Origin of the sequence: Asanoa sp. WMMD1127 (genome assembly GCF_029626225.1) — a bacterium.
Classification (GTDB): domain Bacteria; phylum Actinomycetota; class Actinomycetes; order Mycobacteriales; family Micromonosporaceae; genus Asanoa.
Window position 1 is genome coordinate 7604838 of sequence record NZ_JARUBP010000001.1, and the last position, 110189, is coordinate 7715026.

Here is a 110189-nt window from a genome sequence, read left to right on the forward strand (position 1 = left end):
GCGCACCGGTTCGGCGACTACGCGGCCCTCGTCGCCGGCCGGCTCGGCGACCGGGTGCGCATGTGGATCACGCTCAACGAGCCGTTCGTCCACATGTCGCTCGGCTACGGCCTCGGCACCCACGCGCCCGGCGAGCAGCTGCTCTTCGGCGCGTTCCCGGTGGCGCACCACCAGCTGCTCGGGCACGGGCTCGCGGTGGCCGCCCTGCGTGACCACTCGGCCAGCCCGGTCGCGATCGCCAACAACTACTCCCCCGCCCGGCCCGTGAGTCAGGAGCCGGCGGATCTGGCCGCCGCGGCGGCGTACGACGCCCTGCACAACCGGGTCTTCACCGACCCGTTGTTCGGCCTCGGCTATCCCGAGGGCGCCGCCGACCTGTCCGTGGTCCGCGACGGCGACCTCGACGTGATCGCGGCGCCGCTGGACGCGCTGGGCGTCAACTACTACAACCCGACCGGCGTACGCGGCCCGCAGGACGGCAGCCCGCTCCCCTTCGAGATGGTCCCGCTCGACGGCTACCCGACCACGGCGTTCGGCTGGCCCGTGGCGCCCGACGGGTTGCGGGAACTGCTGGTCGGGCTGCACGGCCGCTACCAGAGCGCGCTGCCGCCGATCTACATCACCGAGAGCGGCTGCGCGTACGACGACGTCGTCACCCCCGACGGCGCCTGCGCCGACCCGGAGCGGATCGCCTACCTCGACGCCCACCTGACCGCCCTGCGGCAGGCACAGGACGACGGTGTCGACGTGCGCGGCTACTTCGTCTGGTCGCTGCTCGACAACTGGGAGTGGGCCGAGGGGTTCACCAAGCGGTTCGGGCTCGTGCACGTCGACTTCGAGACGCAGACGCGTACGCCCAAGAGCTCCTTCGCCTGGCTGCGGGAGCGCATTCGTGACCACCGTTGACCCGGAGGCGTCCGCCCTGCCGGCGGCGCTGGCCGAGCCGACGGTACGCGTCCGGCGCGGCTGGATCGCGCTCCTCTTCTCGGCCAACCTCGGCGTCTGGATGGCGTTCTTCACGCCGATCCAGATCCTGCTGCCGAACCAGGTCGCCGCGATCGCGCCCGACCACAAGGAGACGGCGCTGGCCTGGGCGATGGGCTTCGGCGCGCTGGCCGCGATCGTCGCGAACCCCGTCGCCGGCGCGTTCTCCGACCGCACCACGCTGACGATCGGTGGCCGCCGGTTCGGCCGCCGGCACGTCTGGACGCTCGGCGGCGCGGTGCTCGGCGCGCTGTCGCTGGTCGCGCTGGCCCAGCAGCAGACCATCGTCGGCGTCACGTTGGCCTGGGTCGCCGCGCAGGCGTGCTTCAACGCGATGCTGGCCGCGCTGACCGCGGCGCTGCCCGACCGGGTGCCGGTGGACCAGCGCGGCGGCGTGTCGGGGTGGGCGGGCATACCGCAGGCGCTCGGCCTGGTGATCGGCGCCGTGCTGGTCACCACGATCTTCACCGGCAACGCGTCGGGCTACCTGGCGGTGGCTGTCGCCGTACTCGTGCTCGGGCTGCCGTTCGCGTTCTTCACCGGCGACGACCCGCTGCCGCGCGAGCACCGGCCGCCGTTCTCCTTCGCCGGACTGGTCCGCGGCATGTGGATCAGCCCGCGCCGCCACCCCGACTTCGCCTGGGCCTGGGGCACCCGGTTCCTGGTGCAGGTCGGCAACGCGCTCGGCACGCTCTACCTGCTCTACTTCCTCGAGGACGGCGTCGGCTACGCGGATCCCGAGGGCGGGCTGCTGATCCTGATCCTGCTCTACACGGCCGGCATGATGGCCACGGCCGTGGTCGCCGGGCGGCTCTCCGACCGCTCCGGCCGCCGCAAGATCTTCGTGATCTGGTCCGGCGTGATCATGGCGGTGGCGGCGCTGATCCTGGCGGTCTGGCCGGTCTGGACCGCCGCGCTCGTGGCCGCGGTGCTGCTCGGCGCGGGCTACGGCGCCTACCTGGCGGTCGACGCGGCGCTGATCACCCAGGTGCTGCCGGCGGCGACGACCCGCGGCAAGGACCTCGGCGTGATCAACATCGCGAACTCGGCACCGCAGGCGCTCGGCCCATTCGGCGCGGCGTGGATCGTGGTCTACCTGGGCGGCTACCCCACGTTGTACGCCGTGACCGCGGCCGTGACCCTGCTCGGCAGCGTGCTGGTCCGCAAGATCCGCTCGGTGCCGTGAATCCGGACATTCCGCACAGGAAACCTGGTGGCGGAGCACCCGGGAGTCGCCCGTAGGCTTGGCGCGTGACGGTACGCGTGCGGTTCGCCCCATCCCCGACGGGAATGTTCCATGTCGGCGGCGCCCGGTCGGCGCTGCAGAACTGGATCTATGCCAAGCAGCACGGCGGCGTGTTCGTGCTGCGGGTCGAAGACACCGACGCCGCCCGCAACCGCCCGGAGTGGACCGAGGGCATCCTGTCCGCGCTCGACTGGATCGGCATCGCCCGGGGCACCTACGAGGGTCCCTACTTCCAGTCGGCCAACGCCGACGAGCAGCGGGCGGCCGCCGAGCGCCTCTACAGCGCCGGGCGGGCCTACTACTGCGACTGCACGCGCGAGATGGTGCAGGCCCGCACCGGCAACGCGTACGCCGGTTATGACGGTTTCTGCCGTGACCGCAACCTGGGGCCGGGCGAGGGCCGGGCACTGCGGTTCCGCACGCCGGACGAGGGCGAGACCCGGGTGGTCGACCTGATCCGCGGCGAGCCGACGTTCGACAACGCGAAGATCGAGGACTTCGTCATCGCCCGGGCCGACGGCTCGCCGGTGTTCCTGCTGGCCAACGTGGTCGACGACATCACGCAGGGGATCACCCACGTGATCCGGGCCGAGGAGCACCTGCCCAACACGCCCAAGCAGCAGCTGCTCTGGGACGCGCTCGGCGTCAAGCCGCCGATCTGGGCGCACGTGCCCGTGGTGGTCAACGAGAAGCGGCAGAAGCTGTCGAAGCGGCGCGACAAGGTGGCGCTCGAGGCCTACCGCGACGAGGGCTACCTGGCCGACGCGATGCGCAACTACCTCATGTTGCTGGGCTGGGCGCCGAGCAACGACCGCGAGATCGTGCCGTGGTCGGTCATCGAGGACGAGTTCCGGCTGGAGGACGTCAACCCCTCCCCCGCGTTCTTCGACGAGAAGAAGCTGCGCGCGTTCAACGGCGAATACATCCGCGCGCTGTCGGTCGACGAGTTCATCGCCGCCTGCCAGCCGTGGCTGACCGGCACCGCGACGATCCCGGCGCCCCCGTGGCAGCCCGCGGAGTTCGACCCGGCGGCGTTCGCGCTGGTGGCGCCGTTCGCGCAGACCCGCGTCGCGCTGCTCAGCGAGATCGTGCCCAACGTCGACTTCCTGTTCCTCGGCGAGCCGGCGTTCGACGACGCGGCGTGGGCCAAGGCCATGAAGGACGGTGCGGCCGACCTGCTCGACGCGGCCGCCGCGGCCTACGCGGAGCTGCCGACCTGGGACGCGGAGTCGCTGAAGAGCACGCTCGAGGAGGTCGGCGCCGCACGGGGTCTCAAGCTGGGCAAGGCCCAGGCGCCCGTACGCGTCGCGGTCACCGGTCGCTCCGTCGGCCTGCCGCTGTTCGAGTCGCTCGCCGTGCTGGGCCGGGAGCGCACGCTCGCCCGCATCCGCGCGGCCCGCGCGCGCCTCTGAGCGGACCGGGTACACGCCACGTTGTGCGCGCCGGTTACGATGCCGGCCTGCCGATGATCACGGCCATGTCCCCCGCGAGGGTCACCGAGATGGCAGAACCTGCAAATAACCCGACGCTTGGGTGCAACCTGGGGGTCGTTCGCGGAGTCTATGCATTAAGCAACAGCCAGCCATCGGCACGGGGCGAGGAGGACGGTGGTGGGGCGATCGGTCCGCAAACGGTTGTTGATGGTGGCTGCCGCGGGCGTCGCGCTCGCCACCATCGGGGTGGCTCTTCCGGCGGCGGCCGCCGTCTCTCGACCGACCACAGTGGCCGGTCAGGCGCCGAAGGCGCCCAAGCCCACGGCGTTGACCATCACCGGCGAGGGCATGGCCGACATCACCGTGACCGCCAAGGAGAAGCCGCAGCTCTTCGGTGACCTGCTCGAAGAGGTCAACTTCATGGCCGGCGCCGGCGGCGCGCACAGCCAGATCGCCGCGCCGAAGAAGTCCACGCTGGGCAAGAAGTTCGCGGTGGTCGTCCACTACGACGACAAGCCGCGCTACGCCTACGACCTCTACCCGATGGCCAGCGGCGGCCCCAAGGCGTTCCGGCCCGCGGCGCAGCCCGACAAGAAGAAGACGACCGCGGTCTGGTTCCTCGGCCGGATGACCATGTCGGAGGCCCTGCGCATCGCCGGCGCGCCGATCCCCGAGAAGCCCGACGTGATGAGCGGCGGCATCGGCGGCGGCGAGCGGGTCATCCCGGAAGACTCGCTGCCCAACGGCCGAGACCTCGACACCCTGCTGGCCGAGCTGCGCCGCCTGGTCCTGCTCAACGGCGGCGTCGTGCTGGTGCTCGCGCTGATGGTGGCCGGGGTCGCGCTCATCGTCCGCCAGCGAACGCGCTAGGCGGCCCCCGATCGAGCGATCACCTGCTCGATCAGCCGGATCTCGTCATCCAGGTCGGCGGCGAACTCACTGTCCCAGTCACCCGCCGCCGGCCCCGCCCCGAAGCGGCCGTTGACCTCGGAGTTGGCGAACCCGAGCATCAGCGTCGACAGGAGCCTCTCGAGCCGTGCCACCTCCTCGGCCGGAACACCCGCCGTGGCGAGGATCTCCGAGATCAGGTCGTCGAGCCGGCGCGACTCGGCGGTGGCCCCGGGCCGCGACATGATCAGCGGGTACGCCCCCGGATGCCGCCGCGCGAGCGCCCGCACCGCCCGCGACACCGCCCGCAGCCGCTCCTGCCAGTCCCCACTCCCCGGCGCCATCGTCAGCAGCTCGCCGAGCAGCCGCTCCACCATGCCGTCGAGCAGGGCATCCTTGCTGCGCAGATACGGGTAGATCGCCATCGGACTGAGCCCCAACCGCTGCCCGACAGCCCGCATCGACACCGCATCGACCCCGCGCTCGTCCGCAAGCGCGATCGCCTGATCGATGATCTGCCGCTGCTTGTCATCCATATCGGACAAAATCTACATTGCAGTCACCCGCCGCCGCACTCAGGCCGCCGCCTTACCTTCGTTCGAGCAGCCCGGGCTGCGTGGGTGTCGCGGTAGGACCAGTTCTTTGGCCCGTCGCATGAGAGTGGCACACGCGGCCCGGCCCGCAGCCGTGCGCGCGGTGCGTAACGCATGGGCCCGGCCCGCGGCGGTGGGCGCGGCGCGCGACGCATAGGCGCGGCGCACAGGCCCGGTCCGCGGGGGTGGACGCGGCGCGTGGTCGTGGGGCGTGGGCGTGGGCGCGGCGCGAGCCGCGTGCCCGTGGGCGCGGCGCGAGCCGCGTGCCCGTGGGCGCGGCGCGAGCTGCGTGCCCGTGGGCGCGGCGCGAGCTGCGTGCCCGTGGGCGCGGCGCGAGGCGTACCCGTGGGCGCGGCGCGAGCTGCGTGCCCGTGGGCTGGGCGCGGCGCGAGCCGCGTGCCCGTGGGCGCGGCGCAAGCCGCGTGCCCGTGGGCACGGCGCGGCGCGAGCCGCGCCCGTGGGCACGGCGCGGCGCGGGCCGCATGGGGCGCGGCGCACGGCGCGTCACGTGCGCATCGGCGCGGCGCCGGACGCGCGGGCGCGCCGCGTGACTTAGCCCGCCGAGAATGTGCTGCACGTGGCGCGCGGACGAATGGACCTCGCGCACATGCGCAACGCAGGGCGCACCGGCGCGCAGGAATGCGCTGGCCGGCGACAGAGGCGGCGCTCTCCCGCATGGGTGACGTGGTGGTTCTCCCCTTGCGGCGGCAGGCGCGCGTTGTCTTGGCGGACGCAGCCGCCGACGGCGTTTCGCACCTCCCGCTCGCACCGGCGTGTCGCCGCGGCGGCAAGGGTTCGTCCGAGCCGCTACATGCCGAAGCATGTGCGTACATGCTTCGGCATGTACGCGCCGGGAGACAAGGGCACCACCGTCCGGCGCTGGCTGCGTTCAACCGCTGAACCGTCCGCCGTCGCAGGACGGCGTCAGCACGCGAATGGTCAGCTTGCGCCGACGTCCAAAGCCGGGGACCGACACGCGTCGCACTGCGCCCGCCAACGTCTGTCGGCCCCATGCCGACACGGCGTTGCGCCCTTGTGCCTGGCATCGGCGTCAGGCGAGGCCGGCCAGCGCTACAGGAGGATGCGGCTTCGCCGGTCGCATGCTCGTGGCCGCCGCGGGCGGCCGCCAGGCAGAGTATGTCGGCTGTCCTGCCGCTCAACGCGGCCTGCGACAGCCCTCAGGCGGCCTTCAGCACCAGCGGTCTGGTGGGCGTTCGCGGCGGGTGGCTCGGCGCCGGGGGCGCACCGCGCCGTGGCGGTGGGCGCCGGCCCAGCCCGGGCGTTCGCTGCGGCAGGCCGGGGCGCGGCCGAACTGGATGGGGCCGCCGGGGACCGTGTCCGGCGGGACGTGGTCCTCGTCCGGTTGCTCGGCCTCCGCGTGGGGCGGGCGAGTGCAGATGCGGCGGATCTGGCGCCCCGCGGGGCGGCCCGATTCGTCCGGTGTGTGTGGTGAGCTCTCCGCGTGAGCGCAGCCGGGATCGGCCTCCCCGTGCGCCATCACGGCCTCCTGTTCTCCGCCGTTCCGCCATCCGGCCGCCACCGGGTGGCCCATTGGGCCTTCACACCCTAAACGGCTGAGCAGCGAAAATCGCGCCCGCGGGGCCGGCGTGACAGCCTGCATATTGCAGCAATTCGCTGCGTCAGCGGAGGGCGTCCTCTTTGGCCCGTCCCGGGAAGAGTGTCGCCCATCCCGGGCCGACGATGAACCAGATCACCACGACGGCAGGCATACGGGTGAGCCACGAGGTGAGGCCGGCCGAACGGGACGCGTCGTCGACCATCAGGACGCCGGCGCCCAGGAGCGCGGCCGCGATCGCGCACGCGGCGACCGCCTTGAACCACTCGCGCCACTCGTGGCGGGCGCGGGCCCAGCCGCCGCGCGGGGGCTTCCACGGCGGCGGGCCGCCGGCGAAGCGGTGCGCGAAGCGCTGGTCCGCCCAGCGGATCATGGCGTGACCGAACATCACGGAGAAGCCCAGGTAGACGGCCGCCAAGCCGTGGAACGGGCCGGCGGTGCCACCCCGGCGGAGATCGATCACGGTGGCGGCGAGCAGCACGAGGTCGAGCACCGGCGAGCCGATCAGGAGCACCACGCTCAACCGGCGCATCCGGAACACGTACCGCGCGACCAGACCCAGCCCGAGCAGCACCCAGAACCCGACCTCGCTGGCCACGATCAACGCCACGATCATGTCCCCAAGCCTCACCGCCAGAACCGGGGCAGGCGTCGGCGCGTACGACGAAACCGGTCTCCTCCCCAAGGCGGAGCCGGCTCCTCTCGCAGGCGGACGAGCCACCGCCCACGCTGTGGTTCCATCGATGGTGTGATGCGCATTCCCCCGCGCGGGTCGCTCGCCCGCGACCTGGCGTTCGCCGTGGCGGCGTTGGTCGGCGGAACGCTGATTCTGGTGTCCGGCGCCTACGTGAGCATGGACTTCGGCTGGGACGGCCCCGCCTGGCTGCCCTGGCTGCCGCTGGTCGCGGTGAGCGGCGCCATCGGGCTGCGCCGGCGCGCGCCGGTCCTCAGCCTCGCGATCGGCACGGCGGCGGTGGTCGCCGACCTCGCGCTCGGCGGCTCGCTCGGCACGCTATTGATCTACACCCAGGTGGTGTACGACGCCTGCGTCTTCGGCCCGGCCCGGCTCTGGCGGCGGTTGCTGGAGGTCTCGATCGCCGTCGTGGTCGCCACCGCCACCCTCGGCGTGGTCCTCGTGGGCAGCCTGCGCGGGCTGGCGCTGGGCATCCCGGCCGTGCTCGTGCTGGTCCTGCCGATCCTGACCGGGCTGAGCGTCCGCCAGTACCGCGACCAGGCCGCCCTGGACCGCTCCCGGGCCGACCAGACCGCGCGTGTCGCGGAGCTCGACCGGCGGCAGGCCGTCGCCGCCGAGCGCACCCGGATGGCCCGCGAGCTGCACGACATGGTCGCCAACCACCTGAGCGTGGTGGCGATCCACGCGACCGCGGCGCTGAGCGTGCCGAACCTGTCGAAGGCCCAGGTCGAGGAGTCGCTGCGGGTGATCCGGGAGAACAGCGTGCAGGGGCTGGCCGAGATGCGCCAGATGATCGACGTGCTGCGCGGCCCGGACGGCGAGGCCGGGGACGACCCGGTGACGCCGGGGCTGGGCGAGGTGGAGCGGCTCGTCACCGGCGCGCGGGCGGCGGGGCTCACGGTCGAGCTGACGACCATCGGTGAGCCGCGGGCGTTGCCGGTGGGTGTCGAGCTGGCCGGCTACCGGATCGTGCAGGAGTCGTTGACCAACGCGCTCAAGCACGGCACGGGCTCGGCGACGGTCACGGTCGACTACGGCGCCGACGAGGTGCGCCTCACCGTGCACAATCCGATCGCCCCGCCCGGCCCGCTCGACCACCTCGGCGCCGGCGCCGGCCTGATCGGCATGCGCGAGCGCGCCGCCCTGCTGCGTGGCCGCCTGGACGCGGGCCCGGCGGGCGGAGCGCGGTGGCGGGTGCACGCGGCCCTACCGGTCGACGCGGGCGTTCTGGCGCTGCACGCCGACGCGGCCTGACGTCGCGGCCCGGGCGGCCAGCGGCACCACGGCCGCGGCCAGCAGGTAGCCGCCGAGCACGTCGGTCGGCCAGTGGGCCAGCAGGGCGACCCGGGTCCAGCCGATGAACAGGGCGAACGCGAGCGCCGCGAGGCAGGTGGCGAGGCGGGCGGCGGCGCCGGCGCGGGGCCAGACCAACAGCACCAGGGCCAGGGCGAACGCGGCCGCGTTGCTCGTGTGGCCGCTGGGGAAACCGGAGCTGGACACCGACACGAAGCCGTCGACCGGGCGCGGGTTGTGCAGCGCCCAGTGGAAAAGGCTCCACAGGATCGGCACGGTGGCCGTCACCAGGGCACAGAACACCGCCGCCGTGCGGTCGCGGCGGATCCAGAAGTGCAGGGTCGCGGCCACGCCGACGGCCACGTACGGAATGGTGGCGGCGAGCCCGGTCAGCGTGCGCAGCCAGTCGATCAGCTCCGGACGGACGGCGCCGAAGCCACGCAGGGACGCGCTCACCGACGCGTCCCACCGCATCATCGGCGCCCAGTCGGCGACGACCAGGCCCAGCAGCGCGCCGAAGGCGGCCAGCGCGACCAGGGGCAGGGCGGCCGACGGGCGCGCGAGCGAGCGGTGCATCCCGCCCAGCCTATGGTGTATCCCGTGGACGACCAGGCAGCCGACGGTCTCGCGGCGACGTTGCGCCGGATCGAGCGGTCGGCGGGCGCCCTCGCCACGGCCAGCGTCGCGCGGATGGACGAGAGCCTGGTGTGGTTCCGCCAACTGCCGGCCGACCAGCGCGCCTGGGTGATGCTGGTGGCCCAGGCCGGCGTGCGCTCGCTGGTCGAGTTCATGCGCCAGGGCCCGCAGAGCCGGCCCCGCGAGGTCTCCGACGAGGTGTTCGCGGCGGCGCCCCGGGCGCTGGCCCGCAGCATCAGCCTGCAGCAGACGGTCGCGCTGATCCAGGTGACCATCGACGTCGTCGAGGAGCGCGCCGCCCACCTGGCCGCGCCCGGCGAGGAGCGCGACCTGCGCGAAGAGGTGCTGCGCTTCTCCCGCGAGATCGCCTTCTCGGCGGCCCGGGTGTACGCGCGGGCCGCCGAGTCCCGCGGCTCCTGGGACGCCCGGTTGCAGGCGCTGCTCGTCGACGCGCTGCTCCGCGGTGACTCGACCGACACGCTGGCCAGCCGCGCGGCCGCCCTCGGCTGGGCCGACGCCCCGCCGGTCGCGGTGGCGGTCGGCCGCTCCCCCGGCGGCGAGGTGGCGCCGGTGCTCCACACGGTCTACCGGCAGGCGCGGCGGATCGGCGTCGAGGTGATCAGCGGGGTGCACGGCGACCGGCTCGTCGTGGTGCTCGGCGGCGCCGCGGACCCGCTCAACGCGACCGAGAAACTGCTCGACGGCTTCGGCACCGGGCCGGTGGTGGTCGGTCCGGCGGTGGCCAGCCTCGACGAGGCGACCGAGTCGGCCCGGGCGGCCCTGGCCGGCTTCCGGGCCGCACCCGCCTGGCCGGACGCGCCCCGGCCGGTCGCGGCGGCGGCGCTGCTGCCGGAGAGGGCCCTTGCGGGTGACGCCGCGGCCCGCCGGGCGCTGCGCCGCGACGTCTACGGCGCGCTGGTGCGGGCCGGCGGGGAGCTGATCGAGACGCTGGACGCGTTCTTCGCGGCCGGCGGCGTGCTGGAGAGCGCCGCCCGGGCGCTGTTCGTGCACCCCAACACGGTCCGTTACCGCCTGCGGCGGATCGGCGACGTCACCGGGTTCTCGCCGCTGTCGCCGCGAGACCTGTTCGCGCTGCGGATCGCGCTGACCGTCGGCCGCCTTGATCCACGCGGCTCGGCACCGGCCGGAGAAGCCTGAACGCTCGTTTGGGTTATATCCGGCTATACCGTACGTGATCGCCGCCACTCATTGTAGAAAACATACAAAACCAATAGTGTGGTTTGGTGCCTGCCGGCAACCACACAACCCACGAGTATCCCGCAGAGTCGTAAACGTGCTCGCCGTACTCTCGCCTGGCCAGGGCTCGCAAAAGCCCGGATTCCTCGCTCCGTGGCTCGAACTCCCCGGAGCCGAAGCCCGCCTCCGCTGGTGGTCGGCACTCTCCGGAGTCGATCTCGTGCACCTCGGCACGCAGGCCGGGGCCGACGAGATCAAGGACACGGCGCGCACCCAACCCCTGCTCGTCGCGGCGGCGCTGCTCGCCGCCGAGCGGCTGCCCCTGCACGACGTCTCGGTGGTCGCCGGGCACAGCGTCGGCGAGCTCGGCGCCGCGGCCATCGCCGGGGCGCTGACCCCCGAGACGGCCGTGACGCTGGCCGGCGTCCGCGGTCGCGAGATGGCGGCCGCCTGCGCGCTCGAGCCCACCGGCATGTCCGCCGTCCTCGGCGGCGAGGCCGACGAGGTGCTCGCCGCGATCGAGGCCCACGGCCTGCACCCCGCGAACCGCAACGGCGCGGGCCAGGTCGTGGCCGCCGGCGCGGTCGACGCGCTGGCCAAGCTCGGCGCCGAGCCGCCGGCCAAGGCGCGGGTCATCGCGCTGCAGGTCGCCGGCGCCTTCCACACCCCGTTCATGGCCCCCGCCGAACAGGCGCTGGCGGCCGTCGCGGCCGGCATCATCCCCGCCGACCCGACCCGGATCCTGCTGTCCAACCTCGACGGCGCCGCCGTGGCCCACGGCCGCGAGCTGCTGACGCGGCTGGTCCGCCAGGTCACCGCGCCGGTCCGCTGGGACCTGTGCATGCGCTCCATCGCCGACCTGGGCGTGACCGCCGTGATCGAGCTGCCGCCCGCCGGCACGCTGGCCGGTCTGGTCAAGCGCGAGCTCAAGGCCAACGGCATCGAGATCGTGACCCTCAACACGCCCGACGACCTGCCCAAGGCCCGCGATCTCGTGGCCCGGCACGGCACCGCGCCCAGTCACGAGCCCAGCCCGGCGTTCCGCGTCGTGGTCGCCGGCACCGCCGGCCTGTTCGTCCCCGCCGAGGGGCTGGTCGAAGGCGATACCGTACGGACTGGTCAGATCATCGGGCACGTCTCCACCCGGCAGGGCCCGGTCGACGTCGCCGCCCACGGCGACGGCCTGCTGACCGAATGGCTCGCCCACCACGACGACCCGGTCGCACCGGGCCAGCCGCTCGCGCGCATCGGAGGACATCCCGCATGACAGGCTCTCGCATCCTTGCCTTCGGCCATTACCAGCCGTCGCGGGTGCTGACCAACGACGACCTGGCCCAGATCGTCGACACCAACGACGAGTGGATCCGCGACCGCGTCGGCATCGTGACGCGGCGGATCGCCGACAGCGAGACCGTCGCCGACATGGCCGGGTTCGCGGCCGAGAAGGCCCTGGCCAACGCCGGCCTCACCGCGGCCGACATCGACCTTGTCGTCGTGGCCACCTGCAGCTCCGTCGACCGCAGCCCCAACGTGGCCTGCCGGGTCGCCGCCAAGCTGGGCATCAACGCGCCGGGCGCCTACGACCTCAACACCGCGTGCTCCGGCTTCTCATACGCCCTGGGCACCGTCGACCACGCCATCCGCGCCGGGGCCGCCCGCAACGCGATCGTCATCGGCGCCGAGAAGCTCTCCGACTTCACCGACTGGACCGACCGCTCGACCTGCATCATCTTCGGCGACGGCGCCGGGGCGGCGGTGGTCACCGCGGCCGCCGACGACGAGCCCGCCGGCGTGGGCCCGGTCATCTGGGGCTCGGTGCCGGAGAAGTCCGACGCCGTCCGCATCGAGGGCTGGCGCCCCTACATCGCGCAGGAGGGTCAGCAGGTCTTCCGCTGGGCCACCACCGCGCTGGCCCCGTTGGCCCTCCAGGCCTGCGAGCGGGCCGGCGTCGCGCCCGAGGAGATCGCGGCCTTCGTGCCGCACCAGGCCAACGCCCGCATCATCGACGGCATCGCCAAGCGGCTCGGCATGCCGCAGGCGGTCGTCGCCAAGGACATCGTCGAGTCCGGCAACACGTCGGCCGCGAGCGTGCCGCTGGCCCTGTCGAAGCTGATCGAACGGCGCGAGGTGCCCTCGGGCGCACCCGTCCTGCTGTTCGGCTTCGGCGGCGGCCTAACGTACGCCGGGCAGGTTGTTCGCTGCCCGTAACGCACGCTCATCGACAACATCAACGAACCGGAAGGACAACACAGAAATGACCCGTGACGAGATCACGTCGGGCCTGGCCGAGATCCTGGAAGAGGTCGCCGGGGTCAACCCCGACGACGTGGCCGAGGAGAAGTCCTTCACGGACGACCTCGACGTCGACTCGCTCTCCATGGTCGAGGTCGTCGTGGCGGCCGAGGAGAAGTTCGGCGTCAAGATCCCCGACAACGAGGTGCAGAACCTCAAGACCGTCGGCGACGCCGTGACCTACATCGAGTCGAACGCCTGACATGAGTCGCACCGACGTCGTCGTCACCGGGCTCGGAGCGACGACCCCGCTCGGCGGGGACGTCGCGTCGACCTGGGACGCCATGCTGGCCGGCCGCTCCGGGGTGAGTCCCCTCACCCAGGAGTGGGCCGGTCAACTGCCTGTCCGGATCGCCGCCCAGCTCGCGGTCGAACCGTCCGAGAAGATCGACCGGGTCAAGCTCCGCCGGCTCGACCGGTCCGAGGCGATCGCGCTGATCGCCGCGGGCGAGGCCTGGGCCGACGCGGGGCTGGCCGACTCGGGGCTCGACCCCGAGCGGCTCGCGGTCAGCATCGGCTCGGGCATCGGTGGCGCGACCACGCTGCTGGCCCAGGACGACATCCTCGAGGCGTCCGGCCCGCGGCGGGTCTCCCCCCACACCGTGCCGATGCTGATGCCCAACGGTCCGGCCGCCTGGGTCGGGCTCGAGCTCAAGGCCCGCGCGGGCGTCCACTCGGTGGCCAGCGCCTGCGCGACGGGCGCCGAGGCGATCGCGCTCGGCCTCGACATGATCCGCGCCGGCCGGGCCGACGTGGTCGTGGCCGGGGGCACCGAGGCGGTCATCCACCCCCTGCCGATCGCCGGCTTCGCCTCGATGCGGGCCATGTCGACCCGCAACGACGATCCGGAGAAGGCGTCCCGGCCCTGGGACAAGGGCCGCGACGGCTTCGTGCTCGGCGAGGGCTGCGGCGTGCTCGTGCTGGAGCGCGCCGACCACGCCGCCGCGCGCGGCGCCCACGTCTACGCCCGGCTGGCCGGCGCCGGCCTGACCTCGGACGGCTACGACATCGTGCAGCCGCATCCCGAGGGCCACGGCGCCATCCGGGCCATCGCCAAGGCGATCGCCGACGCCGGTGTCGCCAAGACCGACATCGTGCACGTCAACGCCCACGCCACCTCCACCCCGGTCGGTGACGTGGCCGAGATCGCCGCGCTGCACGCCTCGCTCGGCGACCACCCCGTGCTCACGGCCACCAAGTCGATGACCGGCCACCTGCTCGGCGCCGCCGGCGCGCTGGAGTCGATCGCCTCGATCCTGGCGATCCGCGACAGCGTGGTGCCGCCGACGATCAACCTCGACGACCCCGACGACAAGCTCGACATGGACGTCGCCGCGCTCAAGGCGCGGCCGATGGACGTGCCGGCGGTGATCAACAACTCGTTCGGCTTCGGCGGGCACAACGTGGCCCTGGTGTTCACCCGCGCGTGACACCGGGCTTCGCACAACACGGGGGGTAACTGCGATGACCAGGAGCATGGCGCTCGACGAACAACAGGCGGCCGTCGACTACCGGGATCCGGAGGTGCGGCTGCGGGCCCTGTTCGACGCCGGCACCCTGCGCCTGGTCGCGCCCCGCGACGACTCGGGGGTGCTCGCCGCGCGCGGCGAGATCGACGGCACGCCGGTGGTCGCGTACGCGACGGACGCCACCCGGATGGGCGGCGCGATGGGCACCGAGGGCTGCCGGCACGTCGTCGACGCGATCGACGCCGCTGTCCGCGAGCGGGTGCCGGTGCTCGGGCTCTGGCACTCGGGCGGCGCCCGGCTGGCCGAGGGTGTCGTGGCGCTGGACGCGGTCGGCCAGGTCTTCGCGGCCATGGTGCGGGCGTCCGGCCGGGTGCCGCAGATCTCCGTGGTGCTCGGGCCGGCGGCCGGTGGCGCGGCGTACGGGCCGGCGCTGACCGACATCGTGGTGATGAGCGGCGCGGGCCGGATCTTCGTGACCGGTCCCGAGGTGGTCCGCAGCGTCACCGGCGAGCAGGTCGACATGGAGCGTCTCGGCGGCCCCGAGCCGCACGGCCGGCGCTCCGGCGTCGTGCACGTGACCACCAAGGACGACGGGTCCGCGCTGGCCGAGGCCCGCAAGCTCGCCTCGCTGCTGGGCCGGCAGGGGCGGATCTCGCCGGTCGACGTGGCCACCGACGACCCCGACCACGACCTGACGAGCACCATGCCGGCCGAGACCAACCGGGCGTACGACGTGCGGCCCGTGGTCAAGGCCCTGCTCGACGAGCCCGGCGTGGAGCTGCACGCCAAGTGGGCCCCGAACATCGTCACCACCCTTGGCCGGTTCGGCGGCCGCACGGTCGGCGTGATCGCCAACAACCCGCTGCGCCTCGGCGGCTGCCTGGACGCGGCCAGCGCCGAGAAGGCGGCCCGGTTCGTCCGGATGTGTGACGCGCTGGGCGTGCCGCTGGTCGTCCTGGTCGACGTGCCCGGCTACCTGCCCGGCCTCGGCCAGGAGTGGGACGGCGTGGTGCGCCGCGGCGCCAAGCTCCTGCACGCCTTCGCCGAGGCGGTCGTGCCCCGGGTGACGCTCGTGACCCGCAAGGCGTACGGCGGCGCGTACATCGCGATGAACTCCCGATCGCTCGGCGCCACCGCGGTGTTCGCCTGGCCCGCCGCCGAGATCGCGGTGATGGGCGCCTCGGCGGCCGTCAACGTGCTGCACCGCAAGAAGCTGGCCGCCGCGCCGCACGAGGAGCGCGAGGCGCTGCGGACGTTGCTGATCGAGCAGCAGATCAAGGAGGCCGGCGGCGTGCAGCGGGCCCTGGAGATCGGCGTGGTCGACGACGTGATCGAGCCGGGCGAGACCCGGCGCCGGATCGCCGAGGCACTGGCCGCGGCCCCGGCCGCCCGGGGAGCGCACGGCAACATCCCGCTCTGAGCGCGCTAACGGTTGCGCGGGTGGTTCTTGCCCATGCGCTCGTTGCCGCGCCGGTAGTTGCCGGTCCACCGGGCCATCACGCCCTGCGGGTCGGCGTCGACCTCGGCCAGGAACTCCGCCGCCCGACCGCCACGCAGCGTGGTGGCCGGGCGGCCGTGGTGGAGGATCACGACTGACCCGTCGGCCCGTTCCTCGTAGGTGAATCCGTGCGCCGGTGGCATGCCGGGCAGCGTAATAAGGTGTGTGCCGTGGAAGCGACCGAGATCCGCAAGCTCGCCGCGCTCGAAGACCGCCACTGGTGGTACGCCGAGCGCCGCGCGCTGCTGGCCCGATCGCTGCGCCGGCTCGGCGGCCCGCCCGGCGCCGCGCTCGACATCGGCGCGGCCGGTGGCGGCAACACCCGGGTGCTGCGGGCGCACGGGTGGCGGCCGGTGGCGCTCGAATACAGCACCGAGGGCGCGGAGGTGGCGCTGGAGCGAGGCCTGTCGGTGATGCGCGCCGACGCCCGCACGCTGCCGGTGCGCAGCGGGTCGCTCGATCTGGTGACGGCGTTCGACGTGCTCGAGCACATCGACGAGGACCACGAGGCCACGGCGGAGATCCTGCGGGTCCTGCGGCCGGGTGGCACGGTGCTGATCGCCGTACCCGCCGACATGAGGCTCTGGTCGGCGCACGACGTGGCGGTCGGTCACGTGCGGCGCTACGACCGGGCCGGGCTGCGGGCCGTGGTCGAGAAGGCGGGGCTGGTCGTCGACGAGCTGTGGAGCTGGAACGTGCTGCTCAAGCCGGTCGCCGCGTGGCGCCGGCGCAGCTCCACCGGCAGCGACCTCGACGACATCGCCGCGCCCGTCAACCTGGGCCTGCGCGCGGTGGTCGCAGCCGAGCGCTATCTTCCGGTGAAGTCCTGGCCCGGCGTCTCGCTGATGCTGCGCGCCCACCGCCCCGGTCCCGTCGCAGAGAGGTAGTCCCCCGTGCTGGCCCCGCTGAAGAACCTGCTCGGCAACGTCACCATGTACGTCGCCCTGCAGAAGGCGCTCGGCTCCGACCGCCTCCGCTACCGCTGCCTGGACGAGCTCGACCTGCACGACGGCGACACGGTGATCGACGTCGGCTGCGGGCCGGCGTACTACTTCGACCGGCTCCCGAAGGTGACCTACTTCGGGTTCGACACGTCGGAGCGCTACGTCGCCCACGCGCGGGCCCGCTACGGCTCCCCGCGGGCGACGTTCTCCACCGAGATCTTCGGTGAGCAGCACCTGGGCGTCCTGCCGCCCGCCGACGCCGTGCTGCTGCTCGGCCTGCTGCACCACCTCTCCGACGACGACTCGCGGTCGCTGCTGCGGGTCGCGTCGCAGGCCCTGGCGCCGGGCGGCACGGTCATCGCGGTCGACACCTGCTACGCGCCCGGGCAGGGCCGCGTCTCGAAGTGGATGAGCGACAACGACCGCGGCGAGCACGTCCGCGAGCCGGCCGCCTTCGAGGCGCTGGCCCGCGAGTCCTTCGCCGACGTCTCCGGCGAGGTCGTCGACGACGCGATCCGGGTGCCCTCCGCGTTCTGGCTGATGCGGATGGCCAGCCCGCTGCACGCCCGGGTCTGACCCTTGCGCCGGGTCCACCTGGAGGCGGCCGAGGACCATGTGCAGCGGCTGGCGCGCGAGGGTGACCCGCTCGGCGCGGTCAAGGAGCTGGTCTGGAACGCGCTCGACGCCGACGCGAACCTCGTCGAGGTGGTCCTCCACCGGTCGCCGCTCGGGGCCGTCGAGCGGGTGACCGTGCGCGACGACGGCACCGGCATGGCGCCCGAGGCGCTGGCCGCCGCGTTCGACCGGATCGGCGGCTCGTGGAAGAAGTGGACCGCCGGCACCCTGCTCAAGCAGCGGACCCTGCACGGCAGCAACGGGCAAGGGCGGCTCCGGGCGTACGCGCTCGGCGACCACATCCGGTGGACCACCGTGGCCGACGGCGTGGGCGGGCGGTCCCGGACGGAGGTCTACGCGCACGCCGGCGCTCGCAACGACTTCCTGATCGGCGACAGCGAGCCGACCCGGGCCGCGACCGGGACGGTGGTCGAGGCGTGGGGCAAGCAGTCGCCCCGGCTCGACCGCCTGCCGCTGCGGGCCCACCACCGCCGGCTGACCGCCGAGTTGGCGCCCTACCTGACCGCGTACCCGGAGGTCACCGTCGTCTACGACGGCGTGCCGGTCGACCCTGGCACCTCGATCCGGCACACCGCCGTCTATCCGCTGCCCGTCGACGACGCGCGGCTCAAGGTCGTCGAGTGGTCGGCGGCGGTGGATCGCGAGCTGCTGCTCTGCGACGGCAACGGCATCCCGGTCGCCTCGGTCGACGCGGGCATCCGGGCACCCGGGTTCGCGTTCACGGCGTACGTCCTGTGGGCGCCGATGGCCGACCACGTGGGCGACGTGCACCTCGGCGACGCGTACGACAGTGCGGTCACGGTTCTGTTGGGCGTGGCCCGGGAGCAGCTGCGGGCGCACTTCCGGGACCGGACCGACGACCGCCGCCGTGAGCTGCTCGAGCGCTGGCGGGCCGAGGGCAGTTATCCGCCCATGCTCGGCGACGAGCGCGAACAGGAGACGTTCGACCAGGTGGCCACCACCGTGCACCGGCACCTGCCCCGCCGTGCCGCCCAGCGCCGGGCCACGCTCGCGCTGCTGCGCGAGGCGCTGCGGGCCCGGCCGGAGCGGGCGCTGCTGGACGAGGTGTTCACGCTGACCGACGACGAGCGGGCGCAGCTCGACAAGCTCTTCGCGCGGGCGTCCTATCCGGACCGGGCGCGCCGCGACTGATCGTCCTCGGCGCCCCGGTCGATCCGCAGCTCCCGTTCGAGCTCCGCCAGCGCCGACCGCAGGTCGTCGATCCGCTGGGTGATCGCAATCCGGTCGACCTCGTCGGGCACGCCGTCGCCGTCCCGGTCGGCCAGGCCCTCGCTGATCTCCAGCCGCCGGGCCTCCTCCATGGAGTTGACGATGACCGCGATCAGGATGTTGAGCAGCAGGTTCGCGGTGATCAGCACGTAGCTGACGTAGTAGACGAGGGTCCACGGCGAGACCTCCAGGCCCTGTTGGATCAGGTCCGGCAGGGTCTCCTGCGAGAGCAGCACGAACAGGGTCAGCACGGCGCGGCCGATCGTGCCGTACTGGTCCGGGAAGCGCTCGCCGAAGATCAGCCAGCCGGCCATGCCGTAGACGTAGAGGGTGACCAGCGCCAGCGCCAGGAAACCGCCCACGCCGGGCAGGCTGCGCAGCAGGGCGGTGACGATGGTGCGAAGGCCGGGCGAGAACCGCACGAGCCGGAGTACGCGGGCGATGCGCACGATCCGCAGGACGGTCGAGTCGCCGCGCAGTGGCGGGATGAAGGCGGCCGCGATGACCACGAAGTCGAAGACGTTCCAGCCGTGCCGGAAGAAGTCCTGCGGCCGGCGGCCGTACGCGCCGATCCGGATGGCGATCTCCAGCACGAAGACGGCCCGGAACGCCCACTCGAGCCCGTGCAGCAGCGGCCGGGCGTGGCCGAGGTGCGGGTAGGTCTCGATGCCCAGCACCACCGCGTTGGCCCCGATCACGGCGACGATCACGACGTCGAAGGCGCGCGACCCGGTGATCCGGGCACACCTGCGCGCGAACGCCGACGTGCTCGCCGGTGTGGCCCGCTGGGTCGGCACCGCCCGCTTGATCATCAATGGATCGTAGTTGGCGCGCCCGCCGGCCCCTTAGGACACGATGGCCGAACGGCGGGCGAGCACCGCGTCCGCGATCGCCCGCGGCGCCGTGTCGGGGTTGCCGGAGCGGTAGGGCGGGCGTGGGTCGTACTCGTGCGCGAGCTGGATCGCCTGCGCCACCGCGTCGCCCGCGATCCGGCCGGCCAGCGCGAATGCCATGTCCAGGCCGGCGGAGACCCCGGCCGCGGTGACGTACTTGCCGTCGAACACGACCCGATCCCCGACCGGCAGCGCGCCGTGGTCGGCCAGTTGGTCGCGGACCAGCCAGTGGCTCGTCGCGGAGCGGCCGGTCAACAGGCCGGCCGCGGCGAGCAGGAGAGAGCCGCTGCAGACCGAGGTCGTCCAGGTGGTGTGCGGGTCCACGGCCCGCAGCCACCGCTGGACCGGCCCGTCGACCATGTGCGCGTTCTGGCCCGGGCCGCCGGGCACGACCACCACGTCGGCCGTCGACACGTCGGCCAGCGCCGCGTCCGCCACGAGACGCAGCGAGCCGACCTCGTTGGTCACCGGGCCGGGCCGCTCGGCGACGAACACGACCTCGGCGCCGGGCAGATGACTGAGCACGTCGTACGGGCCGACGGCGTCGAGCGCGGTGAACCGGTCGAACAGCAGGACGGCGATCAGCACGGGGTTCTCCCTCGGGTCAGGAACGGCAGGACGGTGGCGTGGAAGCGTTCGGGCGCGCGGCTGTGCACACGGTGCCCGACCGGGATGGTGACCAGCCGGGCCGCCGGGATGGCGCGGGCCATCTCGGCCAGCAGCGTCGGGGCGACATGGCTGCGCGGGCCGCCGGAGATCAGCAAGGTGGGCGCGGCGATCGCCGGAAGTCGGGCCCACCATCCGGGGTCCGGGCGGCGCAGTTGCCGCACCGCTGACGCGACCGCGCGGGGATCGAAGCCCCGCCGGGCCGCCAGCACGGCCAGCGCCGGCAGGGCGAAGCGGCGGATGGTCAGGCCGGGCACCGGTGGCTCCTCCAGCACGAGCCGGCTGATCCGCGCGGGCCGCGCCTGCGCGAGCAGCACGGCGGTGTGGGCGCCCAGCGAGTGCCCGACGAGGGCCACCCGGTCGAGACCGAGCCTGTCGAGCAGCGCGGCGACGTCGTCGCGGAAGCCGGCCAGCGGGTACGCGCCGGCCCGTGGGCTGTCGCCGTGGCCGCGCAGGTCCACCGCGATCGTGCGGTGACCGGCGTGCCGCAGCGCCGCGGCGAGCCGGTCCCACGTGCCGGCGTTGCTCGCCCCGCCGTGCAGGAGGACGACGGGCGGGCCGGCGCCCAAGTCGCGATAGGACAGATCGGTCATGCGACGTGTGCGTCCACGGCCGCCCGCAGCAGCGCGCCCGGGTCGTCGCCGCCGACGGCCAGCTGGAGGCTGCCCCAGCTCCAGAGCTGGGCGATGCCGTGCAGGTTGGCCCAGAGCGCGCCGGCCACCACGGCGGCCGGTGCGGTCGACCGCGTGCCGGCCCGCTCGATCAGGTCGACCAGCACCGCGAACAGCGGCAGGGCGGTGTCACGGAGGCCGAGATGGCCGCTGGCCAGGAGGTCGTGCCTAAACATCAGCCCGAACATGCCCGGATTGGCGCGGGCGAAGGACAGGTAGGCCCGGCCCAGCGCGAGCAGCTGGTCGCGCGGGTCGCCGTCGGGGTCGACCGCCACCTCGGCGGTGAGCCGCGCGTAGCCCGTGCGGGCGATCGCCGACAGCAGCTCGAGATGGGTCGGGAAGTAGCGCCGCGGCGCCCCGTGCGACACCCCGGCGCGGCGAGCGATCTCCCGCAGGGTCAGCGCGGCCAGCCCGTCCTGCTCCAGCACCTCGATGCCGGCTCGCACGAGCCGGTCACGCAACGGTTCGTTGGCCATAGACAGTGTCTACCAGACATGCGTAGACACTGTCTACCGCCGAAAGTGCCAGATCACGGCGGCCGGGGTGTTCGCGTAGGCGGCGTCGACCGCGGCGGCCGCCCACTTCCGGGCGAACGGCCCGCCGCCGGCGTCGCTGCGCGGCCAGAGCGGCTCGTGGCAGCCGCGCACCGCGAAGCCAGCCGCGAGCGCGGCGGCGACGTAGGCGCTGGGCCGGAACCGGCTCGCCGGCAGCCGCGCCTCGACACCGGCGTCGTCCACGGTGGACGCGATGCCGCCTAGATAGAGCGACTGCCAGTGGATGTCGGAGGTGACCAGGTGGCCGCCGGGCCGCAGGACGCGGGCGAACTCGGCGAACACCGGCTCGAGCGCGGGCACGTGGGTCAGCGCGAGGGCGCAGGTGACCAGGTCGACCGAGGCGTCCGGCAGCGGCAGCTCGTGCAGGTCACCGTCGACGAAGGCGGCGCGGGGCGCGGCGGCGCGGGCGCGCGCGAGCATGTCGGGCGAGCTGTCGACCCCGACCACGGTGTGCCCGGCGGCGGCCAGGAAGGCGGCGTGCCGGCCGGTGCCACAGGCGGCGTCGAGGGCCCGGCCGGTCGGCAGCGCGCGCAGGATGCCGTGGACGATCGGCTGCTCGACGTCGATCAGCGGGTTGCCGGGCTCGTCGTAGGTCCGGGCCCAGACCCGGTAGCCGCTGACCGTGTCGGTCTCGCCGACGTGGTCGCCGGCGCCAAGCTCGCCGCGCTCGTCGGCGGCGAGGATGGCCCGCGTCTCGGCGAGCCGGGCGGCCACGAAGGACTCATCGAACTCGCCGGCGAACGCGCGGTGCAGGGCCAGGCCTTCCAGACCGAGCAGGAAGGCGGCCGGGTGCCGGAACGCCATGGCGGCACGCTAACGAGCGGGCCGGCGGTCACGCGAACGGGTTTCAGGGCACACGAAAGAGCGCCCCGGCGGTGGCCGGGGCGCTCTTTCGGATGACTCAGGCTTCGAAGACGCCCGCGTCGACGAGCCGCTTCTCGGTGACGTCCCAGCCGTGCGACGGGTAGGTCTCCGCGAGGCCGTTGAGCTCGGCCCGGATCTTCGCGGCGTGGCCGGCGCCGGCCAGCACCCGGATCTCCTCGACGAACGCGTCGGAGTCGGTGCGCAGGTGCGCGGTCTTGCCGTTGGTCAGGTTGCGCACGTAGGCGAACTTCCCGCCAGCCAGCGGGATGAGGTACTTGAACTCGCCGAGCACGCTGAGGGCGCCACCCTGTCCGGCCTGGCCGGCCCGGACGGACGCGCGCGCGGTCTTGGAGGTGTTGCTCGCCACGGGGGGACTCCTTGCCAGATTTACGCGTACAGGGAAAGGCCCGCAGGGGCCCAGTTGAGAGTACACCAGCTCGCCGATCGGCCGACCGGACCAATCGTCCCAACCAGTTTTCCGATTCCCTGGCGCAACATCGGCCTCAGGCGTCATCATGATTGCTGACTGCCCGGACGGGATCGAGGTCGTAGGGGAAGACGCACCTCGGGTCTTCGGGAGGTCACCGTGCCAACGCGTGGCGTCGTTTACGTCCACTCGACCCCGCTCGCCGTGTGCCCACACGTCGAGTGGGCGATCGCGCGCGTCCTCACCGCGCCGGTCACTCTGCACTGGACCGCGCAACCGGTCGACCCGGGCGCGCGGCGCACCGAGTGCAGCTGGACCGGTCGCGCGGGGACCGGCGCGGAGCTGGCTGCTGCCCTCAGGCAGTGGCCCATGATCCGTTTCGAGATCACCGAGGAGCCCAGCCCGGGCTGTGACGGTGAACGCTTCATGTTCGTACCCGGCCGCGGCCTGTTCCGGGCGACCGCCGGCGCCGCCGGTGACATCCAGCTCGGCGAGGACCGGCTGCGGGCGATCATGGCCAGCTCCCGCGCTCCGGAAGCGCTCCAGCACGCCTTGGACAAGGCGCTCGGCACGTCGTGGGACGCGGAGCTCGAGCCCTACCGGTATGCCGGCGACGGCGCCCCGGTGACCCTGCTCACCCGCGTGGGCTGATCGCGGGCCCCCACGGGGGCCGATCGGACGACCTGGAAACCGCCCACCGGCCATCACCACCGACCAGGGGCCACCGACCCGTGCGAATTCCGAAGCGACCGTATTGCCTGCTTCACTTGCCCATTACGCAACGACCTGGCCATCATGGCTCGATGGCCTCCCCCCGGAGCCGCCTCGCGTTGCTTTTCGCCGCGGTCGTGGCCGCGATCCTCGTGGCCATCACCGCATGCGGCAAGCAGGCGCCCCGCGCGGCAGCACCGTCCTCGTCCCCCACCCCCGCGGCGACCGCGGCGCCGGCGACCCCGAGCCCCGGCGGTGACCCTGCGGCCCGGGCGGCGGCCCTGGTGGGCACGCTCTCCGACGAGCAGCTCGCCGGTCAGGTGCTGATGCCCTACGCCTACGGCAGCTCGGCGACGAAGGTCACTCCGGCCTCGGCGGCCGGCAACCAGAAGCTCGGCAAGGTCGACACCCCGGCGCAGATGATCCAGAAATACCACCTCGGCGGGCTGATCCTCGTCGGCTTCTCCGCCGACGACCCCACCTCGACCAACCAGGCGACCACCAACGTCGACAACCCGAAGCAGATCACCGAGCTGACCGGCGGGCTGCAGCAGGCGGCCGGCGGCACGGCGCCCATCTTCATCGGCACCGACCAGGAGTTCGGCACCGTCACCCGCATAAAGGACGGCGTGACGCTGCTGCCCAGCGCGATGGCGCTCGGTGCCGGCGGTAACCCGGCCGGCACGCAGCAGGGCTGGAAGGTGGCCGGTGACGAGCTGCGGGCGATGGGCCTCAACGTCGACTTCGCCCCCGACGCCGACGTGCTCGGCACCGCCGACGGCGGCGTGATCGGCTCGCGCTCGTTCGGCTCCGACCCCAGGGCCGTCAGCGACCAGGTCGCCGCGTCGGTCCGCGGTCTCCAGTCGGCCGGCGTCGCGGCCACGCTCAAGCACTTCCCCGGGCACGGCAGCACGCCGTCGGACTCGCACACCGACCTGCCGGTGATCGGCAAGAGCAGGGCCGACCTCGACAAGGTCGACCTGGCGCCGTTCAGGTCCGGCATCGACGCCGGCGCGCAGATGGTGATGAGCGGCCACCTCGACGTGAAGTCGATCGAGCCGGGCGTGCCCGCCTCGTTCTCGCACAAGGCGCTCGTCGACGTGCTCCGCGGCCAGCTCGGGTTCAAGGGCGTCGTGGTCAGCGACGCGCTCAACATGGCGCCGGCCGAGAAGTGGCCGGCCGGCGAGGCCGCCGTGCGCGCCCTCAACGCGGGCAACGACCTGCTGCTGATGCCGCCGAACGTCGGCGCCGCCCACCAGGGCCTGGTCGACGGCCTGCACAACGGCTCGCTGAAGAAGGAGCGGCTGGTCGAGGCGGCCACCCGCGACCTGACGCTGCGCTTCACGCTGGCCGACGCGCGCACCGGCGGTCAGAACGTGCCCGCTTCCCAGGCGCACCTCGACGTGGCCGGCGGCCTCGCGGCGGCGGCGGTCACCCAGCTGCGCGGCCAGTGCGGCGCCCCGATGCAGGGGCCGGTGAGCGTGACCGCCTCGGGCGGCCGCGACACCGCCAAGGCGACGCTCGAGCGCGCGCTCAAGGCCGAGGGTGTGCGGGTCGTGCCGAGCGGCGGCCGGGTCGTGCACCTGGTCGGCTACGGCGACGGCGCCGGCGACCTCAACCAGGCCGCCGACACCACGGTCGGGATGGACACGCCGTACGTGCTGGGCGGTGCGAAGTCGCCGAACGTGCTGGCCACGTACTCGTCGACGCCGGGCTCGCTGAAGGCCCTCGCCAAGGTGCTGGCCGGAAAGCAGAAGCCGACCGGCAAGTCCCCCGTGGCCGTGTCTGGTTTGCCCCGTAGCGTGTGCTGATTTACCCCGCCCCGCCTGATACGGTTCCCCCGTTCGGAGCGCGGAGGGAGCACGAGGCGGATGGGTCAGCAGGATCCGGCACTCTCCGTGGTCGTGCCCATGTTCAACGAGGAGAGCGTGCTTCCGCTGCTGGCCGAGCGGCTCCGCGCGGTCCTCGACGGCCTGGCCGAGCCCTACGAGGTGGTCGCGGTCGACGACGGCAGCAGCGACGCGACCCCGGCCGCCCTGCGCGGGCTGCGGGAGCGCTGGCCGCAGCTGCGGGTCATCCGGTTGCGCCGCAACAGCGGCCACCAGGCGGCGCTGATCGCCGGGCTGATGCGGGCGCGGGGCGACTACGTCGTCAGCATCGACGCCGACCTGCAGGACCCACCGGAGACCATCGCCGACATGCTCGCCCTGGCCCGGGCGGAGAAGCTCGACATCGTCTACGGCGTACGCGGCGACCGCAGCTCCGACACCGCGTTCAAGCGGCTCACCGCCGGGGCGTACTACCGGCTGATGCGCCGGCTCGTCGGCAAGCAGGTGCCCGCCCAGGCCGGCGACTTCCGGCTGCTGAGCCGGGTGGCCATCGAGGCCCTGCGCGACCTGCCCGAGCGCAGCCCGGTGCTCCGGCTCGTGGTGCCGTGGCTCGGCTTCCCCAGCGGTGAGGTGCGCTTCCTGCGGGCCGAACGCGCGGCGGGCCGGACGAAATACCCGTTCTCCCGCATGCTCGCGCTGGCCGCGGAGAGCGTGACCAGCTTCTCCGCCGCGCCGCTGCGGGTGGCGACCTGGCTCGGCCTGCTCGGCGTCGCGGTCTGCGCGCTGCTGGTGATCGCCGTGATCATCGCCTACGCGCTGGGCCACACGGTCATCGGCTGGCCGTCGATCCTCCTCGCGGTGCTCTTCCTGGGCGCCGTGCAACTGCTCTGCCTCGGCCTGCTGGGGGAATACGTGGCGCGGATCTACACGGCGGTGCAGGCCCGGCCGGCCTACTTCGTCGCCAGTGACAGCGATCCCGGCGACCCCGCCGACAGCGCGGCGCCGGAGCAGCGGCGCGCCGACGACGACCCGGCCGTGCTGGCCGACAGCCGCCGGTGACGGCGCCCGCCGAGCGGCCCGCCGCGGCAGCGGACGCCATCCCGGATCCGCGCGGCGCCGAGGCGGCCCCGGCCGGGTCGGTCTCCGCCGGGGTTTCGGCGCCCCGTCGCGCGTACCCCCTGGTTCGGTGGTTGCCGTTCGTGGCGACGGTGCTCTACGTCGCGGCGGTGCTGATCGCCGCGGACACCGCCGTGCTCGACCTGATGCGGTACGCGCTCTATCTCGCGCTCGCGCTGACGCTGCCCGGCACGCTGGTCTATCGCGCGCTGCGCCGCACGCCGCACTCGCTGCTCGACGACCTCGCGATGGGCACGGCGGTCGGCCTGGTGCTGGAGCTGCCGGCCTGGACGCTGGCCTCGGTGCTCGACGTGCGTGGCGCGCTCTGGGTCTGGCCGCTGGTGGTGGTCGTGCTGTTCGGGGCGGTGCCGCGGCTGCGCCGGCACCTCGTGCCCCGGTACTCCGCGACGGCGCCGGTGGGCTTCTCGTGGGCGGTCGGCGGGGCGGTGGCGTTCTTCACGACCTACCTGTCGTCGACGTTCCTGCAGCGCAACCCGATCCTGCCGACGGGCGAGGACACCCGGCAATACCTCGACCTGGCCTACCAGCTGTCGCTGGCGGGCGAGGCCAAGCACCAGTTCCCGCTGCACGTGCCGCAGGTGGCCGGCGAGCCGCTGTTCTACCACTGGTTCGGCTACGCGCACATGGCGTCGAGCAGCATGATCGGCGGCATCGACCTGCCCGTCGTGGCGCTGCGGCTGGCGATCCCGTTCCTGTGCGCGCTGGCGATCGTGCTGACCGCGGTGGTCGGCTGGCGGATCAGCGGCAAGCCGCTGGCCGGCGCGGTGGCCGCGGTGCTGTTCTTCGTCGTCGGCGAGACCAACTTCACCGACCCGGTCACGATGCCGTTCGGCACCCAGAGCTCGTTCGTCATCTGGCACGGCATGTCGATGATCTACTCCTGGGTGCTGCTGCTGGCGCTGATCGGGGTGGTCTGGGGCTGCATCTCGGGCGCGCTGGGCCGCGGTGGCTTCGTGCTGGCGTTCCTGTTCCTGGTCGCGTCGTCGGGGGCCAAGGCGAGCTCGCTGCCGGTGGTGGCGCTCGCGCTGCTGGCCACGTTCCTGGTCGTGCTGGTCGCGCGCCGCCGGATCCCGTGGACCCTCCTGACGCTGGGCGTGCTCACGGGTGCCGCGCAGCTGTTCGCGATGGCGGTGCTGTTCCGCTTCCAGGCGTACGGCGTGACGCCCGAACCCATGTGGAGCTTCGAGCGCTTCTGGACGCCGCCGGACGGGCCGATGTGGCTGGCGGTGGTGCCGGTCTGGTTCGCGTTCCTGGTCAACATGCAGCTGCGTACGGCCGGCATCGTGCCCTTGATTTGGCTGCGCCGCGGCCGGCTGGACCCGACCCAGGTCTTCCTGCTGGCGGGCGGGATCGGCGGCCCGCTGATCTACCTGATGGTCAAGCAGCCGGGCGACGGCAACCAGTACTTCACGCGGGCCGGCTTCACGTTCGCGGTGCTGCTGTCGGCGTGGGGCTACGCGCTGGTCTTCGAACGGGCCCGGCTGTCGCTGGCCGCCCGGGTCTTCCTGGCCGCCGAGGCGCTGCTGCTGGCGGTCGTGCTGGTGTTCGCCCAGTTCCGGCTGGCCGGCGCGGCGACGCCGTCGGTGCCGCCGCGGGCCATCGACCCGCTGATGCCGCTGCTCCGCTGGGCGCTGGTGCTGGCCACGATCGGTCTGGTGATCGCGGCCCTGTGGCCGGCGTTGAGCCGCTGGCTGCCCGCGCTGCGCGGCCGGGGCGGCGTGGTGGCGCTGACGGCGCTGCTGGTCGTCGGGGCGCCCGGCCTGATCATGGACATGCGCAAGTCGGAGCGGTTCCCGAACGGCGGCGCGTACGCGACGATCTCGCTGCCCAAGTCGCGGGTGGACGCGGCCCGCTGGCTGCGCGACAACAGCGCGCCCGGCGACGTGGTCGCGACGAACGCCCACTGCATCAACGACGCGGCCGCCGCCGGCTACTGCGACCCGCGGTCGTTCTGGCTGTCGGCCTATGCGGAACGCCGCGTGCTGGTGGAGGGCTGGGCGTTCGCGCCGCGGGTGTCGGAGGCGGGCTCGTGGGCGTTCTGGGACCCGGACCTGCTGGCCCGCAACGACGCGGCCTTCACGTCCCCGACGGCGGCGTCGCTGGGGGCGCTGCGCGCGGAGGACGGGGTCCGGTGGCTGGTCGCCGACCGCCTGGCCGGCCCGGAGTCACCGGAGCTCCAGGTGCTGGCGCGGCTGCGCTACTCCAACGACCGGGTCCTCGTCTACGAGCTGAGCTGACCGCGCCGCCGCCGCACGCCAGGGCAGCACGAGGCCGGCGCCAGCGCAGAGGAGGCCGGCGAGCAGGAGCGCGGGCCGCACGCCGGCGGTCGCGGCCATGGCGCCGCCCAGGGCCGTGCAGAGCGGCTGGCTGACCTTGGCGCTGGCCGACCAGGCGGTGGTGACCCGGGTCAGCAGGTGGTCGGGCGTCGCCCGCATGCGGTAGGTGGCGAAGACCGGGTTGAAGACGCCCGCCGTGAACAGCAGCAGCGACTGGGAGGCCAGGACGGTCAGCAGACCGGCCGGGCCGGCGGTGGCGAGGACGAGCAGCAGGATCCAGGGGCCGCGGGCGGCGCCGGACCAGAGCAGTGCGCGGTGCTCCCCCAGTTTGCGGGTCAGTCGGGCGGACAGCAGCGTGCAGAGGAGGCCGGCCGCGGCGGGGGGCCGAGCACGAGACCGTACTGCCAGGCGGTGAGGCGGAGGTCGCGCAACATGAAGACGGTGAGCAGGGGCGCGGTCATGGTGACCGCGCCGCCGACCAGCATCGCGTTGAGGTAGAGGCCGCGCAGGCCGGGATGCCCGAGGATGTGCGCGATGCCGGCCCGGATGCGGGCGGCCAGCGGTTCCGGCGCTGGCGTCGGCTCCGCCGCTGGCGGCGGAGGTGGCTGCGGGGCGACGGGCATGCGGCGCAGGCAGAGGGCGCCGACGACGTAGCTGAGGGCGTCGACGAGGAGGGTGGCGACCGCGCCGAGGCCGGCGATGAGGAAGCCGCCGAGTGACGGGCCGAGGGTGGCGGTGGTCCAGTTCGTCGTCTCCATGCGGGCGTTGGCGACCAGCAGGCGATCGCCGGGCACGAGCTGCTTGATCAAGGCGCCGGCCGCCGACAGGTAGAGGATCGAGCCGGCGCTCTGCACGGCCGCCACCGCGCACAGGTGCGGGACGGTGAGGGCGTCGAGCGCGAACGCGACCACCACCGAGGCGACTGCCGCCAGCTACGCCCATTCGGTGGCCATCAGGACGCGGCGCTTCGGCAGCCGGTCGACGGCCGGCGCGAGCGGCAGGGCGATCACCGCGCTCGCGACGGCGGCGACCGCCGCCATGGCCGCCACCTCCGCCGGGCCGGCGCCGGCCTGGGTAACCGCGAGAAACGGCAGGGCGCCCAGCGCGATGGCGCTGCCCGACAACGTGACGCTGTAGGCGGCCCACAGCGCCCGAAAGCCATGGGCACCGTCCATCCCGGACAGCTTCCCGCATCAGCCGCCGAAACGATGACCCAGCGCGAGCTCGGTGTACAGCGCGGGACAGCGGTCCTCCGCTCGATACAGTGCCCACGGGTTTACACCATTGGAGGGGCTTCCGGGTCGACGAGGTGGTGCAGGGGGTGTCCCGCGGGTCCGGGCCCCGTCCGCCGGCTGCGCACCGGGCCCGCCGAACCACAGGTCGGAGCGCGGCGGCGGCGGTCCCACCCGGGCGGCACAGGGACGCGCTGCTCGTAGTAGGACAGCGGCGGCCGCCGCTGTTGCGCGCCGATCTGCTCGCGGGTCGCCGCGTCCGGGAAGAGCGACTCGGCGTCCACCCCGTCAGCCTGCCGGAGGCGGCATGTCACTCGAAAGGCGAATACCAGGCATGCCAACCCGCGACGTAGCGTCTTGGCGTGAATCTTCGGCGCGGGTCGGCCGCTCCACCGCAGCAGCACAGCGTGCTGGTGGCGGTGGCGCTGGTGATCGCCGCGCTGGCGATCGCGATCAGCCTCGCCGGGATCGTGTTGGCCGCGCTCGCGCTCGGCGACGACGGCGGCGGCGCCGCTCAGGACAGCGGCAGCCACTCCGTTCCGGTGGTGATCTCGGTCAGGTAGTCCTCGTCCACCGTCACGCCCAGGCCCGGGCCGGTCGGCACCGCCACGTGGCCGCCGTCGAGGACGAAGGGCTCCGTGATGTCGCGGGCGAAGTAGCGGTCGGACGCCGACGTGTCGCCCGGCAGGGTGAAGTTCGGCAGTGCCGCCAGGGCCACGTTGGCCGCTCGCCCGAGCCCGGTCTCCAGCATGCCGCCGCACCAGACCGGCACGCCGTTGGCCGCGCAGACGTCGTGCACGCGGCGGGCCTCGAGGTAGCCGCCGACCCGGCCCGGCTTGACGTTGACCACCGACGTCGCGCCGAGGGCGATGGCGTCGGCGGCCGCCCGGGCCGAGGTGATCGACTCGTCGAGGCAGACCGGGGTGCGGATCAGCGCGGCCAGCGCCGCGTGGCCGCGCAGGTCGTCCTCCGGCAGCGGCTGCTCGATCAGCAGCAGGTCGAACGGGTCGAGCCGGGCCAGGTGCCGGGCGTCGGCCAGGGTGTACGCGGTGTTCGCGTCCACCTGCAGCAGCAGGTCGTCGCCGAACCGCTCGCGGACCGCGCGGACGGGCTCGACGTCCCAGCCAGGCTCGATCTTGAGCTTGATCCGCACGTACCCCTGCGTCCGGTAGCCGTCGACCGCGTCCAGCAGCGCCGGGATCGACGACATGATGCCCACCGAGACGCCCGCGGGCACCGAGGACCGGACCGCGCCGAGGTACGAGCCGAACGACGTGCCGGACACCCGCAGCGACAGGTCGAGCAGCGCCGTCAGCACGCCGGCCTTGGCCATCGGGTGGCCCTTGATCCGGCCGAACGCCGCCTCGAGCCGCGGCACGGTGAGCTCGCCGGACTTGGCCAGCGCGACCACCTCGGGCATGAGGAAGCGCCGGATCACCTCGGCGGCGCCGTCGACGTGTTCGCTGGAATAGAGCGGCTCCGCCATCGCCACGCACTCGCCCCAGCCCTCGGCGGAGTCGCCGGCGGCGCGGACGAGCAGCACGTCACGTGCGGTCTCGGTGCCGAAGGAGGTGCGGAACGGGCTGACCAGGGGCAGGGCGATGCGGCGGAGTTCGAGACCACGCAGTTTCAAGGAGCGTTCCTTTACTCGGCTTCCATGACGTACCAGCCGTCACGGGCCATGCCCGCGATGCGGTATCCGGAATCGAACGCCGCGCAGAGCGCGTCACCGACCTCTCTCCGCCAGGCGACGGCGAGCGGCGGGTCGGTGCCCCGCATGGCCTCGATGTCCAAGGGCACGGCGACCAGCAGCGGCCGGCCGTCGTGCACCGCCTTGCCGGGGCTGGGCCGGCCGAAGTCGTCGCGGGCGAGGGCCACCTCGGCGCCGGCCGCGTACACCGCCTGCATGTTGATCTCGCGGGTGTCGCCGGCCGCCGCGGCGATCGCCTCGGGCGAGGCCACGTCCCACTGGATGTAGAGGCGGTCGCTGGTGGCGTCGCCGGCGTTGATGCCGTCGGTCATCCGCCCGTAGAAGTCAGGCAGGTATTTCACCGCCCGCGCGCCGAGCTTGTGCAGGTTGAAGTAGGCGTTGCGGCGGACCAGCGGGTCGAACGTCCAGTGCACCGACTCGATGCGCCGGTCGAGCGCCCAGGCGCGCTGGTGCAGCTTGATGGCGTGCCCGGCGCCGCGACTCTGCGTGTCGGGGTCGACGCCCGTGATGTGCGAGTGCAGGTGGTCGATGCCGAAGAAGGCGACGGCGGCGCCGACCAGCACCCCCTCCCGGAAGGCGCCCACCACATAGTTCCCGGCGTACGACAGCGCGCGCATCATCCGCGCGTCGAGCAGCTGGTTGGGCGAGTCCGTGCGCCAGATCCTGCCGAACAGCTGGGCCACCTGCTCGTGCGCGGCGGGGTCACGGAGCTCCCGCACGGTGATTCCCAGCCGGGCCGCGGCGGCGGTCGCGACCTGTTGTGCCTCCGCGATCAGCTCGTCCACCCAGCCTCCCGTTGTGCAGACCGAATCCTAACTTCAACAGGTGAACCGGCTTCGTGTCGAGGCAACCGTCGGTAATTGATGGTTTTCTTTGCGTTGCGGTGCCGGCGGCAAGCCGCTCATTACGCGTACTTTCGCCGAAAGAGTGCAAAACGGATCTTCGATCTGGCGGCCTGAACGCAGCTTAAGGCATGATTGTTACTGCCCGGTATGTGCGTGGGTAAGAACATCGGTGGGGAATCCTCGGCCTTGGAGGTGACCATGCCGGAGCGGATCTCGGTGACGCTGCCCGACGGCGTGCGACTGCACGTCGAGATCACCGGGCCTGACGACGCGCCGGTCACCGTCATCCTGCTGCACGGTTGGACGCTGGACACCCGCACGTGGCACCGCCAGCTGACCGGCCTGCCCGACGCGCTCGACCTGCCGGTGCGGATCGTGGCGTACGACGCCCGCGGCCACGGCCGCTCCGACGGCACCACCCGCTCGGGCGCCAACCTCGCGCAACTCGGCGACGACCTGGCCGAGGTGATCTCCACGGTCGCCCCGACGGGCCCGATCGTGCTGGCCGGCCACTCACTCGGCGGCATGACGATCATGGAGTTCGCGCACGGGCACCCGCTGTTCTTCGCGACCCGCGTGGCCGGCCTGGTCTTCATCTCGACCACGGCCGAGGGCCACACCCACACGGTGTACGGCCTGAGCCCCCGCATCACCGGCCTCATCCGCACCGTGGAAACCACCGGCGCCGGCATCCTCGCCCGCGGCGGCTCGTGGCGGGTCCACCGCTACCTGCTGCGGGCGCTGGCCCCGTCGCTGCGCTGGCTGCTCTTCGGCGACCGGTGCACCCCGGAGGACCTGATCCTCACGACGGCCGCCGTGGCGCGGGTGCAGCTGCTGGCCATCGGCGCGTTCCGCTCCTCGGTCGGCGAGCAGCAACGGCTGGCCACCCTGCGCGCCCTCGGCGACGTGCCCGCGGCGGCCCTGGTCGGCGACCGCGACCGGCTCACCCCGCCGGCCTGCGCCGAGTCGATCGCCGCCGCCCTGCCGACCGCCGACCTCACCATCTGCCCGGGCGCCGGCCACATGCTGATGCTCGAACGCCCCGCCATCGTCACGGCGGCGCTGGCCGAGGTCATCCGCACCGCCATGGGCGAGCCCAGCGACACCGCCGACCTCCAGGCGGCCTAGGGTCTGTCGCGGCTAGGAGTGGCGTGACCCGTGCGGAAAGCTGTCCGCCGAAGCGGCATTCGTGCTCATGCACAGCACCCCGCTCGGGCCGGCGTCGTGGGACCCGGTCGCGCACCGCCTCCGCGCCGCCGGCTTCGTCGTGCCGTCACTGCGCTCGGTGGGCGCCGTTCATTCGGACGGTGGTGTCGCTGGCGCGTGTGGCCATGCCGCTTGGGCGCCACGTGGCGCTCGTGCGCACGGCAACGCGGGCCTGTTCGTCTCGGCCGTCGTTTCCGATGCCGTCTCGCACAGTTGGTCGACCCGGATGCCGCCGCCAACCGCCCCTCAGCCTTACGCCGGGCCGCGGGCGGCTGAGGTGACCGAAGCCGGCGAGTCGCCGCTCCCATGCAGAGCGCTGGCTCGAGACCGAGCGCCCAGAGACCTTTCCGGGTCCGGATCTAGGTAAATAAATGTCGCCATAGGAGCTGTCATGTCCCGGGAGATGTGTCAAGGGTGTGTCCCGGTTGATGTGTCACGGTTTTGATGTTGGTTGGGTTGGTTATAGGGGGACGTAGGTTTTGCCGGGGGTCAGGGTGGCGGTGCCGATGGGGTGGCCGTCGGGGTCGTAGATGGTGGCGTGGCCGTTGTGGCGGATGACGGTCAGGGTTTGGCCGAGACGGGCTATGCCGACGCCGATGCGGTGGGAGCCGGCGTTGATTTTTCCGTAGTCGGTGACGCGGCAGCGGTGGACGGTGGCGTCGGTCTGGATGGGCAGGGCGGCGGGTCCGCCGTGGCGGGTCGCGGAGGTCCAGGCGTGGTGTGGGGTGGTGCGGCGGGCGAGGGCGCAGTGGGCCCGTCGGGTGTTGTAGTAGTCGCGGTAGTCGTCGAGTAGGCGTTGGAGCTGCGCGATGGTGGTCGGGATGCGGTGGTGGGTGAGCCATTTCTTGAGGGTTTGGTGGTGGCGCTCGACCTTCCCGCAGGTTTGTGGGTGGTAGGGGCTTGAGTGGATCAATCGGGTGCCCCAGCCGTTGAGCGTGGACGCGAACTGTGACGCTGCGGTGGTGGCGGAGGACCAGGTGTTGGTGAACGCGGCGCCGTTGTCGCAGAGCACGATCGCGGGTGGTCCGTGCTGGTTGGCGGCGGCGGTGATCGCGGTGATCGCGGCGGCGGCGGTCTCGCCGGTGGCGGCGGTGCAGGCGACCAGCATCCGGGTGCAGTCGTCGAGGACGTCGAAGACGACCGCGTTGCGGCCACCGGTCAGGGCGACGACGGTCGCGTCGATCTGGTAGCGGTCGCGGGGTTGGGCGAACGCGAATCGCCGCCACGAGCTGCGAGGCCGTTTGGCGGGGTTCGCGTCGAGCAGGCCGTGGCGGGACAGGACCCGGTTGATCGTGGACCGCGACGGCACCGACCATGGTGCTCTGATATCGGCCGCGATCCGGGTCAGGGCGTCGCGGATGTAGTCCGCGCCGTTGTCCGGGGCGAGGTCGGCACGTAACTTGCGGATCCACGCGTCGAGGTCCGGGCCGGCCATGCCCGGGCTGTGGTGTGGGCGGCGGGACCGTTCTCGCCACGCCCCTTCGGCGGCCACGCGGGCCTTGTGTCGGTAGAACGTCCGCGTCGTGACGCCATTCTCACGGCACCACCGCGCCACATTGTCGATCTTCACGCCAGCGGCCAGGACCGCGTCCATCGCGTTCAGCATTTGACGCCGTATCGCCATCCCTGGCAGTCAACCCGGTGTGACACATCTACCGGGACATCAAGTGCGACAGATGTCATGGGACTGAAGAGTCGCCATAGGAGCATTCCTTTACCAAGATCTCGAGCGTTTGCCCGCGCGGCGGCGTGTCGTGTACGACGCGCCGCTGTTTTGGGTGCCGCCCAGAATGACGAGCAACGTTTCGAACAGACCCGGACGCCAGAAGACCTCCTCGATGGCGGCATGGCCACGATCCGGGACTATCACGCCGCGCCCTTGTAGGTGCCGCATCATGCGGCTTCGAGAGGAGCGCAGCCATGTCCCGGACTGACAAGGACCGACCCCACCGCGCGCGCCGCGACGACCCTCGGCGCCGCTGGTGCGACTCTCCGCCGCGCTGGTTCGTCAACGCCAGCTGGACCGCGCCGGACCGGCTCGGTGTGCGCCTGGCGGCCGCGAGGCGATCGCCGCGCATCGCGCCGGCCGTGAGCCCGATGCGGAGCCGTCGACCGACCAGCACCGCCACGGTGCGCCCTAGTTGTAATCACCAGGAGCGTTGTTGACGCGGGTGATGGGTGGTTTGCCGGCAAGGGCGGTGTGTCCGCGGTGGTGGTTGTAGGTGTGTAGCCATGAGGGTAGGGCGTCGGCGCGGTCTTGGTTGGTGGTGAAGGGTCGGGCGTAGATCCATTCGTCGCACATGGTGCGGTTGAAGCGTTCGGCTTTTCCGTTGGTTTGGGGTCGGTAGCGGCGGGTGAACCGGGCTTGGGCGCCGAGGTCGGTCAGGGCTTGGTGCCAGGCGCGGCCGCGGCGGTAGGCCAGGGCGTTGTCGGTCATGACCCGTTGGATGTGGGTGATGCCCAGGGCGGCGAAGTGGGCGGCGGCGCGGTGGAGGAACGCGGCGCAGGTCCCGGTCTTCTCGTCGGGGTGGATCTCGGCGTAGGCCAGGCGGGTGTGGTCGTCGATGGCGGCGTGGACGTACTCGTAGCCAACGCGTCCGTGGCACGGGCGCGGCGGTGTTCGAGGCTGTCTCGGCCCAGGGTGCGCCAGCCGCCGCCGTCGCGGAGCCGGCCGATCTTCTTGACGTCGACGTGGATGAGCTCGCCGGGGTGGTCGCGTTCGTAGCGGCGGATGAGTTCGCCGGTGGGCCGGTCGAGCCAGGACAGCCGGTGCAGGTTGTGTCGTCGTAGGACGGCGTGGATGGTCGAGGCCGGCATCTCCAGCAGTGGTGCCAGGCGGGCCGGGCCCAGCTTGTGTTCGGTGCGGAGCTGGCAGATCCGGGCTTCGATATCGGGTGGGGTCTTGCCGGTCAGTCGATGCGCGGTGCTAGGCCGATCGTGCAGGCCCGCGTCGCCCTCGGCCCGCCAGCGGGCCAACCATTTGTAGCCAGTGGTGCGGGAACAGCCGAGTTCTTTGACAACATGCGCGACGGGGCGGCCCTCGACCACGACACGCGTGATCAGCAGCCGTCGACCGTGCAGGGTCAGACGGGCATTACGGTGGGCCATGAAGACCTCCGGTTCCGGGATGTGGGCGTCAGCACCTCACACCTCGCCGGAGGTCTTCGTTCCGATCAAGCCACCACGCCGTTGTCAACAACGCTCATGGTCACTACACCTAGTGCGACGTCCAGCCCTGCTGGCGTAGGCGTTCGATGCCGTCCAGGAGCAGGTCGAGGGCGAACTCGAACTCGAACTGGTCGTCGCAGCCCGACCCCACCACCGAGGTGTCGTCGTGGGCCGCGGCGCCGGCGATGGCGGCCAGGTGCGGGAACCGGGCCGCGGCCTCGGCCGGGAAACCCGTTGGCGGTGAAGGATCCGTGGTGCCGGAGCGGCCGGCGCGGCGGTTGGTGTCGAAGAGCTCCTGGCTGAAGCCCAGCATCCGCGAGCCCATCGCGTGCATGACGTGGTGGGCCAGGTCCGTGGAGAAGCCGCCGTCGCGCAGGGCGCCGACCATCGAGTCGAGGTAGTCCAGGATCGCCGGCGTCGCGTCGAGTCGCGCCTCGATGGCCAGCGGCGCCCAGGGGTGGCGCAGCAGCACGGTGCGGGCCGACAGGATGCGCCGGCGGACCACCGACTTCCAGTCGGGACCGGGCCGCAGGGGCTCGATCTCGCCGACGACCACGTCGATCATGCCGTCGAGCAGCTCGTCCTTGTTGGCCACGTGCTTGTAGAGCGCCATCGGGACCACGCCCAGCTCGTGCGCGAGCTTGCGCATGCTGAGCGACTCGATCCCCGCCTGGTCGGCCAGCGCGACCGCGGCCCGCAGAACGCGGTCCGTGCTCAGCGGGGTCCGGTTCACCGTCTCAGCCTTCACAGGGGAACCTTAACCGCTTGACAGGTGTACGGCGTACACCTAGCCTCGGGTGTACGCCGTACACCACCCCCGGGAGGGACCATGAAGGCGATCGTCCAGGACCGTTACGGCTCGCCCGACACGCTGGCCTTCGAGGAGGTCGACACGCCCGTGCCGGCCGCCGGCGAGGTGCTCGTGCGGGTCGAGGCGGCCGCGCTCAACGCGTACGACTGGCACATCATGCGGGGTGACCCCAGGCTCGCCCGGCTCTCCATGGGCCGGTCCGGCCCGCGCGCCCGGATCCGGGGCCGCGACTTCGCCGGCCGCGTCGAGGTCGTCGGCGCCGGCGTCCGCGACCTGCGCCCCGGCGACGCCGTCTTCGGCGACCTGGGCGACGCCAACGGCGCGTTCGCCGAATACGTCAGCGTGCCGGAGACCCTGGTCGCGCGCCGGCCCGCCAACCTGACCGCGGAGCAGGCGGCCGCCCTGCCGCTGGCCGGCGTCACCGCCCTCATGGGGCTGGCCGACGTCGCGCCCGACCAGCAAGTGCTGATCAACGGCGCCTCCGGCGGTGTCGGGACGCTCGCCGTGCAACTGGCCAAGACGCGCGGCGCCACGGTGACCGCCGTGTGCAGCACGCGCAACACCGACCTGGCCCGGTCGCTCGGCGCCGACCACGTCGTCGACTACACCCGCGCCGACTTCACCCACGACGCCGGCCGCCACGACCTGGTCCTCGACCTCGTCGGCAACCGGTCCCTGACCGCGCTGCGCCGCGCGCTGACCCCCACCGGCACGCTGGTGCTCTCCGGCGGCGGCGTCTACCGCGGCGGCAGCCTGGTCGGCCCGGTCTGGCTCATCGCCCGCGGTCGCTTGCTGGCGCCGTTCGTGCGGCAGCGCATCGTGGTCCTGTCCACCGTGCCCGGCCGGTCACACCTCGAGACGCTGCGGGCCCACGCCGAGGCCGGCCGGCTCACCCCGGTCATCGACCGCACGTTCCCGCTGCCCGAGGTGCCGGCGGCCATCCGCTACCTGGAGACCGAGCACGCGCGGGCCAAGGTCGTCGTCACGATTTAGCAGGCGCGTGCACCGTCACCCGGTCGAGGCGGGTGAGGAAGTCGGGCCCGAAGGCGGTGCCAGGGGTGTGCGCGCCGGCCACGACCGCGCCGCCGCCCCGGCCACCGGTGCCGGCCAGCAGGTGCTCGGCGGCCCGGTGCACGGCGTCGGCGGTCAGGTCGTAGGCGTTGGGCCCGGTCAGCGTGGCCGTGCGCACGTCACCGGCCGCGTTGCGGACCTCGCCCCACACCTCGATCTTCGTCGCGGCCCGCGTCTCCGCGCTCGGGCCGGGCGGCTGGCGCTTGATCGCCCGGGCCGCCAGCGCGCGGACCGGCGCGAAGCGGATCAGCTTGGCGAGCAGCGTCGGCGCCGGCACCCGGCTGTAGACGGTGATGTCGCCGATCCCGGTCGAGTGATGGGCGGTGACCAGGTCGCCCCAAGGCACGGCGCCGACCTTGCGGACCTTGGACGGGAACGCCACCTCGCGGGCCGGGGTGCCGATCGGCGTGGGCACCAGCGTGCCGGCGATCCGCCGCCAGCCGCCCCGGGCGTTCATGGCCAGCCCGGTGGTGGCCGTGCCGCGGCTCATCCCGCCCGGCGCGACGAACGCGAGCTCCAGGGCGGTCGCGTCGGGCAGCGCGGCGTGCAGCAGGTTGGCCAGGCAGTCGGTGGGCACCACGTCGAAGCCCGCCCCCGTGATCAGCACGACGCCGGCCGCCCGGGCGTCGGCGGCCCGCGCCAGCACGGCCTCGAAGACCGGGTGCTCGCCGGTCACGTCGAGGTAGTGGGTGCCGGTGTCGAGGCAGGCGTCGAGCATTGGGCCGGCGGTGGCCACGAACGGGCCCGCGCAGTGCGCCACGACGTCGACCTCGCCGAGGGCGGCCCGGGTGGCCGCGCCGTCGCGCAGGTCGAAGACCACGTGCTCCAGGCCGAGCTCATCGGCGAGGGCCTTGACGGCGGCGGCGTTGCGGCCGGCGAGCAGGGGTCGGGCGCCACGCGAGACGGCCAGCCGGGCGACAAGATCACCGGTGTAGCCGTTGGCGCCATAGATCATCCAACGTTGATGCGGCACCGCATCACCGTAGTCGTTCGAGGGCAATTCTATCGAGGTGCGAGTACGGGCACATCGACCCGGCTACCGATCCGTTCCCGGCGGGCTGCCCGTACTCTCGTTCGGGTTGGTCGCGCGACCCGCGGCCGACCCATCGCACGAGGAGCCATCCGCTTGACCGACGTCACCACGCTCCAGCAGGAGATCGCCACCGAGCAGAAGCACGTCGACCGGGTCTACGCCCGGGTCGAGGAGCTGCGTCGGGAGGCCGCGCGCGCCGAGCGCGAGGGCTACCGGCAGGCGGCGGTGGGCAACTTCGGCGCGCTGGTCGAGCGGGACGCGTTCGTCTTCCACGCCGCCCGGCGGCGCTACCTGCTCGACGCCGAGCACGAAGGGCTGGTCTTCGGCCGACTCGACCTGCGCGGCGGCGCCAGCTTCCACGTCGGCCGGCTGGGCGTGCGCGGCGAGGACGCCCAGCCGCTGGTCGTCGACTGGCGCGCCCCGGCGGCCGCGGCGTTCTACCAGGCCACGGCGGCCGAGCCGCGGGGCGTGATCCGGCGCCGCATGATCCAGTCGTCCGGCGAACGGGTGACGGGCATCGAGGACGACCTGCTGGACCCCGAGGCCGCGCCGGAGCAGATGCGGGTGGTCGGCGACGGCGCCCTGCTGGCGTCGCTGTCGAAGGCGACCGGGCACGGCATGCGTGACATCGTGGCCACCATCCAGCGCGAGCAGGACCAGGCGATCCGCTCCCCCGGCAGCGGCGTGACCATCGTGTCCGGCGGCCCCGGCACCGGCAAGACGGCCGTGGCGCTGCACCGGGCGGCGTACCTCCTCTATTCGGATCGCAACCGGTTCGCCGGCGGCGGCATCCTCGTGGTCGGACCGTCCACGGTGTTCGTCGACTACATCGCCTCGGTGCTGCCCTCGCTCGGCGAGGAGTCGGCGACCCTGCGCTCGCTCGGCACGCTGGTGCCCGGCTGGTCCGCGACCCGCACCGACCCGGGCCCGGTGGCGGCCGTCAAGGGCTCGCTGCGGATGCGCCGGGTGCTTGAGCGGGCCTCGCACGACGCGGTGCCCGACGGGCCGACCTCGCTGCGGCTCCTCTACCGGGGCACGCTGCTGCGCCTCGACCGCGGCCAGCTCGACCGCGTCCGGACCCGGGCCCTGCCCCGCGGCGCCCGCCGCAACGAGGTGCGCCGGGCCGGCTTCGAGGGCCTGTTCGACGCGCTCTGGGCGCAGGCCGAGCAGGCGAAGGTGCCCGGCCTGCCCAAGAAGCGCGAGTTCGAGGACCAGCTGGCCGAGCGCGAGGACTTCCGCTCGTTCGTCAAGGAGTGGTGGCCCCGGCTGCGACCGCGGCACGTGCTGGCCTGGCTGGCCGACCCGGCCCGGCTGCGCCGCTACGCCGCCGGCCTGCTGTCACCGGCCGAGGTGGACCTGCTGACGGGCAGCTTCGACAGCGAGGACCCGACCATCGCCGACGTCGCCCTCCTCGACGAGCTCGACGCCCTGCTCGGGCAGCCGGTGCGGGCGGCCCGCCAGCAGCGCAACGAGTTCCAGGTGGCGCAGGGCGTCTACGAGCTGAGCACGGCGACCGAGCGGGCCCGGGCCGCCCGGGCGGCGGCGACCGCCCGACCCGACGACTACCGGGAGTACGCGCACGTCGTGGTCGACGAGGCCCAGGACGTCTCGCCGATGCAGTGGCGCATGCTGGGCCGGCGCGGACGGCTGGCCTCGTGGACCGTGGTCGGCGACCCGGCGCAGACCGCCTGGACGGGCGACCCGGCCGAGCTCGACCGGGCCCGGGACCGGGCGCTGGGTTCGCGGGCGCGCAACGCGTACACGCTGACCACCAACTACCGGAACTCCGCCGAGATCTTCGAGGTCGCCGCGGCCGAGATCCGGACGATCGCGCCGGACCTGCCGCTGCCGACGGCCGTGCGGTCGACCGGCGTGCCACCGGTGGCGTCGACGGTGCCGGGCCCGGCGCTGCCGGACGCCGTGCGGTCCGCTGTGGACGATCTGCTCGACCAGGTCGAGGGCACGATCGGCGTGATCACGCCGGTCCCCCGCGTCGGCGAGGTGGCCGGCTGGCTCGGCGGCGTCGGCGACCCGCGGGTGCAGGTGGTGACGAGCCTGCAGGCCAAGGGCATGGAGTACGACGGTGTCGTGCTGGTCGCGCCGGACGAGATCCGCGCGGGTGGCGCGGCGGGCGTACGCACGCTGTACGTCGCCCTGTCCCGCGCCACCCAGCGGTTGGTGACCCTGGACGTCAGCGCCTGACGGCGACCGCGGTGTAGGTCGTGTCCGGCGTCGGCGGTGTCGTGAACCGGGCGTTGGGCAGATAGAGCCGCTGGCCGTACGCGGCGATGGTGGTCGGCACGTCGAACGCCGGGCTGGTGATCGTCTTGACCACGGTGCCCCGCGTGCCGGACCGGTTGAGGTCGACGACGGCGATCTGGTTGAGGCGGTTCTGCACCACGTAGAGGCGGCGCCCCTCGAGCCAGAGGCCGTCACCGTTGGTCATCGGCACGCCGCCGAGGTCGACCTGCGTGGCCGCGCCGTTGTCGGCGTCCACGGTGAACAGCAGGCCGGTGTTGGACTGGACGACCAGCAGGTCGCGGCCGTCGGGCGTACGCGCGATGCCGTTGGCGTTGGTCGCGCCCGGCGTGAAGACGAAGTCCCCGGACAGCGGGACGGTCTCGAACCGGTCGCCGAGCGTGCCGAAGCGGCCGAACGGCACCTTGTAGAGCACGGGTTGCTGCGAGTCGGTGAACCAGGCGGCGTCGGGCGTGAGGATCACGTCGTTGACGAAGCTGGTCCCGTCGGTGAAGTTCCAGATCTTGAGGGTCCTACCGGTCACGGCGTCGACCACCCGCCCGTCGCCGCTGGTCTGGCCGGCGACGAAGAGCCGGCCGCGGCCGTCCAGCTTGAGCCCGAGCGACCCCGAGCCGAAGCCCGGGTTGATGATCTCGCCGCGCCCGGTGACCAGGCTGGCCCGGTAGATGGCCCCGTCGACCCGGGACCCGAAGAAGGCGTACGGCAGTGTGCCGATCGCGATGCCCTCGGGCTGGAAGCCGTTGGGCAGCTGGATCGTGGTGGGGAACAGGTCGTGGTTCGCGTCGTGTGCGGTCGCAGTGCCGGCCGGACCGAGCAGGGTGGCGGCGAGTGCCGCGGTCAGACCCAGCGCGATGGTGGCCACCCGGTGGCGCACGATGGCTTCTCCTTTCGACGTCCTCCGTTCAGGTATCCACGCACGTACCCACTATTCGGTTCAACGTTCAACCGACTTGCGGCGGCGGGACGGGGTCGCCGCCGGCGAGGAGGTCGGTGAGGGCGACCAGCCGTTTGCGGCGGGCCGCCGGGCTGGGCGCGCTGGTGAGCTTGAGGATGACGGCGTACCGGCTGGTCTTGTCGAGGCTCGCGAATCGCGCGGCCGCGGCGGGATTGGCGGCGAGGGCCGCCGCCAGGTCGTCGGGGGTCTTCGCGTCGCGCTGCGCCGGGTACGCGGCGGCCCAGCGGCCGTCGGCCTTCGCGGCCTCGATCTGGGCGTGGCCGGCGGCCCGCATCCGGCCGGCGGCCACGAGGGCCTCGGCACGGTCCACATTGACCTGTGACCAGCGCGCGCCCTTGCGGCGGGGCGAGTAGCGCTGCAGGAAGTGCTCGGCGTCGAGGCCGCGGCGTTGGCTGTCGATCCAGCCGAAGCAGATCGCCACGTCGCCGGCCTCGGCCGCGGTGATGGTCGGGCGGGCGGCGCCCTTCTTGGCGATCACCAGCCAGGCCTCGGCCGCGGTCTCGTGGTGGTCGGCCAGCCACGCCTCCCAGGCGGGCAGGTCGTGGAAGGTCAGCGGTTCCATGGGGCGACGCTACCGGTCGTCGCGCCGCGCTTGCCTACATACCCCCTGGGGGTATAGTAGGCGGCATGCGACACGACAGCGGAACGATGCACGAGCACCACCAGTCGCATGCGCCGGCGGCCGGTCACGGTGCCCACGCTGCCCACGGCGGGCACGACAAGCACGCCGGGCACGACCCCGAGCAGTTCCGGCGGAAGTTCTGGCTCTCCCTGGCGCTGACCGTGCCGATCGTCGTGACCAGCGAGATGGTCATGGACTGGTTCGGCTACTCGCTCGACTTCCCGGGCATCGACTGGATCGGCCCCGTGCTGGGCTCGATCGTCTTCGTCTACGGCGGCTGGCCGTTCCTGGTCGGCGCGGTCCGCGAGGTCCGCGACCGGGCGCCCGGCATGATGCTGCTGATCGCGATGGCGATCACGGTGGCCTACGGCGCCTCGCTGGCCACCGCCGTCGGCGCGTTCGACCTCGACTTCTGGTGGGAGCTCGCCGCCCTGGTGACCATCATGCTGCTCGGTCACTGGCAGGAGATGAAGGCGATCGGCCAGGCCCAGGGCGCCCTGGCCGCGCTGGCGGCGCTGCTGCCCGACGACGCCGAGCGGGTGGTGGGCGACCGGGTCGAGACCGTGCCGGTCGCGGCGCTGGCATTGGGCGACGTGGTGCTGGTCCGCCCCGGCGGGCGGGTGCCGGCCGACGGGCGGATCGTCGACGGCGCGGCCGAGGTCGACGAGTCGATGATCACCGGGGAGTCGCGCCCGGTGCCGCGCCAGGCCGGCGACCGGGTGGTGGCCGGCACGGTGGTCACGGACTCGGCGGTCCGGCTGCGGATCGACGCCGTCGGCGCCGACACGGCCCTGGCCGGCATCCAGCGCCTGGTGGCCCAGGCCCAGGCCTCCGGCGGCCGCGCCCAGGTGCTGGCCGACCGGTTCGCGGCGGCGCTGTTCTACGTGGCCGCCTCGGTCGCCGTGGTCACCTTCCTGGCGTGGTGGGCCGTGGGCAACCTGGACGACTCGGTCGTCCGTACCATCACGGTTCTCGTGATCGCCTGCCCCCACGCCCTGGGCCTGGCCATCCCGCTGGTCATCGCGCTGTCGACCGCCGTGTCGGCGCGCGCCGGCATCCTGGTCAAGGACCGGCTCGCGCTGGAGCGCATGCGCACCGTCGACGCGGTGCTGTTCGACAAGACCGGCACGCTGACCAAGGGCGCGCACAAGGTCACCGGCGTGGCGGCGGTCGACGGGGTCACCGAGGCCGAGGTGCTGCGCCTGGGCGGCGGCGTCGAGGCCGACAGCGAGCACCCCCTCGCCAAGGCGATCGTGGCGGCGGCCGGCACGCCGGCGCGGGCCACGGACTTCCGGTCGCTGACCGGTCGCGGGGTGCGGGCGACGATCGACGGCACGGCGTACGCGGTCGGCGGGCCGGCCCTGCTGCGCGAGCTCGACGTGGCGGTTCCGGAGCGCCTCGCGGCGGCGACGTCGGGTTGGTCCGCGCGCGGCGCCGCGGTGCTGCACCTCGTGCGGCTCTCCGACTCGGCCGTGCTCGGCGCGTTCGCGTTGGAGGACGAGGTGCGCCCCGAGGCGCGGCAGGCGATCGCAGCGCTGCGCGACCAGGGCGTACGCACGATCGCGATGATCACCGGCGACGCCCGCGCGGTGGCCAAGGCGGTCGCCGCCGACCTCGGCTTCCGGCCGGGCGTCGACGAGGTCTTCGCCGAGGTGCTCCCCGCCGACAAGGACCGCGCGGTAGCCGACCTCCAGGCCCGCGGCCTGCGGGTGGCGATGGTCGGCGACGGCGTCAACGACGCGCCGGCGCTGGCCCGGGCCGACGTCGGCATCGCGATCGGCGCGGGCACGGACGTCGCCATCGAGTCCGCCGGCGTCGTCCTCGCCTCGTCGGACCCCCGCGGCGTCAGCGGCGTGATCCGCCTGTCCCGGGCCGCCTACCGCAAGATGATCCAGAACCTGGCCTGGGCGGCCGGCTACAACGTGATCGCGATCCCGCTGGCGGCGGGCGTCCTGGCCTGGGCGGGCCTGACACTGAGCCCGGCGATCGGCGCGGTGCTGATGTCGGTGTCGACGATCGTGGTCGCCCTCAACGCCCAACTCCTCCGCCGCGTCCGCCTGACACCCCAGGAGTCGTAGCTCGCGCCGGTCCGCCGCCCCGGCTTCCCCCCGCACCCCGGCGCCCGGCGGAGACCGCGCCGCGGGAAGACCGCGCGGAGATCGGTCCGGAAGACCGCGCGGAGAGCGGCCCGGAAGACCGCGCGGAGAGCGGCCCGGAAGACCGCGCGGAGAGCGGCCCGGAAGACCGCGCGGAGAGCGGCCTGGGCCGCGGGGCGTGCGCGGCGCCGCACGACGCGGGCCAGGAGGGCGGGACGCCTGATCGCCCATCGCCCGTCCTGGCCTGGTCGCGGGTCACCCTCGCCGGCATTGGAGCTGAGCAGCAGCCCGGATGTGCGGCGCCAAGACCGGCGGCAGCCTGCAGGGTGCGATCCGTGAACGTGGCCAACCATGGGTGGACAAGCGCGTCATCACCCGCTGGGGCGGTGGTCTAGAACTAAGCCCGGCCCCGGTCATGATCGAGTGCGTCGCATCTGGGGCCTCTGGGTGTTTCCGGAAGATCAGGTGCATCAGATCGAGAGGTCCGGCGGCGTGTCGTCCAGGTCTTGCACACATGATCATGGCCGGGTGGCCCCGTCGACAGGACCAGTCGCACATGATCATGGGTGGCTACCGCCAGCGTCCAGGCGCATTCGCCGGTAGCCGCCTCGGCTCTCCTTGGGCGCTGGCCGATAACCCAGGGTCGGCGCACACGATCATGGCCCGACAAGCCCCTGCAGGCCGACGAGCCGCCGCGGGTCGCGATCGCCGGGCGTTCCAAGGCCGGCAAGTCGACGCCGGCCAGGTCAAGCGCGCACGTCCGGACGGCTCGGCCCGGCCCGGCCCGGCTCGGCTCGGCCCGGCTCGGCCCGGCTCGGCCCGGCCCGGCCCGGCCCGCGCAGAGTCAACCGCGCACGATGCCCTTCCGCATCGAAGGCCCTCCGCATCGAGGCCACTCGATTGCTCAGGTCCGCCTGACGCTGATCCGCCCGCAGGGCGTTAGCACGGGTCCCTTCTTATGCGGAAAGCGATAAGAAGGGACCCTTCCTTCGCTGTCAGTCGTCGGCCAGGGCGGCGACGACCGGGAGGCGGGCGGCGCGGCGGGCCGGTAGGACCGCGGCCAGCAGGGCCGCGCCGGCCGCCGCCAGCACCACGAGGGCGAGCTGCCCGACCGGGACCACCGGCACGCCGTGGCCGTAGGTGTCGATCAGCGCGGCCGCCGCCACCCACCCCACGCCACCGCCGAGGGCGACGCCGCCCACGGCGCCGACCACCGCGATCAGGCCCGACTCCAGCAGGAGCATGCCGCGGAGCTGGCGGCGGGACAGGCCCAGGGCGCGCATGGTGGCCGACTCGCGGCGGCGTTCGACGACCGACAGCGCCAGCGTGTTGCCGATGCCGAACAGGGAGATCAGCACCGACATGCCGAGCAGGGCCGCGAAGATGCCGAGCAGCTCGTCCAGCGACGCGCCGAGCTCGTCGGCCTCGGCGGCGCGGCTGGTCACCTGGACCACCGGGTACGCGCGCAGCTCCGCGTCGAGCAGCCGCTGGCCGTCCGTTGTGGACACTCCGGGCGCCAGGTCGACCAGGATCTCCACCGCCGGTCGGTCGCCGAACGCCGCCGTGAACGCCGCGTAGGAGACCAGGGCCGAGCCGTCCAGCGGTGAGTCGTCGAACAGCGCCACCACCCGTGGCGAGCCCAGCGCGCCGAGCGGCGCCGTCGAGCCGACGGTCAGGCCGTGGTCGGTCGCGTAGGCGCGGCTCAGCGCGACCGTGCCGGGACCGTCGAGGTCGAGCGCGCCCGCCGTCACCTCCGGGCGGATCGCTCCCCGCAGCTGCTCGGGCGGCACCGCCGCGACCCGGGTGCGCTCCCCCGCCACCGGCTGCTCGGAGCGCACCTCGGCCACCGTCGCGAAGGCCGCGTGCCGGCGGAGGGCCGACGCCAGGCCGGCCGGCATCCCGGCGCGCATCGACTCGAACGTGCCGTCGGTGCGGGCCCGGGTCAGCGTGAACTCGACCGGGAAGTTCTCGGTCAGCTCCCGGCCGCTCTGGTCGCGGGCGGTGGCCAGCAGCACCGCGAACAGCGACATCAGCGCCACCCCGATGACCAGCGCGAGCGTGGTGGCGGCGGCCCGGCGCGGGTTGCGGCGGGCGTTGGCCACGGCCAGCGCCGGCACCGTGCCGAACAGCCGGGCTGGTAGCCAGCCGACCAGCGCGACCGCCCGCGGCACCAGCAGCGGGCCGGCGACCACGGCGGCGACGAACAGCAGCATGCCGCCGCCCAGCACGAGCGGGAGGCCGGGGAAGCCGAGCGGCACGCCGCCGACGACGGCCAGCAGGCCGGCCACGGCCAGCACCCCGGCGCCGATCACCCGGGCGGTGCGCCGGCCGCCGGCGACCGCCCGCGGCTCCGCCAGGGCCGCGGCGCGCAGCGCGGCCAGCGGCGCGACCCGGCCGGCCCCGATCGCGGGCACCAGCGCGGAGACCACCGCCACGAACGTGCCGAAGCCGACCGCGACCAGGAACGTCGGCCAGCGCACCACCGGCGTGTGCAGCGGGATGTCGGTGGCGACGAGCTCGCGGCCCCAGATCAGGCCGTACCCGATGACCACGCTCATCACCAGGCCGCCGACCGAGGCGACGATGCCCAGCAGCAGCGCTTCCAGCAGCACGGTGCCGGTGACCTGGCGGCGGGAGGCGCCCACGGCGCGCAGCAGGGCCAGCTCGCGGGTGCGCTGCGCGGCCAGGATCGCGAACGTGTTGTAGATGACGAACGCCGACACGGTCACCGCGACCAGGCCGAAGCCGAGCAGCACGGCGACGAAGCCGGTGACGTACTTGCCGGCCTCGACGGCCAGCCGCTCGCGCAGTTCGAAACCGGTCAGCACCGGGTACGCGGGCCCGAGCGCCGCCGCCACCCGGTCGCGCAGCACCGCCTCGGACACGCCCGGGCGGGCGCTGACCACGACCTCGGCGAACCGCTGCGTGCCGGTCAGCGCCGTCAGGGAGTCGTCGGTGAGGGCGGCGACGGTGGACCCGCCGTAGAGCCGGTTGACGCCGAGGTCCAGCACCCCGACGAGGGTCAGCGTGCGGGGCGACCCGGCGGCGTCGAGCACGGTCACCGGCCCGCCGATCGTGAACCCGGCCCGCGCGACGGTGTTCTTCTCGACCGCCAGCTCACCCGGGCCGGTGGGCAGGCGGCCGGCCAGCAGGTCGTACGCGGCCAGGGCCGGCACGTCCGGGACGGAGAGCCCGTACCCGACGTGGCCGTGGTCCATCATGATCTTGCCCTCGCGGTCCAGCATGCTGAGCCAGGCCGCCATCCGGCCGTCCACGGCCGCGACCCCGTCGAGGGCGGCGATGGTCTCCACCGTGTCGCGCTCGGCGAGCAGCCCGGCCGGCTCGACGGCCACGTCGACGTTGCGGGCCGAGCGGGCCAGGTCGTCGTAGAAGGCGGCCCGGGCGGTGTCGCCGTAGACCAGGGTGCCCGCGAGGAAGCCGACTCCCACCATCACCGCGAAACCGGTCAGCACCAGCCGCACGGCGTGGGCCCGGAAACCGGTGACGGCGAGGCGAAGGAGAGGCCGTTTCACGACGCCCAGTCTGACCAAGGGCAACAGGGGTCACGCCACACCCCTGCGGTAAACATCCCGACACCACCGGCCGACGGACAATGGGAATGGTTACCGGTGTCACCTTTGCATACATAGCGATGTTTGCATAAGACTGGAGCCAGCAGCGAGCGAGCCAGGCAGGAGGACCGGTGGGAGCAGGACACGACCACGGCGCGCGCGACGCCGGCGCGCGGCACCGGGGGCGCCTCTGGGCCGCCTTCGCGCTGCTCGCCGTCTTCATGGTGGTCGAGGCCGTCACCGCGTTCGCCACCGGCTCCCTGGCCCTGCTCTCCGACGCCGGCCACATGTTCACCGACGTGCTCGGCATCGGCATGGCGCTCGCCGCGATCACCGCGGCCCGGCGGGCGGCCGCCCGCGACCCGCAGCGGACCTTCGGCCTCTATCGCCTGGAGGTCCTGGCCGCGCTGGCCAACGCGGTGCTGCTGTTCGGCGTCGCGATCTACGTGCTGGTCGAGGCCGTGCGCCGGTTCGGCGACGCGCCCGCGGTCGACACGACGCCGATGCTGATCGTGGCCGGGCTGGGCCTGGTGGCCAACATCGTGGCGTTCGGGCTGCTGCGCGAGGGCGCACGCGAGAGCATCAACGTCCGCGGCGCCTATCTGGAGGTGCTCGGCGACCTCGTCGGCTCCGTCGGCGTGCTGGTCGGCGCCGGCATCATCGCCGCCACCGGCTGGTTCCTGGTCGACCCGCTGATCGCGGTCGCGGTCGGCCTGTTCATCCTCCCCCGCACCTGGAAGCTCGGTCGCGAGGCGCTGCGGATCCTGGTGCAGGCCGCGCCGGAGCACCTCGACGTCGCGGCCATGCGCACCTCGCTGGGCGCGGTGCCGGGCGTCTGCGACGTGCACGACCTGCACGTCTGGACGCTGACCTCGGGCATGGACGTGGCCTCGGCGCACCTCGGCATCGAGGGCGACGCGGAGGTGGCCACGGTGCTGGCGGCGGCCCGGGAGGCGCTGCACGACGGCTTCGGCATCGACCACGCCACCCTTCAGGTGGAGCCGGTGGCGGCCACCGGCGACTGCCGTACCGCGAGTTGGTGACCGTGGGTGCTTAGATCGGCCTTAACTTTCGTGACCTTCAGCCGAGATTTGCCCGGATAAATCCGGGCAAGCCCGGCTAATGCGCTTTTAACGGCGCTCCCGCAGAGTAGGCATTCCTCGGTAGTCTCCAGATCGATCTTCGCTGGCCGGCACCCCACCGGTGCCTGCGGAGATCGTCGCCTAATCGCCACGGCGAGCCGGGGAACCAGGCACCTGGGGTGAATCCGCGCCAGCGGTAGGGATCAACTTCCGTCCCGAACCCGTCAGCTAACCCGGTCGGCGGCTGACGGAAGGACATGCCCCCAGATGATCGATCCCCCCAGTCATCCGCACCTCCGACGACGATGGATCCGGGTCGCGACCGTCGTGCTGTTCGGCCTCGTCGTCGGGCTCGTCGGCCCGATGGCGCCGGCCAACGCCGACCCCGACGACGAGGGCGGCACCGCCGAGCTGCGGGACCAGCTCGACAAGGCCAGCCGGGGCTTCCTCGACGCGCAGGCGGCGTTGAAGCGGTCCCAGGCCAAGCAGAAGGAGCAGGAGGCCACCCTCCGGACCGTCGAGCAGGACCTGGCCTCGCACGTCGACGCGGTCGCGGAGATCGGCCGCACGGCCTACCGCACCGGCCGGCTCGGCCCGATGTCGGCGCTGATCAACGCGGACTCCCCCGACCGCTTCCTGGAACGGGCCAACGCGCTCGGCATGGTCGCCGCCAACGAGCAGCGTGAGATCAGCAACCTGGAGCAGACCAAGGCGAAGGCTGCCGAGGCGACGGCGGCGATCAAGACGGAGGTACGCGAGCAGGAGCGCCAGGTCGCCCTCATGAAGGCCCGCAAGGACCAGGCCGAGCGGGCACTCGACGTGGCCGCCCGCCAGCAGAAGGCGGCCGCGGCGAAGGCGGCGCAGTCGGGCGGCTCCGGGAGCAACACCGGCGGCTCCGGCGGCGCCACGGCCACACCGGCGAAGCGCAACAGCGACGGCAGCTGGCCCACCGAGTCGTGCAGCGTCAACGACCCGACACCGGCCAACGGCTGCATCACCCCGCGCAACCTGCACGCCCTGCAGCAGGCGAAGGCGGCGGGCTTCACGCGTTATGTCTCGTGTTACCGCAGCGGCGGTTCCGGCGAGCATCCCAAGGGCCGGGCGTGCGACTACGCGGCGGCCAAGGGCGGCTTCGAGGGCGACGCGACCGGTGGAGACAAGACCTACGGCACCAACCTGGCCAACTACTTCATCCGCAACTCGGACCGGTTGGCCGTGCTCTACGTGATCTGGTACCGGCAGATCTGGCTGCCGAGCAGCGGCTGGAAGGCCTACAGCGGGGCGGGCGGAGACCCGTCCAGCGACCACACCAACCACGTCCACCTGAGCGTCTACTGAGGTCCCGAAAACCATCCGGGGGTACGCCGCGCGGCGTACCCCCGGATGCGTTCGTCAGGCCTGCTTCTCCAGCACCCGCGGGAGGCGCTCGGCCAGTGCGTGGTGGGCCGCCTGGGCCTGCTTGAAGGCGTACGCGTAGAGCGGTGTCGGCGCGGTGAGCGTGATCGTGACGTCGGCGCGGATGCCGCCGCCGGACATCGGGTGGATGCGGGTGTTGTTGCGCAGCGTCGTGCCGGGGCGCTGGCGGGCCAGGGTGATGATCTCCGCCGGGCCGGCGCTCGGGCCGGGACGGTTGATCGCCAGCACGTCCGCCGTGTAGGTCGTCGTGAAGTGGAACGGGCCCAGCGGGAAGCGGTCGTTGATGACGAAGCTGCGCACCGCGCCGTCGACCGGCGGTCGCTCGGTGACCTTGACGATGAACGGGTGCAGCTCCGTGTGCCGGCTGAAGTCCGACAGCAGCGCGACCGCCACCTCCGGCTCGCAGCGCGCCTCGAAGGAGTAGGTGAACGTGCCGCTCTTCGCCATCTCGAACTCCTAGTTGAGGCGGTGCAGAGCCGGCGCCGGTAGGGCACGCGGGGTCGGAGCGCTGGCCGGCATGATCGCCGACCATAGACCGATGGCGACGTCCGCGCTGATCGGACGATCGGTCGGAGTGCGGCTCATCGTGGCCCGGCACAGCTCGGCGACGGCCCGCGGCAGGCCCGGCACGGCCAGCACCGGCGCCGGCGCGGCGCCCGGGCGCGAATTGGCGGCCTGGCCCGTGAGCATCTGGTGGAGCAGCACGCCGAGCCCGAACACGTCGTCGGCCGGCAGCCCGGGGGCGCCGGCGGGGCCGGCCAGGCCGAAGTCGATCATCTTGGCGCCGGCCCGGGTGAGCATGACGTTGCGGGCGGAGACGTCGCGGTGCACGACGCCGCGGCGGTGGGCGACGGCCAGCACGTCGGCGACGGTGGCCGCGATCCGCACCGCCTCGGGCCACGGCAGCGGGCCCCCGACCAGCCGGCCGGCCAGGGCGACGCCGTCGAGCAGCTCGAGCACGACGTACGGCGCCACCGAGCCGTCGGGCAGCGGGGCGGCGCCGTGGTCGTACACCTTGGGGACGCTGGGGTGGCGCAGCCGTTCCGTGATCGCGGCCTCGCGGCCGGCGGTGTCGGCGTGCGCGGGAGTGATGACCTTCACGGCCAGCGGGCGGGCGGAGTGGCTGTCGAAACCGTGGTAGACCGTCGACACGCCGCCGCGCGCGATCGGGCCCAGCAGCACGTATCGCCGGAGGATGGTCGTGCCCATCCGCAACCACGCCACGACCCGGGACTCTTCCGGATCTCCGGTGCCCGGACAAGAGGTGACGGGCAGGCTTTAACCGCCCATAAACGTCAGGCGCCGGCGGGCGTGTTGAGGTCGCCGAGATAGGGCTCCGGCGCCCCGAACAGACCGAGCAGCCCGGTGACCCAGAGCTGGCGGTGGACGAACCGGCTCGGCTCGGTGACGACGAGCTTGACGCCGCTCACCTCGGCCGTCTGGAAGCCGGCGACCATCGCGCTGATGCCGACCGAGTCGATGAAGCTCACCAGTCGCAGGTTGAGCTCGATCCGGGTGGGGCGATCGTCGGTCAACGCCGCGGCGATGGCCTCTTTGACCTCGTGGGCGGAGTCGACGTCGATCTCACCGCGGGGGGCGATCTCGAGGACTCCGTTGGCACGCCGAGTTGTCACCATCGACAGACTCACGCAACTACCTCCGAGCTCGATCCTCGGTCCGCATCCAGGGGACCTCTCGACAGTACGCGGACCGCGACCGAGGGTATTCGCATCCATCACATGGTCGCCAGCCTTGCGGCCGCGTACTTCCCCTTTCTTGTATTCCGAAACCGGCATAGCCGGGCAAAACTATGAGTATGTGACCTTCGACTCGCCCGAACGGAGCACAGGCGGCGAATTCGGCCGCGGCCAGCCTACCGCACGTGTCGGTCGTCACTCCCCGGTGCGCCAGCGTCCACAATCGGCACTGGACGGACCTGGTTTGCGCGAGGTGGCACGGGGGCACTGAGCAGGAGTCGGACGCTGGTGCGTCCGAAGTGGCAGGTTCGGCGACAGAGGAGGACGGCAGCAATGTTCGGAAGCAACCTCATCGACCGCCGGAGCAGGACGGAGCGGATCACCGACGACGCGTGGGACCATCTGCGGTCGTTCGTCGACTCGGCGCGGTCGCGCACCGCCGGCTTCGCCGGTGACGCGGGCAGTGCCGTGTCGGGCGCCGTGGGCGCCGTCGGTGGTGCGGCGAGCGTGGTCGGCGACGCGGCCGACGAGGCCCGGCGGCGAGCCAACCTCGCCTACGACGCCCTCGCCGGACGCCGGCTGCCCATCCCGTGGACCCTGGTGATCGCCGCCGCGGCCGTCGGCGCAGCGATCGGCTGGGCCGCCGGTTCGGCCTCGCGGGCCGCGATCGCGCGGATGGGCGACGACGCCGAGACCGGTCGGGTCGACGAGATCGAGTTCGTCGAGGCCGACCGCGCGAAGTCCTCGCTCGAGAGCTGAAAACCGCGCGCGGGGTTGCCGAACGGCCGCACCGGCAACCCCGCTCTGCGCTCGATTGACGTGTGACTCTGCGCGGGCAATGCTCATGGTCATGCGTCACCGGCCCGACACCGAGCGTGTCGACACATTGCCGCCCGAGACGCACTCGTTCCGCATCGCCGACCTGGACCAGGCCCGGGCGTGCATCGCGGAGTTCTACTACGACGTCGTGCTCGACCCCCTCGACCGGACCCGGCCCCTGGCCCTCGCCGCCGACATGGTGCGCCTCGGGCCGGTCACCGTGGGCGACATCCGCTTCGGCGTCGACGTCGCGATCGGTGCGGACGTCCTCGACGCCTATCACGTCAACCTGCCCCTCACCGGCGCCATCGGCAGCGAGCATCGGGGCGCGGTCACCGTCGCCAGCCCGCGCCGCGCCGCCGTCTACCGGGCCGGCGCCGGGGCCCACACCGGCCTGTGGTCGGCCGACTGCCGCACGCTCGGCATCCGCCTCGACCGGGCGGCGCTGGAGGCCGAGCTGGCGGGCCTGCTGGGCCGGCCGGTGCGCGGCCCGATCCGGTTCGGCGCGAGCTTCGACACCACCAGAGGCGCGGGGCTGACCTGGGCCCGCATGGTCAACCTGCTCCGCTCCGAGATCGTCAACCCGCAGAGCGCGCTGCTCCAGCCGCTGGTCGCCGAACGCTACGCGCACAGCCTGCTCGACGGGCTGCTGCTCGCCGTCGAGCACCAGCACACCGAGGCGTTGACCGCCCACGCCCCCCCGGTCCGGCCGCGCACGGTCCGGCGGGCGATCCAGGTGATGGAGGCCGACCCGACGCACCCGTTCACGACCGCGGAGCTGGCCCGGATCGCCGGCGTCTCGGCGCGCTCGCTGCAGGAGGGCTTCCGCCGCCACGTCGGGGTCTCCCCCATGACCTATCTGCAGAACGTCCGGATGGCGTACGCGCGGGAGGAGCTGCGGGACCCGCCGCCCGGCCGCGACACGGTGGCCGCCATCGCGCACGCCTGGGGCTTCGGCCACCTGGGCCGGTTCGCGGCGACCTACCGGGAACGCTTCGGCGAGTCCCCGTCGGCCACGCTGCGCGGGCGCTGAGGGTCGGATCGCCGGGGTCCCCGTTGGGCGACGCCGCGTCGGCGCTGAGCCGTCATTCGCCGGGGTCGCCGTCGGCGACGCCGCGTCGGCGCTGAGCCGTCATTCGCCGGGGTCGCCGTGGCGGTCCGGCGGGGTGCGCTGGGCCGGGATGAACGGCGCGGCGCGGCGCGGCCGGCCGTCGGGCGAGCGGAGGCCGTCGAGGACGCGGTGCGCCGCGGCCAGCCCGTCCTCGGTCGCGCTGGTCAGGGGCGAGGGGCCGCCGCCGGACTCGGCCCGGAGCGACGCGTGCAGCCGGTCATAGCGGTGCAGGAACTCGACCGCGCCGCGCAGCGCCGCGACCGCCCGCACCATGTCACCTTCGAGATCCTGCATGGACGCGCCCCTCCCCGAGATCGGACGGACTTTAGGACGCGTCCACCGGTGCGTCGATCCACTTCACGCCGGGTCTATCCGGATCGCGCGAATGCCGGATCAGGCCGGCGGGAGCCGCGGGATGTCGGCGCGGAAGACGCTCAGCAGCACGCCGTACGCCGAGGCGTCCGCCGCTTCCTCCTCCTGCGCCGGCTCGTGCCCCCACGCCTCGATCCGCTCCACCAGCGCCCGCGCCCGGGCGGGCGTCAGCCAGACGTGGCGGAGCATGGTGTGCTCGACCTCGTCGCCGCTCGGCGGGACCATCTCGGCCAGCGCGGCCCGCAGCAGGAACTCGGCGCCGTGCTGGTCGTGCACCAGGGCGCCAGGCGTCGCCTCGAAGTATCGCTCGGTGCCGCCACGCACGGTGCGGCTCTCGCTCTGGCGCACCAGGCCAGCGTCGACGAGCACCTTGACGTGGTAGCCCACGGTCCCCTTCGGCGAACCGAGCGCGGCGGCCAACTGGGCGATGGTGGCGGGCCGCCGGCGCAGCGCGGTGAGCATGCGGTGCCGCTGGGGATGGCCCAGCGCCTTGTACTGCCGCGGCGTGACGTCCACCCGACGAAGTGTCGACAATTCTCGCCACTTTTTCAACCGTGGGTCTTGCCAAAGCGACGGGATTCTTCGACGCTTAGCGCATGGACACCCTCATCGCGCCCTCTCTCGTCGACTACGTGACGGCCCACTCGACGCCCCCCGACGAGGTCCTTCGCGACCTGGCGGACGCGACCCGGCTGGCGGCCGGCGACGCCGCCCGCATGCAGGTCTCGGCCGACCAGGGGGCGCTGCTCACCCTCTTGACCCGGCTCACCGGAGCACGCCGCGCGGTCGAGGTCGGCGTGTTCACCGGCTATTCGACGCTGTGCATCGCGCGTGGCCTGGCGCCCGGCGGGCGGCTGCTGGCCTGCGACGTGAGCGCGGAGTGGACGGCGGTCGGGCAGCCGTTCTGGGCCCGGGCGGGCGTGGCCGAGCGCATCGACCTGCGGCTGGCGCCGGCGCTCGCGACGCTACGGGCGCTGCCGCACGACGCCGACCTCGACTTCGCGTTCGTCGACGCGCACAAGCCCGAATACCCGGACTACTACGCGGAGATCGTGCCGCGATTGCGCCCCGGCGGCCTGATCGTGCTCGACAACATGTTCCTCGGCGGGCGGGTGCTCGAAGCGGACCGGACCGATGCCCAGACGACGGCGGTGCGCACGCTCAACGCCACCATCGCCGCCGACGACCGGGTCGACGCGGTGCTGTTGCCGGTCCGCGACGGCGTGACCGTGGCGCGGCGCCGCTAGATCGCCTGGGCCACGACGTCCCGGAGCGGAGTCGGTGGGCGGCCGAGGAGGGTGCGCAGGTCGTCGGTCTGCCGTTCCAGCGCGCCGGCCCGGGCGAGGCTCATCAGGAAGCCCATCGGGCCGGTGACGGCGGCGTCGCGGTGCTCGACCGGGCGGCCGGTGAGCGCCGTCAGCGCCTCGGCCAGTTGGGGATAGGTCCACACCGGACCCGTCAGGTCGTACGCCCGGCCCAGGTGAGCGTCGTCGGTCAGCACCGTGGCGGCCGCGGCGGCGAGGTCGGCGCGCAGGGCGGTGTTGAGGCCGCGGCCGCCGGTGGCGGAGACCAGCACGCCGGAGTCGACCGCCGCGCGGAGGCCGGGGTTGACGAACGCGTCCGTGTAGAACGGGTGGCGCAGGATCGTGTGGGCGAGCCCGCTGGCCGCGATCGCCTGCTCGGTCTCGTGGTGCGCGGCGTTCATCCCCGGCTCGTCCCGGTCGGCGCCGAGGAAGCTGGTGTAGGCGATGGCGCGTACGCCGGTGGCGACCGCCGCGTCGATCACGGCCCGGTGCTGCGTGACCCGGCGCTCGTGGTCGAGTTCGGGCGACGAGATGAGCAGCACCCGGTCGGCGCCCCGCAACGCGGACCGCAGGCCGGCCGGATCGTCGTAGTCGCCGCGCCGGACCTCGACGCCCGGGAGATCCACCAGCCGGTCGGGATTCCGGACGGCGGCGACGACGGGCTGGTCACGGCCGACCAGCTCGCGGAGCACGAGCCGGCCCAGCGCGCCGGACGCGGCGCAGATGACGATCATGATGTCAGCCAACATCGTCGTGAGCCGCCGGCGCCACCGGGTTTCCGCCAGGCCATCGGCGCGCGCCGATATGCTCGGCGGCATGTCGTTCGGTCCGATGCTGTCGCGGCTGGTGGTGGCGCGCGGGACCGACGTGGGCCGGCTCGCCCGGACCGCGGGCGTCCCGGAGGCCGAGGTCACGGCGGCGTGCGGCCGGGCGGCGCCGTCCGGGCCGCTGCTGCGGGCGATCGCGCCGTCCCTCGGCTGGCACGCCTCCGACCTGATGCTCGCGGCCGGGATCCGGCCACCGGACGACCTGGCCCCGGCCGACCGCGGCGCCAGCATCGAATGGCTGGTGTACACGGTCGTCAACCACCCGGAGGTACGCCGGCGGCTGCCCGCGCTGCTCGCCGCCGCCGGGCCACCGGGGCCCGCGGCCACCAACCCGGAGTACGACCGCTGGTTCGGTCCCGGCTTCGGCGCCCTGCTGCTCCGGCTGTTCGCCAACCGCAACCTGACCGCGGTCGCCGGCGTGAAGGTGATGTACGGACTCGTCCGGTTCGGCCCGTGGTCGGCGTCGACGCTGATGATGGTCGGGAACGCCCGCAAGGCGGTGTCACCGCAGCTCGTGGCGGCCGCCGCGGTGGTCCTCGGGCTGCCCGTCACCGACCTGGCGGCGCTGGCCGGGATGCCGCCCCCAGATGCGGTGCCCGCCGTCCACCCGGCCACGCCCGACGCCGTCGACCTGATCTGGCGGGCTCGCCGCCTGCCGCCCGCGGCGATCGACCGGCTCGACGAGGAGGCGTCCGCCATCCGCCGGGGCTAACCTGCGCGCATGCGGTCACGCACGAAGGGCATGTGGTGGGGCACGGCCGTCGAGGCGCCGGACCCGGCCGCGCTGGCGCGGTTCTACTCCGCGCTGCTGGGCTGGCCGATCGGCCACGAGGAGCCCGGCACGACGATCCTCGCCGCGCCGGAGGGTCCGATCTACGTGGTGTTCCAGCAGGCGACCGACTACCGGCCGCCGGTCTGGCCGCCGGCCGACGGGCAGCAGCGGCCGATGATGCACTTCGACTTCCAGGTCGGCGACCTGGGCGCGGCGGTGGCGGAAGCGGTCGCGCTGGGCGCCACGGTCGCCGACCACCAGCCGCAGGAGCACGTGCGCGTGCTGCTGGACCCGGCCGGCCACCCGTTCTGCCTCTGCCGCGACGACGGTTGACCCTCGACCTGGTCGAGCCCCGACGATCGCCGCCATGACCGACACCATGATGGCCAGCATCGGCGCGGCCGTGGAGCAGGGCCGCGCCGGGCAGCGGGCCCAGGCGCGCGAAACACTCACGACGCTCTGGTCCGCTACCGACGACCCGCTGCACCGCTGCTCGATCGCGCACTACCTCGCCGACCTGCAGGACGACCCGGCCGCCGAGCTGCTTTGGGACGAGCGGGCGCTGGCCGCCGTCACGGACCTGACCGACGAGCGGGCGCAGCGCTTCCACGCCGATCTGCGGGTCCGTGGCTTCCTGCCGTCGTTGCGCCTCAACCTGGCCGACGTGCACCGCCGGCTGGGCCACCCCGACGAGGCCCGGCGACAGGTCGCCGCGGCCGAGGAGCTGCTCGGCGACCTGCCGGAGGGCGACTACGGCGCGGGCATCCGGGCCGCTCTGGCGGGGGTCACGGCGCTGCTCGCCGAGGGCTCGACGGAGCGGCTCACCTGAGCGGCGGCGCCGGCATTAACCTGTGCGGATGCGTTGGCTGCTCGCGCTGACCGGTGCGGCGCTGATCGCGGTCACCGGCGCCCTGGTCAGGTCCGCGCCGGTCACCGCGGTCGGCAGCTTCGCGGTGCTCGCCCTGCTCGCGGTCCATCCGGCGGTACGCGACGCCGGCCCCGTCCGCCGGTTGCTCCGCGCCGGCCTCGTCCTGCTGGCCGCGGCGGTCGCCCTCGAGCACTGGCGCTGGCCCACCGGCGACCCGCCGACCGATCCGGCCGCCCTGCTCGCGCTGGTGACCGACCCGGGGCGCCAGCGGCTCGAGTTCCTGTGGCAGGTAGGCCTGGCGGGGTGCCTGATCCTCGCCTGCTTCGTCTTCATCGTCGCGATCGGACAGACGCCACGCGACCGTGGCCCGTTCGCGGCCATGTCCCTCGTTGGCGGCCTGATCCTGCTGTCGGCGACCTGGTTCGCGGCCGACCAGGCCTGGCGGAGCCGACCGGAGCCGCCGCGCGGTGACGTGTTCGTGTCGTTCGGCGTGGCGGTGGGCTTCCCGACCGGCCCGGACGTCGAGGCCGCGGTCGGCGCGGCGGTGCTCCTGGCGGGCGCCGCGCTGACCGTCCTGGGCTGCGCCCGCCGGCGCGCCAGCTAGTCGGCCTTGCGCGCGACTCCCGCGTACTCGGATGCTGGTGTCGTGTCGTTGCCGTCCGGTCGCCAGCGCGAGCAGGTCACCAGGCCGGGCTCGACCAGTTGCCAGCCGGTGAAGAACCGCGCGATCGCGGCCGGGTCGCGGACCACCATGGGCGCGGCGCCGCCCTCGTTCCACATGGCGACGGCGCGGTCGACGGCCTCGGGGTTGACCTCGCGCGTCGGATGCGAGATCACCAGGTGGCTGCCGGGCGCCACCGCGGCCGTCAGCGTCGCGACGATCTCGTGGGCCTGCTCGTCGTCGGGGACGAAGTTGAGGATCCCGAGCAGCAGCACGGCGACGGGCTCGTCGAAGTCGAGCGTACGGGCGGCCGCCTCGAGGATCGTCGCCGGATCGCGCACGTCGGCGGCGAGGTAGGCGGTGGCGCCGGAGACCGTGCTCGTCAGCAGTGACCGGGCGTGCACGAGCACCATCGGGTCGTTGTCGACGTAGACGACCCGCGACTCCGGCGCGATCGCCTGCGCCACCTGGTGCGTGTTGTCGGCGGTGGGCAGCCCCGTGCCGATGTCGAGGAACTGCCGCACACCGGCCTCGCCGGCGAGGTGCCGCACCGCGCGACCGAGGAACTGCCGGTTGAACCGCGCCGACTGCACGAGCTCCGGGAGGAAGGCGAGCACCTGCTCGGCCGCCGCCCGATCCGCCGGGAAGTTGTCGGTGCCACCGAGCAGGTAGTTCCACAGCCGCGCCGAGTGCGCGACGCTGGTGTCCAGCTCCACGTCCGCCTCCACTGTCGAGTCCGGACAGCATAGAAGAGATACGATCTCCGCTGTGCTGGACGAGATGACGTGGTTCAACGAACCCGCCGACTGGTCGGTCGACGGCGGCGTGCTGCGCGCGGTGACAGGCCCGGAGACGGACTTCTGGCGGGCCACCTTCTACGGCTGGACCACCGACAACGGGCACTTCTTCCACCGGTCGGCGACGGGCGACTTCACCGCCGAGGCGCTGGTCTCCGCCGGCCACGCCACGCGGTTCGACCAGGCCGGCCTGATGGTGCGGGCCGACGAGCGCAACTGGTGCAAGACCGGGCTCGAGGTCACCTCGGGCGCGGTGCAGATCAGCACCGTCCTCACCCGCGAGTTCTCCGACCTCTCGGTGGCGCCGCTGCCGGGCCCGCCGGGCGAGGTGGCGATGCGGGTCAGCCGCTTCGGAGACGCGCTCGCCGTGCACTGCCGCGTCGGCGACGCCCCGTGGCAACTGCTGCGGCTCGGCCAGCTCGACCTGCCCGCGACCGTCGAGGTCGGCGTGATGTGCTGCTCACCGGAACGCGCCGGCCTCGAGGCGACCTTCCGCGACTTCCGGATCGGCCCCCCGATCCCCCGCGACGGCCTCGAATAACCACCGTGAAGTCGCGGCGCCGTCAGAGTTCGACGATCTCGCGACCGAGGGGCCAGAACGCGGCGGGTACGAGCTTGAAGTTGGCGACGCCGAACGGGATGCCGATGATCGTGACGCACTGCGCGATGCCGGCGAGGATGTGGGCGAGGGCCAGCCACCAGCCGGCCAGCACCACCCACAGGATGTTGGCCACGCCGGAGGGCAGGCCGGCCTCGGGGCGGCTGACGATCGTGCGGCCGAAGGGCCACAGCGAATACCTCGCCAGCCGCAGCGCCGCGACACCGAACGGGATCGTGACGACGAGGGCGAAGCAGATCAGCGCGGCGAGGCCGTACCCGATCGCCAGCAGGAAGCCGCTGCCGAAGATGAACCAGAGGACATTGAGGATCAGCCGCATGATCCCAGCATGACCGCCGCGCGCCACCCCCTCAGGCCGGCAGCAGGCCGATGGCGGCCTTCGCCCGGTCGACCGTCGCGCCGGCCGCCGCGCGGGCCCGGGCCGCTCCCGCGCGCAGCACGTCGCGCACGTGGTCGGGCTGTGCGGCGAGCTTGCGGTAGCGGTCCTGGATCGGCGTCAGCGTGTCGACCACCGCGTCGGCGACCGCCTTCTTCAGCTCGCCGTACCGGTCGAACCCGGCGGCCAGGTCGTCGGGCCGCGCGCCGGTGCAGCCGGCCAGGATGTCCAGCAGGTTGGCGACGCCGGGTGAGCCAGCGGGGTCGTACGTCACGGTGGTGCCGGTGTCGGTGACCGCCCGCATCACCTTGCGGCGCACGGCGTCGGGCTCGTCGAGCAGCCGCAGCGCGCCGGCCGCCGACGAGGTCGACTTGCTCATCTTCTCGGTGGGCGACGACAGGTCCATCACCCGCGCGGCGACCGGCGGGTTGACCGCCCGCGGCACGGTGAACGTGTCGCCGTAGCGGCCGTTGAACCGGATCGCGATGTCGCGGGCCAGCTCGACGTGCTGGCTCTGGTCGTCGCCGACCGGCACCTCGTCGGTGTCGTAGAGCAGGATGTCGGCGGCCATCAGGATCGGATAGGTCAGCAGCGACATCCGCACCTGCTGCTGCCGCCGCGACTTCTCCTTGAACTGGATCATCCGCTGCGCCTCGCCGTAGCCGGTGGCGCACTCGAGCAGGTAGTGCAGCTCCGTGTGCTCGGGCACGTGCGACTGCACCATGAACAGGCAGGCGTCGGGGTCCAGCCCGGCCGCCAGCAGCAGGGTAGCGAACTCGAGCGTGCGGTCCCGTACGTCCGCCGGGTCGTGGTCGAGCGTCAGCGCGTGCAGGTCGGAGATGAACACCACCGTGTCGCCGGTGCCCTCGATGATCGGGCGCAGCGCGCCGAGGTAGTTGCCGAGGTGCAGGTTCCCGGAGGGGGTGAACCCGGTGAGTCGTCGTGCCATCGGTTGGCTCCCGTGGGCTGGGGGCCGCCGTGCCCGAGCAGGGCCGCACACACGAACGGCCGCCCGAGCAGGGCGGCCGCGTGGTGGAATGCGCGCGGATGGGTGTGCCGCCCCGTCAGGGGCGCCACCAGCCGAGCCGAGCGCTGATCCGCATGAGCCGAGGATACGCCACCGTCAGCCCTGCCGGGCGGCGGCCAGCGCGAGGGTGGGATGGCGGAGGTTGTGCCAACCGGTGGCCCGGAGGACGCCCTTCTTGATCATCGCGACCGGGCGGCCGGTGAGCAGCCGCTCGCGCGGGCGGCCGTCGAGGTCGGTGAACTGCAGGACGCCGTCGGACCGGCCGAGACTGACGCACAGGGCGTCGCCCTTGACGCGCAAAGGCACCGGCGTACGCCCGGCCCGGCGGGCCGTGATCGCGTGGACGGCGCAGGCGGCGGCGAGGCCACCGGGGCCGCAGCCCATCCGCAGCACCTGCCCGTCCTGGGTGTGGCCGGCCGCGGCGTCGCCGATGCCGTAGACCTCCGGATGCGACCGCGAGCGCAGGGTGCCGTCGACGAGCATGCGGCCGCGGCGGTCCACGGCCAGGCCGGCGCGGCGCGCCAGGTCCGGCACCGCGAAGCCGGCGGTCCAGGCGACCGCGTCGGCGGCCACGTGGTCGCCGCCGTCCAGCCGCACGCCGCCGGCGTCGACCGCGGTGACCGTGGCGTGCTCCCACACCTGGATGCCCAGTCGGTCGAGCGCGCGGCGAACGTGGTCCCGGCCCCGCTCGGACAGCCAGTCACCCAACGCGCCGCCGGTGAGGAGCCGCACCGTGCGGTCCGGGTGGGTCTCCGCGAGCTCGGTGGCCGTCTCGAGGCCGGTCGGCCCGGCCCCGACCACGGCGACCGTGCCGGCGGTGCGCATCCGTTCGCGCAGCCGCTCCGCCTGCTCGGCCGTGGCCACGGCGTGGGCGTGCGCGGCCGCGCCGGGCACGCCGGACAGGTCCGCGTGACTGCCGAGCGCGTACACCAGCAGGTCGTAGTGGATCGGCTCGGCGCCGCGGGCCAGCTCCACCTGGCGCGCGGCGAGGTCGAGGCCGGTGACCTCGTCGACGACCAGCCGGACGCCGGTGCGCCGGAACAGGTCGCGCAACGGCAGGTGACGGGGTCGCCGCCCCGAGGCGAGCTGGTGGTTTCGCATCCGTTCCACGAACCGGTCGCGGTTGTTGACCACCGTGACGGTCGCGCCGGTGCGCCGGGCGAGCTGCTGGGCCGTCGAGACACCGGTGTAGCCGGCGCCCAGGACCAGGATGTGCATGACGTTCTCCCCTCGTCGTTCGCACCGGATGAACGGGAGAGGACGGCGATCCGTGACAATGCCCGCGGGTTACGTCTCCTGCTTCGCCAGGAAGGCCAGCTTGTCCGGGTTGGCGATGGTGCGGATGGTGGTGACGCGGTCGCCGTCGAACTCCAGCGCGGTGACGCCGGCGAGCTGACCGTCGAGGTGGATGACGAGGGCGGGTTCGCCGTTGACCAGCTCCGGCGTCAGGCGCATCCGGTCGGCGTAGCGGACGAGCAGGAGCAGGTAGCGGACGACCTCGTCGCGGCCGACCAGCGGGCGGCGGACCGCCGGGGCCCGGCCGCCGCCGTCGGCCCAGGCGACCACGTCGGCGGCCAGCATCCGCTCCAACGCCGGCACGTCGCCGCGCAGCGTGGCGTCGAGGAACTGGTCGAGGAGCTTGCGATGCTGCTCGGCCGGCGGGCTGAACCGCTTGCGGTCGGCGGAGACGTGCTGCTGGGCCCGGCGGTAGAGCTGCCGGACGTGCGGCTCCGTCGCGTCGAGGATCTCGGCGATCTCGCGGTGGCTGTGCCCGAACGCCTCCCGCAGCACGAACACGGCGCGCTCGGGCGGGGTGAGCCGTTCGAGCAGCACCAGCATGCCGAGCGACAGCGACTCGCGCTGCACCACGGTCTCCAGCGGGTCGAGCGCGCCGCCGCCGGTGCGGACCGGCTCGGGCAGCCACGGCCCGACGTAGCGTTCCCGCTGCGCCCGGGCCGACGTGAGCCGGTCGAGACAGAGGTTGGTGACCACTTTGGTCAGCCACGCCTCGGGCGAGACGGCGAAGTCGCCGCGTTCCCACCGCAGCCAGGCGTCCTGCACGACGTCCTCGGCCTCGGACGCCTCGCCCAGCATCCGGTAGGCCACCCCGAACAACCGCCGCCGGTTGGCCTCGAACCGCTCCACCCGTTCCCGCGTCACCCCCACCATTAAAGGGGGTCAGCAGTAGCCCTCGTGGAGGAAGGCCCGTTGGCCGGGCTCGCCGAGGTCGAGCGGGAGGTCGACGTGGCTCGGCAGGTCGTCGAGGGCGGTGTTGGGCAGGACGAACTCGCGGCCCGTGTAGCGCTGGCGGACGGTCTGCTCGGCGGCCGGGGCGCAGACGAACGGGTCGGCGTAGGTGTTGTAGCCGCGGCCGACGCCCGTGTTGAGGAAGCCGGCGTCCTGGCACTGGTAGAGGACCGCGCGCAGGGCGGCGGCGTTGCGCGGGCCCGCGTAGCCGGTGGCGACGTTGGCGAAGCACTGGTCGGAGTCGGCGCCCTCGTACGGCGACGGTCCGGCGGCGGCCAGCGCGGCGAGGAAGTCCGCGTCGCAGCCGATCTCCGCCGCGGGCCAGGCGCCGGCCAGCAGCGCGTCGCGCCGGCAACCGGTGACGTCCTCGAACGCGTCGACCACGTCCGCCGACCGGTCGATGCTCCGGTAGGCCCGCTCGAGCTCGCGCAGCGCCGACCGCGGGAAGTCCAGCGGGGCCAGGCGGAACCACTCCGCGAACGTCGGCACCCGGGCGTGGACGCCGTGCGGAAGCGTGTAGACCGCGAGGTCCGTGGGATAGGGCCAGGTCTCCAGGCCGGGATAGCCGACGTACGAGAGGATCCCGATGCCGACCAACGCCGGCTCGTCGCCGTAGTCGCGGCGCAGTCGCAGGTAGGCCTCGAGGTTGGCGCTCGAACCGGCCCAGGCGTACGCGAAGCCCTCGGGGTAGAGATGGGTGTCACCGCGGCCGTGCGTGGTGCCGAACAGCGTCGGCGCGACGCAGCGCACCTCGCGCGCCTCCCACGCGGCCTGGTATTGCGCCGGTGTGCTGATGCACCGCTGGCCGGCGGTGGCGGGCGAGGCCACGAACAGGCTGCCGGCCGCGACCACGAGGGCGAGGAGCATCCGCGGGTGCTTCATCGACGACTCCCTAGAGCTTGACGTCGTGCAGATCGAAGATCTCATATCTTTCGGCGCCTCGCTGGACCGGCGCGGTCGGGTCGTAGTCGGGCAGCGGGCCGAAACCCAGGCCGGTGCGGGCCGCCACGTGCCGGACCGAGGTCTGGAAGGTCCGGTAGGGGCCGAGCGGCGGGCTGCGGTCCAGATCGCTCAGCAGGTCGGTCTGCTCGATCAGGTACGCGGTCGCGTGGACGGCCGCGCCGTCGGTGGCCACGGCGACGACCTTCCAGTACGCGCGGGGCAGCCGTACGCCGCGGTAGATCGGGTCGTCCGGGTCGAGAATCGGTCCGGTGTAGACGTTGGCCCGCAGGCGCTGGTCGGCCACGGTGGTGAGGATGTAGTCCTCGAGGCCCTGCCACGTCGCGTTGTTCTGGTTGAAGTCGCGGTGCTGCGGCGCGCAGTTGCTGAAGTGGTAGGTGTCGGCGACCGCGGCCGCCGCCTCGTCGCGCGTGTCGCCCCAGAGCTGGTCGGCGCGCCGGGTCAGGTGGCCGCGGTCGAGGTCGTTGCCGGCGTAGAGGTCCTCGCCCGTCTGCGCCGCCGGCAGCCGCGGATCGACGATCCAGCGGTCGCCCGACGTGACGTGGGTGAACCGGCGCCGGCCGTCGAGGTTGGCCGCCGACAAGATCGCCAGCCGGCGACGGGCGTGCATGACGACGCTGAAGTGGTGGTAGCGCAGCACGCCGTCGGGCGCCGCCGGCCCGGTCGCGGCGTCCGCGACGTCGAGGGTGGGCAGCGCGAGCCGGCGGCCGAGGAAGTCGGGGTCGAACCCGCTCCGCCCCGCGTAGTGGGGATCGACGCGCAGGTGGTCGTCCACGCGAGGGACTCTACGACCGCGGGCCGCGCCTGCCATCCGTTGTGGCGCGCACCGGACTCGACGGCCGCCCGGCGAAGCGTCCCGGCAAGGTGACGCTCAGACCCGCGCGACCATCTTGACCTCGACCAGCTGGCCCGGGATGGCCAGCCGGGTCACGCCGACCAGGGTGCTGGCCACCTGCGGGTCCTCGCGCCCGTAGGCGGCCTTGCGGACCGGGCCGGCGGCGGCGAAGGCCGCGTCGATGTCGAGCGCGTAGACGGTCTCCTCCACGACGTCGTCCATCGACGCGCCGAAGCGGCGCAGCAGGACGTCGGCGTTGTGGTACGCCTGTTGCATCTGCTGACCCATGTTCCCGGCGTCCGTCACCTGGCCGTCCTGGTCGAGCGGGGCCAGGCCCAGGATCTCCGATCCGTCGTTGGCGACCTGTCCGGCCAGATAGATGGTGTCGCCGCGTTTGACGGCCTGGACATAGCCGTACGACTCCTCCCACGGCACACCGAAGTTCTCGACCCGCGATGCGGACATGGCGGTTCCCTCCCTGAGTTGATCTCGCTCGTATTGACGCCACGTCGCGATCCAAACCCCTCGCGGTCAGGTGTTGTCGGTCGGCGCCAGTTCGATGCGGACCCGTCCGTCGACGCCGGCGAGCCCGGAGTCGACGGCGCCCAGGCGGATCAGGCCGGGGTCCGGCACCTGCTGGCCCAGGTCGGCGTAGTAGATGGCGATCACGTCGGTACGCGGCCAGAAGTAGATCTCGCCGGGCACCGGATCGTGGACCGGCCGGCTGCCCTCGACGGTGATCGTGGCCGGGAGCCGGCCGGACTTCGCCTGCCCCCAGACGTCCCGCAGCTCCACCGTCACCGGCAGCAGCGCGGCGAACTGGCGTGCCTCGGACGTGTCGACCAACGTCGCGGTGGCCGTGCCGCCGGCGTGCGACAACACGAGCGCGACCGCGCCGACGGGGCGCGACCGGACCGGGGCGGCCACGCCGGTGGTCGTGCACCCGGCGGCCACGGCGGCGACGCAGGCGGCGGCCAGCAGGCGCACGGTGCGTGCGGCGTTCATGCCGTCCAGCAGACCGCCGCGGCGGCGGCCGCGGAAGTCACCGCCGAAGGGTGTACCAGCAGTACGTGTCTGTCGCGCGCGGGCCGTCGTACCGTCGTCGCATGGACAACCGAGTCGAGGTGCGCGAGTTCCTCACCTCACGGCGCGCGAAGGTCAGCCCGGAGCGGGCCGGCCTGCCGACCGCGGGGCGACGCCGGGTGCCGGGCCTGCGGCGCAGCGAGGTCGCGGCGCTGGCGGGCATGAGCGTGGAGTACTACGCGAAGCTGGAGCGCGGCTCGCTCGCCGGCGTCTCGCCCGGTGTCCTGGACGCGATCGCCCGCGCCCTGCGGCTCGACGACGCCGAACGCGTGCACCTGCTGCGCCTGGCCCACGAGGCCGACGGCAGCAACGCGGTGCTGCGCCCGCGCCGGCGGCCCGGACAGCAGGTCCGGCCCAGTCTGCAGTGGACACTCGACGCCATCACCACGGCGCCGGCAATCCTGAGCAACGGCCGGATGAACATCGTCGCGGCCAACCAGCTCGGTCGGGCCATGTACGTCGACCACTACGCGGACGGCGGCAACCCGCCGAACTTCGCCCGGTTCATCTTCCTCGACGGCCGTGCGGACCGCTTCTACCCGGACTGGGGGCTCGCGGCGGACACGTGCGTGGCCAACCTGCGCACGTCGGCGGCGAAGGACCCGCACGACAAGGGCATCCACGACCTCGTCGGCGAGCTGTCCACCCGCAGCGACGAGTTCCGGCGCCGCTGGGGCGCGCACGACGTCCGCACCCACGGCGCGGGGCGGAAGCACTTCCACCATCACATCGTGGGCGACCTCGACCTGGCGTACGACAGCATGGACCTGCGCGCCGACCACGACCTGGCGCTGACCGTCTACACGGCGGAGCCTGGCTCGCCGACGCACGACGCCCTGCGGCTGCTCGCCACGTGGGCCGCCTCCGCCTCCGCCGGCGTTCCCGCCGGGTGACGACCGTCAGGCATGTGCCACGCCGGCGATCTGCGTGTTGAACGGGATGAACGGCGTGTGCAGTCGGAACGGCTCGATGTCGACGCGGGCGAAACCGGCGGCGCGCAGCAGGCCGGCCAGGTCCCGTTCGCACGAGCAGCCCTCAAAGGTCCACGCCCAGGGCCGGCGCAGCGCCCGTTGGAGAGCGCGGGTGGGCGTGCCGGGCCGGGCGGCGACGTGTTCCACGAAGCGGAAGGTGCCGCCGGGGCGCAGGATGCGGCGGATCTCGGCCAGCACCTCCGCGGGGTCGGCCACCGTGCACAGCACCAGCGAGGAGATCACGCTGTCGACGCTGTCGTCGGGGAGGTCGGTCCGCTCCGCGAGCCGTTCGCGGAGGTCGAGGCGCACACCGTGGCGCGCGGCCGCCGCCCGCAGCCGGCGGTGCATCGGGACGTTGGGCTCGACGGCCACGAGCGTCGAACCGGGGCGCAGGTAACGGAGGTTGGCGCCCACGCCGGAGCCCAGCTCGACGACGGTGTGCGGCAGCTCGGAGTACACCCGGCGTTTGTGCCGGCGCAGGTTCCACTCGATGAACGGGCCCAGCGGGCTGAAGAACGCGGCGTTGAAGGGCCCTCGCGCCCGGTGCACCTCGAAGACGTCGTCGGTCACAGCCGCAACTCTGCGCCGGTCGGGCGGCCCGGTCAGGCGGGGAAATACCCCACTTTCAGAGCTGGTCGCGCCGCGCGCTGTACCAGGCGGCGATCTGCGCCCGGGACCGGAATCCGAGGCGCAGGCGGATCCGTTCGACGTGCCCCTCGGCCGAGCGCTCGTCGATGCCCATGCGGGCCGCGATCTCGCGGTTGGTGCACCCTTGGCTCACCAGTTCCGCCACCTCGCGCTGGCGGGCCGTCAACGTGTCGGTGCGGCGCCGCGCCACGGGCAGGCCGAGGAACCGGCGGACCACGCGGACGAGCTCGTCGCGGTCACCCGCGTACGGGATGTGCGACCGGCCCGGCAGCAGCGCCAACTCGGCCCCGCTGATGCCGTCGGCCAGGGCCCGCGCCTGCGCGACCGGTGCGGCGCGGTCGCCGGTGCGGTGCACCACCAGCGTCGGCGCCCGCACGGCACCGAGCTGGTCGGAGACGTCGAGCGCGTAGCTGAGCGCCAGCAGCTCGCGGGCGGTCGCCGCGCTCGCGCAGGCGCGCTGGTAGCGGGCGAGCTCGGCCCGGGTCGCGCGGTCGGCGTCGGGGGCGAAGATGTCGGTCAGCACGTCCGACCCGAGCCCCCAGTGCGACTCGACCAGCCCCAGGACATGATCGCGTACGCCCGGCGGGGACAGCTCCGCGCCACGGACCCAGCCGCCGTAGAGGACCAGGCGCCGCACCGCGTCGGGACGGCTGGCGGCGAACGCCGCGGCGACCGGTGCGCCCATCGACGTACCCATGAGGTCGAGAGGTCCGTCCAGCGTCGCGGCCACGGCGGCGAGCTGCTCGAGCTCGAAGGCCAACGAGGCCGGCCGGCGGGCGGCGGCCGACAACCCGGTCCCGGCGCGGTCGTAGCGGACGAGCCGGCACCCCCGCCCGAGCGCTTCGTAGAGCGCCCGCTCGGCCGGCAGCTCCCAGCCCAGCCGGAGATGCGTCAGCCACCCCATCACATAGACCAACGGCCGACCGGCGCCGACCGAGGCGTACGCCACCGCGGTGCCGTCCGCCAGCACCACCTGACCGAGCCGCTGCTCCACCCTGCGATTGTCGCTCTTCGCGGGTTCATCCGAAGAAATCCGGGACGCGGTGTCGGATCGGGGCCGCGGCGTTCGTAGCAGGGGTGAGAATGCGCGGGCGAGTCGCCCGCAGCCGCACCGAAGGAGAGCAGCATGAGCGCCACGTACACCTTTGACGTCTTCTCCAGCCTCGACGGGTTCGGCGCCGCCGGTGGTGACTGGACCGGTTACTGGGGCAAGCAGGGGCCGGAGCTCCTGGAACACCGCCTTTCGCTGTACGACGCGGACCAGCGGATGGTGTTCGGGGCCAGGACCTACCGGCTGTTCGCCGAGATGCTGGCCGCGAGCACGGCCGAGTCGGAGGTACGCGACCCCTGGGTCACCCGCATGCGCAACCTGCCGGCGACGGTGGTGTCGTCCACACTGGAGGGACCGCTCGACTGGCCGGACGCGACCGTGGCGAGCGGGGACGCCGTCGACGTCGTCGCCCGGCTCAAGGCGGAATCCGACGTGCCGTTGCGCTCGCACGGCAGTCTCGCGATGAACCGGTCGCTGATGGCCGCCGGGCTGGTCGACCGCGTCCAGGTCACGCTCTTCCCGGTGATCACCGGCCAGACCGGCGTCGACCCCGTCTTCCACAATGCCGCGGACTTCGACCTGGAGCTGATCGAGTCCCGGACGCTGGACGGCCACATCCAGGAGCTCGTCTACCGCCCGACCCTCCACGGCGCCGCACGCTAGCCGAGCGCGCTAGCCGACGGTCGCGGTCAGTCCTTCGCCGCCGCGGCCGTCCGCGATCAGGGCGTCGAGCCTGGCCGCCACCTCCGGCAGCCCGCCGTCGCCGAGTGGCCGGCCGGTCCGCAGCTCGACCAGGTGGCGGATGACCATGAGGTGCTCGGTCAGGTCGGCGGGGCCCGGCGGGTAGCTGCCCTGCCGCACCTCGGCGAGCGTGCCGTCGACCGCGGCGACCACGTGGCCGAGCTGGGTCGCCGCGCCCTTCGCGAACTCGGCCACGTCGATGCCGGCCGCCCGCACCGTGTCCAGGGCCCGCAGCAGGCCGAGCTGCGCGTCGTACCAGACACCGAAGAGCGCGAGATCCCAGACGGCCGCCGCGTCCGGGGCCGCTCCGACGAACCGGGTCGCGCTCACCTGCTCGAGCGTCGGGAGGTGCCGTTCGTACGCGCTTCGTGAGCCGCTGTAGAGGACCGTCGCGAGGCCGGCGCCGACCGCCTCGGGCGAGGCCTGGTTACCGGCGTCCAGATAGTCCGCGCCCAGCCGCGCGACCTGTTCGGCCGCCTGGCGCGCCTCGGCCGGCGTACCGGTGCACATCGCGACGATCGTCCGACCCGACGGTTGCGGGCCCACCTGGCTCAGGCAGTCGCGCACCGCGCCGTAGTCCTTGACAGCGAGCAGGGTCAACGGGCTCGACGACACGGCGTCGCCGACGGTCGGCGCCGGCCGTGCCCCCGCGTCCACCAGGCCGGTCAACCGGCCCGCGGTGCGGTTCCACACCACGACCTCGTGCCCGCCGGCGAGCAACCGCCGCGTCAGCGCGCTGCCGATGGCTCCGGCGCCGACCACCGTGACCCGCTCCATGACCGCCATCCTCGAACCTCAACCGCCGTTGAGGTCAAGTCGGCGCTTCAGCGGCCGCAGTCGAACCGGGCGACGCCGGCGGCCATCCTGATGCCGCCCAGGAGGTGCGACAGGAAGAGCGGTTCGGAGTAGTACTCGGCCTTGTGTCCCATCGCCGTGTAGAAGGCGCGGCCGCCGTCGTAGGGCTGGCACCAGGAGATCGGGTGATGGCGGCCCATGCCGGGCGAACCACCGGGAACGCTGTAGCCGCGTGGGTCGTAGGTGCGCTCGTCGACCTCGGCGAGCACGCGCACGGTGTGCCGCGGGTTGGTGCGGAAGTTGTACCACTCCTCCTCGCGCACCCAGCGGCGCGGCAGGTCCCGGGTGGCCGCGGTGCCACGGCCGAGGACCTTCACGGTCGCCGTCTGGAACTGCGGGTTGACCGCCCCCGGGTGGTCACGGAAGTAAGCGGCGACCAGCCCGCCGTACCACGGCCAGTCGTACTCGGTGTCGGAGGCGGCGTGGATCCCCGCGTATCCGCCGCCGGCGCGGATGTAGCGCTCGAAGGCCGCCTGCTGCGCGTCGTCGAGCACGTCACCGGTGGTCGACAGCCAGATGACGACGTCGTACCGGGCCAGGTTGGCGTCGGTGAACGCCGCGGCGTCCTCCGTGGCGTCGACGGTGAAGCCGTGTGCGGCGCCGAGCTGCCGGATCGCCGTCACGCCGGCCGGGATCGAGTCGTGCCGGAACGCCGCCGTCTTGGAGAAGACGAGCGCGCTGAACCGCGGATGCGCGGTCGCGGGCCCCGCCGCGCCGGCCAGTCCCAGGATCAGGGCCACCGCCACCAGCAGTCTCATCAGGATCTTCATTGACCCTCCTCGAGCGCTTCGCGAGCCGTCCATCGAACGGTATGCCTTTCCTCGCCGCTCGGGAAGAAGCGCTGCTCAAGTCTTACTCAAGATCCGCTGCTGGTAGCCGATGGAACGATAGATGCACATACGCTGACCTCCCGATCGCAGAGAGTAGGGAGGAAGCATGCGACGCAGACGACTGCGGCTCGCACTTCTCGCGGTGCCCGCCCTGGTGGCGAGCAGCGTGCTCGTGGCGACCCCGTCCGCGGGCGCGGACCCCGCGCCGTCCACCACCGCCGGACGGTCCACTGACGAGCCGCGGCTGGTTCGTATCGAGCTGACCGGCGCCGACATGCTCAGCAAGGTCAACGACGCCGGCTTCGACATCGAGCACGGGCTCAAGCGGGTGCCCGACGGCATCGAGGGCGAGGCCCTGGTCACCGTCGACGAGATCGCTGACTTGAAGGCGCTGGGTGTCAAGGTCGACGTCGAGGGCTTCGCGTGGCCCGAGGAGGCCGACGGCGGCCTTGCCGCCACCTTCCGGGCGCCGGTGCGGACGCTCGACCACGAGGAGACCGTGCGGGTCGTCCGCGCCGACTGGTTCACCACCAAGGGCCAGGGCTTCCTCTACGTCGAGGCCCGCACGACCGAAGGCCAGCGGGAGACCCCGGTCGTCGGCATGCAGCTGGAGAACGACACGGGCCGCGGCACCCCGTTCGGCTTCGCCCGCACCATGAGCCGGTTCGTCGACTCCGGCCAGTACATGTTCCACCGGAACCTGTTCAAGCTGGACACCCGGCCGAGCAAGATCAGGGTCACCAGCTCGACCGGCGGCGTCACCACCGGCGCCGTCTCCGACTGGCTCGAGGACGCTCCCCCGCCGCTGACCGACCGGCCGGGCTACCGGTCCAACTTCGTCGACGGCTACCGGCACCCGCAGCAGCTGTACGCCCGTGCCGAGGAGATCGCCCGCCAGTACCCGGACATCGCCGAGATCATCTACCTGCCGAACAGGACGAACGGCTACCAGCGGAAGGCACAGGCGACGATCGGCGGCACCGGGCAGTCGGCGGTCGTCGTGAGCTCCGCGGCGTGGGGCCACGAGGGTGGCAACGACATCACCGTCGAGTTCGTCGACCGGCCGGGCGCGGACCTGCCGCTCGGCGTCGAGGTGACCGGCAAGGCCGTCCGCGTGCTGCTCGCCAAGGACGGCGCCGGCGCGCTCGCCAGCACCGCCGCGCAGGTGTCGGCCGCGCTGGAGGCGCAGTCGCAGGGGCTGATCGACCGGGCCCACCCGTACCGCGCCAACACCGGCACCGGGGTCGTGGCCGCGACGACCGGCCCGGTGGCGCTGACCGATTTCCTCGACCAGAAGCGCGTCGGCGCGCCGGCGGGCGAGGTGCCCCGCGGCCCGAAGACCATTCCCGTGCTGCGGATCGGCAAGCACCGCGACGGTCGGAACCCCGGCGTGCTGATCCAGGCGCAGGACCACGCCCGTGAGTGGGTGCCCGCGACGACCTCGCTGGAGGCGGCCGAGCGCCTGGTCCACAACTACCGGACCGACCGCGAGACCAAGAAGATCGTCAACGACACCGACGTCTTCTTCATCCTGTCCAACAACCCGGACGGGGCGAACTACAGCTTCTACAACTTCGCCTCGCAGCGGAAGAACATGACCAACCACTGCCCCGACACCGACGCCGACCCGGGTCGCCGCGACTCCTGGGGCGTCGACCTCAACCGCAACTACCGGGTCGGCTCGGGTCACGACGGCTACGACGGCGGGTCGTTCAGCTGCACGAGCGGCACCTACCAGGGTCCCGAGGAGCTGTCCGAGCCGGAGTCCAAGAACATCATCTGGCTGGTCGAGAAGTACTCGAACATCAAGTTCATGATGTCGGTGCACTCCAACGGCGGCCAGCTGTTCTGGCAGCCCGGCGCCTACATCGCGGACGGCCGGATCACCACGCCGCGGCCGCCGCTGGGCGACGAGGCGTTCTACTGGCAGTCCGCCGGCCGGATCCTGTCGCAGGTCAAGGCGTACCGCGAAACGGTTGTCACCCCGGAGAACGTCGGCGGCTCGTCGGACGTGCTCTACTCGTCGGCCGGCAACGTGCGTGAGGACCTCTACAACACCTACGGGATCTTCGCGTTCGGCTGGGAGGTCGGCGGCTCGGTCTACAACCCGGCCACCGGCAATTGGCAGGGCGGCTCGTTCCAGCCGGTCTGGGACGGCGACCCGCTGCTGGTCAGCGGCCATTCCGAGACGATGGAGTACGCCAACGGGATCATGGAGATGTTCCGGGTCGCCGCGGACTGGGGCAACGACCGGAAGAAGCCGACGTCCGACCTCGTGCCCGGCGGCGGCCGTTACCACGGCCCGGTCGACGTGCGCTTCGAGACGAGCGAGCCGGCCACCATCTACTACACGACGGACGGCAGCCGGCCCACGTTGCAGTCGCCGCGCTACGAGGCGACCGAGTTCCGCGAGCCCGGCGAGGTGTTCCACGTGACCGAGACGACGACGTTCCACTGGTTCTCGGTCGACGCCGCCGGCAACATCGAGAAGGGCTACGACCCCGACAAGAACCACGGCAACAACTACCGCAGGGCGACCATCACGATCCGGGACTGACGATCTCGCGTACGGACGCCGCCAGGACCCCCGCGGTCCTGGCGGCTCTCCGGCGGCATCTTCGTCATGGCAACCGGTACGGTGCGGTGAGCGTCCAATCAGGATCCGTCGCTATCGGGGCTGGGTGGGATGAGCAGGCGCGCTTTCTGGGTCTGGGGTGCCGCGGCCGTTGCCGTGGTGCTCGTCGTCGCGGTGGTCTGGTGGGTGCGGGCCCGGTCGGGCTCCGGCGAGCGGTTGACCGCGGCCGGCCGCGAGATCAGCAAGGCCGGTGTGACCGTGGTGGTGCCCGAGGCCTGGACGAAGAACCGGCTGGAGTGCGGCACGCCGGTGGCCGACACCTATGTGCTCGATCCCGGAGACGTGGCGACGTGCGCGCTGAGCCCAGAGCCGACGGTCAGCTATGTGGCGCTGCGCGAGTCGGACCTGTCCGCGGACCCGGCGAGCAGCGCCGCCACCACGGCGGGCGAGATCGGCGGTGTTCCGGTGCGCACCGGCGAAGGGACGCTGCCGGACGGGCGTACGCGCTGGATGGCGGTCGTGCCGGATCGCGACGTCGTGGTGGAGGTCGTGTCGGCCGACCCCGGGCTGGTCGAGGCGATCTCCGGCTCGGTGCGGATCGACTGAGCTGGCGCGGTTCCGGCGGAGCTTGGCGCCCCGCCGGAACCCCGTCGTCACGTCAGCCGACGGTGACGGTGAAGCCGGTGTGGCCGACGATCTGCGTCATGTCGGCGAAGTAGAGCCGCCAGAAGCAGGTGGTCGCGATGCCGGTGCAGGTGGCCGGTTTGCTCGGGTCCGCGGCCGACTGCACGCCAAGCGCGATGACCCGGTTGGGGTCGCTGGACAGCCGGAAGACGGGGCCGCCGCTGTCGCCCTTGCCGACCGCGTTTGCCTTGTCGTCGCGCTGGGCTTCGACGCCGTTGGTGACGATGGTGCCGGCGTCGAGGGCGTACGTGACCCACTTCAGCGTGATCCGCAGGCTGCAGCGGACGCCGGAGTAGCTGCCGGACTGGCAGACGTACTGACCCACCTCGGGCGGCGACCAGCCGGCGACCGCCTTGGAGAACTCGCCGATGCCCTGGCCGGTGGGGTCGACCCCGCCGTCGTAGATCCGGCCGCGGTGGTCGGACACGGGGATGAACAACGCCTCGAGGTCGGCCTTCTTGTAGTTGGCGGTGCCGACCGCGATGCGCGGGAAGTAGGTGCCGCTCGGCGTGGTGAAGGCGTTGCCGACCGAGCCGCAGTGCCCGGCGGTGAGCAGCACGTTCTGGTTGTTGCGCCGGCCCGCGAACGCGGTCGTGCAGCGCGCGACGGTGTTGGCGTTGACGGGTCGCTCGATGGTCGACCCGCCCCAGAACGGCACGGTGTCGGCCCACCGGCCGGTCGACGTCGGCGCGTCGCCGACCTCCACCGACGTGGGGATCGCGGTCAGCGCCTGCGCCGCCCGGGTGGTGGCGCTCCCGTCCACCCGGAGCCGGAGCCCGCTGCCGTCGACCAGCGGCGCGGCCAGCACGACGCCGGACGCGGTGCCCTCCTTGACGAGCCGGGTCGCTTCGGCCTTGAGCTCACGCAACGCGTACGCCGCGGGCACGACCTTGATCGGGACGCTCTGCCCCAGCTGCTTGACGACCCTGGCCACCGCGACGGGCGGCGTGCCCTTCCAGTAGAGACGGAGCTCGGTCGAGCCGACGAGCTCGATCCCGGCGAAGTCGGACCGGTCCTCGTCGACCACGGCGCGGATGCGCGTGGCGGCGTCGACCAGCGGCCGCTGACGTTCCTGGAGCTCGTCGACGGCGCCACCGCCGGGCCCCGGCTTGGGCGCGGCCGAAGCCGGCACCGCGACGCCCGCGAGCGTCACGATCGCGACGGTCGTGGTGACCAGAACGGCGCGGGCGGTGCGCCGCACACGAGAGACGGACGTGGAACTCACTGCCAAGACGGCCCCCAACCACTCATTGAGCGTGAATTCATGAGTGGAAGAGTATCGATCTCTTGAGCCGCGCTACGTACCCGAGAGCGCAATAGTGCATATTGACCGATCTTCGGGACTCGACGGCGACGCAGCCCGCCGGTCAGGCCGGGGTTGCCGCTTTGAGCTCGGCGCCCGCGATGACCACGTCGAGGCAGTCGCGGAACAGGTCGTCGACGGTACGGCCCGGCCGGAAGTACTCGGCGATGGCGGCCACCGCGGTCGGGTGCTGCTCGGAGAACGCGGCCAGGTCGAAGTCTTCGAGCGCCGCGGCGTCCGGGCGGGCAGCCTGTTCTTCGAGCACGTGGCCGACCGTGAAGCGCTCGACGGTCAGGACGATCACGCGCGCCTGGCGCAGGGCGACGCCGCGGGCCACCAGGGTGCTCATCGCGAGCTCGGAGATCGCCGTCATCCTCAGGGAGAGCTGGGCGGCGGAGACGACCCGGGCGCCGTCCGGATGGGCGAGCAGCGCGCGGCGCAGCCGTTCGGCGACCGCGCTCAACCAGTCCTGCCAGCGCTGGTCGGGCTCGGGCGGTGACATGTCGCCGAACTCCTGGTCGAGGATCGCGTCGGCGATCGCGGTGACCAGCGCGGCCTTGTTGGGCAGGTGCCAGTAGAGCGTCGGCGACCGCACACCGAGCCGCGCGGCGAGCTTGCGCGTCGTCACGCCGTCGAGACCCTCGGCGTCCAACAGCGCGACGGCCTCGGCGACGATCCGCTGGCGGTCCAACGTCACAGTCCGTACCTCCGCTCGTACTCTATCAGTGCTAGAGTCCTCCCTATCACTGATAGAGCGGAGGCGACGATGGAGAGTACGAACGAGGTCCGCGGCCTGCTGCACCGGGCGACGCACCGCATCCCCGGAATCCGGGCCCACGTCGAGTGGCCGGTCGGGCATCAGGGCAACCCGGCGCACGGACACGTGCCGCGCCGCGGCCGGAACCACTCGGCCGCCCGCCCGGCCCGCTTCATGCCGGCCTGGCAGCGCCGCGTCGAGGCGTTCTTCCGGGGCCTGTCGCGCTGAGCCTCTGGACGCCACTGTGCGGCACACAGTACTGTGTGCCGCATGGTTGGCGAGAAGCTGGAGCTCGAGCTCCGCCGTGGCGTCGTCGCGCTGGCGGTGCTCTCCCAGCTGGGCGAGTTCCGTTACGGCTACGAGCTGCGGCAGTCGCTGACCGACAAAGGTCTTCCGATCGAGGAGGGCACTCTCTACCCGCTGTTGCGGCGGCTGGAGAGCCAGGGCGTGCTGAGCAGCGAATGGCGCACCGACGGCCAGCCGCGGCGCTACTACCGGCTCAGCCCCGCCGGCCAAGAGCTCTACAAGCGGTTGCGCGACTCGTGGAGTGACCTCAACGAGGCCGTACGACGACTGACGGAAGGCGACGACTAGATGCTCACCACCGAGGAACTGATCGACGCGTACGTCGCCGACGTGGCGCGGCTGCTCCCCCGCGACCAGCGCGAAGACGTCGCCGCCGAGCTGCGGGTGTTGCTTCGCGAGGAGCTGGCCGACAGCGACGACCCGTTGGCGCGGCTGCGGGCCTTCGGCCGCCCGGGCGACGTGGCGGCCCGCTACGGGCGGCCGTCGACCGTCGTGGACCCGTCTGACGCGCGCCGGTTCGTGCGGTTGAGCGTCATCGGCGTCGTGGTCATCTGGCTGCTCGGCGCCGTCGCCGCCGACGACCCGCTCCACTGGTACCAGGACTACGGGATCGCGGCGCTGTGGTGGCCGGGCTTCCTCGTCGTGGCGTTCGGGGCGGCCGGCTGGGCCCGGCGCCGCTGGCCCACCCGCTTCGTGTGGCGGCCCCGCAGGTCGACGGCCGGCTTCGTCAACCGACCGGGCAGAATCGCCGCGTTCGCCTTCTGGACGGCCGGCGCCGCGGTGCTGGTCAGCGCGGCCTGGCTGCTGGAGCGCCTCGGCGCCGCGCCGCAGGCGGTCCACGCTCTGACGTTCGACCCCGACTTCGTACGCTTCCTGGGCCCGCTCGTCCTCGCCCTGCTCGTCGCCGAGCTCGCCCAGCACCTGACGGTGACGATCCACGGGCGGTGGCGGCCCGTCACCCGCACCATCGACGTGGCCCTCGGACTTCTCACCTGCGCCGCCCTGATCGGGGTGCTGTTCGCCGGCCCGGTCTATCTCAGCGCCGAGGCGGACAGCACCGTCAAGTTCGCGATCGCCGTCGTCGTCGCCGTGAGCCTGATCGACCTGCTCCTCAAGGCCCGGCGCCTGACCCGCCGACCCCGCCTGGTGCCCGGGCGGCCGTGAGCGGACGTCACGCATGCGCTGGTTGATGCTGGCCGTGGGGACGCTGGCGATGGTCGCCGGCAGCACGTTCCAATACGGGCTCGCCTATCTGATCCCCGCCTTCCGCGACGAAGGTCTCTCGCTGGAGCAGACCGGCTTCCTGGTCGCCTGCCCCACCGTCGGCGTGACGCTCACCCTCATCGCCTGGGGCGCCGCGGCCGACCGGTGGGGCGAGCGGGTCGTGCTCTCCACGGGGCTCGGCTCGGCCGGCGTGGTCCTCGTCGCCGCCCACTGGGTGCACGGCCCGGCCGGTCTGGCGTTCTGCCTCGTGTTGGCCGGCGCCGCGACCGCCTCGGTGCTGGCGAGCGGGCGGCTGATCCTCGGCTGGTTCGCGCGCCACGAGCGGGGACTGGCGATGGGCATCCGGCAGAGCGCGGGGCCGATGGGTCTCGCGCTGGCCGCGGCCACGCTGCCCGCCCTCGCCGCCGGCGGCACCGCCGCACCGCTGTGGTTCCTCGCGGCGCTGTTCCTCGCGGCGGCGACCGTGGCCCTCGTGTGCGTACGCGATCCGGCCGAGCGGCCGACCACCGGCGAGCTGGCACCGGACGGGGGTTCGCCGTACCGCGACGCCAGCCTGTGGCGCATCCACGTCGCCAGCGCGCTCCTCGTGATTCCCCAGTTCACGATCACCACGTTCGCGCTGGTGTTCCTCACCGACGCCCGGGGCTGGAGCCCGCTGGCCGCCGGGCACCTGCTGGCCGGCGCGCAGCTCTGCGGCGCCGTCAGCCGCCTGGCGGCCGGCTGGTGGTCCGATCGCATCGACAGCCGGCTGAAGCCGATGCGGATCATCGCGATCACGACCGGTGTGGGCATGCTGGCGCTGGCCGCCGCCGCGGCGGCCGGATCGGGTCTGGCCGTGCCCCTCCTGCTGTTCCTGGGTGTGGTGGCGGTGAGCAGCAACGGGTTGTCCTTCACCGCCGTCGCCGAACACGCCGGATCGGCCTGGGCCGGCCGCGCCCTCGGCATCCAGACCACCGGCCAGAACGTCCTGACGGCCGCCACGCCGCCGGTTCTCGCCGCAGCCATCGGGGCGGTCAGCTTCGGACCGAGTTTCGCCCTGGTGGCGGCGTTCCCGCTCGTCGCGGCGCTGCTCGTCCCGGTAGCCGCCGAGCGGGCCCCGTCCGACGTGGCCGAGCCGGCGCCCGAGACCGTGGTCACAGCGAGTTCTCAGGGACCCGGGGACCAAAACCACTGACCGCGGTGTTGTTGCAGATGACGCCGCAGCCAGCGGCGGCAGAGGAGGAGTGATCGTGTCACACGACTACCGCAAGACTCCGGAGGCGCTCAGCCGTCTCACCGGCAGCCAGTTCCACGTCACTCAGGAGGACGGGACCGAGCCCGCGTTCCGCAACGAGTACTGGGACAACCACGAGCCCGGGATCTACGTGGACGTGGTCTCCGGCCAGCCGCTCTTCTCGTCGAAGGACAAGTACGACAGCGGCACCGGATGGCCCAGCTTCACCAGGCCGATCGACGCCGACGTCGTCCGCACGAAGACCGACAGGTCGCTGTGGATGACTCGGACCGAGGTGCGGTCCGCCGGCGCCGACAGCCACCTCGGCCATCTTTTCGACGACGGCCCGCTCGACCAGGGCGGCATGCGGTACTGCATGAACTCGGCGGCGCTGCGCTTCATCCCGGTCTCCGAGCTCGAGGAGCAGGGTTACGGGGAGTACCGCTCGCTGTTCGAGCCGGACGTCACGAACGGCACAAAGGAGCACGCATCATGACCAGCGGAGTCAACGACACCGGACGGATCACCCGCGAGCCGGGCACCGAGACGGCCGTACTGGCCGGCGGGTGTTTCTGGGGCATGGAGGATCTGATCCGCCGCCAGCCCGGAGTGTTGGACACGCGCGTCGGCTACACCGGCGGCGTCAACGATCACGCCACCTACCGCAACCACCCTGGCCACGCGGAAGCGGTCGAGATCGTCTTCGACCCGACGCAGACGACGTACCGCGACATCCTGGCGTTCTTCTTCCAGATCCACGACCCGTCGACCCGCGACAGGCAGGGCAACGACATCGGTACGAGCTACCGCTCGGCGATCTTCCCGCTCACCGACGAGCAGGAGCGGGTAGCCCGCGACACGATCGCTGATGTCGACGCGTCAGGGTTGTGGCCGGGTAAGGCGGTCACCACGATCGAGCCGGCCGGCCCGTTCTGGGAGGCCGAGCCCGAGCACCAGGACTACCTGATCAACTATCCGAACGGCTACACCTGCCACTTCCCGCGGCCGGACTGGGTGCTGCCCAGGCGCTCCGCGACCTCGGCCTGACGCGAGGCTGACCGGGCGCGTCCACCGCGACAGCGATGGACGCGCCCGTGTTCATTCGGTGCGGGCGCCGGCCTCGAGGACGGCGAGGTCGCGTACCGCGTACCGGTGATGCTCGGCCTCCTCCTTGAGCACGACCCTGAGGCAGCGGCGCACGACGTAGTCCTGGTCCGGATATGCGTCTCCCGGCTTGCGACCGCACACCCGGTCGAGCTCGGTCTCGGTGAGCTCGTCGACGACCCGCCGCATCGTGGCCATGCGGGCGCGCCGCGGCGCGAGCACCTCGTCGAGCGTCGGGGTGGCCGCGAGGGTGAGGCCGAGCTTCGCCGCCTCGTCGGGCGGCGTCCCGCCGGCCGGGAGGCCCAACGGGTGATGGGGCGCGTCCTCCTCGAGCACGGCGTTGCCGAGCCAGGCGTCGGCGGCCCTCAGCAGGTGCCGTTGGGTCTCGACGAACGACCACTCGCCGTCGACCCGCTCGTGCAGCTTGGCCTCCGGCAGGCGCCGGGCGCGGTTGAGCGTCGCCGCCCATTGCGTCTCGATGGCATCCCAGGCGGCCCGGTAGTCGGCGGCGGACGCGGCGTCACGCGCCAGCACCCGCGTGGGGTGCAGCCGGTCGAGCTCGGCCTCGACGTAGGCGGTCACGTCGACGTCGTTGACCACGACGCGCTCGAAGCCGCCACCGACGTAGACGTCACCCCCGTAGCAGTCCACGATCTTCAGGCCGCTGACCTCGCAGTCGCGGATCTCGAGGCCGGCGAGGTCGCACAGGTGGATGCGGGCGCCACGGAACTGGTCGGTCTCGGCGTACTCGGCAGGCATCGGGACAACTTCCCCCATCCGTCCCGCGGGCGTCAACGGAAGTGCACACTTCCGGCACGACGATTCGAAGGACGGGAACTCCATGCGCGTCGAGATCAGTGTCGAGTCGATCGCCGGCGTCCGGGTCGCGGCCAGCGCCGGCGCCGCCCGCGTCGAGCTGTGCGCCGGCCTGTCCGACGGCGGCCTCACCCCGAGCGCCGCGCTCATCGAGGCCGCCGCCGGGTTGGCCGAGGTGCACGTCCTCGTGCGGCCGCGACCCGGCGACTTCCACTACTCGCGCGACGAGGTGGACCTCGTCGTCCGCGACATCGCCGCCGCGCGACGGCTCGGCGCGGCGGGCGTCGTCGTCGGCGCGCTGGCCGGCGACGGCACGGTCGCGGACGACTGCGCCAGGTTCGTCGACGCCGCCGAAGGGCTCCAGACGACCTTCCACCGCGCCATCGACGTCAGCGCGGACTCCCGTGAGGCACTGGACCGGTTGGCGGACCTGGGTTTCACGCGCGTGCTGACCTCGGGCCGGCGCCGGTCCGCACTCGACGGCGCGCCGCTCATCAGGGAACTGGCCACCCGGACGCAGGTCACCGTCATGGCGTGCGGTGGCGTGCGGGCGGCCAACGCCGCGCCGGTGGTCGCCGCGACCGGCGTCGAGGACCTGCACGCGGCACCCCGGCGACCCGCGGGCACGTTTCGAGGCGGCGACGTGTCCTACGCGGGCGTCGGCGTCCCGCCCGGCCACGACCACTTCGAGACCGACCCGGACGAGGTGGCCGCGCTCTGCGCCCTGCGGGTCACCAGCACGCCGGCGAGGTCCGCATAATGATCTCGTGCTGCTGACCACCGACCTGGCCACGACCGGCGCGCAGGTCGTGCCCGTCCTGGCCATCGGCGCCGTGGTCGCGTTCCGCGCCCGGGTCCGGGCGCACGAACAGATGGCCCAACCGCTGCGCACCAGCATCAGCGCATTCTCGCGCAAGGTCGTCGAACTGCACCAGAACGGCGTACGCGGCCAGGCGCTCCTCGACGCGATCGCCGTTGCCGACGCCGGCGGCGGCCGCTCGCTCTCCGTCGGCACGGTCTATGTCCTGCGGGTGCTGGGCGTGGTCGCCGTGCTGACGACCATCCTCGCCAACCTCGCCGCCGAGGTCATCTGCCTGCTCGTGCTGGGCGGCAGCGTGGCGCCGAGCGCCGGACATGCGGTGTTCGTCATGGTCGCGATCACCGCCGGCCTCGCGCTGCTCGTCGTCGTGCCGCTGCTCAGCAACATGCCCACGTGGGGTCTGTCGCGGGCCGTGCTGCGGACCGCCGACTACGAGCGGGCCCGGAAGATCATCGAACAGGCCGCCGCCGAGGTGGCCGAAGGTCCCCGCTCCACCGGCTGACCCCAACCCCTCACCTGTCCGCGGGATACGCGCGGGTCTCGGTGGCCTTGACCGCGGCCCAGACGCGTCGGCCCGGCGTCAGCTCGAGCTGCGCGGCAGCGGCCGGGGTGATGTCGGCCGCCGCGGCGATGGGCCCGTCGAGCTGCAGGCGCAGGTTGTCGCCGTGTCGCTGGATGGCGGTGATCGTCGCGGGCCAGGTGTTGCGCGGGCTGCCGCTCGGCTGGTCGAGATGGACGGCGACAGCGACGGGCCGGAAGGCCACGAACGCGTCCCCGTCGACGGAGTCGGTGGTCATCAGGGTCAGGCCACCCGCGACGTCGACGCTGCCGCCCGCCGCCCGGCCCCGATAGAGGTTGAGGCCGACCAGACGGGCGACATAGTCCGTACGCGGCTGGGCGGTGATCTCGGCGGCGTCTCCCTCCTGGACGACGCGGCCGCCTTCGAGGATGACGAGCCGGTCCGCGAGCACCAGCGCGTCCAACGGGTCGTGGGTGACCAGCAGCGTCGCGCCGGGGTGGGCCGCGAGGTGCCGGTGCAGCTCGGCCCGCGTGTCCAGGCGGGTGCGGGCGTCCAGCGCCGCGAGCGGTTCGTCGAGCAGCAGCAGCTCCGGCTCGACGGCGAGGGCGCGGGCGAGCGCGACGCGTTGCGCCTGGCCGCCGGAGAGCTGACGCGGTTTGCGGCGCACGTGATCGCCGAGGCCGACCCGGTCGAGCCAGGCGGCCGCGACGACGCGGGCCTCCCGTCGGCCGGTGCCGTGGCTGCGCGGCCCGAACGCGACGTTCTCCAGCGCCGTCAGGTGCGGGAAGAGCAGGTAGTCCTGGAAGACGACGCCGATCGGGCGGTGCTCGGCGGGCACCCATCGTCGGGCCCGGGCGTCGTCGAGCCGGCGGTCGCGCAGCCGGATGTGCCCGTCGGTCAACGGCACGAGGCCGGCGAGGGCGCGCAGGGCGGTGGTCTTCCCGGCGCCGTTGGGGCCGAGCAGCGCGACGACCTCGCCGGCGGCGATGCGCAGGTCGATGTCGAGCCGGAAGGTGCCGCGGTCGACGACGATGCGGGCGTCCACGAGGGGCTCGGTCATGGGGCGCTGATCCACTTGTCCCGGAGCGCGGCGAGGATCGCCACCGACACGACCAGCAGGATGAGGCTCAGCACGATCGCGCCGTCGAGATCCTGTTCGAGGGTGAGATAAACGGCCAACGGCATCGTCTGGGTACGCCCGGGAAAGTTGCCCGCGAACGTGATGGTGGCACCGAACTCGCCGAGCGCGCGGGCCCAGCACAGCACCGCCCCGGCGGCGATGCCGGGCGCGACGAGTGGGAGTGTGACGCGGCGGAAGGTGGTCCACCGTCCGGCGCCCAGAGTCGCGGCGGCCTCCTCGTAGCGGGTGTCGGCGCCGCGCAGCGCTCCCTCGACGGCGATGACGAGGAACGGCATGGCGACGAACGCCTCGGCCAGGACGACACCCTTGGTGGTGAACGCGAACGTCAGTCCGAACGCCTGGTCGAGCCATTCGCCGAGGAGTCCACGGCGGCCGAAGACCAGCAGCAGCGCCAGACCACCGACGACCGGCGGCAGCACGAGCGGCACGGTGACCAGCGCGCGCACCACCCGCCGGCCGGGGAACTCGACGCGGGCCAGCACCCAGGCGAGGGGCACGCCGAGCAGCAGGCAGAGCAGGGTCGCGAGCGTCGCGGTCTCCAGTGACAGCCGGAGCGCGGTGAGCACCGTCGGGTCGGTCAGCCGCTGCGGCAACGTCGACCACGGCGCCCGGATCAGCAGCCCCGCCAGCGGCAGCACGAGAAAGGCGAGCGCGAGGACCGCCGGAAGGACCAGGACGGCGGGGGTACGACCCACCCGGCGCCGGAACCGGGGCGCCGGGTCTTCGTCTACATTGGTCACTACGGGGCCTGGAAACCTGCGTCTGTCAGAACCTTCTCCCCTGGGTCGGAGAGCACGAAGTCGACGAACGCCTGCGCGCCCGCCTTGTTGGGCGCGTTCTTGAGCACGACGATCGGGTAGTCGTTGACGGCCTGCGCGGACTCGGGGAACTCGATCGCGTCGACGTCGTTGGCGGCGGCCTTGGCGTCGGTGCGGTAGACCAGCGCCGCGTCGACCTCGCCCAGGGTCACCTTGGACAGGGCGGCCTTGACGTCCTGCTCCTGCGTCACGGGGGTGACGGTGGTCCCGGCCGCCGCGAGCGCCTTCGTGGCGGCCGCGCCGCACGGCACCTGCTCGGCGCAGAGCGCGACCTTGACGTCGGACTTGCTGAGGTCGGGCAGGCCCTGGACCCTTTTCGGGTTGCCCTTCGCGACGGCGATCACGAGCTGGTTCTTCGCGAAGGTGGTCGGCTGCCCCTCGGCGTTGCCGGCGTCGGTGACCGTCTTCATGTTGGCCGGCGCCGCGGACGCGAAGACGTCAGCCGGCGCGCCCTGGTCGATCTGCGTCGCCAGGGCCGACGACCCGGCGAAGCTGAAGGTCACCTTGGTGCCCGGGTTGGCCGCCTCGAAGTCCTTGCCGATCTGAGTGAACGCCTCGGTCAACGACGCCGCGGCGAACACGGTGACGTCGCCGCTGACGGCGGACGAGGTGGACGCGTTCCCGGTCGACTCGTCGCCGTCGCCGCACGCACCGACTGTGAGCAGGACGGTCGCCGCCAGGCCGGCCACGATTCCGCGTATCGAGCGGCTGATCACGCGCTGGTCCTCCTCTTGTCAGGGCCGTACATCGCGATTTCTCCACGACGACCTGCGGCCAACGCTGAACGCGGTCAGACCCGAACGGTAGCAGCCGCAACTGCCGCCTGCGATTGCTATTTGGCCTCGCTTTCGCGGCGGAACCGGCCGTTTCTGCCTCGCACCTGCATCGCTCCGATCCCGGGGCACGTGGTCGCGTAGGGTCCGATCGGAGGTGCCGATGAGTTTCCGACTGGCGGCGTACGCCGTATGCATTGACGATGGCCGGGTCCTGCTCGCCCGCTACGTGTCACCGACGGGCGACACCAACTGGACCCTCCCCGGGGGCAGGGTGGAACACGCGGAGGACCCGTTCGACGCGGTGATCCGCGAGGTCGCCGAGGAGACCGGCTGCGAGGGTTCGGTGGAACGCCTGCTGGGCGTTGACTCGAGGGTCATCCCCGCGGCCGAGGCGCGGCTGGGAATGGAGCACCAGAACGTCGGCATCTTCTACCAGGTCCGCATCGTCGGCGGCACACCACGCCCCGAGCCGAACGGCGAGACAGCGGAGTCGGTCTGGACCCCGCTACCGGACGTGGCCCACCTGCGCCGGTCGTCGCTGGTCGACGTCGGACTGGCACTCGCGCAGACGCTCCCCCCAACCGGCCACGTCCTCCCCATCCCGGTCGGGGGTCTCCTTCAACACTGAGCACCGCGGGCGGTCGACGGCTCACGGCGTGGCCGCCTCGTCGAGGTTGAAGCCTGGATCGTCGAAACCTCCGGTGCCGCCGGAATCGAAGGAGCCGACATCGTGGAACACGTCGAAGACGGAGTCGGCGATCTGATACGCGCAGAACGCGAACACCAGGAAGCCCAGGCCGAAAGCCAGCGGGATGATCAGTCTCCAGCCGGCCGCGCGTACCGGCGTCGCCGAGGTTGGTCTCTGCGGGTCGTAGCTCACCTCGATCTCGGTGCCGAGCAGGTGAGAACGGAACCCGACCAGGTCGGCGAGGACCGCCGTCACCTCCTGGCCCGATCTCGACCGGAACCCGACCACCGGCCGGAACCTCATCCTCCCGCCGGACCGCGACTCCAACTGGTTGTCCACGACGCGCGCGGTCACGCGCTCGCCCGTAGCGGCCAGGGCCCGCAGCTTCTTCCATCGCCACGCCGCCGCGACGATCAGCCCGGCGCCAGTCACGGCGGGGACGCCCACGACGAAGGCCGTGACGACGTAGCGCAACCAGGCCAGGTCTTCGATCATGGCGAGACTGTAATGAATTCTGGCGAGAAGTCACCCCGTCGCAGCCTCGAAGGCCCACGCCACCATCAGCGGGAAGTCCTGCTTCCAGAAGGCTGCGCCGTGCGCGCCGGTGCGCTCGGTCATGACGACGTCGGCATCCGCCAGGCGGAGGGCGGCCCTGCCGGCGACAAGGTACGTACGCGGAAGCCGACCGAACTCGCCCTGGGTGGACGACGTCGGTGCCGGCTCAGCCGAGGTGATCCGCGTGCCGGGCCAGGTTCGCCAGGACCGCGTCCAGATGCAGGTCCGCGGCGCTGGTGAGGAGCAGGTCCGCGGCGGCGAAGCGGGCGCGGTCCGCGTGCGGGTTGGGCACGGCCACGCAGCGCAGCCCGGCCGCTTTCGCCGCCGCCACACCGTGCGCGGTGTCCTCGAACGCGACCGCCTCCTCCGCCGGCAGTCCGAGCCTTTCCAGCGCCAGGAGATATACGGCCGGGTCCGGTTTGTGCGCCGACTCCTCACCCGTCGCCAGCACCTCGAACCGCGTCCGCAACCCGGCCCGATCCAGCATCGCGCCCACATGAGGCATCGGCGAGCTGCTCGCCACCGCCAGCCGCAGCCCGAGTTCCGCGGCCCGGTCCAGCCAGCCGATGATGCCCGGCGCCGGCTCGAGCGCCGCGTTCAATTCCGCTCGGTACGCCATCCGCCGCTCGTGACTGGACTCCCGGTCATAGGCCGGTCCGACCGCTGCCGCGAGCGCGGCGTAACGCGGCCCGTTGGCGTCGCCGCCATGGTCGGCGAAGAAGCCGGCAGGGTCGAGCTCGAGCCCGTGCCGCCGCCACTCCCAGCGCCAACTCTCCAGCAGCGTGGTCTCCGTGTCCATCAGCAGTCCGTCGAAGTCGAAGAGCAGCGCTTTGACCGTCACAGCGGCAGTATCGCAACCCCCGCTGCCGCCGGTGGCGCGGCGATCAGGCCGGTTTCGGTCGGCGGATCAGGTGGTAGGCCTTGCAGCCCAGACACAGCCCGGTGGAGGCGTTGAGCGCTGCGAGCACGAACGCGAGACCCGTCAGGGTGTAGCCGGCGACGTCGGCGCCGAGCAGAAAGGCGATCAACCCCAGGGCGGTGAGCACGAAGCCGATGCCTTGGGCGAATCGCGGCGGCCGGGCATCCTCCAACTCGGCCGGCGCTCCGATCCGCGGCCAGATGAAGCGGGCGAAGATCTGCGCCCACAACGACCACTGAAAACTCACGAAGGCGGTGAACGCGAACACGGCCACCTGGGAGGCGAGCAGGCCGAGACCCAATGGCCGAGCAACGTCGACGACGAGCAGCACGACGGCGAGCACGATCGCGGTGGCGCCGGCGCTGAATCGCAGGAGGCGCGGATCGAGATGGGAGCGCAGGGGGCACGCGCCGATACTGGTACCGCGCATATGGTTCTCCAGAGAGTGAGATGCCAGCGCTAGTCCGATTCAGGTCAGGGTAGTCGGCCCGGACCCGCATCTGTTAGGACCAGTTGCCACACTTCGGCCCGCGCGCCCGCGTCGAACGGAGCAGACTAAACCGGGTCGGAGGGCGGGATGTGCGGTTGCATGGCTCCGCCTTTCCTTACGTAGCTTGCGCGTGCCTGGTCCAAGCTCTCTGGGCCATTGGGGCCGCCTCGAACGACATCGCTGTCGTGGTTGTCCTGGCCGTCGTCCTCCCACCCGCATTCGTCGCAGATCTCGTAACCGCCTCGCTCGGCCAAGGTGGGGTGACCGCAGCACGGACAGGTGTATGGGACATCTCGTCGGGGCGCGACAACGTTCTTCAGGGCGCTGTAGGCGAAGAACCACTGCGTCCGCCGACGGATGAGATCGTCGTTGGGATCAGGAGCTATATGACGTTCGGACATGTCGCCATCTTCCGGCCTTGGACGCCTGCGCGTCGTCCGGTTGGTAGAGCCCGACGGCAGGGAGCCAGGTCAGAGCCAGCCGTTGTCGCGGGCTTTCGCGGCCGCCTCGCCGCGGTTGGCGACGCCCAGTTTCGCGACGATCGCGGTGAGATGGTTGCGGACCGTGCCCGGGGACAGGTTCAGCCGCCGGGCCACGACCGTTACGGGGACGTCCGGGTCGCCGTATCGGAGCACGTCCAGCTCGCGCTGGGTCAGCGGGCACTCGGGCAGGGTCAGGGCGTCCGCCGCCAGCGCGGGGTCCACGTAGCGGCCGCCGGCGTGGACCCGCCGGATCACGTCGGCCAGCGCGCCTCCCGGGGAGCCTTTGGGCAGGAAGCCCTTGGCGCCGGCGGCGAGCGCCCGCGGCAGCTGAGCCGGGCGGCCCCGGCCGGTCAGGATCACCACGGTGCACGACGGCAGGGTCCGCTGGAGCTCGGCGGCCACCGCGATGCCGTCCAGCGACGGCATCTGCAGGTCGACCACCGCCACGTCGGGCCGATGGGCGCGGGCGGCCTCCACCGCCGCACGGCCGTCCGCCGCCTGCGCCACCACTTCCAGGTCCGGCTCCAGATCGAGCAGGGCGGCGACGGCGACCCTGATGAGCTCCTCGTCGTCGGCGAGCAGGATTCTGATCACGACGACGAGGGTACGACGGCCACGAGCGTGAACTCACCCTCGTCGATCCGGGTGCGCAGCGTACCGCCGGCCTCGGCGAGGCGGTCCGCGAGGCCGCGCAGCCCGTGGCTGTGGGCGTCGGGTGCGGCGCCGGCACGAACCCCGTCGTTGGTCACCGTCATGCGCACCTCGCCGGCGACGTGCTCGATCGCGATCGCGCACCAGCTCGCCCGGCTGTGCCGGAGCACGTTGGTGGTGGCCTCGCGCAGCACGGCGGACAACACCGCGACCGCCGGCAGGTCGTCGCCCGGCGCGGTGACCGTGCACCGTACGCCTGACGACTGCAGCACCTGCTCGATCGCCGACAGCTGCTCCTTCAGGTCCACCTGCCGGTAGCCGTGCACCACCTCACGTAGCTCGGCCAGCGCCGACGCGGCCAGCCGGCGCACCTCCGCCGCCTCCTGCCCGGCCCGCGCGCTGTCCGTACCGGCCAGCCGCTGCGCGAGCTCCGCCTTCAACGCGATGATCGACAGGTTGTGGCCGAGCAGGTCGTGCACGTCCCGGGCGAACCGCAACCGCTCCTCCGCCGCGGCCAGCTGCGCCTGCGCCGCGCGGCCCTGCTCGGCCTGCAGCAGCAGATCCCACAGCCAGACGTGCAGCGTGTTGACGGCCGCGATGCCCGCGCCGAAACTGACCGCGACGATCAGCGAGTGGACCACCGAGCCGGGCGTGACCACCAGCGCGAGCGCGATCGTCACGGCGCTGAGCGCGGCCGCCCTGACCCGGTCGGTCAGCACCGGCAAGGTGCCCACGATGCAGGCGGACAGCCACGACCAGCTCGGCCAGTCGCCGCCCACCGGACCCAACAGCGGCAAGGAGGCGACCGCGGCCACCGCGAACGCCAGGCGCACGCGTCGCCGGGCCCGGTCGGTGAGCCAGGGTGTGACCAGCGCGTGCAGCACCGCGGCCTGCGCCGCCGAGAAGAGCACGATGCCGAGTGCGCCCAGCGCCGCCCGCGCCGGGTCGGGCTCCCGCCACAACCCGACGGCCGGCAGGAACAACGCCGCCGCCGCGTTCGTGACGAGCACGATCAACGTGACGATGCGTACGCGTTCCAGACGCCGCTGCATGGGCCGACTGTAGGCGGTCACCCGTCACGCCCGGACCGGGAAATGTTCACGGGTCGGCTGCGCTCGTTCCGCCCGAGGGTGTCCGCATGACAACGACAGCCGTCACACCCGCGCCCCGACCGCTCGTACGCCATTTCGTCCGCCATTTCGTCGAGATGCTCCTGGCCATGGCCGTCGGCGTGCTGGTGCTCGGTCCACTGTGGCCAGTGCCCGCGACGCTCGCCGCCCGGGCGGACGTCGCCTCCCTGGTGATGGCGACCAACATGTCCGTCGCGATGGCGGTGTGGATGTGGCATCGCGGCCACAGCAACGCCGCGATCGGCGAGATGGTCGCGGCCATGTACCTGCCGTTCCTGGTCTTCCTGGTCCCGTGGTGGACCGGCCTGATCACCGGCGACGTCGTGCTGATCGGCGGTCACGTGCTGATGGTGCCCGCCATGGTCCTGGCGATGCTGCGGCGCACCACCGAGTACGGGGCGGCCCCGCACATCGAGACCGAACGGCGCGGCGTCGCGGCCCGGGTGCTGGAACGGTGGCCGAGCGTGCTGGGACTGCTGGCCACCGTGGACAACCTGCTGGACCCACGGCCAGTGCCGGTCTACGCGATGATGATCCTGCCGGTCGGCTACCTGGCAATCGGCGCGATACGGCGCACACTGCGGCCGCGGCCGGTCCTGCTGGCCCAGCTCGGTGCGCTGCTGGGCTACCTCATCCTGCTGGGCGCGGCGGTGGTCGCCGGGCCGCAGTGGGGCCAGTACCTGGTGGGTGTGGGATGGATCTTCCACGCCGGCTGGGATCTGTGGCACCACCGGCGGAACCTGGTGATCCCTCGGCCACTGGCCGAATGGTGCGCGGTCGTCGACCTGATCATCGGCATCTCGGTCATCATGGTCGCCGCGACGTTGTGACAGTCCGTGCGCCGCCGAAGCCTGACCGGCGCCCAACGGCCACGACCTACCATGATGGCGCTGCGTCCCAGCGCAGACGGCATGCAGTGGCGTGTCCGGGATATAGCGTCGGGTGCCTAGCTGGCGGTCTGCGGGGCAGTGGAAGCTGCTGTCGTGAGTGACTACGAGAGGAGCAGCGTGATGCCGACGGTTGAGGAGACGGACGCGTTTGCCGCCCGCTGCCACGAGGGCCAGGTCGACAAGGCCGGGCGCCCGTACATCGACCACCCGCGGATTGTCGCCGCGGCCCTGGTCGAGCACGGCGACGAGGCGGTCATGGCCGGCCTGCTCCACGACGTGGTTGAGGACTGCGGCGTCACGTCGGACGAGCTGCGGGCGATGGGCTACTCGGAGCGGGTCGTGTCCGCTGTCGACTCGGTGTCACATCGGGAAGGCGAGGCGTACCTGGATGGGATCCGACGGGCTGCTGCTGACCCCCTGGGCCGGCTCGTGAAGCTGGCCGACAACGCCACGAACGGGGACGAGGCCAGGTTGGCCCTGCTGGACGACGAGACCGCCGACAGACTGCGGCGGAAGTACGCGAGGGCACGAGAGATCCTGCTCGCTGCGGAGCCGTCGCGAACGGCCACGGCCTGACAGTCAGTGCCTGAGGCCGAGTGCCCGCTGCTACGTCTTTCACGTGCGCTGCCCTCAATCTCGGCATCGCCGGCGTACGCCGAGCGCCCACTGCTCGAAGCGCAGCTACATCCATGTCTTGCAGGCACCGCAGACGCCGTAGTCGGCCGAATGGACGCGGCGGATCTCCTCGCGGAGGCTTCGCAGCGGTTGATCGAGCGAACGGCACCGCGACACGTATCGTCACCGCAGACAACTGAGTCACACCGGAACGCGCGACGAAGGTCCCTAGCACGACCGGACCCAACGGCGAGGAGTCCCCATGAGTCGGCGCGACGCTGAGCGCGATCGGTACGTCGCCGCGCTGCTCGCAGCCAGAGCGTTCATCGAGATCCGATTCTTGGCGAGGAGCGCCAAGCAGACCCCTGAGGCTCAGCCTGACGACGATGTTCTGGAGCGTATCCGGTGGCTGGCGGATCTCTGCCACAACTTGCCCGGGATAGCCCGGCCCCGGCCGTGGCGGCCATCCCGGACGGGCGCTCCCCTCAGCAGCCGTGACCGGGCGATGAGAAACCGGCCGATGAGCTGGGCGTGGAACACCACCAGCCCGGAAGGGCAGGCATGGATGCTGAGGCACATCGAGCAGGCCGGGTTGCGATGGACGCCGCCACCGCCGCTCCCCGTTCACCGCAGGAGATCGCCGTCTCTGACGCTGCGCCAGGAGACGGGCGCGTTTCTTGGCCGCTGGCCTGTGAAGGCCCCGGCCGGCGAGCAGCCTCTTCCACCGGAGGCGAACGTCCTCAAGGCTCTCGACACCAGCTCGATGTGCGCTCTGCACGAGGAAGCCGAACAACTGCGACTGGGCCTCGGCAAAGGCGGTCCCTGGCTCAAGGCTCACCTGGACCCTGACGGTATCCACTACCTTGTGCCAGATCCCGCGAGCTACTACTGGCCCGGAGGCTCGGACGGCCCGGGCTTCGAGATCCGCTGGTGGCAGTGCACGGCACTGCTTCGCATGTATGACGGCGAACAAGTCAGCAGCATGATCGCCGTATTACCGGAGACCTTCACCGCATTGTCATCGAGCCTGTCTCCAAGGGAGCAGAGGCGACTCGTCCATCTCGCCCGCGCCACCGAACGAGACACCTATCTCTGGGGTCGAGACCACGAGGCCGAATGCGGCCCACAGGTCTGCGGCTACGCCCCCGAAGCCGCCGATCCTCGGACGGCCACCTGACGCGGCACAGCGACACGCCGCGCGCGATCCTGACCGCGCCTTGCCGTTCCCTACCAGCGAGCCTGGTGGAATCCATCTCGAAGGGTGAGTGAGGCGGAGTCAGCTGCGCCGGATGTCGGGCAGCGAATCACCCATGACCAGGCAAGATCATCGCCGCAGGAGCGCCGCGCTGAGCATCTCGGCCAGCCAGCGCGTGTAGTCGCGGTCGTTCCAGCCGCATGTCCCGGTCAGCCTTTCGAAGACCTCTGTTGAGGTGAGCGCGTAGATCTGCGCGGCGGCGCGGCCGACCGTCAGGCCCCTCCGGAGAGCGCCGATCTCGTGCAGGTGCTCGGCGGGACCGCGGGCGCCGGCCAGCCGTTCGCGGTCGAGGCCGGCGAGCATCTCGTGCAGTCCCGTGTCGGCCGGGGCCGTGGCCGCGGCGGCCAGCAGGATGCGCTGCACCGGGAGCGTGCGCCGGTGGATGGTGGTGGCCATCGAGGCGTACAGCGCCAGTTTGCGCGCCGGGTCGGGCTCGTCGAGGATCCGCCGCACCTCCGGCCGGGCCGACTGGGGCACCTCCTGCGCGTCCCCGGCGAGGCTGACGTCGTAGACCATCTTGGCCAGCGCCGGTTTTCCACCGGGGCACGACGCGTAGACGGTTTGCACGGCCACTCCGGCGCCCCGCGCGACCTCGGCCATCGTCGTGGCCGCGTACCCCCGGGTGGTCATCAGCTCGGCGGCCGCCGCGACGATGCGGGCCCGCGTGGCCTCGGCGTTCTCCTGGCGCAGCGGGCTGGCGTACGCCCGCTTTCTCGGCTCTCCCATCAGTCGTAATGTTCCCACACTATTGACTGGATCGACCTCTAATGAAATGTTGGTCATCCATCCAATGAGAGGGAGGGGCCGGATGTCCGCGACGCTTGCGGTGGCCCGGGCGGTCGCCCTGCTGTTGACCGGGCTCTACGCGGGCGGCGTCCTGTTCGTGGTGCTGGCGCCGTCGCTGACCAGGTTGCCCGCCGAGGCGTACGTCCCGTACTGGCAGGCGCTGAACACCGACTACGGGCGGGCGATGCCACCGCTGCTGCTGACCTGCGTGGCGGCGCAGGCGCTGACCGTCGCGCTTTCCTGGCGTTCGGGTGGATGGTCCCTCGCCCTGAGCGTGGGCGCACTGGTGCTGGTGGTGCTGACCGTCGTCCTCACCGTGGCCGGCATGGAGCCGCTCAACCGGGCGGTGAACACCTGGGACGCGGGCCGCCCGCCCGCCGACTGGGCCGAGATCCGGGCGCGATGGTCCGACCGCCACCTGATCCGCACGGCACTCGCCCTGACGGCGTTCGGGTTTCTCGTCGTCGCCCAGTCAACCCGCCCCAGATAACCGAAGGAGATCGATGAAAACCCTCCGATATGCGCTCATCATCACAGTCCTGGCCCTGGCGGGCTGCTCCGCGGCCGAGCCGCCAGCGCCCGCACCCCCGGTCGTCGCCGAACCGGACCCGGCGGAAACAGTGACCGACTGTGGTGACGTCGCGGAGACGGTCCGCACGCATCTGTCCGACCGCGCGGAAACCGTCACCGTTTCGGGCCAGTGCACCACGGTCGAGGTGAAGACGCGACTGTCCGACGAGGACAGTGCAGCGGGAGTCGAGATCTGTGACGCCGCAGCAGAAGTCGCCTACACCGGCGACATCAACTCGGTTCGCGTCCTGAGCGCCACCGGCGCCGAGCTGGCCAACGGCATCACCGGCGCCCGCTGCCTTCCTTGACGAACAAGAGAGCGGGCGGCCGACGCCGCAGCCTGGCGCAACGAGCGGGCATCTACCGCGCCAACGACACGGATCTAGCCCGACTCGGCCGTCAGGACCCGAACGCGTCCCCCAAACGCGTCGACATACACGCCTTGAGCTGGGCGGATACCCGTCGAGGCGAAGGTTGATCTCGATGGCGGGATATGAACTGCGCGCTGCCGATCACCGGCCGATCGTGACGATCCGGTGTGCCCACTTGTCGAGCAGTAGCTGATCGTGGCTGACGGCCAGGATGCCCGCGTTGGTGGCCCGTTGGTAGTCGGTGAGGACCGCGGCGACGTGGGCCTGGGTCGAGGCGTCGAGCATCGTCGTGGCCTCGTCGCAGAGCACGTATCCCGGACGGTGGGCGAGGGCGCGGGCCAGGCAGGCGCGTTGGAGTTGGCCGTCGCTGACCGCGTGCGGGCGTCGGGCGAGCAGGTCGGTGGTCAGGCCGGCCAGGTCGGCGAGTTCCGCGACCCGGGTCTGGACGGTCGCCTCGGGATGGCCGGTCGAACGCAGTGGCTCGGCGATGATGTCGGCCAGGCGCAGCCGTGGATCCGTTGCCGAGCGCGGGCTCTGGAAGAGTACGCCGATGCGGGTGCGGACGGCGGCGGGCACGCGGTGGCGCGTACCGGTGACCGGTGTGCCGTCGATCGTGACCTGGCCGCGGTCGACGGGCTGGACCATGGCCAGGACCCGCACCAGGGTGGACTTCCCGCATCCCGACGGGCCGCGGAGGCCGACGGTCTCACCTTGTCCGATGTGGATCGTCAACCCGTCGAGGACGTGCTGCTGTCCATAGCTGACCGTGATCTGGTCGGCGACAAGCGCGGTCATGCGACGGCCGCCCGGTCGACCAGCGGGTGGTGGCAGCGCGCCGGGCCGGTGAGCGCCGGCAGAGTCGTGCAGGCGTCCGTGGCGCGGGCGCATCGGGGCGCGAAGGCGCAGCCTGACGGCAGGGCGGTGAGCATCGGCGGGTGTCCGGGGATGGCGCGAAAGGCACGGTCGGGCAGGGCGTCGAGCAGTCCGGCCGTGTACGGGTGGACGGGCGCGGCGAACAGCGCCTCGGCCGGCTGGTGTTCCACGATGCGGCTGGCGTACATGACGGCCACGGTGTCGGCGACCCGGTGCGCGGCGGTCAGGTCGTGGGTGATGAGGATGACCGCGTTGCCGGCGTCGCAGCGGGCGCGCAGCAGGTCGAGGGTGTGGTCGACCAGCGGCCGGTCGAGTCCCGTGGTGGGCTCGTCGGCGATCAGCAGCGGCGGATCGGGCGCCAGGGCCAGGGCCGTCGTGAGGCGCTGCGCCATGCCGCCGGACAGCTCGTGTGGATAGCGGTCGAGGTCGCCGGGGTCGAACCCGGCCGCGGTGGCGACCGCGTCGGCGTCGGTGCGGGGGCGGCCGTGCGCGCGCAGCGTCTCCTCCAGCAGGCTGCGCCCGCTCCGGACGGGGTTCAGCGCGGTGGTGGGGCTCTGCGGGATCAGGCCCACACGGCGGCCGAGATGGCGCCGGCCGCCGGCGAACAGGTCCGTGTCGCCGTCCAGGACGGCGCGGCCGGTGACGCTGGCGTTGCCCGGCAACAGGCCCAGCAGGGCGTGCGCGAGGACCGACTTGCCGCAGCCGGACTCACCGACGACCGCCAACAGCTCTCCAGAGTGGACGGTCAAGGACAGGTCGGTGACCGCGTGTACGGTCGCCGTCCGCAGCCGGAACCGGACGGAGAGCCCGTCGACGGTCAGGCGTGGCGTGGGAGTCACAGTTGCAGCTCCGCTCGTACGCGGGGATCGAGATGTTCCCGCCACCGCGCGGCCAGGGCGGCGATCGCCAGCGTGACGACCACGATCACCGCGCCCGGGGCGATGCTGGCCCACCAGGCGCCGGTGAGCAGCGAGCCCTGCCCGTCGTTGATCATGTTGCCGAGCGAGGCGAGGTGTGGCGGCAGACCCAGACCGAGGAACGACAGGGCGGTCTCGTGCCAGACGGCGTGCGGGATCATCAGTGTGGTCGCCAGAGCGAGACGGGGCAGGACGTGCGGCAGCAGGTGGCGGGTGAGGATCCGGCGCCGGCTGGCCCCACCGACCACGGCGGCGTCGATGAACGGCCGGGTGCGCAGGCTGAGGAGCTCGGAGCGGACGATCCGCGCGGTGGACAGCCAGTGCGTGACGCCGATCGACGCGATGACCGCGCCGAGGCTTGGGCGCAGCATCGCGACGATGAAGATGCCCAGCAGCAGGTGGGGCAGGGCCGCGACGGTGTCGACGATCCGCATCAGCACGCGGTCGACCCGGCCGCCGAGCGTGCCGGCGATCCCGCCGACGACGCCGCCGATCACGGTGGCGACGAGCGCGGCGACGGCCCCGACGAGCAGCGAGACGCGCAGGCCGTAGAGGGCGCGGAGCGCGACGTCGCGGCCGAGGTCGTCGGTGCCGGCGGGGTAGGCCCAGGACGGTGGCAGCCGGGTCTGGTCGAGGGCGACCGCACTCTGGTCGAGCGGCCACAGCACCGGCGCCAGCAGGCAGGCGGCGATCGCGAGTCCGAGCACGGCGCCGGCGAGGACGACGCCGGTCTGGCCCGGACGCAGGCGGAAGATCCGTCGGCGGGGAAGGACGGCGTCAAGCGTCAAGGCGGATCCTGGGGTCGGCGGCGGCGTACGCGAGGTCCGCCGCGAGGTTGGCGGCGAGCACGACGGCCGTGGTGAGCAGGGTGATCGCGGCCAGCAGCGGGAAGTCGCCGCCGAGCGCCGCCTGCACCGTGACCGCGCCCAACCCGGGCAGGGAGAAGACCGTCTCGACGAGGATCGCGCCGCCGACGAGCTCGGGCAGGTGCGTGCCGACGAGGGTCAGGAACGGAAGCAGGGCGGTGCGCAGCGCGTGTCCGAACAGGACGGTGCGACCGGGCAGGCCCCGGGCGCGGGCGGCGAGGACGTGGTCGTCGCGGAGGCTGTCGGCGACGCCGTCGCGGACGAACAACACGAACCACGGCGCCTGCGACACGGCCAGCACCAGCACCGGCAGGACCAGGTGGTGGGCCACGTCGCCGACGCTCGCGCCGGTGGCGGTCACGTCGGTCAGGCCACCGGCCGGCAGCCAGCCCAGCGCGAGGGCGAACACGGCGATCGCGGCCAGCCCGATCCAGAACACGGGCATGGACTCGACGGCGTACGCGGTGGCCCGCAGCGCGCGGTCGAAGATCCCGTTGCGGCGATAGGCGGCGAGCGCGCCGAGCAGCAGGCTGGCCAACAGGACCAGGACGAGCGCGAGGGACACGAGCAGCAGCGTCCAGCCGGCGCGGGCGGCGATCACCGACGCGACGGACTCGTGGCGGCTGGTCGACCAGCCCAGGTCGCCACGGAACAGGTTGCCGATCCACCGCAGGTACTGCACGGGCACCGGGTCGTCGACGCCCCAGTTGGCGCGGATCTGGGCGAGGTTCTCTTCGCTGGTGGTGAACGCCGCGGCGCCCGCGTACTGCTTGGCCGGGTCGACGGGCGACGCGGCGCCGAGGGCGAACATGCCCATGCTGGTGACCGCCAGCACCGGGACGGCGACGAGCAGCCGGCGCCGGACGACCCGTCCCGCGCCGGCCAGTCGACGACTCACTTACGGGTCCAGGTGTTGATGTTCCACCAGAGGCTGTTGGCGACGTCGTGCTCGTGCGCCTCCACCCGCGGCCGCACGCCGACGATCGTGTCCTTCACGACGTAGGTGTGCTCGAGGTAGGCCAGGAACAGCCACGGCAGATCGGCGGCGAGCTGCTTCTGGAAGGTGGCGTACGCGGCCCGGCGCGCGGCGGGATCGGCGAGGTCACGGCCGTCCTGCAACGCCTTGTCGACGACCGGCGACCGGTAGCTGCCCGGGTTGAAGTAACCCTGCCCGGCGAACCGCGACCCGAACAGCTTGTAGGAGATGAAGTCCGGGTCGTACGGCGAGCCGTACCCCATCAGCAGGGCGTCGCGGGTGATGCGCGTGTCGATGGCGTCCCAGGTCAGGCCCTCGGGCTTGATCTCGATGCCGACCTTCTTCGCGTCGGCGGTGACGGCGAGGGCGAGCTCCTTGCGCAGGCTGTCGCTGGCCGGGTACATGAGCGTGAACGCGGCCCGCTGGCCGTCGCGGGCGCGGATGCCGTCGCCGCCCGCCACCCAGCCGCCCCGGTCGAGCGCGGCGGTCGCGGCGGCGGCGTCGGCGGTCGGCTGCCCCACCGCGGACGGCTCGGCGAACTCGGAGCTGGGTGGCACGGGACCGTAGGCCGGCTCGCCGGCGCCCGCCAGCACTCCGCTGATCATCGCCGCCCGGTCGACGGCGCGGTGCAGCGCCTGGCGGATGGCGAGATCGCCGGTGACCGGGTTGCCCATCGGCAGCATCACGCCGCGGTAGTCGGCGGAGTCCGCCCGCTCGACCCGGTAGCCGGCGACGGAGTCGAACCCGGCGGCCAGCTTCGGCGCCAGCTCGGCGGCGTCGAACTCGCCCGCCCGCATCCGCTGCGCCCGCACGTTGTCGTCGGCGACGAACGCCACGACCACCCGGTCGTTGCTCGGCTTCCCGCCGAAGTAGCCCTCGTTGGCGACCAGCGTCAGCTTGTCGCCGGGCGTCCACGACTCGACCCGGTAGGGACCCGTCCCGATCGGTGCGCGGTTGAAGTCGGCCTTGTTGACGTCCTTGCCCCGCAGGGCGGCCGCCGGCACGATGCCGAGCGCCAAGCGCTGCAGGAACGGCGCGTACGCGTGCTTCAGCGTGAACACGACGGTCTTCGGGTCGGGGGCGGTGACCGAGGTGAGCATGTCCAGGTCCGACCGGAGCACCGAGTCGACCTTGGGGTCCAGCACAGCCTGGTAGGTGAACACCACGTCGGCCGACGTCAGCGGGCTGCCGTCGTGGAACGTGACGCCGTCCCGGAGGGTCGCCGTGACGGTCCTGCCGTCGGGCGACACGGTCGGCAGCGCGGCGGCGAGGGCCGGCACGAGCTGGTTACCGGCGTCACGCGCGACGAGCCCGTCGAAGATCAGCGAGGCGCCGTCGACGCCGTAGTTGAGGACCGGGTTCAGCGTGTCCGGCTCGCCCGCGGTCGCGACGACGAACGTCCCGCCCGCGGCCGTGCCGCTCGGGGCGGGAGTCGTCGAACACGCCGCCACGAGCGCTAGCGCGCACACGGCGAGGACGGCTGGGACACGTCGAATCACTGCGATCTCCGGAACTCGAGGGGTCGTGACATTCACTGGGCCGCCGGCCCGGGTGCCCAGGTGAGCAGCACGACCGGTTGGCCGTCCGTGTCGAACTCGACCTGTTCGCACCAGCCGGCCCGGCGGTAGAGGTGGCGGGCGTCGCTGTCCCGGTGGGTGATCAGCCACGCCCTTGGCGCGTCCGCGACGTACGCGGTCAGCAGTCGGCTGGCGATGCCACGGCGGCGGTGGGTCGAAGCGACCATCAACTCCCCGACGATCCGGGCCGGAGCCGACAACGAGCCCAGGGTCTCGGGCGTGACGGCGGTGACCAGCGCGGCGTCGAGCGGGTTGTCCGGCCGAAGCGCCTCGGGCGCCGCCCAGCCGTAGACGGCCCCGACTATCGCCTCACCGTCGAAGGCGAGCAGGCCACCTGCGCCGCGATAGCTGAGCTGGCGGCGCAACTGCGCGGGGAACTGGGCCAGCTTGGCCTCCGGTTCCGACCACGGCGGCCCGGCGAAAGACTGGCGGTAGATGCCTTCCAGCGCCGGCGTGTGGTCGAGCAAGGTCCGGGCGCCGACATGGCGTACATCGATCACCCTGAGCCTCCCCGCCTCGCCGTACTGTTGCATCATCCTGGTTGTTGCAAACTTTTGGCAATAACGCGATAGTGAACGGCGTGGAACGACCCGGTCGGACTGGCGTGCCGCTCACACCGATCGCCTTCCTCAGGGGGCCTGCCGCAGCGGCGGGTGCGGGTCGTTCCACCTCGACTGCCGTGCCGGTGGACTCCGCGGCACGGTTGGGCGGCGCCCACTGCGATGGTCCTCAACCTTTGTGGGCGCCGCCGGTTCCACCGGAGCCGGCTTGACCGGCCGGGTGGTGGCGGTGGAGGCCGTCCCCGCTGCGAGGTTCCTCGGGCTGGTCGACGAGCTCGAAACCCTCTACGGCGCGGTCTTCACCCGGCCACCCTGGAACGAGACCGCCGACACGGTCCGCGCGTTCGTCGCCCGTCTGCCCGCCGACACCGCCCGGCCCGGCTTCACCGCCGCCGTGATGCGCAACCGGGCCGGCGCGCTCACCGGGTTCGCGTACGGCTGCACGACGCCAGGCCGGAGGTGTGGTGGTCTTCGCCAACCCGAGCCTGACGGCCTGAGCCTCGACGGCCGGCCGTAGCGGGACGGTGGGTGGCGGCCCACCGCCCCGCCACGGAGATCAGGCGGTCTTCGCCGCGGCGTACCGGGCGGCCACGTCCTGCCAGTTGACGACCTCCCACATCGCCTTGACGAAGTCCGGGCGGACGTTGCGGTACTGCAGGTAGTACGCGTGCTCCCAGGCGTCGAAGGCCAGCAGCGGCACCGAGGTCTGCGCGACGTTGCCGTGGTGGTCGTAGACCTGCTCGACGATCAGCCGCTTCGACAGCGGCTCGTAGGACAGCACGCCCCAACCCGAGCCCTGCACGAGTGTGGTCGCCGCGGACAGCTGGCCGTGGAAGCCCTCGAACGAGCCGAAGAACTCGTCGATCGCCTCGCCCAGCTCACCGTCGGGCCGGTCGCCGCCCTCCGGGCTCATGTTCGCCCAGTACAGCGAGTGCAGCACGTGGCCGGACAGGTTGAAGGCGAGGGTCTTCTCCAGACCCACGATGCTCGCGAAGTTGCCGGCGTCCCGGGCTTCCTCGATCCGTTCGAGGGCGTCGTTGGCGCCCTTCACGTACGCCGCGTGGTGCTTGTCGTGGTGCAGCTCCAGGATCTGCCCATTGATGTGCGGCTCCAACGCCGCGTAGTCGTAGGGCAGGTCCGGCAGGGTGTAGACGGCCATGGTGGGTGCGGTCCTCCTCGCGATTGATCGCCACTGCTGCAACTCTGTCGCTGTTGCCAACAATGTGCAACAACCGCGCGGGTGCGGTCGTCAGTCCACGTCGAGGAACCGTGCCGGCGCGGCCGCGAACTGCTCCTGGCACCGCGCGCCGCAGAACGACGAGCTGATGCCGTCGTGCTCGAGGGTGAGCGGGGTGTCGGGTGCGACCGGCATCCCGCACACCGGGCACACCGGACGGTCAGGTGAGCCCGTCGGGTGCTCGGCGTACCGGCTGTTGCTGTCGGGGTGCATCCAGCCCGTGCCCTGGTACTCGAGCATGTCGGCGGTCTGCCGCGCGACGGATCGCCCGAAGTAGCGTTCGACGATCCGCAGGGCGAGGTCGGTGCCGGAGGTGAGTCCGCCGGCGGTGGCGATCGTGCCGTCCTCGACGTAGCGGAGCCCTCGAGCGACGGTGACGTGTGGGAAGGTCGCGCGGAGTGCGCGGTAGCTGCCGTGGTGGGCGGTGGCGGTCCTGCCGTCGAGGAGGCCGGCCTGGCCGAGGACGAAGCAGCCGTTGCAGACCGACATGGTCACCGCGGTGTCGTGATGGACACGCCGCAGCCAGGCGAGCGCCTCCGGGGCCAGCTTCTCGGTGTCCATGGCGGGGACGACCACGATGTCCGGAGCGGGAGCGCTGTCGAGATCGTGACCGGGCACCAGGACCATGCCCGCGGAGATACGGACGGGCTCGGTCGTGGCCGCCACCGTGTAGAGGGTGAACGGGTGGCGTCCGTCGGCGAGGTGGGCGTAGGCGAAGACGCCCCAAGGTCCGGCGAAGTCGACGAGCTCGGCATCGGGCGAGATGAGGAAGGCGACGGTGATGTCACCCGTCGCGGGCGGGTCCAGGGGTGCGGTGAGTCGGGCATCGGGGACGGGCATGACGCGTGCTCCTTGTCAGACATCCGCAGGCGAGGGACAGACCGCGGTCGGCGCGAATACCAGGTGTGGCCGGCCGGTGATGGGATGGGCGGTCACGGCCGCGTGCACGCCGAAGACGTCGGCCAGCCGTTCGGGGGAGAGCACGGCCACGGGTTCGCCGGCGGCGACGACCCGACCGTGGTCCAGCAGGACGACGGCGTCGCAGTAGGCCATCGCGTGGTCGAGGTCGTGCAGCGCGGCCACGGTGGTGAGCCCGAGCCCGCGGATGAGGTCGAGCAGTTCCAGCTGTGCGCCGATGTCGAGGTGGTTGGTCGGCTCGTCCAGGAGGAGCACCGGGGCGTCCTGGGCCAGCGCGCGGGCGAGCAGGACGCGCTGGCGTTCGCCGCCGGAGAGGGTAGCGAACCGCCGGTTCTCGGCCCACTCGATGCCGACCCGGCCCAGGGCCGCGTCCACGATGGAGCGGTCGGTCGCGCTTTCCCGCTCGAGCAGGCGCTGGTGGGGAATCCGGCCCATGGCCACGATGTCCCGTACGCTGTAATCGTTGTCGAGCTCCTGATCCTGCGCGACCACCGCCCGCAGCTGACCGGCTCGGCGCGCCGGGACATGCCAGACGTCGTGATCGCCGATGAGCACCGCCCCTTGGCGCGGGCGGATGACCCGGTAGAGACAGCGCAGCAGCGTGCTCTTGCCCGACCCGTTGGGCCCGACCAGACCGGTCATGGAGCCGGCCCCGGCGCTCAGCGTCACCCCGTCCAGAATGGGTACGCCGTCGATGGTCACCGAGACGGCGTCCGCGGCGACCTTCACCGCACCGCACCTGACTGGCTGCGCAGCAGCCACAGGAAGAACGGGGCGCCGAGCGCGGCGGTGAAGATGCCGATCGGCATGTCGTTGGGCCGGTCCAGGGTCCGGGACAGCAGGTCGACCAGGATCAGGAAGACCGCGCCGAGCAGCAGCGACACCGGCACGACCCGCCGATGGTCCGGACCGACCAGCAGACGAACCGCGTGCGGCACCAGCAGCCCCACGAAACCGATCCCGCCGGCCACACTGACGATCGTCGCGGTCAGCAACGACGCGGCGGCGAGCAGGCCGAGCCGCAGCCGGTTCACATCGATTCCCAGCCCTGCGGCCGAGGTCTCCCCCATCGTCAGCGCGTTCAGTCTGCGGCCGTCGGCCACAAGCCAGAGCAGGCACAAGGACAACGCCGCGGCCGGTGCCGGCAGGTCGTTCCAGGACGCCCCGGCGACCGAGCCGAGCAGCCAGAACATGATTCCTCGCAGCTCGGTCGGGTTGGCCTGCAACTGGATGTAGCTGGTCACCGCGGCCCCCAGGTAGCCGACCGCGACACCGGCCAGGATCAGCCGTCCGGGAGCGACCCGGCCCGCACGCTGCGCCAGCCCCACGACCATCGCCACGCCGGCCAGCGCCCCGACGAACGCCGCACCCGCCACGCCCAGCCCGGCGGTCGCGGCCGACGCGAAGGTCAGTGCCACGACCGCACCGACCGACGCGCCGGAGGAGATGCCGAGCAGGTACGGATCGGCGAGCGGGTTACGGACCAACGCCTGCAGGCACACCCCGGCGATGCTCAGACCGGCGCCGCTCACCCCCGCCAGCAGCACCCGGGGCGTGCGGAAGTCCCACACGATCTGGTCGTAGAGGAGGCTGCGTTCGGCGTCCCCCGGGGTGAGATGAGCCCACGTCACCGCGACCACGTCACCAAGAGGCACCGGAACCGTGCCGACGGCGACCGCGACCGCCGCGGCCACCACGACCGCGCCGGACAGCAGCGCGATCAGCACCGGAAAGGCCCGACCGGGTACGAGATGGGCGCGCGCCGTGGCCGGGCTGGTGTTCCGCGTCCGCTCAGCCGGCGGCGTGGACGGCATCACTGATCCGCTTGACCGCGACTGCGTTCAACGGCCCGAGATAGAAGCTGTCGGACACCGACGTGTAGGTCTTCGTCTTCGCCGCCGGCCACTGCGGGAACTGCGTGAACAGCTGCTCGGCGTACTTCTTGGCGTCGTCGTCCGGCTGGTAGAGGCCGATCACCAGGACGTCGACGTCCGCGGCGGCGAGGGCTTCGACGTTGATCGCGGCGAGTTCCTGGTCGCTGCGCCCGCCGAACGCGTTGACGCCGCCGGCCCGGTTGACGATGTCGTCGAAGATCCCGCCGCCGAACACCGTCGGCACCTTGAGCCCCATCGCCGCCGACATGCCCGGATAGACCACCAGCACCCGCTTGCGCTCACCGGCCGCCGACGGCAGCGCGGCCAGCGACGCGCGCGTCTCCCGCACGACCTCCGCCGCCCGGCCCTGGACATCGAAGATCGACCCGAGCTGGGTCAGCAGGTCGAACGACGACTCGATCGACCGCTTCGCGTACGTCGTCACGTCCTGCGGCCGCGGCGAGGTGGCGCCGTTGGCGCAGTTGGACGGCGTCACGAAGCTGTTGATGCCGGCCTTGGCCAACTCGTCCCGGGTGATCGAACCGATCTTGTCGTCGAACCCACCTGCCCAGGTCGACATCACCAGATCCGGGGACTGCGCCAGCACCTGCTCGCGGGGCACCTCGAAGCTCTGGTTGAGCTTCATCCCGCCGGTCGGGATGGCATCGATCCTGGCCACCATGTCCGGATCGTCGGACACGCCGTACCGCTGGCTGTTCGCCACGATCCGATCCTGCACACCAAGCGCGATCATGGACTCGACCTCGGCCACCGATGCCCCGTTGAGCAGCACGACCCGGCGCGGCGCCTGCGTGAAGGTGACCTCGCGGCCGCAGTTGTCGATCGTCAACGGATATGTGGTCCGCGGGCCGTCGGCCGCGGACGCGCCCGCCGACCTCGCCGGCGCGTCCGGCACCCGCGTCCCCGAACAGGCGCCGACCGCGAGCACGACGCAGGCGGCCAGCAAGGCACGGAAATAGCGGAGATCGGAACTGCGGGTAACCAGGTTGCCGGTTCGTGCCATCGCAGGGCTCGCCCTTTCGGCAGTTGGTCCACATCGGAGACTCCCGAGGCGGGCGCCGGGCGTCCGCGCCCCGCGGGGCACATCCGTACGTCCGACATCGAAATAGTCGCCACCGCGCCCGTGCTGGTTCCCGCGCACCGTTCCGCACATCTGGGTGTGGACGTCGTGGAACTCGAGAGCCCGCGTGGACGACTACTTCATCGACGAGTTCGTGGTTGCCGGCGCTGGCCGGCTTTCGACAGGAGTGGGCAATGCGAGCAAGGCAAATGGCGGCGGGGCTCGGCATCGCCGCCCTGGTCGGACTGGCCGGCGCGATCGGGTTCGGCGTCGGGCCGGCGTCGGCGCACGTGACGGTGAACGCGCAGGGCGCGACGCAGGGCGGCTACGCGAAGCTCGCGTTCCGGGTGCCCAACGAGCGCGACAACGCCTCGACGGTGAAGGTGGAGGTGAACATTCCTCCGGAGACGGCGATCGCGTCGGTGTCGACGCGGCCGACGCCCGGTTGGACGGCCACGACGGAGAAGTCGAAGCTGGCGACGCCGTTGAAGGCCCACGGCGAGGAGATCACCGAGGCGATCACGAAGATCACGTGGACGGCGACGGCCGGCAGCGAGGTCAAGCCGGGCGAGTTCCAGGAGTTCGAGGTTTCGGCCGGGCCGTTGCCCGAGGTCGACCAGATCGTGTTCAAGGCGCTGCAGACCTACTCGAACAACGAGATCGTCCGGTGGATCGACGAGCCGACCGGTGGCGAGGAGGCGGAGCACCCCGCGCCGGTGCTCAAGCTGGCCAAGGCGGGTGCCGCCGAGGGAGCGGCCGCTTCGCCGGCGGCCAACGCGAACGTCAACCTGGCCTCGTCCGCCGGGGACGGCGACGACTCCTCCGCCGGGAGCGTCGCGGGTGTCGCCGGTCTGGTTCTCGCGCTGGCCGCCCTGATCTTCGCCGTCCTGGCCTGGCGGCGGTCCGGCAGTCGCCCCAGCTGAGCCGTGTGCCGGCCGCCGCATCGATCGACGGCGGCCGGCACCCGTCAGCGGGTCAGGGTTGCGTCGGCGCCGGCGAGGTCGGTATCGCTCGGCGGGTGCGTCCGCGGCGCACGGCACCGATGATCAGGTCGACGACCAGGAACGCCGCGAGGCTGATGCCCAGCATCGGCAGCGCCCAGCCGACCGCGGCGGCGATCAGCAGGATCACGACGGCGACGACGGGGTGAGTCTGCCGCCAGGCTCCGCGGGCCGGTGGTGTGCCGAGCGGTGCGGTCCGGTCGGCGCGGGTGGGTCGGCGTTGCCACCACATCCGGTAGCCCCACACGATCACGCACAGCAGGCCCAGCGCGAGGGCGGCGAGCAGGAGCTGGTTGACCAGCCCGAACAGGTATCCCATGTGGAGGGACACACCCCAGCTCGACAGCTTCTGCATCAGGGGCCATTCCGCGAAGTAGGTCCTGGCGACGACCGTGCCCGCGGCCGGGTCGACCGCGGCGCTGTCCTGCCGCATCGGAAACTTCATGTCGTTCTGCGCCACCACCCACGCGGCGCCGGGCTCGGCCGGCGGGGTGACCTGGATCGGACCGGTCAGGCCCGCTTCCCGCGCGACGATCGTGACCCGGTCCACGTCGGTAATGGTGACGTCGCCACCAGAGGGTGCGGCATCCCCGTGGTGGCCGCCTCCGGAATCGCCACCGCCCGTGGACCCACCCGGCAGGCCGGTGTCCAGCGTCGGTCGCGGTCCACCCCAGGCTTCCTGCACGATGTCGAAGCTCGCGCCGGCGTAGCGGGACCAGGTCAGACCGGTGGCGGACAGCAGGAGCAGGCCGATGACCAGCCACACGCCGGTGGCGGCGTGCCAGCCGCGGGTTCGCCGGACGCCTTTCTTCGCGGTGAGGTCCGGCAGGACGGTGCGGCGCAGTTTCCGGCGGCCCGTCCATTGGCGGCGCAGCCACAGGAACAGCCCGCCGAGGGCGACCAGCCAGAGCCAGCTCGCGGCCAGCTCGGAGTAATGCCGGCCGACGACGCCGAGATGCAGGTTGCGATGCATGTCGTCGAGCCAGGTCTGCAGCGGCGTGGAGCCGAACCACGTGGTCAGCGTGCCGCGCACCTCGTTGGTGTACGGGCTGACGTACACCGTGTGCTGCTTCTCCCCCAGCTCGGGAAGGTTGAACACCACCTTGGTGGTGTCGGTCGCCGTCACCGGCGGGATCACGGTGGCCAGGTCGCCGGCGGGGTGCGCCTCGCGGGCGGCGGTCACCTGCTCGGCCAGCGGTCGGGCGGTCCCGGTCGGATCCACGCGCAGCTCGTGGGCGTAGACGACCTGGTCGAGCTGAGGGCTGAACACGAATGCCAGGCCCGTCAGCGCGGCCACCACAAGGAAGGGCGCGATCAGGATCCCGGCGTAGAAGTGCAGGCGAAGCACCAGCGGGCCGATGGTGCGCTGGCGTTTGGCCGCGGCGGCGCCGGCGCGGCCCGGATCGGTCGCCGAGGACTTCGGCGTGCCCGGTTCGGTGAGCTCGGTTGTCGTGGACAAGGGGCCTCCAAGGTGGCGTGGCGCCGGCTGGCGCGCCACCGTGTTGGTCGGCGGCGGAGCCCGTTCAGTTCCCGCCATCTATGTCATGGCCCCGAGGGCCGGCTGCGCTCCTCGTCGGCGACCTTCGCCAACCAGGCGTTGTAGGCGTCGTGGGCGTCGGGAACGCCGCCGGCCTCGGCGCGGTCGGCGGCCCGGTCGAGTCGT

119 protein-coding genes, 1 pseudogene and 1 riboswitch (2 of these 121 cut by a window edge) are annotated in these 110189 nt (G+C 72.6%); of the genes and pseudogenes, 53 read left to right on the forward strand and 67 right to left on the reverse strand.

Annotation, left to right across the window (positions count from 1 at the left end; genetic code table 11):
* The 4 genes from O7635_RS36325 to O7635_RS36340 all read left to right on the forward strand — a co-directional run.
* A protein-coding gene (locus O7635_RS36325) for a GH1 family beta-glucosidase (protein WP_278085010.1) crosses the window boundary here: on the forward strand, window positions 1-906 show its 3' portion. It extends 432 nt beyond the left edge of the window; 906 of the gene's 1338 nt are visible here — the last part of the coding sequence; its start codon lies beyond the left edge, outside the window; it ends in the stop codon at window positions 904-906.
* Window positions 893-2170, forward strand: a complete 1278-nt coding sequence (locus tag O7635_RS36330; RefSeq protein WP_278085011.1) for an MFS transporter — start codon at window positions 893-895, stop codon at window positions 2168-2170. The genes O7635_RS36325 and O7635_RS36330 overlap by 14 nt, the downstream gene beginning before the upstream one ends.
* A gap of 65 nt (window positions 2171-2235) precedes the next feature.
* The gene (gene gltX / locus O7635_RS36335; RefSeq protein WP_278085012.1) at window positions 2236-3642 is read left to right on the forward strand and encodes a glutamate--tRNA ligase; all 1407 of its coding nucleotides are present in this window, start codon (window positions 2236-2238) and stop codon (window positions 3640-3642) included.
* Window positions 3643-3840: 198 nt separating this feature from the next.
* Window positions 3841-4533, forward strand: coding sequence for a hypothetical protein (locus O7635_RS36340; RefSeq protein WP_278085013.1), 693 nt, complete (start codon window positions 3841-3843; stop codon window positions 4531-4533).
* Here O7635_RS36340 and O7635_RS36345 read toward each other — a convergent pair.
* The gene (locus O7635_RS36345) at window positions 4530-5087 is read right to left on the reverse strand and encodes a TetR/AcrR family transcriptional regulator (protein ID WP_278085014.1); all 558 of its coding nucleotides are present in this window, start codon (window positions 5085-5087) and stop codon (window positions 4530-4532) included. The two genes, O7635_RS36340 and O7635_RS36345, sit on opposite strands and share 4 nt — an antisense overlap.
* A 1697-nt stretch (window positions 5088-6784) precedes the next feature.
* Window positions 6785-7336 carry a hypothetical protein gene (locus O7635_RS36350; RefSeq protein WP_278085015.1) on the reverse strand — a complete coding sequence of 184 codons (552 nt, stop codon included), beginning with the start codon at window positions 7334-7336 and terminating at the stop codon, window positions 6785-6787.
* A 135-nt stretch (window positions 7337-7471) separates the two neighbouring features.
* Between O7635_RS36350 and O7635_RS36355 the strand changes: the two genes are divergently transcribed.
* The gene (locus O7635_RS36355; RefSeq protein ID WP_278085016.1) at window positions 7472-8668 is read left to right on the forward strand and encodes a histidine kinase; all 1197 of its coding nucleotides are present in this window, start codon (window positions 7472-7474) and stop codon (window positions 8666-8668) included.
* Here O7635_RS36355 and O7635_RS36360 read toward each other — a convergent pair.
* Entirely contained in the window at window positions 8621-9283 is a 663-nt protein-coding gene (locus tag O7635_RS36360) for a phosphatase PAP2 family protein (protein WP_278085017.1), read from the reverse strand. The two genes, O7635_RS36355 and O7635_RS36360, sit on opposite strands and share 48 nt — an antisense overlap.
* Window positions 9284-9307: 24 nt before the next feature.
* Between O7635_RS36360 and O7635_RS36365 the strand changes: the two genes are divergently transcribed.
* The 6 genes from O7635_RS36365 (at window position 9308) to O7635_RS36390 (ending at window position 15721) form a co-directional block, all read left to right on the forward strand.
* Window positions 9308-10501, forward strand: a complete 1194-nt coding sequence (locus O7635_RS36365; protein ID WP_278085018.1) for a helix-turn-helix domain-containing protein — start codon at window positions 9308-9310, stop codon at window positions 10499-10501.
* Between the two features lie 136 nt (window positions 10502-10637).
* Complete coding sequence (locus tag O7635_RS36370; RefSeq protein WP_278085019.1) at window positions 10638-11807, forward strand: acyltransferase domain-containing protein; 1170 nt, start codon at window positions 10638-10640, stop codon at window positions 11805-11807.
* Window positions 11804-12748, forward strand: coding sequence for a beta-ketoacyl-ACP synthase III (locus O7635_RS36375; RefSeq protein ID WP_278085020.1), 945 nt, complete (start codon window positions 11804-11806; stop codon window positions 12746-12748). The genes O7635_RS36370 and O7635_RS36375 overlap by 4 nt, the downstream gene beginning before the upstream one ends.
* Window positions 12749-12794: 46 nt before the next feature.
* Window positions 12795-13034 carry an acyl carrier protein gene (locus O7635_RS36380; protein WP_116075309.1) on the forward strand — a complete coding sequence of 80 codons (240 nt, stop codon included), beginning with the start codon at window positions 12795-12797 and terminating at the stop codon, window positions 13032-13034.
* Between the two features lies 1 nt (window position 13035).
* Window positions 13036-14262, forward strand: coding sequence for a beta-ketoacyl-ACP synthase II (gene fabF / locus O7635_RS36385; protein ID WP_278085021.1), 1227 nt, complete (start codon window positions 13036-13038; stop codon window positions 14260-14262).
* A gap of 34 nt (window positions 14263-14296) precedes the next feature.
* Window positions 14297-15721 carry a carboxyl transferase domain-containing protein gene (locus O7635_RS36390; protein WP_347405325.1) on the forward strand — a complete coding sequence of 475 codons (1425 nt, stop codon included), beginning with the start codon at window positions 14297-14299 and terminating at the stop codon, window positions 15719-15721.
* A gap of 5 nt (window positions 15722-15726) precedes the next feature.
* Here O7635_RS36390 and O7635_RS36395 read toward each other — a convergent pair whose 3' ends face one another.
* Entirely contained in the window at window positions 15727-15942 is a 216-nt protein-coding gene (locus tag O7635_RS36395) for a hypothetical protein (RefSeq protein ID WP_278085022.1), read from the reverse strand.
* 27 nt (window positions 15943-15969) lie between these two features.
* Between O7635_RS36395 and O7635_RS36400 the strand changes: the two genes are divergently transcribed.
* From O7635_RS36400 to O7635_RS36410, 3 genes are read left to right on the forward strand one after another with little or no spacing between them, the layout of a single operon-like run.
* Window positions 15970-16686: a class I SAM-dependent methyltransferase gene (locus tag O7635_RS36400; RefSeq protein ID WP_278085023.1), complete on the forward strand. Its 717-nt coding sequence runs from the start codon at window positions 15970-15972 to the stop codon at window positions 16684-16686.
* 6 nt (window positions 16687-16692) lie between these two features.
* Entirely contained in the window at window positions 16693-17319 is a 627-nt protein-coding gene (locus O7635_RS36405; protein WP_278085024.1) for a class I SAM-dependent methyltransferase, read from the forward strand.
* 3 nt (window positions 17320-17322) lie between these two features.
* Window positions 17323-18531 (forward strand): ATP-binding protein, encoded by a 1209-nt coding sequence (locus O7635_RS36410; RefSeq protein ID WP_278085025.1) that lies wholly within the window; start codon window positions 17323-17325, stop codon window positions 18529-18531.
* Here O7635_RS36410 and O7635_RS36415 read toward each other — a convergent pair.
* The 6 genes from O7635_RS36415 to O7635_RS36440 all read right to left on the reverse strand — a co-directional run bounded on the left by O7635_RS36415 (window position 18504) and on the right by O7635_RS36440 (window position 22624).
* The gene (locus tag O7635_RS36415; RefSeq protein ID WP_278085026.1) at window positions 18504-19421 is read right to left on the reverse strand and encodes an ion transporter; all 918 of its coding nucleotides are present in this window, start codon (window positions 19419-19421) and stop codon (window positions 18504-18506) included. The genes O7635_RS36410 and O7635_RS36415 overlap by 28 nt on opposite strands.
* Before the next feature lie 33 nt (window positions 19422-19454).
* Complete coding sequence (locus tag O7635_RS36420) at window positions 19455-20090, reverse strand: DJ-1/PfpI family protein (protein WP_278085027.1); 636 nt, start codon at window positions 20088-20090, stop codon at window positions 19455-19457.
* The gene (locus O7635_RS36425; RefSeq protein ID WP_278085028.1) at window positions 20084-20761 is read right to left on the reverse strand and encodes an alpha/beta hydrolase; all 678 of its coding nucleotides are present in this window, start codon (window positions 20759-20761) and stop codon (window positions 20084-20086) included. Before O7635_RS36425 ends, O7635_RS36420 begins: the two co-directional genes overlap by 7 nt.
* Entirely contained in the window at window positions 20758-21315 is a 558-nt protein-coding gene (locus O7635_RS36430; protein WP_278085029.1) for a TetR/AcrR family transcriptional regulator, read from the reverse strand. The genes O7635_RS36425 and O7635_RS36430 overlap by 4 nt, the downstream gene beginning before the upstream one ends.
* A gap of 33 nt (window positions 21316-21348) precedes the next feature.
* Complete coding sequence (locus O7635_RS36435; protein WP_278085030.1) at window positions 21349-22197, reverse strand: class I SAM-dependent methyltransferase; 849 nt, start codon at window positions 22195-22197, stop codon at window positions 21349-21351.
* 97 nt (window positions 22198-22294) lie between these two features.
* Complete coding sequence (locus tag O7635_RS36440) at window positions 22295-22624, reverse strand: hypothetical protein (protein ID WP_278085031.1); 330 nt, start codon at window positions 22622-22624, stop codon at window positions 22295-22297.
* A 219-nt stretch (window positions 22625-22843) separates the two neighbouring features.
* Here O7635_RS36440 and O7635_RS36445 point away from each other — a divergent pair, with 219 nt between their 5' ends.
* The 4 genes from O7635_RS36445 to O7635_RS36460 all read left to right on the forward strand — a co-directional run bounded on the left by O7635_RS36445 (window position 22844) and on the right by O7635_RS36460 (window position 28598).
* Entirely contained in the window at window positions 22844-23335 is a 492-nt protein-coding gene (locus tag O7635_RS36445; protein ID WP_203716045.1) for a DUF3145 domain-containing protein, read from the forward strand.
* Between the two features lie 152 nt (window positions 23336-23487).
* Window positions 23488-25206 carry a glycoside hydrolase family 3 N-terminal domain-containing protein gene (locus tag O7635_RS36450; RefSeq protein ID WP_278085032.1) on the forward strand — a complete coding sequence of 573 codons (1719 nt, stop codon included), beginning with the start codon at window positions 23488-23490 and terminating at the stop codon, window positions 25204-25206.
* Window positions 25207-25266: 60 nt separating this feature from the next.
* Window positions 25267-26283, forward strand: coding sequence for a glycosyltransferase family 2 protein (locus tag O7635_RS36455; protein WP_278085033.1), 1017 nt, complete (start codon window positions 25267-25269; stop codon window positions 26281-26283).
* A 140-nt stretch (window positions 26284-26423) separates the two neighbouring features.
* Entirely contained in the window at window positions 26424-28598 is a 2175-nt protein-coding gene (locus tag O7635_RS36460) for a hypothetical protein (protein ID WP_278085034.1), read from the forward strand.
* Between the two features lie 374 nt (window positions 28599-28972).
* On the opposite strand, the gene O7635_RS36465 is transcribed toward O7635_RS36460, so the two are convergent.
* The 3 genes from O7635_RS36465 to O7635_RS36475 form a co-directional block, all read right to left on the reverse strand.
* A complete protein-coding gene (locus tag O7635_RS36465; protein WP_278085035.1) occupies window positions 28973-29551 on the reverse strand; it encodes an MFS transporter in 579 nt (192 codons plus the stop codon).
* An 18-nt stretch (window positions 29552-29569) separates the two neighbouring features.
* Entirely contained in the window at window positions 29570-29812 is a 243-nt protein-coding gene (locus O7635_RS36470) for a hypothetical protein (protein WP_278085036.1), read from the reverse strand.
* Window positions 29813-29913: 101 nt separating this feature from the next.
* Entirely contained in the window at window positions 29914-30153 is a 240-nt protein-coding gene (locus O7635_RS36475; protein WP_278085037.1) for a hypothetical protein, read from the reverse strand.
* Window positions 30154-30231: 78 nt separating this feature from the next.
* On the opposite strand from O7635_RS36475, the gene O7635_RS36480 reads away from it, so the two are divergent.
* Window positions 30232-30432 carry a hypothetical protein gene (locus O7635_RS36480; RefSeq protein WP_278085038.1) on the forward strand — a complete coding sequence of 67 codons (201 nt, stop codon included), beginning with the start codon at window positions 30232-30234 and terminating at the stop codon, window positions 30430-30432.
* On the opposite strand, the gene menC is transcribed toward O7635_RS36480, so the two are convergent.
* Entirely contained in the window at window positions 30384-31502 is a 1119-nt protein-coding gene (menC, locus tag O7635_RS36485; protein WP_278085039.1) for an o-succinylbenzoate synthase, read from the reverse strand. The genes O7635_RS36480 and menC overlap by 49 nt on opposite strands.
* Window positions 31503-31513: 11 nt before the next feature.
* Window positions 31514-32365, reverse strand: coding sequence for a GNAT family N-acetyltransferase (locus tag O7635_RS36490; protein WP_278085040.1), 852 nt, complete (start codon window positions 32363-32365; stop codon window positions 31514-31516).
* Between the two features lie 258 nt (window positions 32366-32623).
* On the opposite strand from O7635_RS36490, the gene O7635_RS36495 reads away from it, so the two are divergent.
* The gene (locus O7635_RS36495) at window positions 32624-33553 is read left to right on the forward strand and encodes an alpha/beta hydrolase (protein ID WP_278085041.1); all 930 of its coding nucleotides are present in this window, start codon (window positions 32624-32626) and stop codon (window positions 33551-33553) included.
* Window positions 33554-34091: 538 nt separating this feature from the next.
* On the opposite strand, the gene O7635_RS36500 is transcribed toward O7635_RS36495, so the two are convergent.
* The 3 genes and pseudogenes from O7635_RS36500 to O7635_RS36510 form a co-directional block, all read right to left on the reverse strand.
* A complete protein-coding gene (locus O7635_RS36500; protein ID WP_278085042.1) occupies window positions 34092-35225 on the reverse strand; it encodes a DDE-type integrase/transposase/recombinase in 1134 nt (377 codons plus the stop codon).
* A gap of 543 nt (window positions 35226-35768) precedes the next feature.
* A pseudogene (locus O7635_RS36505) lies at window positions 35769-36739 on the reverse strand (IS481 family transposase).
* A gap of 109 nt (window positions 36740-36848) precedes the next feature.
* Window positions 36849-37547, reverse strand: a complete 699-nt coding sequence (locus tag O7635_RS36510; RefSeq protein ID WP_278085043.1) for a TetR/AcrR family transcriptional regulator C-terminal domain-containing protein — start codon at window positions 37545-37547, stop codon at window positions 36849-36851.
* Between the two features lie 81 nt (window positions 37548-37628).
* Here O7635_RS36510 and O7635_RS36515 point away from each other — a divergent pair, with 81 nt between their 5' ends.
* Window positions 37629-38603: an NAD(P)-dependent alcohol dehydrogenase gene (locus tag O7635_RS36515; RefSeq protein ID WP_278085044.1), complete on the forward strand. Its 975-nt coding sequence runs from the start codon at window positions 37629-37631 to the stop codon at window positions 38601-38603.
* Here O7635_RS36515 and O7635_RS36520 read toward each other — a convergent pair.
* Window positions 38593-39654 carry a saccharopine dehydrogenase NADP-binding domain-containing protein gene (locus tag O7635_RS36520; protein WP_278085045.1) on the reverse strand — a complete coding sequence of 354 codons (1062 nt, stop codon included), beginning with the start codon at window positions 39652-39654 and terminating at the stop codon, window positions 38593-38595. The two genes, O7635_RS36515 and O7635_RS36520, sit on opposite strands and share 11 nt — an antisense overlap.
* A gap of 153 nt (window positions 39655-39807) precedes the next feature.
* On the opposite strand from O7635_RS36520, the gene O7635_RS36525 reads away from it, so the two are divergent.
* Window positions 39808-41916: an AAA family ATPase gene (locus O7635_RS36525; RefSeq protein ID WP_278085046.1), complete on the forward strand. Its 2109-nt coding sequence runs from the start codon at window positions 39808-39810 to the stop codon at window positions 41914-41916.
* Here O7635_RS36525 and O7635_RS36530 read toward each other — a convergent pair.
* Both O7635_RS36530 and O7635_RS36535 read right to left on the reverse strand, forming a co-directional pair.
* Window positions 41906-42847, reverse strand: a complete 942-nt coding sequence (locus tag O7635_RS36530; RefSeq protein ID WP_278085047.1) for a superoxide dismutase — start codon at window positions 42845-42847, stop codon at window positions 41906-41908. The genes O7635_RS36525 and O7635_RS36530 overlap by 11 nt on opposite strands.
* Window positions 42848-42914: 67 nt before the next feature.
* Window positions 42915-43490, reverse strand: a complete 576-nt coding sequence (locus tag O7635_RS36535) for a YdeI/OmpD-associated family protein (protein ID WP_278085048.1) — start codon at window positions 43488-43490, stop codon at window positions 42915-42917.
* An 86-nt stretch (window positions 43491-43576) separates the two neighbouring features.
* Here O7635_RS36535 and O7635_RS36540 point away from each other — a divergent pair, with 86 nt between their 5' ends.
* Complete coding sequence (locus O7635_RS36540) at window positions 43577-45628, forward strand: copper-translocating P-type ATPase (RefSeq protein WP_278085670.1); 2052 nt, start codon at window positions 43577-43579, stop codon at window positions 45626-45628.
* A gap of 1013 nt (window positions 45629-46641) precedes the next feature.
* Here O7635_RS36540 and O7635_RS36545 read toward each other — a convergent pair.
* A complete protein-coding gene (locus tag O7635_RS36545; RefSeq protein ID WP_278085049.1) occupies window positions 46642-49179 on the reverse strand; it encodes an ABC transporter permease in 2538 nt (845 codons plus the stop codon).
* Window positions 49180-49349: 170 nt separating this feature from the next.
* Here O7635_RS36545 and O7635_RS36550 point away from each other — a divergent pair, with 170 nt between their 5' ends.
* Both O7635_RS36550 and O7635_RS36555 read left to right on the forward strand, forming a co-directional pair.
* Window positions 49350-50261, forward strand: a complete 912-nt coding sequence (locus tag O7635_RS36550) for a cation diffusion facilitator family transporter (RefSeq protein ID WP_278085050.1) — start codon at window positions 49350-49352, stop codon at window positions 50259-50261.
* Between the two features lie 167 nt (window positions 50262-50428).
* Window positions 50429-50559, forward strand: a riboswitch (cyclic di-AMP (ydaO/yuaA leader).
* An 8-nt stretch (window positions 50560-50567) separates the two neighbouring features.
* Complete coding sequence (locus O7635_RS36555) at window positions 50568-51638, forward strand: hypothetical protein (RefSeq protein WP_278085051.1); 1071 nt, start codon at window positions 50568-50570, stop codon at window positions 51636-51638.
* A gap of 54 nt (window positions 51639-51692) precedes the next feature.
* On the opposite strand, the gene O7635_RS36560 is transcribed toward O7635_RS36555, so the two are convergent.
* From O7635_RS36560 to O7635_RS36570, 3 genes are all read right to left on the reverse strand, one after another.
* Window positions 51693-52163 carry an SRPBCC family protein gene (locus O7635_RS36560; protein ID WP_278085052.1) on the reverse strand — a complete coding sequence of 157 codons (471 nt, stop codon included), beginning with the start codon at window positions 52161-52163 and terminating at the stop codon, window positions 51693-51695.
* Window positions 52164-52172: 9 nt separating this feature from the next.
* Window positions 52173-52925, reverse strand: coding sequence for a serine/threonine-protein kinase (locus O7635_RS36565; RefSeq protein WP_278085053.1), 753 nt, complete (start codon window positions 52923-52925; stop codon window positions 52173-52175).
* Window positions 52926-53011: 86 nt separating this feature from the next.
* Window positions 53012-53365, reverse strand: a complete 354-nt coding sequence (locus O7635_RS36570) for an STAS domain-containing protein (protein ID WP_278085054.1) — start codon at window positions 53363-53365, stop codon at window positions 53012-53014.
* A gap of 381 nt (window positions 53366-53746) precedes the next feature.
* Here O7635_RS36570 and O7635_RS36575 point away from each other — a divergent pair, with 381 nt between their 5' ends.
* On the forward strand, window positions 53747-54172 hold the full coding sequence (locus O7635_RS36575) for a hypothetical protein (RefSeq protein WP_278085055.1): 426 nt from the start codon (window positions 53747-53749) through the stop codon (window positions 54170-54172).
* Between the two features lie 91 nt (window positions 54173-54263).
* On the forward strand, window positions 54264-55265 hold the full coding sequence (locus O7635_RS36580; RefSeq protein ID WP_278085056.1) for an AraC family transcriptional regulator: 1002 nt from the start codon (window positions 54264-54266) through the stop codon (window positions 55263-55265).
* Between the two features lie 99 nt (window positions 55266-55364).
* On the opposite strand, the gene O7635_RS36585 is transcribed toward O7635_RS36580, so the two are convergent.
* The gene (locus O7635_RS36585) at window positions 55365-55637 is read right to left on the reverse strand and encodes a hypothetical protein (RefSeq protein WP_278085057.1); all 273 of its coding nucleotides are present in this window, start codon (window positions 55635-55637) and stop codon (window positions 55365-55367) included.
* Between the two features lie 99 nt (window positions 55638-55736).
* Window positions 55737-56231 (reverse strand): winged helix-turn-helix domain-containing protein, encoded by a 495-nt coding sequence (locus tag O7635_RS36590; RefSeq protein ID WP_278085058.1) that lies wholly within the window; start codon window positions 56229-56231, stop codon window positions 55737-55739.
* 80 nt (window positions 56232-56311) lie between these two features.
* On the opposite strand from O7635_RS36590, the gene O7635_RS36595 reads away from it, so the two are divergent.
* Window positions 56312-56962, forward strand: a complete 651-nt coding sequence (locus O7635_RS36595) for a class I SAM-dependent methyltransferase (protein WP_278085059.1) — start codon at window positions 56312-56314, stop codon at window positions 56960-56962.
* On the opposite strand, the gene O7635_RS36600 is transcribed toward O7635_RS36595, so the two are convergent.
* Window positions 56959-57768 (reverse strand): NAD(P)H-binding protein, encoded by an 810-nt coding sequence (locus tag O7635_RS36600; protein ID WP_278085060.1) that lies wholly within the window; start codon window positions 57766-57768, stop codon window positions 56959-56961. The two genes, O7635_RS36595 and O7635_RS36600, sit on opposite strands and share 4 nt — an antisense overlap.
* Window positions 57769-57835: 67 nt before the next feature.
* On the opposite strand from O7635_RS36600, the gene O7635_RS36605 reads away from it, so the two are divergent.
* From O7635_RS36605 to O7635_RS36620, 4 genes are read left to right on the forward strand one after another with little or no spacing between them, the layout of a single operon-like run.
* Entirely contained in the window at window positions 57836-58558 is a 723-nt protein-coding gene (locus O7635_RS36605) for a hypothetical protein (protein WP_278085061.1), read from the forward strand.
* A gap of 9 nt (window positions 58559-58567) precedes the next feature.
* Window positions 58568-58951 (forward strand): VOC family protein, encoded by a 384-nt coding sequence (locus O7635_RS36610; protein WP_278085062.1) that lies wholly within the window; start codon window positions 58568-58570, stop codon window positions 58949-58951.
* Between the two features lie 34 nt (window positions 58952-58985).
* Entirely contained in the window at window positions 58986-59447 is a 462-nt protein-coding gene (locus O7635_RS36615; protein ID WP_278085063.1) for a hypothetical protein, read from the forward strand.
* A 28-nt stretch (window positions 59448-59475) separates the two neighbouring features.
* Complete coding sequence (locus O7635_RS36620) at window positions 59476-60090, forward strand: hypothetical protein (RefSeq protein WP_278085064.1); 615 nt, start codon at window positions 59476-59478, stop codon at window positions 60088-60090.
* Here O7635_RS36620 and O7635_RS36625 read toward each other — a convergent pair.
* A complete protein-coding gene (locus tag O7635_RS36625) occupies window positions 60087-60863 on the reverse strand; it encodes an SAM-dependent methyltransferase (RefSeq protein WP_278085065.1) in 777 nt (258 codons plus the stop codon). The genes O7635_RS36620 and O7635_RS36625 overlap by 4 nt on opposite strands.
* Before the next feature lie 52 nt (window positions 60864-60915).
* Here O7635_RS36625 and O7635_RS36630 point away from each other — a divergent pair, with 52 nt between their 5' ends.
* Entirely contained in the window at window positions 60916-61485 is a 570-nt protein-coding gene (locus O7635_RS36630; protein WP_278085066.1) for a DUF1349 domain-containing protein, read from the forward strand.
* Window positions 61486-61507: 22 nt separating this feature from the next.
* Here O7635_RS36630 and O7635_RS36635 read toward each other — a convergent pair whose 3' ends face one another.
* The 8 genes from O7635_RS36635 to O7635_RS36670 all read right to left on the reverse strand — a co-directional run bounded on the left by O7635_RS36635 (window position 61508) and on the right by O7635_RS36670 (window position 68013).
* Window positions 61508-61885: a YccF domain-containing protein gene (locus tag O7635_RS36635; RefSeq protein WP_278085671.1), complete on the reverse strand. Its 378-nt coding sequence runs from the start codon at window positions 61883-61885 to the stop codon at window positions 61508-61510.
* 28 nt (window positions 61886-61913) lie between these two features.
* Window positions 61914-62888 carry a tryptophan--tRNA ligase gene (trpS, locus tag O7635_RS36640; protein WP_278085067.1) on the reverse strand — a complete coding sequence of 325 codons (975 nt, stop codon included), beginning with the start codon at window positions 62886-62888 and terminating at the stop codon, window positions 61914-61916.
* 174 nt (window positions 62889-63062) lie between these two features.
* On the reverse strand, window positions 63063-64184 hold the full coding sequence (locus O7635_RS36645; RefSeq protein WP_278085068.1) for an FAD-dependent oxidoreductase: 1122 nt from the start codon (window positions 64182-64184) through the stop codon (window positions 63063-63065).
* A 69-nt stretch (window positions 64185-64253) separates the two neighbouring features.
* Entirely contained in the window at window positions 64254-65126 is an 873-nt protein-coding gene (locus O7635_RS36650; protein ID WP_278085069.1) for an RNA polymerase sigma-70 factor, read from the reverse strand.
* Between the two features lie 18 nt (window positions 65127-65144).
* A complete protein-coding gene (locus O7635_RS36655) occupies window positions 65145-66095 on the reverse strand; it encodes a hypothetical protein (RefSeq protein WP_278085070.1) in 951 nt (316 codons plus the stop codon).
* A gap of 10 nt (window positions 66096-66105) precedes the next feature.
* Complete coding sequence (locus O7635_RS36660) at window positions 66106-66948, reverse strand: DNA/RNA non-specific endonuclease (protein WP_278085071.1); 843 nt, start codon at window positions 66946-66948, stop codon at window positions 66106-66108.
* Between the two features lie 96 nt (window positions 66949-67044).
* Complete coding sequence (locus O7635_RS36665; protein ID WP_278085072.1) at window positions 67045-67473, reverse strand: Rid family hydrolase; 429 nt, start codon at window positions 67471-67473, stop codon at window positions 67045-67047.
* Window positions 67474-67539: 66 nt separating this feature from the next.
* Window positions 67540-68013: a cyclophilin-like fold protein gene (locus O7635_RS36670; RefSeq protein ID WP_278085073.1), complete on the reverse strand. Its 474-nt coding sequence runs from the start codon at window positions 68011-68013 to the stop codon at window positions 67540-67542.
* Between the two features lie 101 nt (window positions 68014-68114).
* Between O7635_RS36670 and O7635_RS36675 the strand changes: the two genes are divergently transcribed.
* Window positions 68115-68984 carry a helix-turn-helix transcriptional regulator gene (locus O7635_RS36675; RefSeq protein WP_278085074.1) on the forward strand — a complete coding sequence of 290 codons (870 nt, stop codon included), beginning with the start codon at window positions 68115-68117 and terminating at the stop codon, window positions 68982-68984.
* Between the two features lie 6 nt (window positions 68985-68990).
* Here the strand turns inward: O7635_RS36675 and O7635_RS36680 are convergent, their stop codons facing one another.
* Both O7635_RS36680 and O7635_RS36685 read right to left on the reverse strand, forming a co-directional pair.
* Complete coding sequence (locus O7635_RS36680) at window positions 68991-69632, reverse strand: class I SAM-dependent methyltransferase (protein ID WP_278085075.1); 642 nt, start codon at window positions 69630-69632, stop codon at window positions 68991-68993.
* A 55-nt stretch (window positions 69633-69687) separates the two neighbouring features.
* The gene (locus tag O7635_RS36685) at window positions 69688-70704 is read right to left on the reverse strand and encodes an alpha/beta fold hydrolase (protein ID WP_278085076.1); all 1017 of its coding nucleotides are present in this window, start codon (window positions 70702-70704) and stop codon (window positions 69688-69690) included.
* A 132-nt stretch (window positions 70705-70836) separates the two neighbouring features.
* On the opposite strand from O7635_RS36685, the gene O7635_RS36690 reads away from it, so the two are divergent.
* The gene (locus tag O7635_RS36690; RefSeq protein WP_278085077.1) at window positions 70837-71424 is read left to right on the forward strand and encodes a dihydrofolate reductase family protein; all 588 of its coding nucleotides are present in this window, start codon (window positions 70837-70839) and stop codon (window positions 71422-71424) included.
* 9 nt (window positions 71425-71433) lie between these two features.
* Here O7635_RS36690 and O7635_RS36695 read toward each other — a convergent pair whose 3' ends face one another.
* The gene (locus tag O7635_RS36695) at window positions 71434-72288 is read right to left on the reverse strand and encodes an NAD(P)-binding domain-containing protein (RefSeq protein WP_278085078.1); all 855 of its coding nucleotides are present in this window, start codon (window positions 72286-72288) and stop codon (window positions 71434-71436) included.
* A gap of 38 nt (window positions 72289-72326) precedes the next feature.
* Window positions 72327-73127 (reverse strand): ThuA domain-containing protein, encoded by an 801-nt coding sequence (locus O7635_RS36700; RefSeq protein WP_347405326.1) that lies wholly within the window; start codon window positions 73125-73127, stop codon window positions 72327-72329.
* Window positions 73128-73293: 166 nt separating this feature from the next.
* Between O7635_RS36700 and O7635_RS36705 the strand changes: the two genes are divergently transcribed.
* Both O7635_RS36705 and O7635_RS36710 read left to right on the forward strand, forming a co-directional pair.
* A complete protein-coding gene (locus O7635_RS36705) occupies window positions 73294-75744 on the forward strand; it encodes a M14 family metallopeptidase (protein ID WP_278085079.1) in 2451 nt (816 codons plus the stop codon).
* A gap of 129 nt (window positions 75745-75873) precedes the next feature.
* Complete coding sequence (locus O7635_RS36710) at window positions 75874-76368, forward strand: hypothetical protein (RefSeq protein WP_278085080.1); 495 nt, start codon at window positions 75874-75876, stop codon at window positions 76366-76368.
* Between the two features lie 52 nt (window positions 76369-76420).
* Here the strand turns inward: O7635_RS36710 and O7635_RS36715 are convergent, their stop codons facing one another.
* Window positions 76421-77647, reverse strand: coding sequence for a trypsin-like serine protease (locus O7635_RS36715; RefSeq protein ID WP_278085081.1), 1227 nt, complete (start codon window positions 77645-77647; stop codon window positions 76421-76423).
* Between the two features lie 166 nt (window positions 77648-77813).
* A complete protein-coding gene (locus O7635_RS36720) occupies window positions 77814-78446 on the reverse strand; it encodes a TetR/AcrR family transcriptional regulator C-terminal domain-containing protein (RefSeq protein ID WP_278085082.1) in 633 nt (210 codons plus the stop codon).
* Between the two features lie 69 nt (window positions 78447-78515).
* On the opposite strand from O7635_RS36720, the gene O7635_RS36725 reads away from it, so the two are divergent.
* The 6 genes from O7635_RS36725 to msrA are packed head-to-tail and all read left to right on the forward strand — an operon-like array spanning window position 78516 to window position 82296.
* A complete protein-coding gene (locus O7635_RS36725; protein ID WP_278085083.1) occupies window positions 78516-78734 on the forward strand; it encodes a hypothetical protein in 219 nt (72 codons plus the stop codon).
* Window positions 78735-78776: 42 nt separating this feature from the next.
* Entirely contained in the window at window positions 78777-79100 is a 324-nt protein-coding gene (locus tag O7635_RS36730) for a PadR family transcriptional regulator (protein ID WP_278085084.1), read from the forward strand.
* Entirely contained in the window at window positions 79101-79976 is an 876-nt protein-coding gene (locus tag O7635_RS36735) for a hypothetical protein (RefSeq protein WP_278085085.1), read from the forward strand. It begins immediately after the preceding gene.
* 13 nt (window positions 79977-79989) lie between these two features.
* On the forward strand, window positions 79990-81210 hold the full coding sequence (locus O7635_RS36740) for an MFS transporter (RefSeq protein ID WP_278085086.1): 1221 nt from the start codon (window positions 79990-79992) through the stop codon (window positions 81208-81210).
* Between the two features lie 55 nt (window positions 81211-81265).
* On the forward strand, window positions 81266-81745 hold the full coding sequence (gene msrB, locus O7635_RS36745; RefSeq protein WP_347405327.1) for a peptide-methionine (R)-S-oxide reductase MsrB: 480 nt from the start codon (window positions 81266-81268) through the stop codon (window positions 81743-81745).
* Entirely contained in the window at window positions 81742-82296 is a 555-nt protein-coding gene (gene msrA, locus O7635_RS36750) for a peptide-methionine (S)-S-oxide reductase MsrA (RefSeq protein ID WP_278085088.1), read from the forward strand. The genes msrB and msrA overlap by 4 nt, the downstream gene beginning before the upstream one ends.
* Window positions 82297-82347: 51 nt before the next feature.
* Here msrA and O7635_RS36755 read toward each other — a convergent pair whose 3' ends face one another.
* Window positions 82348-83112: a DinB family protein gene (locus O7635_RS36755; RefSeq protein WP_278085089.1), complete on the reverse strand. Its 765-nt coding sequence runs from the start codon at window positions 83110-83112 to the stop codon at window positions 82348-82350.
* Between the two features lie 82 nt (window positions 83113-83194).
* On the opposite strand from O7635_RS36755, the gene O7635_RS36760 reads away from it, so the two are divergent.
* Both O7635_RS36760 and O7635_RS36765 read left to right on the forward strand, forming a co-directional pair.
* Complete coding sequence (locus O7635_RS36760; protein WP_278085090.1) at window positions 83195-83929, forward strand: copper homeostasis protein CutC; 735 nt, start codon at window positions 83195-83197, stop codon at window positions 83927-83929.
* A gap of 7 nt (window positions 83930-83936) precedes the next feature.
* Window positions 83937-84491: a hypothetical protein gene (locus tag O7635_RS36765; protein WP_278085091.1), complete on the forward strand. Its 555-nt coding sequence runs from the start codon at window positions 83937-83939 to the stop codon at window positions 84489-84491.
* A 10-nt stretch (window positions 84492-84501) separates the two neighbouring features.
* Here O7635_RS36765 and O7635_RS36770 read toward each other — a convergent pair whose 3' ends face one another.
* Genes O7635_RS36770 through modA form a run of 3 tightly spaced genes read right to left on the reverse strand, consistent with a single transcriptional unit; the run spans window position 84502 to window position 87184 of the window.
* Complete coding sequence (locus O7635_RS36770; protein ID WP_278085092.1) at window positions 84502-85569, reverse strand: ABC transporter ATP-binding protein; 1068 nt, start codon at window positions 85567-85569, stop codon at window positions 84502-84504.
* Window positions 85566-86345, reverse strand: coding sequence for an ABC transporter permease (locus O7635_RS36775; protein ID WP_278085093.1), 780 nt, complete (start codon window positions 86343-86345; stop codon window positions 85566-85568). The genes O7635_RS36770 and O7635_RS36775 overlap by 4 nt, the downstream gene beginning before the upstream one ends.
* Window positions 86346-86389: 44 nt before the next feature.
* Window positions 86390-87184 carry a molybdate ABC transporter substrate-binding protein gene (gene modA / locus O7635_RS36780; protein WP_278085094.1) on the reverse strand — a complete coding sequence of 265 codons (795 nt, stop codon included), beginning with the start codon at window positions 87182-87184 and terminating at the stop codon, window positions 86390-86392.
* Window positions 87185-87404: 220 nt separating this feature from the next.
* Here modA and O7635_RS36785 point away from each other — a divergent pair, with 220 nt between their 5' ends.
* A complete protein-coding gene (locus O7635_RS36785) occupies window positions 87405-87872 on the forward strand; it encodes an NUDIX domain-containing protein (RefSeq protein WP_278085095.1) in 468 nt (155 codons plus the stop codon).
* Window positions 87873-87893: 21 nt separating this feature from the next.
* Here the strand turns inward: O7635_RS36785 and O7635_RS36790 are convergent, their stop codons facing one another.
* The 6 genes from O7635_RS36790 to O7635_RS36815 form a co-directional block, all read right to left on the reverse strand.
* Complete coding sequence (locus tag O7635_RS36790; RefSeq protein ID WP_278085096.1) at window positions 87894-88427, reverse strand: DUF3592 domain-containing protein; 534 nt, start codon at window positions 88425-88427, stop codon at window positions 87894-87896.
* A gap of 226 nt (window positions 88428-88653) precedes the next feature.
* Entirely contained in the window at window positions 88654-89328 is a 675-nt protein-coding gene (locus O7635_RS36795) for an HAD-IA family hydrolase (protein ID WP_278085097.1), read from the reverse strand.
* A 43-nt stretch (window positions 89329-89371) separates the two neighbouring features.
* A complete protein-coding gene (locus O7635_RS36800) occupies window positions 89372-89836 on the reverse strand; it encodes a DUF4395 domain-containing protein (protein WP_278085098.1) in 465 nt (154 codons plus the stop codon).
* A 125-nt stretch (window positions 89837-89961) separates the two neighbouring features.
* Window positions 89962-90297, reverse strand: coding sequence for a CPCC family cysteine-rich protein (locus tag O7635_RS36805; RefSeq protein WP_278085099.1), 336 nt, complete (start codon window positions 90295-90297; stop codon window positions 89962-89964).
* A gap of 69 nt (window positions 90298-90366) precedes the next feature.
* Window positions 90367-90972 (reverse strand): response regulator transcription factor, encoded by a 606-nt coding sequence (locus O7635_RS36810; protein WP_278085100.1) that lies wholly within the window; start codon window positions 90970-90972, stop codon window positions 90367-90369.
* Window positions 90969-92081, reverse strand: coding sequence for a histidine kinase (locus O7635_RS36815; protein WP_278085101.1), 1113 nt, complete (start codon window positions 92079-92081; stop codon window positions 90969-90971). Before O7635_RS36815 ends, O7635_RS36810 begins: the two co-directional genes overlap by 4 nt.
* An 86-nt stretch (window positions 92082-92167) precedes the next feature.
* Between O7635_RS36815 and O7635_RS36820 the strand changes: the two genes are divergently transcribed.
* The 3 genes from O7635_RS36820 to O7635_RS36830 all read left to right on the forward strand — a co-directional run bounded on the left by O7635_RS36820 (window position 92168) and on the right by O7635_RS36830 (window position 94841).
* The gene (locus tag O7635_RS36820) at window positions 92168-92989 is read left to right on the forward strand and encodes a hypothetical protein (RefSeq protein WP_278085102.1); all 822 of its coding nucleotides are present in this window, start codon (window positions 92168-92170) and stop codon (window positions 92987-92989) included.
* A gap of 180 nt (window positions 92990-93169) precedes the next feature.
* Window positions 93170-93625, forward strand: a complete 456-nt coding sequence (locus O7635_RS36825; protein ID WP_278085103.1) for an HD domain-containing protein — start codon at window positions 93170-93172, stop codon at window positions 93623-93625.
* Between the two features lie 301 nt (window positions 93626-93926).
* A complete protein-coding gene (locus O7635_RS36830) occupies window positions 93927-94841 on the forward strand; it encodes a hypothetical protein (RefSeq protein WP_278085104.1) in 915 nt (304 codons plus the stop codon).
* A gap of 147 nt (window positions 94842-94988) precedes the next feature.
* Here O7635_RS36830 and O7635_RS36835 read toward each other — a convergent pair whose 3' ends face one another.
* A complete protein-coding gene (locus O7635_RS36835; protein WP_278085105.1) occupies window positions 94989-95645 on the reverse strand; it encodes a TetR/AcrR family transcriptional regulator in 657 nt (218 codons plus the stop codon).
* Between the two features lie 82 nt (window positions 95646-95727).
* Here O7635_RS36835 and O7635_RS36840 point away from each other — a divergent pair, with 82 nt between their 5' ends.
* Entirely contained in the window at window positions 95728-96195 is a 468-nt protein-coding gene (locus O7635_RS36840; RefSeq protein WP_278085106.1) for a DUF1772 domain-containing protein, read from the forward strand.
* 13 nt (window positions 96196-96208) lie between these two features.
* A complete protein-coding gene (locus O7635_RS36845; RefSeq protein ID WP_278085107.1) occupies window positions 96209-96583 on the forward strand; it encodes a hypothetical protein in 375 nt (124 codons plus the stop codon).
* Window positions 96584-96787: 204 nt separating this feature from the next.
* Here the strand turns inward: O7635_RS36845 and O7635_RS36850 are convergent, their stop codons facing one another.
* The 6 genes from O7635_RS36850 to O7635_RS36875 form a co-directional block, all read right to left on the reverse strand.
* Window positions 96788-97441 (reverse strand): ATP-binding cassette domain-containing protein, encoded by a 654-nt coding sequence (locus tag O7635_RS36850; protein ID WP_278085108.1) that lies wholly within the window; start codon window positions 97439-97441, stop codon window positions 96788-96790.
* Window positions 97438-98358: an ABC transporter ATP-binding protein gene (locus O7635_RS36855; protein ID WP_278085109.1), complete on the reverse strand. Its 921-nt coding sequence runs from the start codon at window positions 98356-98358 to the stop codon at window positions 97438-97440. Before O7635_RS36855 ends, O7635_RS36850 begins: the two co-directional genes overlap by 4 nt.
* On the reverse strand, window positions 98355-99224 hold the full coding sequence (locus O7635_RS36860) for an ABC transporter permease (protein WP_278085110.1): 870 nt from the start codon (window positions 99222-99224) through the stop codon (window positions 98355-98357). Before O7635_RS36860 ends, O7635_RS36855 begins: the two co-directional genes overlap by 4 nt.
* Window positions 99214-100200, reverse strand: coding sequence for an ABC transporter permease (locus O7635_RS36865; RefSeq protein WP_278085111.1), 987 nt, complete (start codon window positions 100198-100200; stop codon window positions 99214-99216). Before O7635_RS36865 ends, O7635_RS36860 begins: the two co-directional genes overlap by 11 nt.
* Window positions 100197-101729 (reverse strand): ABC transporter substrate-binding protein, encoded by a 1533-nt coding sequence (locus O7635_RS36870; RefSeq protein WP_278085112.1) that lies wholly within the window; start codon window positions 101727-101729, stop codon window positions 100197-100199. The genes O7635_RS36865 and O7635_RS36870 overlap by 4 nt, the downstream gene beginning before the upstream one ends.
* An 80-nt stretch (window positions 101730-101809) precedes the next feature.
* Entirely contained in the window at window positions 101810-102355 is a 546-nt protein-coding gene (locus O7635_RS36875) for a GNAT family N-acetyltransferase (protein ID WP_278085113.1), read from the reverse strand.
* 268 nt (window positions 102356-102623) lie between these two features.
* Between O7635_RS36875 and O7635_RS36880 the strand changes: the two genes are divergently transcribed.
* The gene (locus O7635_RS36880) at window positions 102624-102932 is read left to right on the forward strand and encodes a hypothetical protein (protein ID WP_278085114.1); all 309 of its coding nucleotides are present in this window, start codon (window positions 102624-102626) and stop codon (window positions 102930-102932) included.
* A 39-nt stretch (window positions 102933-102971) separates the two neighbouring features.
* Here O7635_RS36880 and O7635_RS36885 read toward each other — a convergent pair whose 3' ends face one another.
* The 5 genes from O7635_RS36885 to O7635_RS36905 form a co-directional block, all read right to left on the reverse strand.
* The gene (locus tag O7635_RS36885; protein ID WP_278085115.1) at window positions 102972-103574 is read right to left on the reverse strand and encodes a superoxide dismutase; all 603 of its coding nucleotides are present in this window, start codon (window positions 103572-103574) and stop codon (window positions 102972-102974) included.
* Between the two features lie 90 nt (window positions 103575-103664).
* The gene (locus O7635_RS36890) at window positions 103665-104492 is read right to left on the reverse strand and encodes a DJ-1/PfpI family protein (protein WP_278085116.1); all 828 of its coding nucleotides are present in this window, start codon (window positions 104490-104492) and stop codon (window positions 103665-103667) included.
* 15 nt (window positions 104493-104507) lie between these two features.
* A complete protein-coding gene (locus O7635_RS36895; protein WP_278085117.1) occupies window positions 104508-105299 on the reverse strand; it encodes an ABC transporter ATP-binding protein in 792 nt (263 codons plus the stop codon).
* Complete coding sequence (locus tag O7635_RS36900) at window positions 105296-106384, reverse strand: iron ABC transporter permease (RefSeq protein ID WP_278085118.1); 1089 nt, start codon at window positions 106382-106384, stop codon at window positions 105296-105298. Before O7635_RS36900 ends, O7635_RS36895 begins: the two co-directional genes overlap by 4 nt.
* On the reverse strand, window positions 106362-107468 hold the full coding sequence (locus O7635_RS36905; RefSeq protein ID WP_278085119.1) for an ABC transporter substrate-binding protein: 1107 nt from the start codon (window positions 107466-107468) through the stop codon (window positions 106362-106364). Before O7635_RS36905 ends, O7635_RS36900 begins: the two co-directional genes overlap by 23 nt.
* Window positions 107469-107719: 251 nt before the next feature.
* Here O7635_RS36905 and O7635_RS36910 point away from each other — a divergent pair, with 251 nt between their 5' ends.
* A complete protein-coding gene (locus O7635_RS36910; protein ID WP_278085120.1) occupies window positions 107720-108448 on the forward strand; it encodes a YcnI family protein in 729 nt (242 codons plus the stop codon).
* A gap of 52 nt (window positions 108449-108500) precedes the next feature.
* On the opposite strand, the gene O7635_RS36915 is transcribed toward O7635_RS36910, so the two are convergent.
* On the reverse strand, window positions 108501-109985 hold the full coding sequence (locus O7635_RS36915; RefSeq protein WP_278085121.1) for a PepSY domain-containing protein: 1485 nt from the start codon (window positions 109983-109985) through the stop codon (window positions 108501-108503).
* An 83-nt stretch (window positions 109986-110068) separates the two neighbouring features.
* On the reverse strand, window positions 110069-110189 hold the 3' end of the coding sequence (locus tag O7635_RS36920; protein ID WP_278085672.1) for a cytochrome c oxidase assembly protein. The gene runs 1823 nt beyond the window's last position; only the last 121 of its 1944 coding nucleotides appear in the window; its start codon lies off the right edge, out of view; its stop codon occupies window positions 110069-110071.

Coding starts and splice junctions, on each gene's coding strand:
- O7635_RS36345 (WP_278085014.1), bottom strand. CDS start 5,087: ATGGATGACAAGCAGCGGCAGATCATCGATCAGGCGATCGCGCTTGCG.
- O7635_RS36350 (WP_278085015.1), bottom strand. CDS start 7,336: ATGATCGTGGCGTTGATCGTGGCCAGCGAGGTCGGGTTCTGGGTGCTG.
- O7635_RS36355 (WP_278085016.1), top strand. CDS start 7,472: ATGCGCATTCCCCCGCGCGGGTCGCTCGCCCGCGACCTGGCGTTCGCC.
- O7635_RS36360 (WP_278085017.1), bottom strand. CDS start 9,283: ATGCACCGCTCGCTCGCGCGCCCGTCGGCCGCCCTGCCCCTGGTCGCG.
- O7635_RS36375 (WP_278085020.1), top strand. CDS start 11,804: ATGACAGGCTCTCGCATCCTTGCCTTCGGCCATTACCAGCCGTCGCGG.
- O7635_RS36380 (WP_116075309.1), top strand. CDS start 12,795: ATGACCCGTGACGAGATCACGTCGGGCCTGGCCGAGATCCTGGAAGAG.
- fabF (WP_278085021.1), top strand. CDS start 13,036: ATGAGTCGCACCGACGTCGTCGTCACCGGGCTCGGAGCGACGACCCCG.
- O7635_RS36390 (WP_347405325.1), top strand. CDS start 14,297: ATGACCAGGAGCATGGCGCTCGACGAACAACAGGCGGCCGTCGACTAC.
- O7635_RS36395 (WP_278085022.1), bottom strand. CDS start 15,942: ATGCCACCGGCGCACGGATTCACCTACGAGGAACGGGCCGACGGGTCA.
- O7635_RS36415 (WP_278085026.1), bottom strand. CDS start 19,421: ATGATCAAGCGGGCGGTGCCGACCCAGCGGGCCACACCGGCGAGCACG.
- O7635_RS36425 (WP_278085028.1), bottom strand. CDS start 20,761: ATGACCGATCTGTCCTATCGCGACTTGGGCGCCGGCCCGCCCGTCGTC.
- O7635_RS36430 (WP_278085029.1), bottom strand. CDS start 21,315: ATGGCCAACGAACCGTTGCGTGACCGGCTCGTGCGAGCCGGCATCGAG.
- O7635_RS36435 (WP_278085030.1), bottom strand. CDS start 22,197: ATGGCGTTCCGGCACCCGGCCGCCTTCCTGCTCGGTCTGGAAGGCCTG.
- O7635_RS36450 (WP_278085032.1), top strand. CDS start 23,488: ATGGCCTCCCCCCGGAGCCGCCTCGCGTTGCTTTTCGCCGCGGTCGTG.
- O7635_RS36455 (WP_278085033.1), top strand. CDS start 25,267: ATGGGTCAGCAGGATCCGGCACTCTCCGTGGTCGTGCCCATGTTCAAC.
- O7635_RS36470 (WP_278085036.1), bottom strand. CDS start 29,812: ATGGACGGTGCCCATGGCTTTCGGGCGCTGTGGGCCGCCTACAGCGTC.
- O7635_RS36495 (WP_278085041.1), top strand. CDS start 32,624: ATGCCGGAGCGGATCTCGGTGACGCTGCCCGACGGCGTGCGACTGCAC.
- O7635_RS36500 (WP_278085042.1), bottom strand. CDS start 35,225: ATGGACGCGGTCCTGGCCGCTGGCGTGAAGATCGACAATGTGGCGCGG.
- O7635_RS36515 (WP_278085044.1), top strand. CDS start 37,629: ATGAAGGCGATCGTCCAGGACCGTTACGGCTCGCCCGACACGCTGGCC.
- O7635_RS36535 (WP_278085048.1), bottom strand. CDS start 43,490: ATGGAACCGCTGACCTTCCACGACCTGCCCGCCTGGGAGGCGTGGCTG.
- O7635_RS36540 (WP_278085670.1), top strand. CDS start 43,577: ATGCACGAGCACCACCAGTCGCATGCGCCGGCGGCCGGTCACGGTGCC.
- O7635_RS36555 (WP_278085051.1), top strand. CDS start 50,568: ATGATCGATCCCCCCAGTCATCCGCACCTCCGACGACGATGGATCCGG.
- O7635_RS36560 (WP_278085052.1), bottom strand. CDS start 52,163: ATGGCGAAGAGCGGCACGTTCACCTACTCCTTCGAGGCGCGCTGCGAG.
- O7635_RS36565 (WP_278085053.1), bottom strand. CDS start 52,925: ATGGGCACGACCATCCTCCGGCGATACGTGCTGCTGGGCCCGATCGCG.
- O7635_RS36575 (WP_278085055.1), top strand. CDS start 53,747: ATGTTCGGAAGCAACCTCATCGACCGCCGGAGCAGGACGGAGCGGATC.
- O7635_RS36580 (WP_278085056.1), top strand. CDS start 54,264: ATGCGTCACCGGCCCGACACCGAGCGTGTCGACACATTGCCGCCCGAG.
- O7635_RS36585 (WP_278085057.1), bottom strand. CDS start 55,637: ATGCAGGATCTCGAAGGTGACATGGTGCGGGCGGTCGCGGCGCTGCGC.
- O7635_RS36595 (WP_278085059.1), top strand. CDS start 56,312: ATGGACACCCTCATCGCGCCCTCTCTCGTCGACTACGTGACGGCCCAC.
- O7635_RS36600 (WP_278085060.1), bottom strand. CDS start 57,768: ATGTTGGCTGACATCATGATCGTCATCTGCGCCGCGTCCGGCGCGCTG.
- O7635_RS36605 (WP_278085061.1), top strand. CDS start 57,836: ATGTCGTTCGGTCCGATGCTGTCGCGGCTGGTGGTGGCGCGCGGGACC.
- O7635_RS36610 (WP_278085062.1), top strand. CDS start 58,568: ATGCGGTCACGCACGAAGGGCATGTGGTGGGGCACGGCCGTCGAGGCG.
- O7635_RS36615 (WP_278085063.1), top strand. CDS start 58,986: ATGACCGACACCATGATGGCCAGCATCGGCGCGGCCGTGGAGCAGGGC.
- O7635_RS36620 (WP_278085064.1), top strand. CDS start 59,476: ATGCGTTGGCTGCTCGCGCTGACCGGTGCGGCGCTGATCGCGGTCACC.
- trpS (WP_278085067.1), bottom strand. CDS start 62,888: ATGGCACGACGACTCACCGGGTTCACCCCCTCCGGGAACCTGCACCTC.
- O7635_RS36645 (WP_278085068.1), bottom strand. CDS start 64,184: ATGCACATCCTGGTCCTGGGCGCCGGCTACACCGGTGTCTCGACGGCC.
- O7635_RS36655 (WP_278085070.1), bottom strand. CDS start 66,095: ATGAAGCACCCGCGGATGCTCCTCGCCCTCGTGGTCGCGGCCGGCAGC.
- O7635_RS36665 (WP_278085072.1), bottom strand. CDS start 67,473: ATGTCCGCATCGCGGGTCGAGAACTTCGGTGTGCCGTGGGAGGAGTCG.
- O7635_RS36670 (WP_278085073.1), bottom strand. CDS start 68,013: ATGAACGCCGCACGCACCGTGCGCCTGCTGGCCGCCGCCTGCGTCGCC.
- O7635_RS36675 (WP_278085074.1), top strand. CDS start 68,115: ATGGACAACCGAGTCGAGGTGCGCGAGTTCCTCACCTCACGGCGCGCG.
- O7635_RS36690 (WP_278085077.1), top strand. CDS start 70,837: ATGAGCGCCACGTACACCTTTGACGTCTTCTCCAGCCTCGACGGGTTC.
- O7635_RS36695 (WP_278085078.1), bottom strand. CDS start 72,288: ATGGCGGTCATGGAGCGGGTCACGGTGGTCGGCGCCGGAGCCATCGGC.
- O7635_RS36700 (WP_347405326.1), bottom strand. CDS start 73,127: ATGAAGATCCTGATGAGACTGCTGGTGGCGGTGGCCCTGATCCTGGGA.
- O7635_RS36705 (WP_278085079.1), top strand. CDS start 73,294: ATGCGACGCAGACGACTGCGGCTCGCACTTCTCGCGGTGCCCGCCCTG.
- O7635_RS36710 (WP_278085080.1), top strand. CDS start 75,874: ATGAGCAGGCGCGCTTTCTGGGTCTGGGGTGCCGCGGCCGTTGCCGTG.
- O7635_RS36725 (WP_278085083.1), top strand. CDS start 78,516: ATGGAGAGTACGAACGAGGTCCGCGGCCTGCTGCACCGGGCGACGCAC.
- O7635_RS36730 (WP_278085084.1), top strand. CDS start 78,777: ATGGTTGGCGAGAAGCTGGAGCTCGAGCTCCGCCGTGGCGTCGTCGCG.
- O7635_RS36735 (WP_278085085.1), top strand. CDS start 79,101: ATGCTCACCACCGAGGAACTGATCGACGCGTACGTCGCCGACGTGGCG.
- O7635_RS36740 (WP_278085086.1), top strand. CDS start 79,990: ATGCGCTGGTTGATGCTGGCCGTGGGGACGCTGGCGATGGTCGCCGGC.
- msrA (WP_278085088.1), top strand. CDS start 81,742: ATGACCAGCGGAGTCAACGACACCGGACGGATCACCCGCGAGCCGGGC.
- O7635_RS36755 (WP_278085089.1), bottom strand. CDS start 83,112: ATGCCTGCCGAGTACGCCGAGACCGACCAGTTCCGTGGCGCCCGCATC.
- O7635_RS36760 (WP_278085090.1), top strand. CDS start 83,195: ATGCGCGTCGAGATCAGTGTCGAGTCGATCGCCGGCGTCCGGGTCGCG.
- O7635_RS36770 (WP_278085092.1), bottom strand. CDS start 85,569: ATGACCGAGCCCCTCGTGGACGCCCGCATCGTCGTCGACCGCGGCACC.
- O7635_RS36785 (WP_278085095.1), top strand. CDS start 87,405: ATGAGTTTCCGACTGGCGGCGTACGCCGTATGCATTGACGATGGCCGG.
- O7635_RS36790 (WP_278085096.1), bottom strand. CDS start 88,427: ATGATCGAAGACCTGGCCTGGTTGCGCTACGTCGTCACGGCCTTCGTC.
- O7635_RS36800 (WP_278085098.1), bottom strand. CDS start 89,836: ATGCGCGGTACCAGTATCGGCGCGTGCCCCCTGCGCTCCCATCTCGAT.
- O7635_RS36805 (WP_278085099.1), bottom strand. CDS start 90,297: ATGTCCGAACGTCATATAGCTCCTGATCCCAACGACGATCTCATCCGT.
- O7635_RS36815 (WP_278085101.1), bottom strand. CDS start 92,081: ATGCAGCGGCGTCTGGAACGCGTACGCATCGTCACGTTGATCGTGCTC.
- O7635_RS36820 (WP_278085102.1), top strand. CDS start 92,168: ATGACAACGACAGCCGTCACACCCGCGCCCCGACCGCTCGTACGCCAT.
- O7635_RS36825 (WP_278085103.1), top strand. CDS start 93,170: ATGCCGACGGTTGAGGAGACGGACGCGTTTGCCGCCCGCTGCCACGAG.
- O7635_RS36830 (WP_278085104.1), top strand. CDS start 93,927: ATGAGTCGGCGCGACGCTGAGCGCGATCGGTACGTCGCCGCGCTGCTC.
- O7635_RS36835 (WP_278085105.1), bottom strand. CDS start 95,645: ATGGGAGAGCCGAGAAAGCGGGCGTACGCCAGCCCGCTGCGCCAGGAG.
- O7635_RS36840 (WP_278085106.1), top strand. CDS start 95,728: ATGTCCGCGACGCTTGCGGTGGCCCGGGCGGTCGCCCTGCTGTTGACC.
- O7635_RS36845 (WP_278085107.1), top strand. CDS start 96,209: ATGAAAACCCTCCGATATGCGCTCATCATCACAGTCCTGGCCCTGGCG.
- O7635_RS36850 (WP_278085108.1), bottom strand. CDS start 97,441: ATGACCGCGCTTGTCGCCGACCAGATCACGGTCAGCTATGGACAGCAG.
- O7635_RS36885 (WP_278085115.1), bottom strand. CDS start 103,574: ATGGCCGTCTACACCCTGCCGGACCTGCCCTACGACTACGCGGCGTTG.
- O7635_RS36890 (WP_278085116.1), bottom strand. CDS start 104,492: ATGCCCGTCCCCGATGCCCGACTCACCGCACCCCTGGACCCGCCCGCG.
- O7635_RS36900 (WP_278085118.1), bottom strand. CDS start 106,384: ATGCCGTCCACGCCGCCGGCTGAGCGGACGCGGAACACCAGCCCGGCC.
- O7635_RS36905 (WP_278085119.1), bottom strand. CDS start 107,468: ATGGCACGAACCGGCAACCTGGTTACCCGCAGTTCCGATCTCCGCTAT.
- O7635_RS36910 (WP_278085120.1), top strand. CDS start 107,720: ATGCGAGCAAGGCAAATGGCGGCGGGGCTCGGCATCGCCGCCCTGGTC.